The following is a 111,426-nucleotide window of genomic DNA, read 5'->3' as shown; positions in this document are numbered from 1 at the left end:
ACCGAGGATCATGTACATGATGCCGATCTTCTTGTGGTCGATGCTGCACAGCCAGTCGCGCCACAGCGGGCCCCACAGGCGGAACTTGGTGAGCAGGCCCAGCACGGCAAGGCCGCCGAGCACCACGGCGATGAAGGTCGCCAGCACGATGGGCTCATGCGCCATCGGGATGGAGTCCCAAGTGATGCGTCCCAGCAGCCAGTGAGCCTGTGCCGGGGAGGTATGTTCAGACATATCGAGTCTCTTAGGTCGTGATGGGAGCGGGCGGCGGTCTGGCCGTCGTCCGCGTCCGCTAACTGCTTATTGCTGCGCAGCGGCTGCGGAGCCGTCGCGCTGGTCCAGGAAGGCCACGACGCGGTCGGCGTTTTGCACCGTGCACACATCCTGGGGCAGGTTCATGCCCACGGCCTTGAGATAGGCTTCGCCGCCGGCAGCGTCGATGGCCATCATGTGATGCATGCACATCTTGCCTTCTTCGACACAGCGGTTGAGCACCTTGTCGTACAGGCCTTCGTCCACCGTGGCGAAGCGCTCGACCGGGTTGCGCTCGCTGGGCTTGACCAGGTTCAGGTAGGTATCGCGCGTCAGGGCCTTGCCTTCGGACTTGGCCTTGGCAACCCACTGATCGAACTCTTCGTTGCTCAGGCCATGGAACTTGAACGTCATGCCCGAGAAGCCGGCGCCGCTGTAGTGCGATGCCAGGCCGTGGAACACGCCGGGCTTGTTGATCACGGCGTTCAGCTCGGTCTGCATGCCGGGCATGGCATAGATCATGCCGGCCAGGTCAGGCACGTAGAAGGAGTTCATCGTCGAGGTGGCGGTCAGCTTGAAGTGGATGGGACGATCCACGGGAGCGGCCAGCTCGTTGACGGTGGCGATGCCTTTTTCAGGGATGAAGAACAGCCACTTCCAGTCCATGGCCACGACCTGCACCTCCAGCGGCTTGACATCGGTGCTCAGCGGCTTGGTGGCCGAGACGCGGTCCAGCGGACGGTAGGGGTCCAGCTTGTGGGTGCTGATCCAGGTGATGGCGCCCAGCGCGATGATGATCATCAGCGGCACGGACCAGATCACCAGCTCCAGCGTGGTGGAGTGGTGCCATTCGGGGTCGTAGTGGGCCTCGGTGTTCGACTGGCGGTATTTCCAGGCGAAAAGCAGCGTGAGGATGATCACCGGGATGATGATGATCAGCATCAGCAAGGTGGCCGTGACCACCAGGTTGCCTTGCTGCGCGGCGATGTCGCCGGCGGGGTTGAGCACGACGGCTTTGCTGCAGCCAGTGAGACTGGCTGTCAAAGCGGCCGCGGTGAGCCACGCAGGCCCACGGAGTTCCTTGATTTTTAGCATGCTAGGGGCGCAACAAGAGCGCGTTTACATAGAAACGCGGATTACAAGATCCGGGCAAATGTATTACGAAGTATAAATTTGTCCATTGGACATTTTGTCCAACGTCAAGGAGAACCCGGGAACTTTCTGCTACCTGGGCGGGTGCACGGCAGGTGCCTGGCGGTCCGGAGGCCGCATTTTCGCCTCGCGCGCAGCAGGACAAACACCGAGGCCGGTCGAGGTGGAAACCGCCTTGCGCCAGATCAAGCGAGGGCGTAGAACAGAGCTGTCAGTGAGACGAGACAAGGAGCATCCATCTATGAGCGGCCTCGACACAACTGCAAGCTTCCCCGGCGGAAGCTATGAGAGCAAAGAATCTCTGTCCCGCGCCGACACCCACGAAGATGTCACGCCCAACGAAATCGCCGTCGGCGTGATCATCGGGCGATCCTCGGAGTACTTCGACTTCTTCGTGTTCGGCATCGCCTGCGTGCTGGTCTTCCCGGCACTGCTGTTTCCCTACCTTTCCAAGCTGGACGGCACGCTGATGTCGTTCGCCATCTTCTCGCTGGCCTTCGTGGCCCGGCCGCTGGGCACGGCGCTGTCCATGGCCGTGCAGCGGCGCTGGGGGCGGGCGACCAAGCTGACGCTGGCGCTGTTTCTGCTGGGCGTGTGCACCGTGGGCATGGCCTTCCTGCCCAGCTACCAGCAGGCGGGGGTGAACGCCATCATCGTGCTGGCGCTGCTGCGCATAGGCCAGGGCATTGCGCTGGGTGGTTCGTGGGACGGCCTGCCGTCGCTGCTGGCCATGTCGGCGCCCAAGAACCGGCGGGGCTGGTATTCGATGATGGGCCAGTTGGGGGCGCCGCTGGGCTTCGTGCTCGCGGCAGGGCTGTTTGCCTTCATCTACGCCCATGTGGGAGCCGACGAGTTCCTCAGCTGGGGCTGGCGCTATCCCTTCTGCGTGGCCTTTGCCATCAACGTCGTGGCACTGTTTGCCCGGCTGCGCCTGGTCGTGGGCCAGTCCTACACCGAACTGCTGCAGCAGCGTGAGCTGGAGCCCATGGGCGTGCTGCCGCTGATGCGCGACGAGGGTCGCAACGTGGTGATCGGTGCGTTTGCTGCCCTGGCCAGCTTTGCGCTGTTCCACCTGGTGACCATCTTCCCGCTGTCCTGGATCTCGCTGTATTCGGACCAGTCGGTGACCCATGTGCTCGGGGTGCAGATCGTGGGCGCCTTCTGTGCGGCTGCCGCCATCATGGTCTCGGGCTGGCTGGCCGACCGCGTGGGCCGGCGCAACACGCTGGGCACCATGGCCTGCCTGATCGGCATCTTCAGCTTCCTGGCGCCCTGGCTGCTGGGCAGCGGAACGGTGGGGAACAACGTGTTCATCATCGTCGGCTTCATCCTGCTGGGCCTGTCCTATGGCCAGGCGGCAGGCACGGTGACGTCCAATTTCCCCTCACGCTATCGCTACACGGGGGCCGCGTTGTCCTCGGACATGGCCTGGCTGGTGGGCGCGGCATTCGCTCCGCTGGTGGCCCTGGGCGTGTCCTCGCGCTTCGGACTGGTGGCGCTGGGGATCTATCTGCTGTCGGGTGCGCTGTGCACGCTGGCGGCACTGGGCATCAACCGCGCCATCGAGACGCGCGACTGAACGGACCCTTGCAAGCCAAAGGCCGGCTCTGCCGGCCTTTTTCGTTGTGACTTCGCCTCAGGGGTTTTCACCGTAGCGCTGCTTGAAGTCGAATTCGAGCCTGTCGCAGTCCTGCACCGATTCAAACTGCTGCGTCTTGCGCTCGGCCTCAGGCCTGGCGGTTTCCTTGCGGCAGATCTTGATGGTTTCGCGCTCCACCCAGCGCGCCTCGCCTTCGGGCGTGGACAGCAACTGGCCAGCCAGCATGAGCACAGCGAAGAAGGCCACGGGCAGTCCGATGAGCCAGGGCACGATGCGGCTTTTTGGCGGCTTGGACGGCTTGGGCGGTGTTGGCGGTTTGGCCGGATCGGATCCGTTGGCGCTGGCAGCGGGGGCCGGTTCGCTGGAATGAGGCTCGGGTGTCTGTGGTTGCGCCATGGTGTGCTTGCTGTGGTTCCGGCTGGCGATTATCCAGGGCGCCCATCGCGCGCAGTCTGAGCGGGATCAGTGAACGGCGAGATCGCCTGTGCCAGCCATCTCCCCCATCTCCTGCACCAGCCATTTCTCCAGCGCAAGAATGTCGGCCCTGCGGCCCGGATGGGGCGCCACCCACAGCTGCATGCGCCGCGGACCGGCCAGTCGCGCGCCGCTGTTGCGCGCGCATGTCAGCGATCCGGTCAGCGACGGGCTGGAGATCGTGCTCAAGGGCGGGCAAATGGGAGGAGAGGCCTTCTTTGGCCACGTGCGTGATGGAGGCCAGGCAGGGCTCGCTGCCGCAACCATGGGGCAAACCTATAATGCGCGTTGGTCCCGACGGGACACCCTCCCGCCAGGGACAGCGCCCCGCGTGCGCGCTCCGAACTCCTAGACACCATGAGCACACCCACTTTCACCGTTGCCGACATTCGCAAGAGCTTTCTGGACTTTTTCGCATCCAAGGGCCACACCATCGTGGAGTCGAGCCCTCTGGTGCCCGGCAACGATCCGACGCTGATGTTCACCAACTCGGGCATGGTCCAGTTCAAGGACGTGTTCCTGGGCACCGACAAGCGCCCCTACAAGCGCGCCACCTCGGTGCAGACCTGCCTGCGCGCAGGCGGCAAGCACAACGATCTGGAAAACGTGGGCTACACGGCCCGCCACCACACCTTCTTCGAGATGCTGGGCAACTGGTCCTTCGGCGACTACTTCAAGCGCGAGTCGCTCAAGTGGGCCTGGGAGCTGCTGACCGAGGTCTACAAGCTGCCCAAGGAACGCCTGCTGGCCACGGTCTACGCCGAGGACGACGAGGCCTACGACATCTGGACCAAGGAAATCGGCCTGCCGCCCGAGCGCGTGATCCGCATCGGCGACAACAAGGGCGGCCGCTACAAGAGCGACAACTTCTGGATGATGGCCGACACCGGCCCCTGCGGCCCCTGCTCGGAAATCTTCTACGACCACGGCGCGCACGTGGCCGGCGGCCCTCCCGGCAGCCCTGACGAAGACGGCGACCGCTTCATCGAGATCTGGAACAACGTGTTCATGCAGTTCGACATGGACGAGCAGGGCAACGTCAAGCCGCTGCCCGCGCCCTGCGTGGACACCGGCATGGGCCTGGAGCGCCTGGCCGCCATCCTGCAGCATGTGCACAGCAACTATGAGATCGACCTGTTCCAGGCGCTGATCAAGGCCGCTGCGCGCGAGACGCACATCGCCGACATCGAGACCCCCTCGCTCAAGGTGATCGCCGACCACATCCGCGCTACCGCCTTCCTGGTGGCCGACGGCGTGATCCCCTCCAACGAAGGCCGCGGCTACGTGCAGCGCCGCATCGTGCGCCGCGCCATCCGCCACGGCTACAAGCTGGGCCAGAAGACCCCGTTCTTCCACAAGCTGGTCAAGGACCTGGTGGCCGTGATGGGCGATGCCTATCCCAAGATCCGCGAGCAGGAAGCGCGCATCACCGAAGTGCTGCGGGTCGAGGAAGAGCGCTTCTTCGAGACCCTGGCCAACGGCATGGAAATCCTGGACGCGGCGCTGGCCGGTGGCGCCAAGGTGCTGCCCGGCGACGTGGCCTTCAAGCTGCACGACACCTACGGCTTCCCCCTGGACCTGACCAACGACGTCTGCCGCGAGCGCGGCCTGAGCGTGGACGAGGCGGGCTTCCAGACCGCCATGGAAGAGCAGAAGAACAAGGCCCGCGCAGCAGGCAAGTTCAAGATGGACCGCGCCCTGGAATACACGGGCGATGCCAATGCCTTCACGGGCTACCAGAAGCTGGCCGAGGCCGCCAAGGTGGTGGCACTGTATGCCGAAGGCAGCGCCGTGCAGGAACTCAAGGCCGGCCAGAGCGGCGTGGTCGTGCTCGACACCACGCCTTTCTACGCCGAGTCCGGCGGCCAGGTGGGCGACCAGGGTGTGATCAGCACCGCGGGCGCACGCTTCGCGGTCGAGGACACGCTCAAGATCAAGGCCGATGTGTTCGGCCACCACGGCGTGCTGGAGTCCGGCAGCCTCAAGGTGGGCGATGCCGTGCAGGCCGAGGTGGACACGCAGCTGCGTGCGGCCACCATGCGCAACCACTCGGTCACGCACATCATGCACAAGGCCCTGCGCGAAGTGCTGGGCGACCATGTGCAGCAAAAGGGCTCGCTGGTCAACGCCGAGCGCACGCGCTTTGACTTTGCCCACAACCAGCCCGTGACCGCTGAAGAGATCCGCGAGATCGAACGCCGCGTGAACGCCGAGATCCTGGCCAACACGCCCACCGATGCGCGCGTGATGGACATCGAATCGGCCAAGGCCACGGGCGCCATGATGCTGTTCGGCGAGAAGTACGGCGACTCCGTGCGCGTGCTGGACATCGGCAGCAGCCGCGAGCTGTGCGGCGGCACCCACGTGCAGCGCACGGGCGACATCGGCCTGTTCAAGGTGGTGGGCGAAGGCGGCGTGGCCGCTGGCGTGCGCCGCATCGAGGCGGTGACCGGCGAGAACGCGCTGGCCTACCTGCAATCGCTGGAATCCACGGTGGACCAGGCCGCCGCCGCGCTGAAGGCGCCGACGGCCGAGCTGAACACCCGCATCGGCGGTGCGCTGGAGCAGATCCGCGCGCTGGAGAAGGAAGTGGCTGCGCTCAAGGGCAAGCTCGCTTCCAGCCAGGGCGACGAGCTGGCCGGCCAGGCCGTGGACGTCAAGGGCATCAAGGTGCTGGCCGCCAGGCTGGAAGGCGCCGACGCCAAGACCCTGCGCGACACCATGGACAAGCTCAAGGACAAGCTGGGCGCCGCAGCCATCGTGCTGGCCGCCGTCGATGGCGACAAGGTGCAACTGGCCGCAGGCGTGACCAAGGCCGAGACCTCGCGCATCAAGGCTGGCGATCTGGTGAACTTCGTGGCCAGCCAGGTCGGCGGCAAGGGCGGCGGCAAGCCCGACATGGCCATGGCCGGCGGCACGGACGCTTCGGGCCTGCCCGCGGCGCTGGCCGGTGTGCACGCCTGGGTGGCAGAGCGCGTCTGACCCAGCTGCGCGGCAGATGATTCCTGCTGCTCCTTCTTCGGGACGCCCCGGTGGACTCCACCGGGGCGTCTTGCCGTGGGCGCTGCGTATGACCTACATGGCCTGGGTGATGGGCGTGCTGGCGCAGTCGGCCGCTGCCGCCGCGCAAAGCGTGGTCTTCATCAACCCCGGCCGCTCCGACGAGAGCTACTGGACCACGGTCAGCGAGGCCATGCAGGACGCGGCCAGCAGCCTGGGCATGCAGCTGCAGGTGCGCTATGCGCAGCGTGACCACCTGCGCCCCATCGAGATTGCGCGCCAGATTGCCGCCTTGCCCAAGGCGCAGCGGCCCCGCTACGTGATGTTTACCAACGACTACAGCGTGGCGCCTGAAATCCTGCGCACGCTGGAGGCCGCAGGCATCGACAGCTTCATGGCCTTCAGCGGCGTGCCCGAGACATTGCGCGGCCAGACCGGCGTGGCGCGGGAGCGCTATCGCCACTGGCTGGGCAGCCTGGAGCCGGGCGCGGAGGAGGCCGGCTACCTGACCGCCAAGTCACTGTTCGCCGCTGCGCGGGCATCGGGCCAGGCGCGTGCGGCCGATGGCCGGCTGCACATGGTGGCCATTGCCGGGGACCGCTCCACGCCCTCCTCGGTGGAGCGCAATGCCGGCATGCGCCGCGCGGCGGCCGAGGCCAGCGACGTGGTGCTGCAGCAGGAAGTCTTTGGCGAATGGCGCCGCGAACGCGCCGAGCAGCAGGCGGCCGTGCTGTTCCAGCGCTATCCCGAGGTGCGCCTGGTCTGGGCGGGCAACGACGAGATGGCCTTTGGCGCCATGCAGGCCTGGCGGGCGCGGGGCGGCTCGCCGGGGCGTGACGCCTTCTTCAGCGCCATCAATTCATCGGCCGCCGCCATGACGGCGCTGCGCACGGGCGAGCTGTCGGCACTGGCGGGCGGCCATTTCCTGACCGGCGCCTGGGCCCTGGTCATGCTCTACGACCATGCGCACGGCGCCGATTTCGCCTCCGAAGGGCTGGAGCAGGTGCGGCCCATGTTCACGCTGCTGGACAAGTCCCAGATCGACCGCTACGAGCACAGGATCAGCGCGCCGCTGGCCCCTCTGGACTTTCGCAGCTACAGCAAGCACCTCAATCCCCGGCTGCGGCGCTACGGATTCGAGCTCAAGCACCTGCTGCGCTGAGCGCCTCCCATGCCCCGCTTCCGCTCGATTGCCTCTTTGCTGATCCTGCGCATCATGCTGCTGGCCGTGGCCTGCATGCTGGTGTTTGGCGGCGCCCACGCCTGGTGGGAGTACCGCAAGGGGCAGCAGGAGTTTCGCCGCTCCATGGAGACGCTGGTGGCCAACAGCATGATCTCGCTGTCCGCCGCGTTGTGGGACATCGAGCCGGCCCTGGTGCGCGAGCAGGTGCAGTGGCTGGGCAAGCTGCCCCTGGTGGGACATGTGCAGCTGCGCGTCACCTCCACGGGCGAGATGTACGAGGCGGGCGAGCCCAGGGATGGCCGCGCGCCTGCCGTGTCCATGCTCATTCCGGCACCGCGTCACAGCCAGTCCAGCCTGCCGCTGGGCGAACTGCAGGTCTGGGAGAACCGGGGCCACTACCTGGAGGTGCTGCGCGACTCCACGCTGCGCGTGCTGCTGGGCTATGCGCTGTTCACGGCCCTGGTCTGCCTGATGGTGGCCTGGGTGATGCGCAGGGAGCTGCGCCAGCCGCTGCAGCAGATTGCGGGCTTTGCGGCCAACCTCAAGCCCAATGAGTTGTCGAGGCCCTTGGTGCTGGAGCGGGCGCGGCGCGGGCAGCGCGACGAGATCGACATGGTGGTGCAGGGCTTTGGCCAGTTGCAGCATGACCTGCGTGGCCACATCGAGCATCTGGACCTGCTGGTGGCCCAGCGCACGGCCCAGCTGGAGGAGCTGGTGGAGGAAGTCAAGCGCATGTCGCTGACCGATGCGCTGACCGGATGCCTCAACCGCCGCGCCATGGACGAGCGCCTGGCCTCCGAGGTCGCCCAGGGCCAGCGCCTGGGTGCGGCCCTGAGCGTGATGTTCGTGGACGTGGACCGCTTCAAGCAGGTCAATGACAGGCACGGCCATGCCGCAGGCGATGCCGTGCTGCGCGAGGTGGCGCTGCGTTGCCGGCACGCACTGGAGCGGGAGCCCTCGGCGCAATGGATGGCGCGCTATGGCGGGGAGGAGTTCCTGATCGTGATGCCCGGTGTGGCTGCGGCCCAGGCCTGGGCGCTGGCCGGGCAGCTGCGCGAGGCCATACGCTCCACGCCCATACAGGTCCATGGCCTGGAACTGGCGGCGACGGCCAGCTTTGGCGTGGCGCAACTGCAGGGTGCCGAGAGCGCGCAGGAACTGCTGCAGCGCGCCGATGCCATGCTCTACGAGGCCAAGCACGCCGGGCGCGACTGCGTGCGCGTGGCCGGCCTCACCTGAACGGCACGGCGCCAGGGCCGGCTCAGAACAGTTCGATATCGTTGCTGTTCACCTGGGGGGCCAGCAGCCCCTGGGTGATCAGATCACCGTAGTACCAGGTCTGGTTGCGGCCATGCTCCTTGGCGTGGTAGAGGGCCTGGTCGGCATGGCCCAGCACCTCCACGGGTGCGCCCGTGCCCATGGCGGCAAAGCCCGTGCTCACGGTGATGCGGCCGACCTGGGGGAACTCGTAGCTCTCCACGTCGTGGCGCAGGCGCTCCAGCGCCTTGCGGGCATTGACCAGGCTGACCGAGCGCAGCAGCACCACGAATTCCTCGCCGCCGAAGCGGAACACACGGTCCTTGGCGTCGAAGCAGCTGCGCAGGATGTTGGCCACCAGGATCAGCACCTCGTCGCCATACAGGTGGCCAAAGCGGTCGTTGATGCGCTTGAAATGGTCGATGTCGATGGCGGCCAGCCACTGGCCGGGAACGTCTTCCGTGGCCACGCCCGGCATGGCCATCGGCGCCTCCTGCAGCGACAGGCGCAGGAACTGCTCGTCGAAGGTCTTGCGGTTGAGCAGGCCGGTCAGCGCATCGCGTTCGCTGTAGTCCAGCAGGCTCTGGTAGTTGTGATAGACGCCGAAGATGCCCTGGATCACATCGAGCCGGCTGGGCGAGAAGGCCGTGGACTGCGTGATCTCCAGGCAGTGGTAGGCCGTCTCCTGGCGCCACAGCGGCAGCCACAGCACGTGCTGGCCATCGGGCTGCACGGCCGAGGCGATGAGGGCGCGCTGCTGCAGCGCCTGCTGCAGCGCGGGCATGGAGGCCAGCTCCACGCTTTGCGGGTCATACAGGGCCTCGGCATCGGTGGACATGACCTGATCGCCCTGGCTCCAGGTGCGCGCACGCACGCAGTGCCTGCCGTCGGGCATGGCGAACAGCTCCAGCGCCCGCACCTGCACCACGCCATTGAGCTTGAACAGGGTGGACAGCACCGAGATTTCCAATCGCAGATGGTCCCTGTGGGCCGTCATCTCGACCAGATTCTGTAGCAATGGCTGCATGCGAGGCCTTGTATTGGAAGAGGGCGCGACCGGCTCAGCGGCGCTCAAACACCAGATCCCACACACCGTGGCCCAGGCGGATGCCACGGTTTTCGAACTTGGTCAGCGGCCGGTAGTCGGGCTTGGCGGCATAGCCCTCGGCCGTGTTGGCCAGCAGGGGTTCCGCACCCAGCACCTCCAGCATCTGCACCGCATAGGGCTCCCAGTCGGTGGCGCAGTGGATGTAGCCGCCGGGACGCAGCCGTCGTGCCAGCTTGGCTACCAGAGGCTCCTGGATCAGGCGGCGCTTGTTGTGCTTTTTCTTGTGCCAGGGATCGGGGAAGAAGATGTGGATGCCGTCCAGGCTGGCCTCGGGCAGCATGTTGTCGATGACTTCGACGGCGTCGTGCTGCAGGATGCGGATGTTGGAGATGTCCTGCTCGCCAATGCGCTTGAGCAGGGCGCCCACGCCGGGCTCGTGCACCTCGCAGCACAGGAAGTTGTCATCGGGGCGCACGCGCGCGATGTGCGCCGTGGCCTCGCCCATGCCGAAGCCGATCTCCAGGATCAGGGGTGCCTGGCGGCCATAGGTGGCAGAGGCATCCAGCGGCGCGGCCTGGTAGTTCAGCACGAAGCGCGGACCCAGCTCCTCGAAGGCCTTGGCCTGGCCTGTCGTGGTGCGGCCGGCGCGGCGCACATAGCTCTTAATGGTCTTGGGATGGGCCACGCCCTCGGGCGGCTGGCCGGTACGGGCGGCCGCAGGTGTGGAGGGCGAAGAGGAATCGTGCGGCGCACCGGGGGCAGCGGACATGGTGTTCGGGGTATCGCCGTCCATGGACTGCTCGGCTTGGGGGGAAGAAGTTGGGTTCACGGGCTCAATTGTATGTATGGCGCCAGCCCCTGACCCAGAACTGCAGCGCTTCGCCCAATGCGGCCTGGGGTGATGGCTGGGGCAGTCCCAGGTGGGCGGCTGCGGTGCGCAGCGCGGTCACAGGGGCGCTCAGGTCCAGTGCGGGGGCGCCGTGCTGCTTGGAAAGCTTTTCGCCGTCGGGCATGAGCACCAGCGGCGTGTGCAGGTACTGCGGGTGATCTATGCCCAGGGCGCGCTGCAGCAGCATCTGGCGGGGCGTATTGTCGGCGAGGTCGGCGCCGCGCACCACATGGGTGATGCCCTGCAGGCCGTCATCGACGACCACGGCCAACTGGTAGGCCCAGAGGCCGTCGGCCCGGCGCAGGACAAAGTCGCCCACGCCGTGGATCACATCCTGCTGCTGGGCGCCCAAGCGGCGGTCCTGCCAGTGCAGCACGGGGTCGTGGCGGGTGAAGCGGTCCAGCGCAAAGCGCCAGGCCCGGGCGCTCTTGCCGTGCAGGCCGTCGCGGCAGGTGCCGGGGTAGGGCCGCTCCACATGGCGCTCATGGGCCCAGCCCAGGTTTTCCCAGGCTGCCTCGATGTCCTTGCGCGTGCAGCCGCAGGGATAGGCCAGGCCGCAGGCCTTGAGCCGCTCCAGTGCGCTTTCGTAGAAGGTGTGGCGGCGGGATTGCCAGACAGGCTCTTCGTCCGGCAGCAGGCCGCAGGTGGCAAGCTGGTTCAGGATGGCGGTGTCGGCACCGGGCTGGCAGCGCGGAGGGTCTATGTCCTCGATGCGCACCAGCCAGCGGCCGCCATGGGCGCGTGCATCCAGCCAGCTGGCCAGCGCCGCCACCAGGGAGCCTGCATGCAGCAGGCCCGTGGGTGAGGGCGCAAAACGGCCGACATACGGGGATGGGGCGGGTGCGGGGCCGGTTTCGGCGGATTCAGGGGCGGCGGGAATCATCGGGGCCGGATGTTAAGGCCTTGCGCCGCCCCCTGCCAGGACCTGGTGGCCTGGTTCAGCCCGCAACCAACGCCAGGGCCATTTCCAGTCCCGAGACAAAGGCATCCTCCACGCGGCGGCCAATGCACCAGTCGCCGCACAGGCCCAGGCCCGCATCCTTGTTGCGCAAATGGCTGCGGCCCAGCGGCGACAGGGTCTGCGCATGGGGCCAGAGGTAGACGCTGGCATGGCGGGGAGGGATGCGGATGCGCGTGATCTCGCCAAACGCCTTCTGCATCTTGGCCAGCACGCGCGGGGCGTCGTCGGCACGGTGCTCCTGCGACCATTGGGGACTGGCCAGCACGGTCCAGCGTTCGCTTTGGGAGCGGCCCGGCTTGGAGGATTCTCGTGCCACCCAGACTGCGCGCTCATGCGTGGTGCGGGCCGCATTCCACTGCGGCCCCAGGGTGGACAGTCCGGCCTCGGTGGCCATGGGGTAGGACAGCGTCAGCGCCCAGCAGGGCGCCATTTCCACGGCCGCCATGCCCTGCACCAGCGACAGGGCCAGGGGCGTGGTCTGCAGCAGCTGGCGCGCCTGTGGGGCGGGCAGGGCGAGTATCACTTCATCGAATCCCGTGCGGATCTGCGTGGTCGGCTCGGTCGTCTCCACATGCAGGCTCCAGCCGCGCGGGCCGGGCTGGCGTTCGAGCCTGGTCACGCGCTGGCCCAGGTGCAGGCGGTCGGCATCCCACAGCGGCGCGGCCCAGGCCAGCGGCAGGGCCTGCATGTCGGGCGTGGCTACCCAATGGGCTTCGGTGGGTGCGGGTGCAGCGCTGGACTGGCGGCCCTGCGCATCCAGCACGCGCAGCGTGCTCACGCTCCAGGGGCGGCACAGGCCGGGCACGGTCTGCAGGGCCAGCTCGAAGCGCTTGTCGCGCACGGTGAAATACTGCGCGCCGATGTCGAAGGCGCCATGCGCGGCGTTGACGGAGCGCATGCGCCCGCCCACCTGGGGCAGCCGTTCGTAGACATGGACATCGTGGCCGGCCTGCATCAGCGTGCGGGCGCAGGCCAGGCCCGCCATGCCGGCGCCAATCACGGCAATGCGGCGCGCGCCGGCCTTGGGGCGCGCCTTGGAGGCTTCGGGGGGCTTGGTGGCCTTTTTCTTGACCGTGGACTTGGAGGCGGCGCGGGAAGCGTTCATGGAGCAGACCTTTGCGGGCAGTGGCAGATTCCGGGAAGCATGTCCTTGCCGGCCTGCTTCGCCGCAGCGGCGGAGCAGGCCGGGACCTGTAACCACTCTACACCCGCACAGACCGCCCGGCGGCGTGCGCCAGCTCAATGTCGGTGATGATTTTCCATGAGAGCGCGGCGCGTGGCGGGGCTTTCCAGCTGCTGCAGCCACCACTGCAGCGCGCGCGGCGGGTCCTGCTGCGGCGGGCAGGACCATGCGTAGTGCATGCGCACATTGCGCGAGGGCCGGGCGACCTGGCGCGTTACCAGCAGGCCGGCCTGCACATAGACGTCGGCCATGAAATGGGGCAGGAAGCCGCAGCCTATGCCGCGCACCTGGGCCTCGATCTTGGCCTGCATGGAGTCCACGGTGAAGATGTCCTGGCCGCTGAGCAGGCCCATGCTGGCGCTGTCGCGCAGGCCTGAATCGGCCACGGCGATGATGCGGTGCTGCAGCAGCGTCGCGTCGGTGATGGGCTCGGGCGCCGTGGCCAGCGGATGGTGGGGCGCCACGGCAAAGACGAAGTCCAGCTCGCCCAGCTCGCAGGCCTGCAGGCCCGCCACGTTGCTGGAGTTGACCGCCACCCCGATGGCCAGGTCGGCCCGGCCCGAAGTCAGCGTCTCCAGCGTGCCGGTGAGGATGCCATCGCGCAGCTTCAGCCGCGTGGGTGGCTGCATGGCGTAGAAGGCCTCGACCAGCTCCAGCATCGGCGTGCGCGCCACGGCGCCATCGACCACGATGGTCAGGTGCGGCTCCCAGCCCGTGGCCACGCGGCGCACGCGATGCGCCACGGTGTCGATCTCATGCAGCAGGCGCACCCCCTCGCGCAGCAGCTCCCGGCCGGCCTCGGTGGGCTGGGCGTGGCGCGAGCGGCGGTCGAACAGCAGCACGTCCAGCGCATCTTCGATCTGGCGCACACGGTAGGTCAGGGCACTGGGCACCAGGCCCAGCTGGCGTGCAGCGGCGGCAAAGCTGCCGGCCTCGGCAATGGCCTGGAGCATGGCCAGGCTGTCGGGGGTGAGCACGTCGCGGGGGCTGGGCATGGGGCGTTATGGCTTCAAAAGCTTTGAATGATGCCATCAATCCTGCTGCGCCTTGCCTGAGGCAGCGGCTTCTACAGTGGAGCCATCGACGCAAGAGTTTCGAAGATCTGACACGTTGGAAAGGGACAAAAACATGATCGCCCTGCGCAAATCCCGGGAACGCGGCCATGCCGACCATGGTTGGCTGCGCTCGCACCACAGCTTCTCGTTTGCGGGCTACCACGATCCGCGCCACATGGGCTTTGGCAACCTGCGCGTGATCAACGAGGACCACATCGCCCCGGGCACGGGCTTCGGCTCCCATGGCCACAAGGACATGGAGATCATCAGCTACGTGCTCGAAGGCCGGCTCTCGCACAAGGACAGCATGGGCAACGAACAGACCATCTCGCCCGGCGAGGTGCAGCGCATGAGCGCCGGCTCGGGCGTGGTCCACAGCGAGCACAACCATGCGCCGGGCCAGACCACGCATTTCCTGCAGATCTGGCTGCTGCCCAGCGAGACGGGCATTGCGCCCGGCTATGCGCAAAAAGCCTTTGCCGACGAGGAAAAGCGCGGCCGGCTGCGCCTGGTGGCCTCGCCCGATGGCGCCGAGGGCTCGGTCACCGTCCATGCCGATGCCCGGCTCTATGCAGGCCTGTTCGACGGCGATGAGCAGGCCGAACTGGAACTGCCCGCCGGCCGCAAGACCTATGTGCACCTGGTGCGGGGCGCGCTGAGCGTCAATGGGCAACGGCTGACAACGGGCGATGCGGCCCTTGTGGAGAATGAACCGCGACTGCGCCTGCACGACGGGGAACAGTCCGAGGTCCTGGTGTTCGATCTGCAAGCCTGAGAGCGTGCACAGCACGCTCTGAAGATTCACGAGGAGTAACCATCATGCTGAACCGTCTGAGCAACCCGCTGGCGCTGGCCGGCCGCATCCTGATCGCGCTGATGTTCGTGCCTGCGGGCTTTCAGAAAATCGGAGGCTTCGCCGGGACCGTGGGCTATGCCGCATCGGTAGGCATGCCCATGCCGCAGATCGGCGTGGCCATTGCCCTGGTGGTGGAGATCGTCGGCGGCCTGGCCTTGCTGCTGGGCTGGTGCACGCGCTGGGCGGCCCTGGTGCTGGCGTTCTTCACGCTGGTGGCCAGCTTCTTCTTTCACACCTACTGGAGCGTGCCGGCCGACGCGGCCATGATGCAGCAGCTGCTGTTCTGGAAGAACATCGCCGTGACTGGCGGCCTGCTGGGCTTTGCCGCCCACGGTGCCGGTGGCTGGAGCGTGGATGCGCGCCGCCATTGAGTGGGTCGGGCGGCGTTGGCCATGCCCTGATTTTTGTTAGGCTACTGTCTTGAGTGGGCCCCGCAGCAGCGCTGCGGGGCCCTTTGGCGTGAATGGATTGATGAATGCGGCGCTGGCTGGCCTGTGGCTGCGCAGGGCGTCCGAGGATTGGATTTCTTGTATGTCAGATATCGTGGTGGTCTACCACTCGGGTTACGGACACACCCAGCGCATGGCCCAGGCCGTGGCCGACGGCGCAGGCGCGCGCATGCTGTCGATCGACAGCGACGGCCAGCTGCCTGCGGGAGGCTGGGAGTTGCTGGCGGCGGCAGACGCCATCGTCTTTGGATCGCCCACCTACATGGGCGGGCCGAGCTGGCAGTTCAAGCGCTTTGCCGATGCCTCTTCCAAGCCGTGGTTCGTGCAGGCCTGGAAGGACAAGCTGTTCGCCGGCTTCACCAACAGTGCCAGCGTCAACGGCAACAAGCAGACCACGCTGGACTACCTGTTCCAGCTGGCCATGCAGCATGGCGGCCTGTGGGTGGGCAGCGGCATGCTGCCGTCCAATGCGCGCGCCGCGCAGCGCAATGACCTCAACTGGATAGGCGCCTTCAGCGGTGCCATGGCGCAATCGGCCTCGGATGCCTCGGCCGCCGAAATGCTGCCGGGCGACTTGGAGACGGCGCGCGTGTTCGGCGAGCGCGTGGCGCAGCAGGCGCTGCGGCTGAAGGCCTAAGCCTTGCCTGGCGGGCTTGTCGGCTGTATCGGCTCCAGCGGCTCTGCCGGAGCCAAGGGCGTGATGGCCAGGTCTGCACCCACGGCCCGGCGCTCGTCAAAGACGAAGCAGCCGCCGTCATAGAAGGCGCCGTCGGTTTCCTCGAAGTACTTGAGGATGCCGCCTTCCAGCTGGTAGACATGCTCCAGGCCCTCGTCCCGCATCAGGATGGCGGCCTTCTCGCAGCGTATGCCGCCCGTGCAGTAGCTGACCACGGTCTTGTCGGCCAGCTCGGCCTTGTGGGCGCGCAGCGCGGGCGGGAATTCGGTGAACTTGGTGATGCGCCAGTCGATGGTGTCCTTGAAGGCGCCGGCATCGACCTCGAAGTCGTTGCGCGTGTCCAGCGTCACCACCTCGCGGCCCTCGTCATCGTGGCCCTGTTCCAGCCAGCGGCGCAGCGTGGCGGGGCTGACCGATGGCGCGCGGCCCTCTGCCGGGCGGATGGTGGGGTGGTCCATGCGGATGATCTCGCGCTTGACCTTGACCAGCATCTTGCGAAACGGCACGGTGTCGGACCAGCTTTCCTTGGGGGCCAGGTCGGCAAAGCGGTCATCGGCGCGCAACTGGTCAACGAAGCTGTGCACCGCCTGGGCGGGGCCGGCCAGGAAGAAGTTGATGCCTTCCTCGGCCAGGAGGATGGTGCCCTTGAGCGCCAGGGCCTGGGCGCGTTCGGCCAGGGTGTCGCGCAGCGCCGCTGCATCGGGCAGCGGCGTGAACTTGTAGCAGGAAATATTGAGGATGTCGGACACGGGCAGGCAGGCGGGTGCGGCACAGGCCGCGGGTTGGGTCGGGGCGCCGGCGAGAGGCGGCCCGATCAGCCGCCCGACACCAGCAGGGCCTTGATTTTATTGGCCAGCTGGGCCACTGCCAGCGAAGCCGGTGCGCCGGGCATGGACTGCAGCAGCAACTGGCGGCGCATCACCGCCTCGCGCACGGCCGGGTCGGACGGAATATCGCCCAGGTGCGTGAGCCGCAATGGCTCGCCGGAGGCCGTGTTGACAAAGCGGTTGAGCACCTGCTGCAGCTGGCCCGTGATGGCGCGGCCATCTCCGGGGCGTGCCGCCTGGTTGATGGCCAGGCGGATCTGCTGGCGCTTTTGCTGGATGGCCAGCACCTTGATGGCCGCATAGGCATCGGTCAGCGAGGTGGGCTCGGGCGTGGCGATGACCAGCACCTCGGTTGCCATGGACACGGAGAACAGCACCACGTCCGAGATGCCTGCGCCGGTGTCCAGCAGCACGATGTCGTAGCGCGGGGCCAGTGTCTCGATGGTGTGCGTGAACTGCTGGCGGATCTCGGGCGTGAGCCGCGAGTACTCGATCATCCCGGAGCCGGCCAGCAGCACCGAGTAGCCGCCGGGCGCGGGCAGGATGGCTTCCTCCAGCGAGGAACGGCCGGTGAATACATCGTGCAGCGTGACCTTGGGGTAGAGGTTGAGCACCACATCCAGGTTGGCCAGACCCAGGTCGGCGTCAAGCACCAGGACCTTGAGGCCATGGCGTGTCAGCGCTGCGGCCAGATTGGCCGAAACGAAGGTCTTGCCCACGCCGCCCTTGCCGCTGGTCACGGCGATGATGTGTCCGCGCGGCTTGGCGCGCACGGCATCGCTCATCGGAACGGCAGCGGGCAGGGAGGGGTGGGGAATGGCGTTGTCGCTTACCACCTGGCTATCAGCGGAGTCCATCTTCGGGGTCCACATCGGTTGCAATATCTGGATTCAGCCCATTGTCAAACGGGGACGGGGCATACAAAGGTCCGAAAAGCAGGCTTTTTTCCTCCGCGCTTACCGTACTGTCAGGTTGTTCTTCAATGTGCACGCGGTTGCGGCCGGCGGATTTGGCCAGGTACAACTGTTTGTCGGCACGCTCGGTCCACAAGGTTGTGGTGCTGCGTATCCACTGCAGCGCATAGGCGCCGCCGATGCTGATGGTGATCTGCAGCGTCAGCGTGGGTGAGATGACGACCGGCATGCGCTCGATGGCGCTGCGTATGCGTTCGGCCACGGAGAGACCGAAGGTCGCAGGGCAGGCGGGCAGCACGATGGCGAATTCCTCTCCTCCGTAGCGGGCCAGCGTGTCCATGGGGCGCACGCAATTGGTCAGGGTACGGGCCACCGACTGCAGAACCCGGTCGCCCACGATATGGCCGTGCTGGTCGTTGATCTGCTTGAAATGGTCGATGTCCAGCATCAGCATCAGGGCCGCTTCGCCAGACCGCGCCACGCGGTCGATCTCGCGCTCGGCAATGGTGCGGAAATGGCGGCGGTTGGCCAGCCCCGTGAGCGGGTCGCGCAGCGACAGCGAGCACAGTTCATCGATCAGCGCCTGCAGATATCGCGTCGGCGAATCCGTGGGCAGATGGACCGCCCCACCAGCGTGGGTAACCAGCGCGTGGGCTGTGGCCAGGCGCAGGTCGCGCAGGTATACGGATTGGTGGGATGCGGGGGCAGTCACGGAGGGCTGAATGAAAAGCCAGTGAAGTGTATCAGTGTGTAGGCTCGATTGTCGCCGCGCCGGCATCGACTTTTGCACCATCGGTGGTAACAGATGTTGATCCTGGTGCAGGCACGAACGGCGGCAGGGCAAGGGAGGCGAGGAATTCCGCATCGGTGCGGTACAGCCGCAGGTGCGGTCCGCGGTGCAGGGCGCCCGCCCGCAGCAGCACCTGTTCGGCCGGCAGCTTCAGGCCCACCACATGCAGCACGCCGCTGCGCTTGGCCGCCAGCAGTTGCAGGCGCACGAAGGTCTCCACGCCCGTCACGTCGATGCGGTTGATGGGCTGGGCCAGCAGGCACAGATGGTGTGTCTCCGGGCGCAGCGCCCATTCGTCACCGATACGACGCTCCAGGGCCGAGGCCGAGCCGAAGTCCAGCTCGGCATCCATGCGCAGGGCCAGCAGGCCCGGCGCCAGCGGGGGCAGCTGCCAGAGGTTGCGGTCGCGCAGGCTGCCGTCGGGATGCTGGCCCACCTCGATGATGCGCGGATGCAGGCGCTGGTAGAGGAAGTAGCCCAGGCTCAGCACAATGCCCGCGAACACGCCCCAGTACATGCGCGGCGCCGTGACGATGGTCAGCAGCAGCGTGGCCAGCGCAATGCTGCCCTCCACGCGCGACACCTTGAACAGCTGCAGCAGCACGCGCGGCTTGACCAGGTTGACCACGGCCGTGATCACGATGGCCGCCAGCGCCGCCTTGGGCACGTGGTACAGCGCCGGGATGAACCACAGCACCACGATGACCACCAGCAGGATGGAGAACACGTTGGACCAGCCCGTCTTGGCGCCGGCCAGCAGGTTCACGGCCGAGCGCGAGAACGAGGCGCTGGTGGCAAAGCTGCCGAACAGGCCCGCACTGATCTTGGACAGCCCCTGGGCGACCAGGTCCTGGTTCTCGTTCCAGCGCGTGCCGGCCTGCTGGTGCTCCACCTGGGCGCTGGAGGCCGTCTCCAGAAAGCTCACCAGCGAGATCACCAGCACCGGCATCACCAGGGCGCCGAACTCGTCCCAGCTCAGCAATCCCGGCAGCTGGAAGCTGGGCAGGCCTGCCGGCAGATGGCCGACCACGGCGCCACCGTCATCGGCAAAGTCCGTGGCCCAGCTGATCACGCCGGTCAGCGCAATGATGAAGATGGCCGAGGGAAAAGCCGCGCGCCAGCGCTTGGCCAGCACCAGCAGCGCAATGCTGGCAAGGCCGTAGAGGATGGACTGCCAGTCGAAAAGCTGCAGCGAAGGCGTGTTCCAGACCGCGCTCCAGGTCGAACGCAGTCCCAGCAGGGTGGGCAACTGCGAGGCCAGGATCAGCAGCGCTGCCGCCTGTGTGAAACCCGTGAGCACGGGCGAGGTCACCAGGTTGAGCAGCCAGCCGGCGCGCATCAGGCCCAGCGACCACTGCACCAGGCCCGACAAAATCGCCATCCAGGCGGCCAGGGCCACCCAGTGCGCGGAGCCGGGTTCGGCCAGGCCTGTGAGGGAGGCGCCGATCAGCAGTGCACTCAAGGCCGTGGGCCCCACACCCAGGCGCGGCGAGCCGCTGAACATCACGGCCACCAGGGCAGGGACGATGGAGGCGTAAATGCCGGTGATCAGCGGCATGCCGGCAAGCGCCGCATAGGCCACGCCCTGGGGCAGAAGCATCAGACCAACGGTGAGACCTGCCCAGAACTCCCCGCGCAGCACGGCTGCCGAGGGTTTGGGCCATGCCAGGAAGGGAAACCAGCGCGCCAGGGAATGCATGGCCGCTATTGTCATGCTAACTGGATGGTGCCGGGATGTTCGGGCTTGTCCTACAGGCGCTTGCGTCGGCGTCGTATGGGTTTGTCCCAGGGCCCTAAATAAAGTCGAGGCCTGTGTTGACCGCCTCACAACTATTCAAGGAGTAACCGCATGACTTTCATCACCCAACGCTGCTGCCACATCCTCGCCGTGTCCGCCCTGGCCTTCGGCCTCGCCGCATGCGGCAAGACCGAAGACACTGCCGGCCAGAAGCTCGACTCCGCCGTTCAGCAGTCCCAGCAGGCCGCGCAAAGCGCAGGCCAGAAGATCGACAACGCGATGAGCAGCGCCGGCACCAAGATCGAGGAAGGCGCGATGAAGGCCGAATCGGCCACCACCAACGCCATGAGCCAGGCAGGCGCCGCGCTCGACGATGCAGGCATCACCGCGCAGATCAAGGCCGACCTGATCAAGGAACCCGATATCTCCGCCCTCAAGATCGACGTGGACACCAAGGCCGGCGCCGTCACGCTGACCGGCTCGGTGCCCAGCGATGCGCTCAAGATGCGCGCCGGCGAAATTGCCAAGTCCGTCAAGGGCGTGAACAACGTCAGCAACATGCTGGAGATCAAGGCCAGCTGATCGCAGCCACCGGCTTTGCTCCCCCAATGAAAACCAGGCGCTTTGTCCGTCTGGTTTTTTATGCCTGAACGCCGTTGTCCAGCGCATAAGATGCGCTGCATGAGCACACCCGACCTGCAGATCAGCACCCATCTCATCCACCATCCCTACCAGCCGCCCGAAGGCTTTGTCGCGCCGCAGCCGCCGGTGCACAAGGCCTCGACGGTGATCTTCGAGAACGTGGCGGCCATGCGCCGCCGCCAGTGGCTGGACAAGAGCAGCTACACCTACGGCCTGCACGGCACGCCCACCACCTTCTTGCTGGAAGAGCGCCTGAGCGCGCTGGAAGGCGGCCTGCAATGCCTGCTGGTGCCCAGCGGCCTGGCGGCCATCGCCACCACCTCCCTGGCCCTGCTGCGCACCGGCGACGAGATGCTGCTGCCCGACAACGCCTACGGTCCCAACAAGACCCTGAGCGAGGGCGAGCTGGCCCATTTCGGCGTGCGCCACCAGTGCTACGACGCCATGGATGTTGCCGGCCTCGAAGCCAAAATCACGCCCAAGACGCGTTTGGTGTGGCTGGAGGCGCCGGGCTCGGTGACCATGGAGTTCCCTGACCTCATCGCCATGGTGCGCCTGTGCCGCGCGCGCGGCATCACCACCGTGCTGGACAACACCTGGGGTGCGGGCCTGGCCTTCAATCCCTTCGACCTGCTGGGCGACGGCTCGCACAGCCTGGGCGTGGACGCCACCGTCCATGCGCTGACCAAGTACCCCAGCGGCGGCGGCGATGTGCTCATGGGCAGCATCATCACGCGCGACCAGGCGCTGCACATGCGCATCAAGCTGGCCCATATGCGCCTGGGCCTGGGCGTGGGCGGCAACGACACCGAGGCCGTGCTGCGCTCGCTGCCCAGCATTGCGCTGCGCTACCACGCACAGGACCGCGCCGCGCGCGAGCTGGCGCGCTGGCTGCAGCAGCAGCCGGCCGTGGTTCAGGTGCTGCATCCCGCGCTCGAGGGCGCTCCGGGCCACGAGAACTGGAAGGCCCTGTGCGGAGCCGCCGGCGGCGGCGAGGGCGTGGCGGCCGGCCTGTTCAGCGTGGTCATCGACCCGCGCCATGGCCAGCAGGCCGTGGACCGCTTCTGCGACAGCCTGCGCCTGTTCAAGATCGGCTACAGCTGGGGCGGCCCCATCAGCCTGGTAGTGCCCTATGAGCTGCCGTCCATGCGCAGCTGCCCCACGCCCCAGCTGCGCAGCGGCACCGTGGTGCGCTTTGCCATCGGCCTGGAGGCCGTGCAGGACCTGCGTGCCGACCTGGAGCAGGCCCTGGCCGCCGCGTTCGCATAGTTGAGCGCCAGGCGCCGGTGACATGCGCCTGTCACCGGCAACACCGATGCTCGTTGGCTTCATACCATCCCACGGGGGCCTCCAGGCCCTGGTCCAGCATGAAGCACAAAGAGAGCATCACCAATATCCTGCAGCACGCGAAGACCGCGTCCAATGGGCCCGGCATCGTGGCCAGCCGCCGCCATTTCGTGCGCGGCATGGGCGCATCGGCCCTGGCGCTGCCACTGGCCGGCTGCGGCGGCTCCGATGGCGACAGCAGCATTCCCGTCGAGTTCCGCCACGGCGTGGCCAGCGGCGACCCGTTGAGCGACCGTGTCATCCTCTGGACCCGCGTGACGCCGCCCCAGGGCCATTCCAGCGACATCGAGGTGGAGTGGGAGCTGGCCTCGGACGCCGACTTCAAGACCATCGTGGTGTCGGGCAAGGCCATGGCGCGCGCCACCCAGGACTTCACCTTCAAGGCCGACGCCACGGGCCTCAAGCCCGCCACGCGCTACCACTACCGATTTCGCTGCCAGGGCATGACCAGCGCCACGGGCCGCACGCGCACCCTGCCCGTGGGCGCCGTGCAGCAGGTCAAGCTGGCCGTGTTCTCCTGCGCCAACTACCCGGCGGGCTACTTCAACGTCTACGCGCATGCCGCGCGCCAGGGCGACCTGGATGCCACCGTGCACCTGGGCGACTACATCTATGAATACGCACGCGGAGGCTATGCCAATGGCAAGGCCGAAGCCATGCAGCGCCAGAGCCTGCCGGCCAACGAAATCGTCAGCCTGGCCGACTACCGCCAGCGCCATGCCCAGTACAAGAGCGATGCCGACCTGCAGGCCCTGCATGCGGCAGCGCCCATGATTGCGGTCTGGGACGATCACGAAGTCTCCAACGACACCTGGATGCACGGCGCCGAAAACCACCAACCGGCCACCGAGGGCGATTTCGAACTGCGCAAGGTGGCCGCGCTCAAGGCCTATCACGAGTGGATGCCCACGCGCAACGCGCAGCCCGAGATCATCTACCGCAGCTTCGCCTTCGGCGACCTGCTGGCGCTGCACATGCTGGACACGCGCGTCATCGGCCGCGACAAACAACTGGACTACGCCGACTACTTCACCGCCCAGGGCCTGGACGCGGCACGCTTCACCTCCGACATGGCCAATCCTGCGCGCCAGCTCATGGGCGCCACCCAGACCCAGTGGCTGGGCCAGCAGCTGGCAGCCTCGCAGGCCACCTGGCAGGTGCTGGGCCAGCAGGTCCTGATGGGGCGCATGGAGCTGCCGGCGCCCTTGCTGATGGACATCCTCAGCCCCGGCAGCGGTGTCTCGCTGCCGGCCTACGCGGCGCTGCTGGCCAAGGCACAGGCCAACCCGGCCAGCCTGACGGCGGCGGAAAAGGCCATCCTGGCCCAGCCCAGCATTCCCTACAACCTCGATGCCTGGGACGGCTATGCCGTGGCACGCGAGACCGTGCTGGCCACGGCGCGCAGCCTGGGCAAGAACCTGGTCGTGCTGGCGGGCGACACCCACAACGCCTGGGCCAGCGAATTGCGTGACCGCAGCGGGCAGGCCGTGGGCGTGGAGTTCGCCACCTCGTCCGTCAGCTCGCCGGGTTTCGAGGAATACCTGTCGGGCCAGGATCCGGCCCAGCTGCGTGGCGCGCTGCTGCAGTTCATCTCCACGCTCAAGTACTGCGATACCTCGCGCCGTGGCTACATGATCGTCACGGCCACGCCGCAGGCCTGCCAGGCCGAGTGGATCTACGTGGACACCGTGTTCAGCCGCCAATACCAGGCTGTGCGCGATGCGGCCTGGAAGGTGCTGCCCGGTCAGCCGGGCAAGCTGGTCCAGGCCTGAGTGCAGACTTGGGCACGGACCTGGGCGTCTGGGCGGGCCTCGGTAGTTTCCGCCATGGCAGCAGTGCCATGGCTGCGATAACTTTGGACTCGCTGATCCAGGAGGTCCAGGCATGCAGGCATCCCCCGCTCCCGAGAAAGCTTCCGACAACCCGGCCGGCATGCTGCAGGTGCAACTGCTGCGCATGGCCGATCCCTGGCGCTGGCTGGCCCTGGGCTGGCGCGATCTGCGGCGTGCGCCCGGCGTGGCGCTGTTCTACGGCCTGTGCTTCTGGGCCATGGCCCTGCTGATCGGCTGGGTGTTCCGCGCCAGCCCGGAATACAGCATGGCCATGGCCAGCGGCTGCCTGCTCATCGGCCCCTTCCTGGCCATGGGCCTGTACGACACCAGCCGCAGGCTGGAGCGGGGCTTGCCGCCCCAACTGAGCAGCTCGCTGACCTGCTGGGACACGCAGATGGGCAGCATGGGCATGCTGGTCATGGTGCTGCTGGTTCTGGAGATGCTCTGGGCGCGCGCTTCCATGGTGGTCTTTGCCGTGTTCTTCGATACCGGCATGCCCACCACGGCCGGCATGCTGCAGGCCGTGGCGCGGCCCGAGAACTGGGAATTCCTGGCCATCTACCTGCTGGTAGGCGGCGCATTCGCGGCCCTGGTATTCGCCAGCATGGTGGTGGCGCTGCCGGCCATGCTGGACAGGGGCAGCGATGCGCTCACGGCCTGCATCACCAGCATGCGCGTGGTCGGCCTGAACCTGGCCGTCATGCTGCAGTGGGCCGCGATCATCACCGTGCTGGTGGCGGTTGCCCTGTGGTGGCATGGCGCGGGCCTGCTGCTGGTGGGGCCTTTGCTGGGTTGTGCCAGTTGGCATGCATACCGTTGCAGCGTGGGCGATTACGCCGTGCCTGCGTCCACCATATCCTGAGGTTTTCCTGGCAGGCCCCGTCTTGCGGCTACAGTGGGGCTTGCAACAACAGAGGAGTCCACCTGTGGCGACACCCAATTACGCCTATGAAAAACGCCAGCGCGAACTGGCCAAGAAGCAGAAGAAGCTAGAGAAGGAGAAAGCCAAGGCCGAAAAAAGACCCGACGAGCATGAGGGCGGCGGCTCAGAAGGTAATGCGCAGGCATCTCCTGCAGCAGCCCGTCCCGGCGAGGAAGGCCGCGGCAGCTGACACCCGGCCTGCCCTGAGCTCAGGGCAGCAGCTTGCTGAGCTGGGGCCAGACGTTGTCCAGCATGCGCGGCTGGGCCTTGGCCGTGGGGTGGATGCGGTCGGCCTGGAACCACTGGGCCGAATCGGCCGCATCACCGATGCCGGCCAGCAGGAAGGGCACCAGCGGCACCTTCTGCTCCTGCGCCACCTTGGCAAACAACTGCTCGAACTGGCGCGTATAGCCGCTGCCATAGTTGGGCGGCACCTGCATGCCCACCAGCAGCACCTTGGCTCCGGCATCCCGGGCCGCGCGCACCATGGCGTCCAGATTGCCCTGCGTGCTTTGCAGCGGCAGACCCCGCAGCGCATCGTTGCCACCCAATTCGATCACCACCACCGATGGCTTGTGCTGCTTGAGCAAGGCAGGCAGGCGAGAGCGGCCGCCCGAGGTGGTCTCCCCACTCACGCTGGCGTTGACCAGCGGCACATTCTTTGGGCTCTCCTGCAGGCGCTTTTGCAGCAGTGCCACCCAGCCCGTGCCACGGGCCAGTCCGTATTCGGCACTCAGCGAGTCGCCCAGCACCAGCAGCGGGCCCGTCTCGGCTGCCCACGCGGACGTGGCCGTCCAAGTACCCAGCAGGCCGAAGGCCAAGCCGGCCGATATAAAGTGGCGGCGTCGGCGCATTGCGCGCAGCTTGTCTTGCATCGTCTTCCCATCCTCCATGTCACAAAGCACTGCCCAGCCCCTGATCGAAGTCGAGCATGTCTTCAAGTCGGTCAGCGATTCGACCGGAACACTGGATATTCTGCGGGATATCGATCTGCGTTTTTCCGCAAGGGAAACCGTGGCCATCGTCGGTGCCTCGGGCTCGGGCAAAAGCACGCTGCTGTCCATTCTTGCCGGCCTGGATACGCCCACGCGCGGCACGGTGCGGCTGCAGGGCCAGGACATGTTCGCGCTGGATGAGGATGCACGCGCTGCCGTGCGCGCGCAAAAGCTGGGCTTTGTCTTCCAGAGCTTCCAGCTGCTGGGCAATCTGACGGCGCTGGAGAACGTGATGCTGCCGCTGGAGTTGGCCGGCAGCCGCGAGGCCCGCCGCCGCGCCACCGAGATGCTGGAGCGCGTGGGCCTGGGACAGCGCCTGGGCCACTATCCCAAGCTGCTGTCGGGCGGCGAGCAGCAGCGCGTGGCGCTGGCCCGCGCCTTCGTGGTCGAGCCCGCCGTGCTGCTGGCCGACGAGCCCACGGGCAGCCTGGACTTTGCGACCGGCGAAACCATCATGGAACTGATGTTCGCACTCAACCGCGAGCGCGGCACGACGCTGGTCATGGTCACGCACGACCGAGCCATCGCCGCGCGCTGCGAGCGCCGCGTGACCATCGAGGCCGGCCGCGTCGCCAGCATCGAAGAGGGGCAGGCGCTGGCGGCCTGATCGGACGCCAGCAAGGGGTGTCGCTCAGGCCGCCACGGCCTCACGGCGCCCGGCTGCCTCGCAGGCAGCTGCCGTGAAGATCACGTCGGTCGAGGAATTCAGCGCGGTTTCGGCCGAGTCCTGGATCACGCCGATCACAAAGCCCACGCCAACCACCTGCATGGCCAGATCGTTGGAGATGCCGAACAGGCTGCAGGCCAGCGGAATCAGCAGCAACGAGCCGCCGGCCACGCCCGAGGCTCCGCAGGCGCAGACCGCGGACACCACGCACAGCAAGATGGCGGTCAGCAGATCGACCTCGATGCCCAGCGTATGGGCCGCAGCCAGCGAGAGCACGCTGATGGTGACGGCGGCGCCGGCCATGTTGATGGTCGCGCCCAGCGGGATGGAGACGCTGTAGGTGTCCTCATCCAGGCCCAGGCGCTGGGCCAGCGCCAGGTTCACGGGGATGTTGGCGGCCGAGCTGCGCGTGAAGAAGGCTGTCACCGCGCTCTCGCGCAGACAGGTCAGCACCAGCGGATAGGGGTTGCGGCGCGTCTGTGTCCAGACGATGAGCGGGTTCACCACCAGGGCCACGAAGAGCATGCAGCCCAGCAGCACGGCCAGCAGGTGCGCGTAGTCCAGCAGCTTTTCCAGGCCCGACTGGGCAAAGGTGCCGGCCACCAGGCCGAAGATGCCCAGCGGCGCCAGCCGGATCACGCCCTGGATCACGCGGGTGATGGCCTGGCCCAGGTCCTGCATCACGGTGCGCGTGGACTCCGAGGCATGGCGCAGGGCCATGCCCATGGCCAGTGCCCAGGCGAGGATGCCGATGTAGTTGGCATTCATCAGCGCACGCACGGGGTTGTCGAAGGCGCTTTGCACCAGGGCCATCAGCACTTCGCCAATGCGCCCGGGCGCGCCCTGGGCCGGGGCGGCATCCTTGAACTGGATGGTGGAAGGGAAGGCCATGCTGGCCGCCACGGCGACCACGGCCGCCGCAAAGGTGCCCAGCACATACAGCCACAGGATGGGGCGGATCTGCGTGGCCTGGCCAGGCCGGTGGTTGCTGGTGGCCGAGACCACCAGCAGCAGCACCAGCACGGGCGCCACGGCCTTGAGGGCGGAGATGAACAGCGTGCCCAGCAGGGACACGGACTGGGCGGCCTCGGGCCAGAGCCAGGCCAGCAGGCCGCCAGCGACCAGGCTGATGGCGATCTGGCCGACCAGGCTGGTGCGGGCAAGCCGGGCGAAGAGGGCTTTGAGCATGATGGTTGGCAAAGAAAAGGAAAAAACTCAAGCGTGGAAAAATGCAAAGCGGCATGCCCGTGGCTACGGTGCATGCCGCAATGTGCAGGGGCTGCTGGAAGGCGGCCAAGCCGCGCAGTGTAGCGGCTACGTAAAAACCACAGGAGCCGTTGCGCGCAGACGGGCTTCGCAAGGCGGGGCCCGGGGCACCGCTCAATTGGCGGGATAATTGCGCCCCATGTCGTCCCCCAAAGTTCTCTTCGGCTTCCACGCCGTCGGCGTGCGCATGAAGACCGCGCCCCAATCCATCATCGAGGTCTACTACGAGGCCACGCGCCGCGATGCGCGCATGCGCCAGTTCCTCGACCGCGCCAAGTCGGCCGGCGTCCGGCTGATCGAGGCCGACGGCGAACGCCTTGCCAAGCTGGCTGGCAGCCATGGCCACCAGGGCGTGGCCGCTCGCGTGGAGGCCGTGGCCCAGGTGCATTCGCTGGACGAATTGCTGGAGCAGCTGGAGGCAGACGGCATCAGCAAGCCGCTGCTGCTGGTGCTGGACGGCGTGACCGATCCGCACAACCTGGGGGCCTGCCTGCGCGTGGCCGATGGCGCCGGCGCCCATGCGGTGATTGCGCCCAAGGACCATGCGGTAGGCGTGAACGCCACCGTGGCCAAGGTGGCCAGCGGCGCGGCCGAGACCGTGCCCTATTTCATGGTCACCAACCTGGCGCGCACGCTCAATGAGCTCAAGGAGCGCGATATCTGGATCATCGGCACCAGCGACGATGCGCCCAAGACCCTGTACGAGGTGGACCTCACGGGCCCCACGGCCCTGGTGCTGGGCGCCGAAGGCGACGGCATGCGCCAGCTCACGCGCAAGACCTGCGACGAGCTGATCGGCATCCCCATGATGGGCGCCGTCTCCAGCCTCAATGTGTCCGTGGCCAGCGGCGTGTGCCTGTACGAAGCGCTGCGCCAGCGCGGTCAGGGCACCACGCCTGCCGTGTCTGCCGCCCCGGCTGACCAGATCTAGGCCGGCGCGCCGCTGGCGCCCGCACTTGCACCTTCACCCGTGCCCAGTTCCACCACGCTCTCGAAGCCGCCCCAGAACATGCGCTTGGCGTCGAAGGGCATGGTGGCCGGGTCCATGGAGGCAATGCGCGGGTCCTTCATGACGGCGGCATTGATGCGATCGCGCTCTGCGCGCGACGCATAGATGATCCATGAGAAGAACACGACCTCGCCTTCCTTGAGCTGCACGGCCTGGGGAAACGAGGTCAGCTTGCCCATGGGCACGTCATCGCCCGCGCATTCCCAGTACTGCAGCGCGCCGTACTCCATCCATACCTTGCCTGCGGCCTGCGCCACCTCGCGGTAGGCCTGCAGGTTGGCCCGGGGAACGGGCAGCACGAATCCGTCGATGTAGTGCATGGCTCTCTCCTGGTGAAATCCGGCTTCAGAGCCGGGCTGCGAGCTCGGCCAGCTGGTCCGTGCACTGGTCCCAGCCGGTGTGAAAACCCATGGCTTCGTGCTGGGCGCGGTCGGCAGCACTCCAATGGCGCACCCGGGCGGTATAGCGGGTCTGGCTGCCTTCGGGATCGAAGCTGACGATGCCCGTCATGAAGGGCTTGTCGGCAGGCACCCAGCCTTGGGTGAAGGCGTCGGTGAAGACCAGGCGGCGGTTGGGAATGACTTCCAGATAGACGCCGCGCCCGGGCATCTCCTGCCCCTCGGGGCTGCGCATGACGATGAGGCTGTGGCCGCCGGGCCGCACATCGTTGTCCACGCGGGACACGCTCCAGGGGCTGGGCGCAAACCATTGCTGGATCAGCGCGGGTTCGGTCCAGCAGCGGTAGAGCCTGTCGGCGGGGATGTCCAGCAGGCGCGTGAGCACCAGGTCATTGGCATGGTCGGGAATGTCTTGTGCTGTCATGGCGCTCCTCATTGCATGGAGTGCAGGCCGATGCAGTTGCCTTCGGTGTCCACCACGAGCGCGCAGTGGCCGTAGGGGCCGATGGAGAACTTGGGCTTGTGGATCTGCCCGCCCGCCGCCACGACGCGGCCCTGCTCGACCGCGCAGTCCTCGCAGCCGAAATAGACCAGGGTGCCGCCGCCACCGGGCGCCACCCCCTCCATCTTCACCAGCGTGCCGGCCGCGCCAGAGCCCGGCATGTCCATGGGAAACGCCAGCATCTCGTTGCCCGAGGCCTGCCCTTCGGGCGCGGGCAGGGGCTCCAGCTGGCACTGGAATACGGCCTCATAGAAGCGCCTGGCGCGCTCCAGGTCGTTGACGTGGATCTCGAACCAGACGACGGGATTGGGTTTCATGTCTGCTCCTGGCAAGGATGGCGAAAGTGGAACGAAGTAGGGGGTGAGGGAGCGCAGTGCGGGGCGGGCGCGCAGGTATCAGGCCTCGCCCCTGACGTTGACCATCCAGGGCGTATTGAAGCGGTCCGTCACCATGCCAAAGCCCGGCGACCAGAACGTGGCCTGGAAGGGCATGGTCACCTTGCCGCCTTCGGCCAGCGCGTTGAAGATGCGGCCGCCTTCGGTGGCGTCGTCCACGCCGATCGAGATCCACATGCCCTGGGCCTGCTGGTAGCCGCCGCCACCGCAGTTGTCGGTGGCGTCCGAGGCCATCAGCGCCTGGTCCTTGATCTGCAGGTGGGCATGCATGATCAGATTCTTGCCGGCCTCGGGCATCTGCTCGAAGCCGGGAGTCTCGCCGAAGGTGCTCTGGTGGACGATGGTGCCGCCGAACAGCCTGGCGTAGAAGGCAAAGGCCTCGGCGCAGTTGCCGTTGAAGTTCAGATAGGGGATGAATTGCATGGAAGGCTCCTGATGTGGATGGTGGCGAGCGAAGGCGAAGGCGAAGGAGGGGAGGGTGGCGGGGCGGAATTCACGGGCCGTCATGCGCGCGCTCAAGGGCGGCGATGTCGAGCTTTTGCATGCCCAGCAGGGCCTGCATCACGCGCTGGGCGGCGGCTGCGTCAGGTCCTCCCATCCAGCTGGCCATCTGGGCCGGAACGATTTGCCAGGACAGGCCGTAGCGGTCCTTGAGCCAGCCGCATTGCCGGGCCGCAGGGTCGCCGCCGTCCGACAGGCGGCTCCAGTAGTGGTCTATCTCATCCTGGGTATGGCAACTGACCATCAGCGAGACCGCCTCGTTGAAGCGGAACATGGGCCCGCCGTTGAGCGCCAGAAAGGGCTGGCCCTCCAGCTCGAACTGCACCGTCATCACACTGCCGGCCGGCCTGCCGTGGATGTCACGGCCGGCTTCGCCATAGCGGGCAATGGCGGTGATGCGTGAATCGGGAAACACCTCCGTATAGAACTGCGCTGCCTGCTCGCCCTGGTTGTCGAACCAGAGGCAGGGCTGGATGCGGCCGGCGTGCAAAGCCATGCTTGTCTCCTTGGTGACGGTCGATGCCGTTGTTACCGTTGTGTGCCGTTTGGAACCGGCTTTTCATGGATTTCTGCGCGGCGCTTGCACGCCGTCCACAGATGCTAGGGACTAAAATGGACGCTGTCCACATCGAGCCTTGTCAGCCTTGGTGTCAAGCTGTAAATCGATGGCGGGGCGCAGCCGCCTTCTTTCGGAAGGCGGCTGCCCTGTCGGTAAGGAAGGAAAGAAAACAGTGACGCAGCGACGTGTCAGCCGTGAGTCATACCACCACGGCGATTTGCGCCAGGCCCTGGTCGAGGCCGGCCTGGCACTGGCGCGCGAAGGCGGCCCCCAGGCCATCGTGCTGCGCGAGGCCACGCGCCGGGCGGGCGTGGCGCCGAACGCGGCCTATCGCCACTTTGCCAATCGCCAGGCCTTGTTTGACGCCGTGCGCGCTGCCGCCCTGGGCGCGCTGGCCGCGGCCATCGAGGCCGAAATGGCCCAGGCCCGTGCCCTGCCCGACGCGCTGCTGCGCTCACGCGCCTTGCTGGCCGCCGTGGGCCGGGGCTACCTGGGCTTTGCGCAGACGGAGACCGGCTGGTTCCGCACGGCCTTTGCCTCCGTCGAGTACGACGTGGACCTGCCGCCCGACACCACGCGTGCGGCGGCCATGGGCCTGAACCCGTTCGAGCTGCTGGGCTATGCGCTGGACAGCATGGCCGAGGCCGGCGTGCTGCCGCCCGAGCGCCGGCCCCAGGCCGAGTTCCTGGCCTGGTCGGCCGTGCACGGCATGGCCTTGCTGGTGATTGACGGCCCGCTGCGCCGTGCCACACCCGAGCAGCGGCGTGCGCTGGCGCTGCGCCTGCTGGAGATGGTGGAAAAAGGCATTTGATGCGCCCTGGGGCGGCGCTGCCGCACAATGGCCTGCTTTTTTTCCTTCGCCCTCCGATGCCCGACGAACCTTCCCCCACTTCGCTGCCTTCGGCTGCCGCTGAACTGCCCGGCCAGGGTGAGCTGCACGAGCTGCACGAGTTGCACGAGCGCATCGCGCATGCAGCGCACATCGCCGTGCTCACAGGCGCAGGCGTCAGTGCCGAGTCCGGCGTGCCCACGTTCCGCGATGACAAGAACAGCTACTGGGCGCAGTTCAACCCGCAGGACATGGCCAGTGAAGCGGGCTTTCGCGCCCATCCGCAGCGCGTGTGGCAGTGGTATACGCACCGGCGCGAGGCCGTGGCGGCAGTGCAGCCCAATGCAGGCCACCATGCGCTGGCGCAGTGGGCCTTGCAGCACCCGTGCCGCATGACCCTGGTCACGCAGAACGTGGATGGCCTGCACCAGCGCGCGGGCAGCCCCGGCGTGCTGTGCCTGCATGGCGAGTTGATGCGCGACCGTTGGTTGGAGCGGCCCCGCGCCTGCTGCGACCTGGCCGGGCTGAACCCTGGCGAGCCTCCGCAGTGCCCGGTTTGCGGCAATCTGGTGCGCCCGGGCGTGGTCTGGTTCGGCGAGTCCCTGCCCATGGGCGTATGGCAGGCCGCCGAGGCTGCCGTGCAGCGCTGCGAGGTGCTGCTGGTGGTCGGCACCTCGGGCGCCGTGTATCCGGCCGCGGGATTGGCCCGAATCGCGCGCCGGGCAGGCGCGCACGTGGCCGTCATCAACCCGGCGCCTTCCGAGCTGGATGACGCAGCGCACCAGTGCCTGCGCGGCCCATCGGCCCAGATCCTGCCCGCGCTGCTGGCGGGTTGAGAGGCCCCGGGCCAGGGCGGGCAGGCTGCCCTGGCCTGCGCAGGTCAGTCCCTTGCGCCTTCTTCCTGACTGGCCTGGTTGAGTTCGGCCACGTCCTGAGCCGACAGCTGCAGGCGCGTGGCCTGCACCAGTTGCTGCAACTGGGCCAGCGAGGTCGCGCTTGCGATGGGCGAGGTCACAAACGGGCGCTGCATCTGCCAGGCCAGGGCCACGCACGCGGGCTGGCTGTTCAGGCGCGCAGCCACGGCGTCCAGGGCCTGCACAATGCGCAGGCCGCGCGGATTCAGGTAGGTGGCCACGGTCTTGCCGCCGCGCGCACTCTTGGCTGCGTCTTCGCTGCTGCGGTACTTGCCCGTCAGAAAACCTGCTGCCAGCGCATAGAAGTTGATGATGCCCACCTGCTCGGCCGCGCACAGCGGCGCCAGATCGCGCTCCAGCACGGCGCGGTCGTACAGGTTGTACAGCGGCTGCAGGCTCTCGTAGCGCGGCAGGCCCAGCTCGGCGCTGGTGCGCAGGGCCTCGGCCAGGCGCGGCGCGCTGTGGTTGGAGGCGCCAATGGCCCGCACCTTGCCTGCAGCAATCAGGTCTGCAAAGGCGCCCAGGGTATCGGCCAGCGGCACGCTGGCGTCGTCGTCATGCGACTGGTACAGGTCGATGTAGTCCGTCTGCAGGCGCTGCAGCGAGGCATCCACGGCCTGGCGGATGTACTCGGGGCGCAGGCCCACCCGGCCTTCGCCCATGTCCTTGCCGACCTTGGTGGCCAGCACGATGTCGGCGCGCCGTCCGCTGCGCCTGAGCCATTTGCCGATCACGGACTCGGACTCACCGCCCGCATGGCCCGGCGCCCAGCGCGAGTACACGTCGGCCGTGTCGATGAAGTTCATTCCGGCATCCAGCCAGGCGTCGAGCAGCGAGAACGACGTGGCCTCGTCCACGGTCCAGCCGAAGACATTGCCGCCAAAGCACAGCGGCGAGACCTGCAGGCCGCTGCGGCCCAGGGAACGGAGGGAAGGGGCTTGCGCCATGTACGGCTCCTTTTGACGAAAAAACCAGGGTAGTCCTCAGGCCCTCTCAGATCCAGCCCAGCGCACCCAGCAGCGCGCCCGCGCCCAGCAGCCACAGCAGGTGGATGCGCGTGCGCCACACCAGCAGGGCGCAGGCCAGGGTCAGCAGCCACAGGCGCCAGTCCTGGGCCGGGCGGCCGCTGGCGCTGCCCAGCAGCCAGCCCGTGGCCAGCAGCAGCCCGATGACCAGCGGCCCCATGCCCTGCTTGAAGGCACGCACGCCGCGCCGGTTCCTGTTGCGCTGGCCCCAGCGCGACGCCTGCCAGGCCAGCAGGGAGCTGGGCAGCAGGATGCCGACCATGCAGATGGTCACGCCCAGCGCGCCAAAGGTCCATGCCAGCGGCCCGGTGCCCCCGCCCGCGTTCAGGCCCAGGTTCCAGCCCAGCAGGGCGATGAAGAGCACATTGGGCCCGGGCGCCGCCTGGGCGATGGCGATGGAGCTGCTGAACTGCGCCTCGCTGAGCCAGCCGTGGCCATCGACCAGAAAGCGGTGCATGTCGGGCGCCGTGGCAATGGCGCCGCCCACGGCCATCAGCGACAGCGTCAGGAAATACAGCAGCAACTGAAGCCAGTCGGCGGGCTGCAGGTTCAGGGCGATCTGGTGGGCGGCGTTCATGGGGCGAGCTTTCTCCAGGTCAGCACGCAGCCGGCGCCGCCGACCACCAGCAGCACCCAGGCCAGCGGCGCGCGCAGCACGGCCATGGCAATGAACGAGGCCAGCGCCAGGGCCGCGCTGCACCAGCGCCCCAGCGGGTGGCGGCTCAGCGTGCTGGTCAGCTTCAGCCCCATGCCCGCCACCAGGCCGGCCGCGACGGCGCCCATGCCGCGCAGCGCCCCGGCCATGGCGGGGTGGCCGGCCAGCTGCGAATAGATCACGGTCAGCGTCAGCACCAGCAGCATGGGAAAGCACAGCATCCCGCACACGGCCACCACGGCGCCACGCCAGCCGAAGTAGCGCTCGCCAATGGTGATGGACAGGTTGACCACATTGGGCCCGGGCATGATCTGGGCCACGGCCCAGTCCTCCACGAACTCGTCGTTGGTCAGCCAGCGCTTTTTCTCGACCAGCTCGCGCTGCACCACGGCCAGCACGCCGCCAAAGCCCTGCAGGGCCAGCCAGGTGAAGGACCAGAACAGGTCGCGCAGGTTGGCGGGGGCGGGGCGCTGTGCAGGCGCATCGGCGGTATCGTGTGGCGGGGAAGCCTGGGGCGGCGATGCGGGCATGTTCTGGCTTGTATCTGGGCCGCCCGGGCAGGGCCCGGGGACGGCATCGCTGTTGTCATGGGGTGGAACCGTGCGGGCCGATCCTGTCTCCGTGCCTGCCTCGGGGTGGCACGCACGGAATATTAATCCTGCGCAGCGGCCTCGTCGGCAGCGGCCCCATCGGCAACGGCGATGGGGGCATGACCACTGCAGATGGGCACCTGCCCGTTGTTGTCGCGGCCGCCTCATGCCTTGTTACAGACTTTGCCATCCAGGCTGTCTTGTGCACCATCGAGCAATATGAGCGGTCCACCATGGGCAGCATCACTCTGGGAGAACGCCATGCTTGCATATATCCCTTCCCGCCTGGCCATTGCCGCCATCACCTGCGCAATGGCTGTTCCGGCTTTTGCGCATGGGGGAGGCGGGCACGCCATGGGTCACGGGCCCGGCATGGCGGGCGGGCATTCCATGCCGGCACAGTTCGACCACAGATATGGCCACGACCACTACTATCCGGCCCGCGGCACCTGGGTGTCCGGCCTGCCGGCCGGCAGCCTGAGCGTCGCCTATGGCCGCGCCAACTGGTATTTCCACAGTGGCATCTGGTACCGGCCCTATGGCTCGGCCTTCATCGTGAGCCTGCCGCCGCTGGGCATCGTCGTGCCGCTGCTGCCGCCGGCCTACACCACGGTCTGGCTGGATGGCAGCACCTACTACTATGCCAACGGCATCTACTACAGCGCAGCGCCTGGCGGCTATACCGTGGTCGCGCCCCCGCCCGATGCAGGATCGGCCCAGGTCATGCCGGACCAGTCCGTGCCGATGCCCGTGCCCGAATCCCTGGTCGATCCGGTCATCTACCCGCGGGCTGGCCAGGGGCAGGCCCAGACCGATGCCGACAGGCAGGCCTGCCAGCAATGGGCCATGGCCCAGCCAGGAGCCGAGGTTGATGCCGGCGTGCAGCAGCGCGGACTGGCTGCCTGCATGGATGCCCGCGGCTACACGGTGCGCTGACAAGCTGCAGGCCTCATAGCTGGACGCGGTTGCCCAGCTCGATGACCGCGTTGTCGGGCAAGCGAAAGAAGTGGGAGGCGCTGCCCGACAGGCGGCTCATGCCCACGAAGACATGGCTTCTCCAGTGGGACAGGCCATGTCCTTTTTCCGCGACCAGCGTCGGGTGGCTGAGAAACCAGCTGGCGTGCAGCGATGCCGTATCGATGCCCGGAATGTCCAGCAGCGCCAGGGCCTTGGGCACGTCAGGCACGTTCATGAATCCGTAGTGCACCGTGATGCGCCAGAAGTCATGGCCCAGGCTCTGGCTTTCGATGCGCTCGTCCATGCGAACCCAGGGCTCCTCGTGGAAGCGGACATGGACGATCAGGTTGTGCTTGTGCAGCACCTGGTTGTGCTTCATGTTGTGCAGCAGGGCATTGGGCACCATGGTGGGGTTGTTCACAAGGTACAGCGCAATCCGCTGGGCGCGGTGGATGTCGGCAATGTCGGCCGTCTGCAGGAAATCGCCAAGGGCGATGCCTTGTTCGCGCTCGGTCTGCAGCAGCCGGGCCCGTCCCCAGGACCAGGTGCTCATCAGAATGAACAGCAGCATGCCCAGGCCCAGCGGGAACCAGCCGCCATCGAACAGCTTGACCGAGCATCCTGCAACCAGCAGCAGGTCAATCACGGCAAAGGGCAGGGCCGCCAGCGTGAGCACGCCGGCGCGCCCGGGCCAGCGCGCGCGCGCCGCATGCCAGGCCAGCACCGTTGTCAGCAGCATGGTCAGCGTCACGGCAATACCGTAGGCTCCGGCCAGGGCGCTGGAGGAGCGAAAGCTCAGCACCGCCAGGACCACGGCCACCAGCAGCAGGCTGTTGACCGCGGGCATGTAGATCTGGCCGGAATCCTGGGCGGATGTGAAGCGCACGGACAGGCGCGGCAGAAAGCCCAGCTGTATGGCCTGCCGCGTCATGGAATAGGCGCCCGAGATCACCGCCTGCGAGGCGATCACGGCGGCCAGCGTGGCCAGGACGACCATGGGCAGCGCCAGGGCTTGCGGGAACATGCGGAAGAACGGATTGTCCACCGCCGCCGGCGTGCTCATCAGCAATGCGCCCTGACCCATGTAGTTCAGGGCCAGCGACGGCAGCACCAGCACTGTCCAGGCCAGTTGTATGGGGCGGCGGCCAAAATGTCCGAGATCGGCGTACAGGGCTTCGGCCCCCGTCAATGCCAGGACAATGGCTCCCATCAGCGCGAACAGCTTCCAGCCCCTGGCCTGCAGGAACTGCCAGGCTTCAAGCGGGTTGAGGGCTGCCAGGATGGCCGGTTCCCGGATCACATGCACCAGTCCCGAGACGGCCAGCACGCCGAACCACAGCAGCATCACCGGGCCGAAAGCCTTGCCCACGGTGCCCGTGCCCCAGCGCTGGATGGCAAACAGCGCCGATAGCACGCACACGGCAATCGGCAGCACCCATTCGCTCACTGCAGGCGCCACCACCTGCAGGCCCTCCACCGCGCCCAGGACGGAGATGGCGGGCGTGATCACGCTGTCGCCATAAAACAGCGTTGCCCCTGCCACGCCCATCAGCAGCAGTGCGGCGCGCCGAGGCCGGGCCCCACCGTCGCCGCCATGGGCCGCCAGCGAGGCCAGTGCCAGGATGCCGCCTTCTCCCCGGTTGTCGGCCCGCAGTACCAGGATCACGTACTTCAGCGTCACCACCAGCATGAGCGCCCAGAAGATGGTCGAGATGGCGCCGACGACATGCTCCGGCGCCACGGACAGGCCGGTGTCGGGGCCGAAGACAGCCTGCAGCGTGTACAGCGGGCTGGTGCCTATGTCTCCATAGACGACGCCCAGGGCCCCCAGCGTCAGCGCGGGCAGGGCCGTGCGGCGGGCTGGCACGGGCTGCGGGCTGCACTGTCCTTGTCCGGAACCGGGGGTTGCATTCATGCGGCGATCCTGTAGTGCGGAAAGGGTGGCGCAAGCGCGCCAGGCCATGGAGGCATCATCGGGGAAACCGGGCCGGCCAGCCATCAGGGTGTCTGGCGTGCCACGATGATCAGGCCGTGTCCTACATATGCATATATGTTGTTCCGAGCCTTTCCGCAGGCTGGAACAGGAGTAGATTTGCTCCCAGACAAACCAGGGGCATTGAGAATATGGACATGGATTGGAGCAAGGCACTGCAGGACAGCCTGGCCTGGCTGGCCGTAGCCTCGGCGATCACCGTCGTGGCGTTTGCGGCAGTTGCGGTGCTGTTGGTTCGCTTCACGCGCTGGGGGCGGCAGTTCTGGCAACTGGCCGGACCCTTCCTGCATCCCCGCAACGGCTGGTGGCCGACACTGGTGTTCGCGCTGCTGCTGGTGCTCTCGCTGATCTCGGTGCGCATGAACGTGCTGTTCTCCTTTTGGTACAACGGCTTCTACAGCGCGCTGCAGGAGCTGGACCAGAAGGGCTTTTGGCGATTCCTTGGCATCTTCGCGGTGCTGGCCACCATCCATGTGATGCGCGAGCTGTTCAACTACTACGTGAACCAGGCATTCCGCATCCGCTGGCGGGTCTGGCTCAATGAGCGCGTGACCACCGACTGGATGCGCGGCGACGCCTACTACCGCAGCCACTTCCTGGACGAGCCGGTGGACAACCCCGACCAGCGCATCGAGCTGGATGTGAACACCTTTGTCTCGAACTCGCTGACCCTGGCGCTGGGTGCCGTCAGCGCCGTGGTCTCGCTGGTGGCGTTCACGGGCATTCTCTGGGGGCTGTCCGCGCCCATTGCCGTGGCGGGCGTGGAGGTTCCGCGGGCCATGGTCTTTGCGGTCTACGTCTACGTGATCATCGCCACGCTGATCGCCTTTCGCCTGGGCCAGCCGCTGATCCGGCTGAACTTCCTGAACGAGAGGCTCACCGCCAACTTCCGCTACGCCCTGGTGCGCGTGCGCGAATACGCGGAGAACATCGCCTTCTACCAGGGCGCGGCCATCGAACGCAACACGCTTTTGACGCGCTTCTCGGCATTGATCGCCAATGTCTGGGCCCTGGTCTACCGCAGCCTGAAGTTCGACGGCTTCAACCTCACCGTCAACCAGGTGGCCGTGGTCTTTCCCTTTCTGCTGCAGGCGCCGCGCTTTTTCAGCGGTGCCATCAAGCTCGGTGATGTGATGCAGACCTCGCAGGCCTTTGGGCAGGTGCAGGATGCGCTGTCCTTCTTCCGAACCTCCTACGACACCTTCGCCCAGTACCGCGCTGCGCTGGACCGCCTGTGCGGCTTTCTGGATGCCAATGCCCAGACCCGCGAACTGCCCCAGGTCGTCCACAAAGAGCAACCCGGCGCCCTGGACATCGAGGGTCTGCAGGTCAGCCGCCCTGATGGCCACCATCTGCTCAGCGACCTGCAACTGAAGCTCATTCCCGGCCAGGCGCTGCTGATCAAGGGGCCTTCGGGCAGCGGCAAGACCACCTTGCTGCGGTCCATTGCCGGCCTGTGGCCGCACGCCGAAGGCACGGTGGGCCGCCCGGGCGGCCACCAGGCGCTGTTCCTGTCCCAGCGTCCGTATCTGCCGCTGGGTGACCTGCGCACGGCCATTGCCTATCCTGCCGATGCCTCGCCGCAGGACGATGAGCGACTGCAGCAGGCGCTGCGCCAGGTCAGCCTGGCCCATCTGGCCGACAAGCTGGATGTCAACCAGGATTGGTCCCGCATCCTGTCGATTGGCGAGCAGCAGCGCCTGGCCTTTGCCCGCGTGCTGTTCAACCGGCCGGCCATCGTCTTTCTCGATGAATCCACCTCGGCCATGGACGAGGGCCTGGAGCATGCGCTGTACACCCTGCTGCGCGAGCAGATGCGCTCGACCATGCTGGTGAGCGTGGGCCACCGCAGCACGCTGGCGGGTTTCCATACCCACGCGCTGGCGGTCGATGGCAATGGCGGCTGGACGCTGTCGGAAGGAAGCGCACCGCAGAGCGCGCCCCAGGCTTGATCGGTGAGCGGCCCTGGGCCGCGATCAATCGTCCATGGGCAAGGGATCACAGTTGCCCAGGTCGGACGGCGGCGGCTCGCGCAACTGGCGTACCGCGTCGCGCAAGGCGGTGCGCAGGCCCTCTTCCAGCACGGGGTGGTAGAAGGGCGCACGCAGCAACTCGTGCACGGTCAGTTGCTGCTGCACGGCCAGGGCCAGCAGATGGGCCAGATGCTCGCCGCCCGGTGCGCACATTTCCGCGCCCAGCAGCAGGCCGCTGGCCGGGTCCGCATAGACATGAAGCAGGCCCGCGTTGCGCTGCGCAGCACGGGCGCGTCCCTGGTGCGCAAAGTCCACACGGCCCACCACAAAGTCCTGACCCAGCAGCGCCTTCATGGGCTGGCCCACGACGGCTGCCTGGGGCGAGCTGAAGACAATGGACAGCGGCGTGCGCCGCTCGAAGCAGGCCACGTTCTCTGCCATGGCGTTGGTGCCCGCGATATGGCCTTCGTCCACGGCCTCATGCAACAAGGGGCGGTCGCCATTGGCATCGCCCGCGAGAAACAGCGGCAGCTCGCCGACCTGCAGTGTCTCGCGGCTCACGGGCGGCTGGCCGTGTTCGTCCAGTTCAAGCCCCAGCGTCTCAAGGCCCAGGCCTTCGAGCTGCGGGCGCCTGCCCATGGCGGCCACCACATGGTCCACGACAATGCGGGTGTCGCCTGCACGCACGACGATGCTGCTGTCCGGGCCCTTGCTCAACTGCACTTCATGGTCGGTGATCACCACCATCTCTTTCTCAAGCAGATGCCGCAATGCGTCGGTGACATTCGGGTCGGACAGGCCCGCCAGCTTCGGGCCGCGTCCCAGTGCGGTGACATCCAGGCCCAGCCGCGCCAGCGCCTGTGCAATCTCCACGCCCAGCGGGCCCAGGCCGACGACGGCCACGCGCGGGCCCAGCGTCTTGCGTTCGAACAAGGTGTCGGTGGTCAGGATGCGCTTGCCAAAGCGCTTCCATTCCTCCGGCACCACGGGGCTGGAGCCCGGAGCGAGGATGAGCTTGCGCGCAGCCAGCACCTTGCCATTGACCTCGATCCGATTGGCTGCCAGCAGCCTGGCACGCCCGTCGATGGCCCGCCAGCCCAGGCCCTCCGTGGCCTTGATCGTGCTTGCCACGAACTCGTCGCGCAGCTTGCGCACGCGGCGCAAAACGGCGGGCAGGTCCAGCTGCAGCCCGCTTGCGCCGCGTATGCCGAAGGCATCGAAGTGATGGCGTGCATGGAAGGCGTTGGCCGCCTCGATCAGCAACTTGGACGGCATGCATCCCACCCGCGCACAGGTCGTTCCCCAGGGCCCGTCGTTGACGATGGCGAAATGCTCCGTGTGCTTGCGCACCTCGCGCAGCGCCGACAGTCCGGCCGAGCCGGCACCGACGATGATCACGTCGAGGGCGGTGGTGGGTGGGTTTTTCATGCTGTCTGATTCCTTTGACTGTGGCACCAGGTCCCGTGGAGGTCTCCGCTGCCGGTGGATGTGCCGAAAGGTGTGCCGACGGGAGTGCCGACTGAAGTGCCGACAGATGGTCGAGATGACTGCCTCGCCTGCCATGGGACATGCGTGCCAGTCTGCATGCTGGCGCTCGCGGCAGTCGTAGGCGAAGGGCCGAAACCGCTGCTGGACATTCAGGGCCCGGCCCCTGCCGCGCAGAGGCTAGCCGGATGCCCAGTGTTGCCATGCCGCGTCCGTGCGGCTGCCTGATGCTCCGAAATCCGCTTCCCGCGCAAAGCGCCTGAGGGATGTCTCGGTAACCCTCAAATGGCTGACACGGCACAAGCGGCTTTGCGCCGTCTGCAGCCAGCGGCGCAAGGACCAATCAAGCTGCGCCATAACCCCACCATGCACCTGTGCGCTGTGCAGGCGCAAGCGGCCATCGAGGATGAAGGCCTTCACCGTCCGTGCGGACAGCTGCAGATCCTCGCAGACCTGCCGCAGCCCGACGCCCTCGCGGACCCGGGTGCTCAGGCGGCGCCTGTGCATCTGGCAGCGAACGGAGCGTTCGCTGCGGTCCAGCCGGAGGCAGATCACTTGCACGGGCAGGACGCCGGCCCAGCGTTCGAGTGCAAGCAGTTCTGCGGGACTCCAGCGGCGGCGAATTGCGCCATTCGGCCATGCGCTGTCGGATGTCAGGCAGTGTTTGATTGCCATGGAAAGCTCCCATTCATATGGCGCTGCGCTGTGGCATGGCCTGAATCCCGGATGCCGATGAGACAATTATTGATGGGGGATTCTTTTGCAAGCTTTTGATTTTGTTGATTGTTTTTGTTGTTTTGATTGCTGCTCGGATGGACGGCTCCATACCGCGATGCCTATCGTGGGGCCGGGATGCGGATCACGGAAATAGCGTCTGCACCGGCGCGCATATGCCAAGCCCCATGCGGATTTCCTGTTCGGCACCCGATTTCCATGAACGACTTCTTTGCTTTTTCAGGAGAACCCTTCATGCGCCTTCAGCCAAAGCATTTGAATTTTTCCGTTGCGTGCCTTGCGTTGCTGGCACTGCCGGCCGCGCAGGCCCTGCCCATGCAGGACGTGGGCACGTCGGCAGGCCCGCAGTGCGTGGGCCTGGACATCAACAACAGCGGCCATGTCGTGGGCGCCTGTGCAGAGAGTGACGGCTCGTCCGCAGGCTTCGTGTCGCTGGCGCCGGGCAGTGCGGCAGACCTTGCACGCCTGTCGCCGGGGCGCAACTGCAACGCGGCGGCCATCACCAACAGCGGCCAGGTGGTGGGCAGCTGCCTGGACGGCAATTCGGTGTCCGTGGGCGTGTTCTGGAATGCGGCCACGCCGGCCACGGTGCAGACACTGCAGCCGCTGACGCTCGATGTGCGCAGCATGCCCACGGCATTCAACCAGGGCGGCTATGTGGCAGGCGTCAGCCTGAGCGGCAGCAACACGGCCCGCCCTGTCATGTGGCGCAACAATGAAACCACGGCACGCGCGCTGCCGGCGGGCCTGCTGGGCCTGAACAGCACCAACTGCGTGCCGTCCGATGTGGACAATTTCGTGGTGGGCGGCAACATGCCGGGCATCGTGGGCAACTGTCCCGACAACAGCGGGCATCCGCGTCCTGTCTATTGGTCTGCCGCAGTCCTGGGCGGCTATATGGCCACGGCCCTGAACCTGCCTCTCAATGCCGTCTTCTGCCGCGCAAAGACCGTCGTCAATACCCGCATCATGGGCTACTGCGATTTTGGTGCCCAGGGTGGACGCACCGTCGTCTGGCTCAACTCGTCCTCCAGTCCGCAGGTGCTGTCCATATCGTCCCCGCCCGCGCGAAACAGCGGCGTAGATCTCAACATCCTCGGCGAGGTGATTGGGCACTACCAGTTGGCAGACGGGCGCAGCATGCCCTATTACTGGAACAGCCAGACCGGTGTCATCCGCGATATTCCTCCGCTGCCTGGCGGCATGAATGCACGTGTGGTGGATATCGGTGACAACGGAACGGTGGCAGGCCACAGCGAACTGGCCGACGGAAGTTCGCACGCCATCACCTGGACCCCCTTGGGCGGCACCGTGGACCAGGGAACCCTCGCAGGCGGCGAGAACAGTGCGGCCTCGGCACTGAGCCAGGATGGCTGCTACATGACAGGAAGGAGCGAAGTCGCGCAATTGGCCACGCATGCCTTCGTGCAGAACCTGTGCACGCCATGAAGGCGCAGCCTCATCTCACACCGTGCATAAAGGAAATACCATGAAGATGCGATATCCAAGACTTGCAACCACACTGGCAATTGTTGTGTGCGGGCTCTGGGTCCCTGCTGTGCAAGCGAACGGCATTTCATTCGAGAATTTTTCCTCCTCCAATGCGGCACAGGCTTTTTTTGGCTCATATAGTATGTCGCCCCTGATGATGATGGCGCAAACGAGCGAGTCGTCGAAATTGATGGAAATGATGACTGCGAATACAGGTAAAACCGAACTAATGCCACTTCAGATGATGGCGAAAGGAATATGAGCATGTTTGCGGTATGAATGCGCCTATGGTGAATATAGACGATGCCGCAATGGTGGCTTGCCACAGCGAAATGAGCGATGAAAGCTTTCGCGCCATCATCTGAGCGTCCACAGACAACGCGAGCTGTGTGCAGAATCTGTGGACTACTGCTCATCAGTATCAATTCGAAAACTATGAGATAAAGGGGCTGAAATGAGAGTTCGATATGAAAAATCATTGTCCACTATAGTGGTGTTTGGTGTTTTAATGTCCTCCTCCGCGCTCCATGCGAAGAATATTTATCTTTCGGAAGATAGTCCAATAAATTTGGAAAATAGCAGCCTGCATGCGAATGGTGGTTTAGCTGGAGCTGGCTTTTACTATATTTGTGGAAGTATTTTTGTGGGGGTTAGAGTGCTGACGGCTGCTCATTGCCTGGGGCATATTTCTGGGAAATTTCATTAGCCAGGCCTTGAAAACAGGCTGTGCAAACTATTTAATTTGACATGGCTTGTTGTCCCGGCTTGCGATTTTGCATTGAGGGTAGTCGATGGGTGATCACCAGCATCAAATCAGTCTGGCAATGCCATGCGGCCCAGCCTTCCGCCATGGCTGGGCGCCCGTTCCGGCGCAGGGGCATCGTCGGCCATCAACTTCCCCATCAGGCCTCGCAGGATTGCCAGCGTCGGCGCCTCGCTGCGCTGACGCAGCGTGACCAGCCCGAAGCGGGCGGTGCTGCGCATGGGCGGGTCCATGGGCAATTCGGCCAGGTCCGGGGCGACGGCGCGAACGGCCAGCAGCACGGTGTCGCTGTTGCGCGCAACGTCCACGAGGCTGGGCAGCTCCTCGCACTGCAGTGTGACGAACCGCGCCGGGTGGGCCGTGGCGCCATAGGTCTCCACCAGCAGCCAGGCCACCTGGTCGCTCAACGGGGTGGAGGCGACGGGGTAGCGCTGCACATCCTCGAAGCGCAGATCCCGCTGCAGGCGGGCGAGTGGATGGTCGGTGCGGCACATGAAGGCGGCGCGCATTTCGTGCACGACGTCCAGCGCAAGGTCGGGTGCGGGCCGCAGCGCGCGCAGGTCCACGACCAGGGCGTCGAGCAGGCGCTCGCGTAGCGAGTGCACCAGCAGATCGGTGCTGCCGCGCGCCACCTCGGTTCGCACGCCGGGATGGTGCACGGTCATGTGCTGCAGGAACGGCGTCATCAATATTGCGCCGGGGCCCGATCCCAGGCCCACACGCACGGTGCCGGCCGCACCCTCGCGCAATTGGCGCCCCCTGTCACGCAGCTCGTCGGCTTCAGCCACCAGGGCGCGCGCCCGTCCCAGCATCTCGCGGCCGAAGGCTGTGAGTTCGCTGTGGCGGCCGATGCGGTCGAACAAGGGTATGCCCAGCTCCTGCTCCAGCGCGCGCACGCTGCGGCTGAGGGCGGGCTGTGTCAGATGCATGGCCTCGGCCGAGCGGCTGAACGAGCCGGTCTGCGCCACCGATATGAGATGCCTGAGCTGCACCAGCGTCATGATTTTTCGCGCCCTGAAGTCTGCATGAAACTCATGCTAATGCAGCCAACAATGCATTGGACGTTCGATGGCCCGGCTCCTAGGATGCCGCGTATCCGGCCGACCGAGCCGGAGCCATCCACCAAGGAGACATGATGAGATTTTTGTTCCAGCGCGTTTGGCTGACGGGCGCCGGCCTGCTGCTGAGCGCGGGCCTGGCCTGTGCGCAGAGCCCGTCCTCCAGGCCCGTAAGCCTGATGGTTCCCTATCCGGCCGGCGGCCCTTCGGATGCCATTGCCCGCATCTTCAGCGTGCCGCTGTCCAAGGCACTGGGCCAGCAGGTCATCGTGGAGAACCTGGGCGGCGTGAGCGGCGCCATGGCCGCGCAAAAGGTGCTGGCAGCGCCGCCCGACGGCCACTACGTCTTCCAGGGCTCGCCCAACGAGGTGATCCTGTCGCCGCTGGCCAATGCCGCCGTGCGGCTCAAGGCGGAGGATTTCCGCTTGGTCCATCCCGTGGCCGAGGCCGTGATGGTATTTGTCGCCCGCAAGGACCTGGAGGCCGGCAACGTGGATGAGCTGATCGCACTGGCCCGCAAAAGCGCCAGCCGGCCGCTGTCGTACGGCAGCGTCGGCATTGGCTCGCTCTACCACCTGATCCTGGAGAAGGTGCAGCAGGACGCCGGCATACAACTCATGCATGCGCCCTACAAGGGCAATGCGCCGCTGCTGCAGGACATAGGCAGCGGACAGGTCGATTTCGCTGTGCTCGTATACAGCGCTGCCATGGGCGCACTGGCCGAGCAGGGCCGGCTCAAGATCCTGGGCCAGCTGGGGGAGCAGCGATCGGAGCTGCTCAAGAATGTGCCCACGGTGCGTGAGGGCCGGGAGCTGAAAAACTTCGCCTACAAGACCTGGACCAGTTTCCTGGTGCGCAAGGACACGCCGCAGGAGGTGGTGCAAAGGCTGCACCAGGCGATAGGCGCCATGCTCAAGGACCCGGGCGTGCGCGAGCAACTGGCCCTGCAGACGCAGCTGGCCGCGGCGCCCATGTCGCTGGCCGAAGCCGCGCAGTTCTATGAGGCCGAGACCGCCCGCTACCGCAGCATTGCCCGCTCCATCCGCCTGCAACCCCAGTGAGATGCCGCACATGAACACCCTTCTGGACACTTTGCGCGGCTCGGCCGCAGCCTTCGTCGAGGTGCGCCGCGACATCCACAGGCACCCCGAGCTCGGCTTCGAGGAACACCGCACCAGCGCCCTGGTCGCGCAGCAGCTGGAGCAATGGGGATACGAGGTGGAGCGCAGCCTGGGCGGCACCGGCGTGGTGGGACGGCTGGTGCGCGGCAGCGGCAGCCGGCGCCTGGGCCTGCGTGCCGACATGGACGCGCTGCCCATCACCGAGGCCAATGCCTTCGCCCACGCCAGCACGCATGACGGCGTGATGCATGCCTGCGGGCACGACGGCCATACCGCCATGCTGCTGGCAGCGGCCCGGCATCTGGCCGAGCACGGCGGCTTCGACGGAACGCTCACGCTGATCTTTCAGCCTGCGGAGGAGGGCGGCGGCGGGGCCTTGCGCATGATGGAGGACGGCCTCTTCGAGCGACATCCCTGCGACGCCATCTTCGCCATGCACAACATGCCGGGCTTGCCCCAGGGGCGGCTGGCGCTGCGCGAGGGCGCAGCCATGGCGTCCTCCGACTACGCCACGCTCACCCTCACCGGCGTGGGCGGGCATGGTGCCATGCCGCACCGCACGGCCGATCCCATCGTGGCGGCCGCCAGCATCGTCATGGCCTTGCAGACCATCGTCTCGCGCAACATCGATCCGCTGCAGATGGCGGTGGTGACCGTGGGAGCCATCCACGCAGGCAAGGCCAACAACGTGATTGCCCACAGCGCTGTGCTGGAGTTGAGCGTGCGTGCACTGGATGCCGATGTGCGCAGGCTGCTGGAGCAGCGCATTCGCGATCTGGTGAGTGCGCAGGCCGAGAGCTTCGGCGTGCAGGCGCAACTCGAGTGGCGACCCGGCTATGCCGTGCTGGTCAACACGCCCAAGGAGACGGACTTCGCGCGCCAGATCGCGCTGGAGCTGCTGGGCCCGGAACATGTCACGCTGCAGGCGCCGCCCTTGCCGGGCAGCGAAGACTTTGCCTTCATGCTGCAGCGCGTGCCAGGCAGCTATCTGCTGATTGGCAATGGTGAGGGAAGCGAGCAAGGCGCCTGCATGGTGCACAACCCGGGCTATGACTTCAACGACGACAACATCGCCGTGGGCGCCGCCTATTGGGTGCTGCTGGTGCAGCGGTTTCTGGTGGCCGGTTGAACTGCTTGAGCCCGGCGCATCTCATTCGCAGGGGTGGACTTCCATCCAGCCCACGCGTCCTTGACCGCTCTCGTTGAGGCGGCTCACAAAGCCTTCAGCCTGCGACTGCGGCAGGCGCAGATCGAACTGCACCAGCGATCCATGCTCGACCTGGAGCAGCTCGGCGCCTGCCGCATCGATCTCGCGGCGCACCAGGCCTTCCAGCGCATAGGGCACGGCGCAGCGCAGCGATTGCATGCGCTGCAGTGTCACTTTCTCGGCGGTCAGCAGGGCCTGGGCCACGGCATCGGTGTAGGCGCGCACCAGGCCACCTGCGCCCAGCTTGACACCGCCGAAGTAGCGCACCACGGTGGCCAGCACGCCTTCCAGATCCTGGTGGCGCAGCACATCCAGCATGGGACGGCCTGCCGTGCCGCTGGGCTCGCCGTCATCGACGGCTGCCGACTGTCCGGCTGCCAGCAGCGCCCAGCAGACATGGGCGGCGCCGGGGTGCTCGCGCCATAGCGCATCGACCACCGCCTGGGCGCTGGCGCGGTCGGCCATGGGCTGCACGCAACCGATGAAGCGGCTTTTCTTGATGATGAGTTCGCTGTGCGCGGGCGCGCGGAGTGTCTGTGGCATGGAGGGCGGCAAGCTTACCCGATCGCCCCTGGCCCGGGGTTTGGCGCATGGATTCATTACGCCTTTATTACGAAGCGCTACACATTTGTGAGCATGCGTACCTTGTGTCATTTCAGCTTCAGAGGGTTGCATCCAGGTTTGTCCTACAGAAATCGTGAAAGATTCGCAGTAAGCTTTCTGTCAAGGAGGCGCAACCATGAACACCCCACCTTCCCGCGATCCCGTTCTCACCGAACACACCTTTGGCCGCGATCATTTCAGTCCCCCGCCCATGGCGCTGGAGCAAGCTGGTCAGGACCATGAAGCCGCTGGCGGCGGCATTCCTCTGGATCTGGACCAGCGCATCCGCAACGTCGGCGAATGGTGATGGCAGGTGCCGCCTGGCCAAGAGCCTGCAGCGGCATCAGTGCTGTCAGGTCCGGCTGGACCGTGCAGCGACCCGCCGACAGGCGGTGACCCTCAAGCGAACAGGCCGCGAACCAGGCGCAGCAGGCTCTTGCCTCGCTGCGCTGGATTTATCATTCCAGTTTCCACATACTCACCCAGGCCGGCTGCGCGAAGCGCCGGCCTTTTTGCATTCCTGCAGGAACCATGAGCACTGACACAGGGCGCAGCCATTGGCTGCTGGCGCCTGCCTCCGCCAGCGACGCCAGCCTGCCCGTGCCCCTGGGCGATGTGACGGCGCTGCTGGAGCAGGTGGGCCGCTCCAGCGCCAGCAGCGACGAGGTGGCCGGGCAGTTGCTGCATTTGCTGGGCCGGCACGTGCCGCTGGCGCAGTGCACCATCTTCTCGTTCCAGGGCCGATCACGTCCGCGCATCGTGGGTTTTGGCGACCGGGCACGCACGGGGGCGCTGCCCATGATTTCGCAGGACTACAGCGAGCGCTTCTATCCACTCGACGGTGCGCAGCGCGTGATGCAGGCGGAACTTGCGCGGCAGCAGCGCGACCCCCAGGCTCCCGCGCGCGTGTGGCTGCACCGCCAGCGCCCCTGCGATGTCAGCCATCCCGAGTACCGCCATGTCTGCTATGGGTTGCCGCGCCTGGTGGAGCGGCTCTCGCTGCTGACCTTGCAGCCTGGCGCACGGTGGCTGGCGGTGAACCTGTACCGGGGCGAGGAGCACGGCTGCCTTGATGCGCAGTCCATCGCACGCATCGAAGCCTTTGTGCCCCTGGTCATGCAGGCCATGCGCCTGCACTATGCGGGCCAGGCGCTGCAGGACGATCTGGCGGGGCTGGTGCTGGCGCGCCTGGCAGGGCGCTTTGCCCATCTCACGCAGCGCGATCTGGACGTGGTGCGCTGCGTGATCGAGGGGCTTGATGCCGAGCGGCTGGCGCAGCGCCTGGGCATCACCGTGTCCAGCGCGCGAACCTATCTCAAGCGGGTCTGCGCCAAACTGGGCGTGCAGGGGCAGCGTGAGCTGTTTGCCTTGTTGATGGCGCCCGAAGCGCTGTCCTGAGCCCCGGAGGCGGGCGCCGCAGTCTGTCCCCATCTGGGGACATCTTCAGGGCTGGTGCTGCCTACACTGCGCCCTGAACAAGACGCACGACGGAGACCCCCATGCACCAGCCCCATGCCCAGCCCAGGCAGTCCATCTACTACCGCTACCAGGTGCATCGGCCCTGGCTGCCATCGGAGCATCCGGGGGTGCAGCGGCACCCCGTCGTCATCGTCGGAACGGGGCCGGTAGGCCTGACCACGGCACTGGAGCTGGCGCGCCACGGGCAGCGATGCGTGCTGCTGGAGTCCGAGCTGCAGGTATCCGAAGGCAGCCGTGCCATCGTCTTCACGCGCCGCTCCATGGAGATCCTCCAGCAGGTGGGCGTGGCCGGGCGGGTCAGCGACAGCGGGCTGCCATGGCGCTTTGGCAACTCCTTCTACCGGGGCCAGCGCGTGTTTCGCATGGAAGCACCGCACAGCGAGGACGACCGCTTCTTCCCCATGACCAACCTGCAGCAGCAGTACCTGGAGGAGTACCTGGTCGATGCCGTGCTGGCCCATCCGCTGATCGAGTTGCGCTGGGGCAACCGCGTGGAGCGGGTGGAGCAGGCTGGCGAAGGCGCCGCGGCAAAAGCGCGGCTGCAGGTGGACACGCCCGAGGGGCCGTATGCGCTGGAAGCCGACTGGCTGGTCGCAGCCGATGGCGCACGCTCGGGCATACGCACGGCCATGGGCCTGGTCATGGAAGGGGCGTCATACGAAGGCCGCTTCGTGATTGCCGACATCCGCATCGACCTGCCGCTGCCCACCGAGCGACTGGCCTTCTTCGATCCGGTGTGGAACCCCGGCAACACCATCCTCATGCACCGCGAGCCGCACGGCATCTGGCGCGTGGACTACCAGTTGCCTGCGGGCGAAGATCCGCAGCAGGCACTGAAGCCCGAATCGCTCAAGGCGCGCATCGACGCGCAACTGGAGATGATCGGCTTTGGCGGCACGCCCTGGGAGATGGACTGGAGCTCGGTCTACTCGGCGCGGGCGCTGACCTTGCCGGACTACGTGCACGGCCGCGTGGTCTTCACGGGCGATGCGGCCCACCTGCTGCCCATCTTCGGGGTGCGCGGCGCCAACACCGGTTTCCAGGACGCCCAGGCCCTGGCCTGGCGCCTGGCCCTGGTGGCGCGCGGCGTGGCGCCGGCCCGCTTGCTGGACAGCTACAGCAGCGAGCGCGTGGGCGCGGCGCGCGAGATTGTTGAAGAGGCCGGCAAGAGCACGCGCTTCATGGCGCCGCCTTCGCGCGGCTTCCGGCTGCTGCGCGATGCCGTGCTGTCGCTGTCGCTCACCCAGGCCTTCGTGCGCCCGCTGTACCACTGGCGCACATCACGCCCCCATGAGTACGCCCGCTCGCCCCTCAACAGCAGGGACGACGACAACCATTTGTTCAAGGGCGGCCCCGCCCATGGCGCGCCGCCGCAGAACGTGTGCCTGGCGCCGGACGACTATCTGCTGGACCACCTGGGCGGCGGCTTCGACCTGCTGTATTTCACCGATGGCTCGGCCGTGCCGCCCGCGTTGAGCGAAGTTGCCCGCGTGGAGCGCGGCCGCGGCGTGGGCCTGCGCATCGTGGCCATCTCCAGCCAGGCGCAGCCGCAGCCAGTTCAGGGCGCTGACCTGACCCTTTCCGATAGTCAGGGCCGCTGCCGCGAACGCCATGGCGTGCCTGCCGACCCACCTTCTGGCGCCGCCTACCTGCTGCGGCCCGACCAGCACGTCTGCGCACGCTGGCTGGCGCTGGATGCGCGGCGCCTGCAATCCGCACTCGACAACGCCACCTGCACGCAAGGAGCCCAGGCATGAGCCAAGCACACACATCGCCCGACGCGCTTGAATCGCCCGGCACCCTGGATATCGCCGGTCTGGAGGCCGTCTACGACCAACTGGCCACGGCCATTGACGCGGCAGGCCCGCAGCAGTCCGAGCTGTTTCTGGTAAAGCTGGCACTGCTGGCGGCCGAGCGGCTGGGCAGCGCCCAGCAGTTCTCCGAGCTGGTGCAGGCGGCGCAGCAGGATCTTCAGCCTAGGGTAAACAGCTAGCCCTGCCGGGTGGTTGCGTGGCCGGCGCTGGCTAACATCGGCCCGGAATCAAGGATGCCACGACCCCATGGATGTGCTGAGCGAAGTTCTCGATATTTGCCGGTCAGAGCGCGCCGTGACGGCGCGTTTTGCGCTGACCGCGCCGTGGAGCCTGAAGTCCACGGGCGTCACGGGCGCCATGATCCGCATGGCGCGCGGTGCGCCTTACTGGATACAGGTGGAGGGCATGCAGCCGCTGCGGGTCGAGCCGGGCGACCTGGTCATGCTGCCCATGGGTGCGGCACATGTGGTGGCCTCGGACCTGGGCATGGCCTGCGAGCTGTTCTCGCGGCTGATCTCCCGCCATGCCGAAGGCCCGCAGGACGAGAATCCGCTGGTCTTCAGCCATGGCGGTGGGGGCGAGGCGACCGACATGTTTTCGGCCCTGCTGTGGTTTTCAGCCTATTGCCGGCATTCGGTGTTTCGCATCCTGCCGCCGCTCATCCACATCCGCGCAAGCGATCTGCCGCTGGCCGATTGCCTGGCCGCCACCATGCAGTCGCTCACGCTGGAGACGCTGGCGCGGCGCCCGGGCTGGCGCCTGTCGGCCGCGCGCATGGGCGAGCTTTTGCTGGTCAACATCCTGCGCGAGCATCTGGCGCGCGAGGCCGCCGTGGGTGAAGGCTGGCTGCGGGGCCTGGGCGATGCCTGCATTGCCCGCACCATCGTCTGCATGCACCGGGAGCCGCAGCGCAGCTGGAGCGTGGAGACGCTGGCGGCCGAGGCCGGCATGTCGCGCACCCGCTTCAGCATGCGTTTCAAGCAGCTGGTGGGCGCCACGCCCATCGGCTACCTGACGGCGCACCGCATGGCGCTGGCCGCACAGCAGATGGAGGCCGGCGGGCTGTCATCGGCCCGCATCGCAGAGAACGCGGGCTACGACTCTCCCAAGGTGTTTGCGCGGGCGTTCCGCCGCTGGTCCGGGCATACGCCCAAGGCCTGGCTGGCGCAGGAGGCCGCGAAGAGGTCGGGCTGGCAGCAGCAGGAAGGCCGTATCAGGGGGCTGGAGCAAGACCCTTAGCCAGCAGGGTTGAGTGCCGAAACGTACACTGGCCGGTTCCTTCCGCACAGGCTCCCAGAAGCCGAACCGCCCATCATGAACGCCCCCGTTGACGTTTCCTTTTTCCATCGCGCTGCCAAGCCGCTGACCAGCTACCGACCGTACTGGGCCAAGCGCTTCGGCACGGCCCCGTTCCTGCCGATGAGCCGGGCCGAGATGGACCAGCTTGGCTGGGACAGCTGCGACGTGATCCTGGTGACGGGCGATGCCTATGTGGATCACCCCAGCTTCGGCATGTCGGTGATCGGCCGGGTGCTGGAGGCGCAGGGCTTTCGCGTGGGCATCATCGCCCAGCCCGACTGGCAAAGCGCCGAGGCCTTCAAGGCCCTGGGCCGTCCCAACCTGTTCTGGGGCGTGACGGCGGGCAACATGGATTCGATGATCAACCGCTACACGGCCGATCGCAAGATCCGCTCCGACGATGCCTACACGCCGGGCGACGTGGGCGGCAAGCGCCCTGACCGTGCGGCCATTGTCTACAGCCAGCGCTGCCGTGAGGCATACAAGGACGTGCCCATCGTGCTCGGCGGCATCGAGGGCAGCCTGCGCCGCATCGCCCACTACGACTACTGGAGCGACAAGGTGCGCCGCTCCATCGTGGTGGACAGCAAGTGCGACATCCTGCTGTACGGCAACGCCGAACGCGCCCTTGTCGAGGTGGCCCACCGCCTGGCCGCTCGCGAGCCCGTGGAAAGCATTACCGATGTGCGCGGCACGGCCTTCTTCCGCCGCGAGTCGGAAGCGGGCTGGTTCGAGCTGGACTCCTCCGTGGTGGACGAGCCCGGCGTGGTCGAGCCCCACATCAACCCCTACATGACCACCAGCGAGCAGGCCGAGGCCCAGGGCCAGACCTGCTCCAAGGAAGAGGGTGATGCCGCCGCGAAGCCGGACGGTGCCTCGGTCGCCGCCGTTCAGACCATCCAGTTCGTGCCCAACCCGTCGCTGCGCGGCAAGGGCAAGCAGCCGCCGCGCGACAAGACCGTGCTGCGCCTGCCCAGCTACGAGCAGGTCAAGGCCGACCCCATCCTCTACGCACACGCCAACCGCGTGCTGCACCTGGAGACCAACCCCGGCAACGCCCGCGCCCTGGTCCAGGCCCACGGCGAGGGCGTGACCGCGCGCGATGTGTGGCTGAACCCGCCCCCCATTCCGCTGACCACGGCCGAGATGGACTGGGTCTTTGGCCTGCCCTATGCGCGCAGCCCCCATCCCAGCTATGCCGACGCCAGCGGCAGCCATGAAGGCGAGACCAAGATCCCGGCCTGGGAGATGATCCGCACCTCGGTCAACATCATGCGCGGCTGCTTCGGCGGCTGCACCTTCTGCTCCATCACCGAGCATGAGGGTCGCATCATCCAGAGCCGTTCCGAGGAGTCCATCATCCAGGAGGTCGAGGACATCCGCGACAAGGTCAAGGGCTTCACCGGCACCATCTCCGACCTGGGCGGTCCCACGGCCAACATGTACCGCCTGGGCTGCAAGAGCCCCGAGATCGAGGCCGCCTGCCGCAAGCCGAGCTGCGTGTTCCCCGGCATCTGCCAGAACCTGCACACCGACCACGCCCCGCTGGTCAAGATCTACCGCCGCGCGCGCAATCTGCCGGGCATCAAGAAGATCCTGATCGGCTCGGGCCTGCGCTACGACCTGGCCGTGAAGTCGCCCGAGTACGTCAAGGAGCTGGTGCAGCACCATGTGGGCGGCTACCTGAAGATCGCGCCCGAGCACACCGAGTCCGGGCCGCTGACCAAGATGATGAAGCCCGGCATCGGCAGCTATGACCGCTTCAAGCAGATGTTCGAGCAGTTCAGCGAGGAAGCGGGCAAGAAGCAGTACCTGATTCCGTACTTCATCGCGGCCCACCCGGGCACCAGCGACGAGGACATGATGAACCTCGCCATCTGGCTGAAGAAGAACGGCTTTCGCGCCGACCAGGTGCAGACCTTCTATCCCAGCCCCATGGCCACGGCCACGGCCATGTACCACTCTGGCCGCAACACGCTGACCAAGGTGCGCCGCCAGATGCGCGACGTGAACGAGGAGTCGGTGGACATCGTGCGCGGTGAAAAGCGCCGGCGCCTGCACAAGGCCTTCCTGCGCTACCACGACCCGAACAACTGGCCGCTGCTGCGCGAGGCCTTGAAGGCCATGGGCCGTGCCGACCTCATCGGCAACGGCAAGCAGCACCTGATCCCCACCTTCCAGCCCCTGGTCGATGGCGGCTACCAGAGCGCGCGCCGCAAGAACAGCACGCAGGGCACGGGCGTGGCCGCACGTGCCGTGGTATCCCAGCAAGGCAAGGCCTACGCCCTCAACAAGGCCGGCGGCAAGAATGCCGGGCCGGGCAAGGTGCTGGCAGAGTCGCGCGAGCCTGCGGGCGATGTGCGTTTCCGTTCCAGCCAGCCCCAGCCGGGCCGCATGCTGACCCAGCACACAGGCCTGCCGCCGCGCCCCGGTGTGGGCGGTCCTTCCCGTTCTGCGGGCGCTGCCGGTTCGGGCCGCAAGGCGGCGCCGGGCGGTCGCAAGACGCGCTGACGCGACTTCGCCTCTAGCTGGCGGCCGGCGCCAGCGTGCCCTGCCATTCGCGGCGGGCGGCCTGGGCGCCGCTTTCAAAGTAATGCGTGTCCAGCGGCACGGGCCGTGCCAGGGCAAAGCCCTGTGCATAGTCCACGCCCACGGCCTGAAGGGCCTGGGCGATCTCGCGGGTTTCCACATACTCGGCCACGGTGCGCTTGCCCAGGATGTGGCCTATGCGGTTGATCATCTCCACCATGGCGTGGTTGCTGGGGTCCTGGAGCATGTCGCGCACAAAGCCGCCGTCGATCTTCAGATAGTCCACGGGCAGCTGCTTCAGATAGGTCAGCGAGGACATGCCCACGCCAAAGTCGTCCAGCGCAAAGCGGCAGCCCAGGGTGCGCAGGGCCTGGATCAGCCTGGTGGCACTGGACAGGCTGGCGATGGCACTGGTCTCCGTGATCTCGAAGCACAGCAGCTGCGGCGCAATGCCGTGCGTGCTCAGCTGTTCCTGCACGAAGTCCAGCAGCCCGTCGTCATCCAGGCTGGGGCCTGACAGGTTGATGGCGCAGGTGTCGATGTGGCGCAGTGCGGCCGGATGCTGGGCCAGCGTGGCCAGCGTTCTGGCGATCACCCAGCGGTCCACCGTGGGCATGATGCCGTAGCGCTCGGCCGCGGGAATGAAGGTGGCCGGCGAGATGATCTGGCCCTGCTCGTCGCGCAGCCGCAGCAGCACCTCGAAGTGCAGGCCCCGCTGGCCGTCGGGCTGCAACGGTGCAATGCTCTGGGCGTACAGGCAAAAGCGCTCCTGCTCCAGCGCCATGCGTATGCGTGTCACCCATTCCATCTCGCTGACGTGGCGGGTGTACTCGCCATCGTCGCTGCGGTAGACGTAGATGCGGTTGCGGCCGCGCTCCTTGGCGCGGTAGCAGGCCATGTCGGCCATGCGCAGCAGGTCCTGGGCCGACTGGACCTCGCCGCCGATGTGCACCAGGCCGATGCTCAGGCCCGTGCGCAGCACCTGCTTGCCCCAGTGCACGTGCAGGGCCTCGGTCGCCTGGCGCAGCTTCTCGGCAATGCGCAGGGCGGGCTCGGGCGGGCAGTTCTCCAGAAGAACGCCGAATTCATCTCCGCCCAGCCGCGCGAGGGTGTCGGTCTCGCGCAGGTTGTGCAGCAGCAGGCGGCTGACCTCGCACAGCATCTCGTCGCCCGCCGGGTGGCCGCAGGTCTCGTTGATGAGCTTGAACTGGTCCAGGTCCATGTACAGCACGGCCGAGGGCCGCAGCCTGTGCTGGCCCTGGTTGAGCAGGCGCTGCAGGCGGCGCTCGAACTCGACGCGGTTCTCCAGCCCGGTCAGCCCGTCGTGGCTGGCATGCCAAGACAGTTGGTCCAGGTACTGCTGCTCGCGCGAGACATCCCTGAGCACGATCACCGCACCGGCCGGGCGCTCTCCGCCGCCGCTGATGGCCGACCCCATGAGCTTGACCGGCACGATGCTGCGGTCATGGCGCCGCAGCCAGCGCGTGTGCTCCTCGCGCAATTGCTGGCCCGACAGCAAATGGGCCAGCAGGCTTTCCGCGGTCTGGGTGGTGTCAATGCTGTTGAAATGCAGGCCCTTGGCCAGGTGCTGGCCCTTGAGCTGCTGCTCGCTGCTGCCCAGCAGGCCCAGCGCGGCGGGATTGGCATAGTCCACCACGCCCTGGGCGTCCGTGGTGATCACGGCGTCCCCCAGCGAGGCCAGCGTGGTCTGGGCCCTTTCCTTTTCCGTCAGCAGGTCGTTTTGCACCTGCTGGCGCTGCTGCAGCATGCGCCGTGTATGCCAGAGCGCCACGAGGATCAGCGCCACACCCAGCACCAGATGGATGCCCTGCAGCCACATCACCATCTGCCGTGAACTGCGGCCCAGCGAGGCGCTGAACTGCTGGGTGGCCGTCGTGACGCCGGCGTTGATTTGCTCGATCTCGCGCTTCCAGGTGATGGCGTCCTCGGCGCTGACGCTGCCCACGGCGTGGCGCTGCTCTATCTCCTGGGCCAGCCTGTCGAGCTGCTGCAGGTACTGATCGCCTTGTTTCCAATAGCGATAAGGCTCTTCCAGAAGCTCGACATGGCGGAAGGTCTGCATGAGCCAGATCAGCGCCTCGGCATCGTCAGGGTGGTTGCCTCCCAGAAGAATGCCGTCACGCGCATCCTTGACCCTGGCTGGCACATCGTCCAGCGCCATGCGCGCCTGCCAGTCGCCCGCGGGAATGGCCATGGCCTGCTCGAAGCGCGCCAGATCTCGCGCCGAGCCGCTGTCCACATAGCGGCTCAGGGCGTAGATGGCGTCCTTCTGTGCCTTGGACCACAGGCTTTCCCCGGCCACGAAGGCCCGCACCGCAGACACCAGGTACAGGCTGCCGCTGGCCATGACCACCAGCACCACGACCACCAGCACCAGGGGCCAGATGCGCTGCACCAGCTGCAGTACCGGCACATGGGCTGGGGGCTGGCTTTGCATGGGTGGAGCAGGGGAGGGTTGGCCGTGTGGGCGGCTCAGGCGCTGGCGCCAATGCGCCGCAGAACTGGCGCCGTATGGCTGGGTGGCTGACGCGTCCCGGATATCCGGGCGGTTGATGGATGTTCTCGAACCATGGGGCTGCCTCCAGATAAGCCGATTATGGGTGTTTCCAGATGTGTTCGGGTTGTCCGGTTGTATGCGCACCTCCGATTTAAGAGGAGCGGGCTATTACGGTAAAGAGGGTCATTGGCCGCAGCGTGCCTGCATGCTGCGGCCAGCCATGGCCTGCGCGGCTTGTAGGTTGCGGGCAGGTGGTGCTTTTGGGTGTCCGCCTACAAGCGGGGTGGTGCCTGGGGTGGGGCGGGCAGAGGGTGCAGGGGCAGATCGTGCTGCTCGGCCAGGTCTGCCAGCTCGGCGCAGGACAAGGGGGCCAGGAAGGCTTGCAGAGCTGCATGCGTGGCGGGGCTGCGCATGCTGGCGATGCTGCCATCGCCATTCACCGACGCCACGGCGCACAGGCGGGCCGCGAAATGCGGCTCCAGGGCCGCCACGGCCACCGATCCATCGGCGCAGGCGTAGACGCGATAGCCTGCGTGCGCGCCGCCCACATCGCCATCGGGCCGGGTCAGGCCCCAATGCCAGGGCAAAGCCAGCCACTGCGCGGCCTGGGCCAGGCCTGTCTCCTGGAGACTGCCGTGGCCGCTGCGCTGGCGCAGCAGCCAGGCCTTGAGCACGGCTTCGCTGGCCATCAGCGCACCGGCCATGTCGGCAAACAGGCTGGGTGGCATGGCGCCGCCCTGTACCAGCCCCGCCTCGGCCTGGTAGGTCAGGTCATGGCCCGGCACATCGGCCAGGGCTCCCGCGCTGCCGACGATGCGCACCAGCGACAGCTGCGGATGGCGCTGCTGCAGCGACGCCCAGTCCAGCCCCAGCTTGGCCAGTGCGGCGGGGCGGAACGAGGTGAGCAGGATGTCGGCCGCGTCCAGCGCATCGTGCAGCGCCGCCTGTCCTTCCTCGCTTTTGAGCTGAGCCTGCCAGACCGCAATGCCCTGGTGCATGTCGGCATAGGCTCGCGGGCTGTAGTGCGCCATCGGGTCTGCACCGGCCGCACCGGCCGCAGCTGGCTGTGCAGCCGGAGGCTCCAGCTTGCTGCACTGCGCGCCCATGGCGGCACAGCGCATCAGGGCGGCGGGGCCGGGCAGATTCAGGGCCAGACTCAGGATGCGCACGCCCGACAACGGCTGCCCGTTGTTGGGGGAAGGGTAGAGGGGCGCTTGTAGCGCAATGGGTTCAGGAGGCGCGTGATCGGGCATGGGAATGGAGCGTCTCGTTGTGCATTCGGTGTTTCAACTGCACGCATGATCGCACCCATGCCTCCAAGGGCCTGGCGCATACCGGACGGTGAGGATGCAAAAGCCGCCCGGAAAAAGAAAATGCCGCCAGGGCAATGCACCGTTGGCGGCATTTCTGCAAACCCGGCGCATGGCCGGGTAGCCGGGGCGGGGGTCAGACCACCTTGGCGATCGACTGGCAGACGTAGTCGATGTTCTTGCTGTTGAGCGCGGCCACGCACATGCGGCCCGTATCCGTGCCGTAGACGCCGAACTCGGTGCGCAGGCGCACCATCTGGTCCTTGCTCAGGCCGGAGTAGCTGAACATGCCGATCTGGGTGGTGATGAAGCCCATGTCCTGCTGGACACCGGCAGCCTTCAGGCCGTCAACCAGCTTCTGGCGCATGGCCTTGATGCGCACGCGCATCTCACCCAGTTCCTTTTCCCACAGTGCGCGCAGCTCGGGGTTGTTCAGCACGGCGGCCACCACGGCGCCACCATGGGTTGGCGGGTTGGAGTAGTTGGTGCGGATGACGATCTTGAGCTGGCTCAGCACGCGGGCCGCTTCTTCCTTGTCGTTGGCCACCACCGACAGCGCGCCCACGCGCTCGCCGTACAGGCTGAAGCTCTTGGAGAACGAGGTCGAGACGAAGATGTTCAGGCCGGCGGCCACGAACTTGCCGATCACGGCGCCGTCTTCGGCAATGCCGTGGCCAAAGCCCTGGTAGGCCATGTCGAGGAAGGCCACCAGACCCTTGGCCTTGACGGCGGCGATCACCTGGTCCCACTGCTCGGCCGTGATGTCATAGCCGGTCGGGTTGTGGCAGCAGGCGTGCAGCACCACGATGGTGCCGGCGGCGGCCGCGTTCAGGTCGGCCAGCATGCCTTCGAAGTTCACCTTGCGGTTGACCGCGTCGTAGTAGGCATAGGTGCCCACTTCGAAGCCTGCATTGGTGAAGATGGCCTTGTGGTTTTCCCAGCTCGGGTCGGAGATCAGCACCTTGGCGGCGGGGCTGATCTTCTTGAGGAAGTCGGCGCCGATCTTCAGGCCGCCGGTGCCGCCGATGGCCTGCACCGTGGACACGCGGCCGGACTTGACGACGTCGGACTCGGCGCCGAACACCAGGCCCTTGACTGCGGCATCATAGGCAGCGATGCCGTCGATGGGCAGGTAGCCGCGGGCCGTGGGCTTGTCCATCATCGCCTTCTCGGCGGCCTGCACGCATTCGAGCAGGGGCAACTTGCCGTTGTCGTCGAAGTACACGCCCACGCCCAGATTCACCTTGCTGGGGTTGGTGTCGGCAGCGAACTGCTCGTTCAGACCCAGGATGGGGTCGCGGGGGGCCATTTCGACGGCGGTAAACAGAGACATGAAGCGTCCTTGGGATGTCTTGGGAGGTGGAAAAAACGCGGCTAGCCCCAAGCTACGGTAGGCTTTCGGGTTAACCCATGAATTCTAGCGATCTCGCCGGCCGATACTCACTTTTGCGAACCCACGTCATGCACGAAGTCTCTGATTCCTCTCCAGCACCTGAGGCCTCCGGCCAGTTCGTGCATTTCGCGGACTCCCCCTTCGAGCTGTTCCAGCCCTATCCGCCGGCCGGCGATCAGCCCGCAGCCATTGAAAAGCTGGTCGAAGGCATCCAGGACGGCGAATCCTTCCAGACCTTGCTGGGCGTGACGGGCTCGGGCAAGACCTTCACCATGGCCAACGTGATCGCCCGCCTGGGCCGCCCGGCCATTGTCTTCGCGCCCAACAAGACGCTGGCAGCGCAGCTGTACAGCGAATTCCGCGAGTTCTTTCCCAAGAACTCCGTCGAATACTTCGTCAGCTACTACGACTACTACCAGCCCGAGGCCTATGTGCCCCAGCGCGACCTGTTCATCGAAAAGGACAGCGCCATCAACGAGCACATCGAGCAGATGCGGCTGTCGTGCACCAAAAGCCTGATGGAGCGGCGCGACGTGGTCATCGTCGCCACGGTCTCGGCCATCTACGGCATCGGCGAGCCCGAAAGCTACCACCGCATGATCATGACGCTGCGCACCGGCGACCGCATCAACCAGCGCGACGTCATCGCGCAACTGATCCGCATGCAGTACCAGCGCAACGACCAGGACTTCAGCCGGGGCAAGTTCCGCGTGCGCGGCGACACCATCGACGTCTTCCCCGCCGAGCATTCCGAGCTGGCCATCCGCATCGAACTGTTCGACGACGAGGTCGAAAGCCTGCAATTGTTCGACCCGCTCACGGGCCGCGTGCGCCAGAGCATTCCGCGCTTCACCGTCTACCCCAGCAGCCACTACGTCACGCCGCGCGACAAGGTCCTGGCCGCCGTGGAAACCATCAAGCTGGAGCTGGCCGAGCGGCTCAAGCAACTGGTGGGAGACGGCAAGCTGGTCGAGGCCCAGCGCCTGGAGCAGCGTACGCGCTTCGATCTGGAGATGCTCACCGAGGTCGGTCACTGCAAGGGCATCGAGAACTACACCCGCCACCTCTCAGGCGCCGCACCCGGCGAGCCGCCCAGCACCCTGACCGACTACCTGCCCGGCGACGCCCTCATGTTCCTGGACGAGAGTCACCAGATGATCGGCCAGCTCAACGCCATGTACAGCGGCGACCGCTCGCGCAAGACCACGCTGGTGGAATACGGCTTCCGGTTGCCTTCGGCGCTGGACAACCGGCCGCTCAAATTCGAGGAATTCGAGCAGCGCATGCGCCAGGTCATCTTTGTCTCCGCCACGCCGGCAGACTACGAGAAGACCCACTCGGGCCAGGTCGTGGACCAGGTCGTTCGCCCCACAGGCCTCATCGATCCTGAAATCGAAGTACGCCCGGCCACCAATCAGGTGGACGACGTGCTGCAGGAAATCCGCCTGCGCGTCGAACGCACGGAGCGTGTTCTCATCACCACGCTGACCAAGCGCATGGCCGAGCAACTCACTGACTACCTGAGTGAAAACGGCGTCAAGGTGCGCTATCTGCACTCCGACGTGGAAACGGTGGAGCGTGTGGAGATCATTCGTGACCTGCGCCTGGGTGTCTTTGACGTGCTCGTGGGCATCAACCTGCTGCGCGAGGGGCTGGACATCCCCGAAGTCTCGCTGGTCGCCATCCTCGATGCCGACAAGGAAGGCTTTCTTCGCGCCGAACGCAGTCTCATCCAGACCATCGGCCGCGCCGCACGCAACCTGCATGGCAAGGCCATCCTCTATGCGGACCGTGTCACGGAGTCCATGAAGAAGGCCATTGGCGAGACCGAGCGCCGCCGTGCCAAGCAAATAAGCTTCAACGAGGAAAACGGAATCGAACCCAAGCAGATTGTCAAGCGGGTGAAAGACCTGATTGATGGTGTCTACAGCGAAAAAAGTGGCAAGGAAGCGGAACGCCTGCAGGCCAATCAGCTCGAAAGAGCGCGTGTCGAGGACATGTCCGAAAAAGATGTGGCCAAGGAAATCAAGCGTCTGGAGAAGCAGATGCTCGAACATGCGCGCAGCCTGGAGTTCGAACAGGCTGCGCGGGTGCGCGATCAGTTGGCGCTGCTCAAGGAGCAACTGTTCGGAGGCTCATCCGTGCAGGTTTCCTGAGGCGGCGCCTGGTCTGAAGCCCGTTAGCTCCTGTTACCCGACAAAATTGATGGGGAATGTGGTACACTAAGGGTCAACACTCAACAACAACAAAAACTTCGATGAAAAGAAGGGCTCTGAACCTTTTGAACAGGACGGAGTAAGGGCGGAGACTGTGCCCAACTCCAGTCAAATCGCTGGAGCGGGTGTTTCTGTAACGTACAAGCCTGACTGAAGGAGCTCGTAATGCGTCTCACCACCAAAGGCCGTTTTGCGGTCACTGCCATGATTGATCTGGCCCTGCGCCAGAACAATGGCCCTGTCACGCTGGCAGCCATCAGCCAGCGGCAACAGATTTCCCTGTCGTATCTGGAACAGCTGTTCGGCAAGCTGCGCCGCCATGAACTCGTCGAGTCCACCCGTGGGCCCGGCGGCGGCTACACACTTGCCCGCAAGGCCGGCGACATCACCGTGGCCGACATCATCGTCTCCGTGGACGAACCCATTGACGCCACCCAGTGTGGCGGCAAGGAAAATTGCCTGGGCGAAGCCGGCCGCTGCATGACGCATGAGCTGTGGGCCGCACTGAACCAGCGCATGGTCGAGTTCCTCGATTCCGTGACGCTGCAAAAGCTTGTGGACGAACAACTGGCCAAGGGCATCCAGATCGAGGACAAGCCCGTGGTGCGTCGCGCGATTTCCACGGCTCCCGTGGTCAAGCCCATCCGTGTAAATGCCCCGAACTCGGTATTCGCGCTGGGCAATGCCTTCGCCAAGTCCTGATCGACCTTTGACACCCTGAGGGCAGGGCACCGCCGCGCATGGCTGTGTGGCGCGGTGTTGTCCGCCTGGATGGATTCACCGGAGTTCATCGCCTTCCCGTTTTTTGCCAGCCTGAACCTTGATAAGAGCCAGTCATGGACATGACCCCGCATTTCCCCATCTATCTCGACTATGGCGCGACCACCCCCGTGGACCCTCGCGTGGTGGACGCCATGATTCCTTGGCTGCGTGAGCATTTCGGCAACGCCGCATCGCGCAGTCATGCCTGGGGTTGGGAAGCCGAGGAGGCCATCGAGAAGGCCCGCGGCCAGGTCGCAGACCTGATCGGCGCGGATCCCCGTGAGATTGTCTGGACCAGCGGTGCCACCGAGTCCATCAACCTGGCCATCAAGGGCGCGGCGCATTTCTACCAGGGCAAGGGCAAGCACCTGATCACGCTCAAGACCGAGCACAAGGCAGTGCTCGACACCATGCGTGAACTCGAGCGCCAGGGCTTTGAGGTGACCTACATGGACGTGCAGCCTGATGGCCTGCTCGACATCGAGGCATTCAAGGCCGCTCTGCGCCCCGACACCATTCTGGTCAGCGTGCTCTTCGTGAACAACGAAATCGGCGTCATCCAAGACATTCCCACCATCGGCGCGCTGTGCCGTGAGAAGGGCATCCTGTTCCATGTGGACGCCGCGCAGGCAACGGGCCGCGTGGAGATCGACATGTCCAAGCTGCCGGTGGACCTGATGAGCATGACCGCGCACAAGACCTATGGCCCCAAGGGCGTGGGTGCCCTGTATGTGCGCCGCAAGCCACGTGTGCGTCTGGAAGCGCAGATCCACGGTGGTGGCCATGAGCGCGGCATGCGCTCGGGCACGCTGCCTACGCACCAGATCGTCGGCATGGGCGAGGCCTTCCGCATTGCCAAGGAAGAAATGGCTGAAAGCAACGCCAAGGCCTACGCGCTGCAGCAGCGTCTGCTCAACGGCTTGAAGGACCTGGAGCAGGTCTTCATCAACGGCAGCATGGAGCACCGTGTGCCGCAGAACCTGAACATGAGCTTCAACTTCGTCGAAGGCGAGTCGCTCATCATGGGCATCAAGGGTCTGGCGGTGTCCTCGGGATCGGCCTGTACGTCGGCCAGCCTGGAGCCCAGCTATGTGCTGCGTGCACTTGGCCGCAGCGACGAACTGGCGCACAGCAGCCTGCGTATGACGATCGGCCGCTTCACGACCGAAGAGGAAATCGACTACGCGATCAGCACCATCCGCACCAATGTGGTCAAGCTGCGCGAACTCAGCCCGCTGTGGGAGATGTTCAAGGACGGCATCGATCTCAGCACCATCCAATGGGCGGCTCACTGAGCATTGGCCGGCAGGCGAATCAAGTATTGAAGAGGTAGACATCATGGCTTATTCCGACAAAGTGGTAGACCACTACGAAAATCCCCGCAACGTGGGCTCGTTCGACAAGAACGACGAATCGGTGGGCACCGGCATGGTCGGCGCTCCTGCCTGCGGCGACGTGATGAAGCTGCAGATCAAGGTCAATCCCGAAACCGGTGTCATCGAGGATGCGCGTTTCAAGACCTACGGCTGCGGTTCCGCGATTGCCTCGTCTTCGCTGGTGACCGAGTGGGTCAAGGGCAAGACGCTGGATGAGGCGGCTGCGCTGAAGAACAGCCAGATCGCCGAAGAGCTGGCTCTGCCTCCCGTCAAGGTGCACTGCTCCATCCTGGCCGAAGACGCCATCAAGGCAGCGGTCGATGACTACCGTGCCAAGCGCACTGCGGTGGTGGCCGCCTGATATGGCGATCTCGCTGACCGATTCTGCGGCACGCCACGTGAGCCGCTACCTGTCGCGACGCGGCAAGGGCATCGGCGTGCGCCTCGGGGTCAAGACCACGGGCTGCTCTGGCCTGGCCTACAAGCTGGAGTATGTGGACGAGCAATTGCCCGAGGACGTGATCTTCGAGGACCACGGCATCAAGGTGCTGGTCGATCCCAAGAGCCTGGCCTACATCGACGGCACGGAGCTGGATTTCGTGCGTGAGGGCTTGAACGAAGGCTTCAAGTTTCACAACCCCAACGAGCGTGATCGCTGCGGTTGCGGCGAGAGCTTTCGCATCTGACCGGCATCTGCCGGGTGGCCGGGCCTTTGTGGCCTGGCGGCATGCCCGGCAGACCCTGATTTCTTCTACTCCCTCAAGAGGCCGCCTTCGCTTCGGTGCTGGCGGCTTTTTATCGACATGAACCTGCAATCGGACGATTTCGAGCTGTTTGCGCTGCCGCGCCAATTTGCGCAGGAGCGCAGCACCATTGACGCGCGCTGGAAGGAGTTGCAGCGCGAGGCCCACCCTGACCGCTTTGCTTCGCAGGGAGCCGCCGCGCAGCGCGTGGCCATGCAATGGTCGGTGCGCATCAACGAGGCCTATCAGCGGTTGAAAGAGCCACTCAGGCGCGCAGCGTATCTCTGCGAATTGCTGGGTGCACCCGTGCGTGCCGAGGACAACACGTCCATGCCCACTGCCTTTCTGATGCAGCAAATGGAGTGGCGTGAGGCGTTGGAAGAGGCGCAGGACGAGGCTGCCCTGGATGCGCTGGACGACGAGGTGCTGCAGGCGAGAAAGAGCATGCTGGCTGAATGCGGTCGTCAGCTGGACGAACTGCATGATGCGCAGGCGGCTGTGCAGCAGGTCAGAGCCCTCATGTTTGTTGCGCGATTTGCGCAGGACATAGAGCGTCGCCGCGATCAACTGGGACAATAACCCGCGATCCGCACCTCCCACGAGAGACCCTCATTCACAAGGCAGGCCGGCCGGCCCGGACCTGCAATTTCCCCGAGTATTTTCATGGCGCTTTTGCAGATTTCCGAACCCGGTCAGTCCCCCGATCCCCACCAGCGGCGCATTGCCGTGGGCATCGACCTGGGCACCACGCATTCGCTGGTCGCCGCTGTCCGCAATGGCGTGGCCGAATGCCTGCCGGATGACCAGGGCCGAGTGCTGCTGCCTTCTGTCGTGCGCTATCTGCCCCAGGGCCGCCGCGAGATCGGCCACGCCGCCCAGGCTGCACTGTCTACCGACGCGGGCAACACCATTGCCTCGGCCAAGCGCTTCATGGGCCGCACGCTGGCTGACATCGATGCGCCGGAAAAGCTGCCTTACCGCTTTGCGGAGCAGGAGGCCGGCCGTGGCGTGATCGGGATCGAGACCGTCGATGGCACCAAGACAGCCGTGGAGGTCAGCGCCGAGATCCTGGCTACGCTGCGTTTCCGTGCCGAAGACACCTTCAATGACGACATCCATGGCGCCGTCATCACCGTGCCCGCCTACTTTGACGATGCACAACGCCAAGCCACCAAGGATGCGGCAAAGCTCGCCGGCATCAACCTGCTGCGCCTGATCAACGAACCCACGGCTGCAGCCATTGCCTACGGCCTGGACAACGGCTCCGAAGGCGTCTACGCCGTCTACGACCTGGGTGGCGGCACCTTCGACATTTCTATCCTGCGTCTGTCCCAGGGTGTGTTCGAAGTCGTCTCCACTGGCGGCGATTCGGCCCTGGGGGGTGACGACTACGATGCGGCTTTGGCCGAGTGGGTGGCCCAGCAGACCGGCGTGGTTCCCCAGACGGCCGAGGACAAGGCCCGCTGGCGCATGGCGGCGCGCCTTTGCAAGCAGGCATTGACGGATGCACAGGTCGCAACGCTCACGGCCGAGCTGTCCACCGGCGCTGTGCATTTCGATGTAAAGCGCAGCGATTTCGATGCGAGCACGGCCCATCTGACGGCACGTTCGCTGGCGGCCGTGCGCCGCGCGCTCAAGGACGCAGGGCTGGCGCGCGACGAAGTGCAGGGCGTGGTGCTGGTCGGCGGTTCCACCCGCATGCCCCAGGTGCGCGAGGCCGTGGCCGAGTTCTTTGGCCGCGATCCTCTCATCAATCTCAACCCCGACGAAGTCGTCGCGCTGGGGGCCGCCATCCAGGCCAACCAGCTCGCTGGCAACAGCTCCAGCGGCGACATGCTGCTGCTCGACGTGATTCCTCTGTCCCTGGGCGTGGAGACCATGGGCGGCCTTGTCGAGCGAATCATCAGCCGCAACGAGACCATTCCCACAGCCCGTGCCCAGGACTTCACCACCTACAAGGATGGTCAGACGGCCCTGGCCGTCCATGTAGTGCAGGGCGAGCGCGACCTGGTGGCGGACTGCCGCAGCCTGGCGCGTTTCGAGCTGCGCGGCATCCCGCCCATGGCGGCTGGTGCGGCCCGCATCCGTGTGACCTTCACCGTGGATGCCGACGGCCTGCTGTCGGTAGGCGCCAAGGAGCAGACCAGCGGCGTCGAGGCCCATATCCATGTCAAGCCGTCGTACGGCCTGTCGGACGACGAGGTTGCCCGCATGCTGCAGGACGGCTTTGCCACGGCCCAGCAGGACATGCAGGCCCGCGCACTGGTGGAGGCACGTGTCGACGCCGATCGCATGCTGATGGCCACCGAAAGCGCTCTGCAGGCCGATGGCGATGTGCTCGCCGCGGACCAACGCGCAGCCATCGATGCGCTGATCGACGCCCTGCGTGCCAGCGTGGGCTCCGAGGATGCCGCCGTCATCGAGGCCGCGACACAAGCGCTGGCCAAGGGCACGGAGTCCTTCGCCGCCGAGCGCATGAACCGCAGCATCCAGCAGGCCCTGGCCGGCAAGAGCGTGCAATCCCTTTCCTGATTTCTGATCCGACAGCAGATCCGTCATGCCCGTTATCAAAATACTTCCCCACGCCGAATACTGTCCCCAGGGAGCCGAAATCGAGGCGCCCGCCGGAACCTCGATCTGCGAGGCCCTGCTGGACAACAACGTCAAGATCGAACATGCCTGCGACATGAGCTGCGCATGCACCACCTGCCATGTGGTGGTCAAGGCGGGCTACAACTCGCTGAACGAGGCCGAGGAAGAGGAAGAAGACCTGCTGGACCGCGCCTGGGGCCTGCAGCCGCAGTCCCGACTGTCCTGCCAGGCCATCCTGGCACGCGAGGACGTGACCATCGAGATTCCCAAGTACTCGCTCAATCACGCCAAGGAAAACCACTGAGGGCCAGCGCATGTCGCGTCAAATCATTCTCGACACTGAAACCACTGGCCTGTCAGCCGACAACGGCGACCGGCTCATCGAGCTGGGCTGCGTGGAGATGGTCAACCGCAAGCTGACCGGCAACAACCTGCATCTGTATTTCAATGCGGGGCGCGACAGCCATCCGGACGCGCTGCGCGTGCACGGCATCACCACCGAATTCCTCAAGGACAAGCCGCGCTTCGAGCACAAGGTCGATGAGATCTGGGAGTACCTGCAGGGCGCCGAGCTCATCATCCACAACGCGCCATTTGACCTGGGGTTCCTGAACAAGGAGCTGGAGCTCGCCAACCGCCCGCCGATCCGCCAGTGCGTGAGCGGGGTCATCGACACCCTGGTCATGGCCAAGGAGATGTTCCCTGGCAAGCGCAACTCGCTCGATTCGCTATGCGATCGCCTGGAGGTGGACAACTCCGGGCGCACGCTGCACGGCGCCTTGCTGGATGCGGAGCTGCTGGCCGATGTCTACATCAACCTCACGCGGGGCCAGGAAGCCCTGTTGATGGCGGAAGAGCCTGTCCAGTCCGAGGGTGGGCTGGTCGTGGCGCAGGTGGATCTGGCCAGCTTCAAGCTGCGCGTGGTGCACGCCAATGATCAGGAGCTGGCCGCACACGAGGATGTGATGGTGCAGATGGACAAATCGAGCGGCGGCAAGACAATTTGGCGCGGCTTCGAAAATCGGTCCTAGAAGTTATGACATAATCTAAGTCTTGTCGCAGTAACGACATATGGGTGATTAGCTCAGCGGTAGAGCACTGCCTTCACACGGCAGGGGTCACATGTTCGATCCATGTATCACCCACCATTTTTTCCAAAGAGGTTGGCCTAGCAGCCAGCTTTGCGGGTGATTAGCTCAGCGGTAGAGCACTGCCTTCACACGGCAGGGGTCACATGTTCGATCCATGTATCACCCACCAGTTTTTTCCAAAGAAGTTGGCCTAGCAGCCAGCTTCGCGGGTGATTAGCTCAGCGGTAGAGCACTGCCTTCACACGGCAGGGGTCACATGTTCGATCCATGTATCACCCACCATTTTTTCGAAGAAGTTGGCCTAGCAGCCGGCTTCGCGGGTGATTAGCTCAGCGGTAGAGCACTGCCTTCACACGGCAGGGGTCACATGTTCGATCCATGTATCACCCACCAATCAAGCCCTCCTGAAACCTGTTCAGGAGGGCTTTTTCATTTCCGCGCGGTGCATGGTTTTCAGGCCCTGGAAATTCCAATGTGTCCAGATGATCTGTGGGGCATTCGTGTCTGACACCGTCTGATAATCGGCTGCCGGACGGCGAAAGGGCAGACAAGATGAGCGAACAGGTCGATTGCGTGGTGGTGGGTGCGGGCGTGGTGGGGCTGGCGGTGGCCAGGGCGCTGGCGTTGCAGGGCAGGGAGGTCATGGTGCTGGAGGCGGCTGAAGCCATTGGCACGGGCACCAGCTCGCGCAACAGCGAGGTCATCCATGCCGGCATCTACTATCCCGAAGGTTCGTTGAAAGCCCGTTTGTGCGTCGAAGGCCGGCAGCGTCTCTACGCCTACTGCGGTGAGCGCGGCATTGCCCATCAGCGCTGCGGCAAGCTCATCGTGGCAACGGATGCGGCGCAGCGCGGCCAGCTCCAGGCCATTGCACGAAAGGCCGAAGCCAATGGCGTCCACGACCTGCGCTGGCTTGAAGGCGCCGAGGCACGTGCCATGGAGCCCGCGCTGCACTGTGCGGCGGCGCTGCACTCTCCCAGCACCGGCATCATCGACAGCCACGCACTGATGCTGGCCCTGCAGGGCGATCTCGAAAACGCAGGCGGCATGGTGGTCTGCCATGCCGAGGTGCAGGAGGCAGCCATCCGTCCAGGCGGCGTGTGGCTGCGCACGGCCGATGGGACGGAACTGACGGCCCGCACCCTGGTCAATGCGGCAGGTCTTCATGCGCCATTGCTGGCGGCCCGTTTGCAGGGATTTCCGCAGCAGTTCGTTCCGCAGGCCTTCTATGCCAAGGGCAACTATTTCACGCTGTCCGGGCGGGTACCGTTCTCGCGCCTGATCTATCCCGTGCCCGAGGCGGCGGGCCTGGGCGTGCATCTCACGCTGGACATGGGTGGCCAGGCCAAGTTCGGCCCCGATGTGCAGTGGGTCGAGAGCCCAGGTGATCTGCAGGTCGATCCCGTGCGCGCCGACGCCTTTTACGCAGAGATCCGCCGGTATTGGCCGGGTCTGGCCGATGGCGCGCTGGTGCCCGGCTACGCCGGCATCCGCCCCAAGATCAGCGGCCCCGGCGAGGCCGCCGCAGACTTCGAGATTCAGGGGCCTCAGACCCACGGCGTTGCAGGCGTGGTGCAACTGCTGGGCATCGAGTCACCGGGATTGACCAGCTGCCTGGCCATTGGCGCGCACGTGGCGCAATTGCTGGCCTGAGGATCTGCCGGTTCACGACACACGGCCACGGCAGGCCTTGTCTGACAAGGCTCAGGCCCCCTCGCTTCCCGGAAGCCCGGGAACAATTGGATAAGATGCTTGCATGTAACAAGGGCCTAGCCCATGTTGCGTGACAGGTATCGGGCGACATGATTGCCTGCTCCCCGCTGTATTTGTTTTCACCTCAATAGAAAGGCTCATCATGACGAAATCGATCACTGACACCGTCTCCACCGCACAAGCCGATCTTGAAAAACTGGTCGGCGACCTGCGTGGTCTGCTGTCCGCCAAGGAGCTGGATGCCGTGCCCGAAATCCATATGCTGCGCCAGCGTATCGATGATGGCATGTCCAATGTGCGTGAGTCCGCCGTGCGTGCGGCGCAGGAAGCGGCCCGTCAGGCCAAGGATGCCGCCTACGCTGCCGATCGCTACGCCCACGATGAGCCGTGGCGCGTCGCAGGCGCTGCCCTTGCCATGGGCGCCTTGCTGGGCTTCCTGCTGGGTCGTCGCTGATCAGCGGCATGCCTGACCAGAAAAGGATGCCTGTGAATTGGATTTCCCTTCTGGGTTTGGATGCCTGGGTGGCGCGCTGGCGCGCTTCCGTGATCGAGCTTGCCATTGCCGCAGAAGACCGCACGGACCTCGCGCGGCTTGAATGGGCGGAGCACAAGCGCAGCATGCAGACGGTGGTCGTGCTGCTGATTGCGCTTGCTGGTCTCAGCGTCGTGGTCATGCTCACGCTGTCGGTGGCCTTGCTCGTGCAGTTCTGGGACACCGAGCACCGCGTGCTGGTGGGCTGGCTGGTGGGCGGTGGCTGGCTGGCGGTCTGGGCCATTGCCCTGTGGCAATTGCTTGCTGCCGTGCGCCGCCTGGCCCGCCCCTTCATCCTTACCCGCAACGAGCTGAGCCAGGACTGGCAGGCGCTGAAGAAGAGGCTGTAGCCATGGTCGATGCTTCCAACGCTTCCCCGTCCCGCAACGCTGTCACGCCGCCCGCGCCCACGGGGCTCAATGCGGAGCTCTGGGTCACATCCACCGTTGAGCAGCAGCAGGTGATGCAACGCATTGCCCAGCAGCGCGAGCGCCTCAAGGCGCGCTCTGCGGCTGTGGCCCAGGCCCGGGCATTGAGCCGCTCTGCCACCCAGGTGCAGCCCGATGCACCGCTGGTGGAGCGTGCCATCACCTTTGCGCGCCTGCATCCCGTGGCCGTGGCCGTGGCGGCCGGTGCCGCGCTGATGGTGGGCCCGCGCAAGCTGCTGCGATTCGGCACCACCGTCATGCCTCTGATCCTGCGCTGGCAGCAGCGCAGGGGTTGAGGGCCGAGAAGCCTGCTTCTCTCCCAAAGAAAACGCCCGGCATGCCGGGCGTTTTCGCGTTCTGCGTTCAGTGCGCCAGCACTGGCTGTGTGGTGTCTTGACTCAGCCGCCTTGGCTCGAAACGGCCAGGCAGCCACCTGTCTGGCACGGGCCTCAACGCAGCTGGGCTATGGCGCGTGCGGTCTCGGGCACCAGGGCAGGGCCTCGGTAGATCAGGCCGCTGTAGATCTGGACCACGTCGGCGCCTGCGCGAATTTTGCTGACGGCATCTTCGCCGCTGAGAATGCCGCCCACGCCGATGATGGGGTAGCGGCTGCCCAGGGCGGAACGCAGCTGGCGGATGACCTGGTTGCTGGCCTCCAGCACCGGCGCACCGGACAGGCCGCCCGTTTCCTGCGCGTAGGGGAGGCCCTTGACGGCTTCCCGGCTGATCGTGGTGTTGGTGGCGATCACGCCATCCATGCCATGGCGCTGCAGCGTGGCGGCGATGACGCCGACCTGCTCTTCATCCAGGTCGGGTGCGATCTTCACGAACACCGGCACCCGCTTGCCATGCTGCGTGGCCAGTTGCTCACGGCGCTCGGCAATCGCACCCAGCAGGGCGTCCAGCGCTTCGTCGCTTTGCAGGGCGCGCAGGTTCTTGGTGTTGGGCGAGCTGATGTTCACCGTCACGTAGTCGGCATGCGGGTACACGCCGTCCAGCGCCTTGAGATAGTCGCTGGTGGCATCTTCGATGGGAGTGGTCGCGTTCTTGCCGATGTTCAGCCCCAGCAGCATGGGTTTGCCCTGCGCGCGGGCCTGCGAGCGCTTGACGTTGCTCAGGAAGGCATCCAGGCCTTCGTTGTTGAAGCCCAGGCGGTTGATCAGCGCATTGCGTTCGGGAATGCGGAACATGCGCGGCTTGGGGTTGCCCGGCTGCGGGCGGGGTGTCACGGTGCCCACCTCGACGAAGCCGAAGCCCATGGCGGCCAGCGCGTCGATGCAGCGTGCATTCTTGTCCAGACCCGCTGCCATGCCCACGCGGTTGGGGAACTTGAGGCCGGCAAGCTCGACGGGGTCACTCACCATGGGCTGTGCCCACGCCTGCTGCAGGAGCGTGTTCTGCCCCTTTGCCATCAGGTTCATCGTGAGATCGTGGGCGGATTCGGGGTCCATGCCGAAGAGAAAGGGACGGGTCAGGGCGTAGGGGATCAGAGACATGGGGATAATCAAAGGATTACCTGGATTTTCCCTCATGACGACATCTGCTGCCTCTTTTTCCCAAGATGAACTCAAAGCCCTGGTCGGGCAAGCCGCCCTGGCCTATGTGGTGCCCGGCGAAATCGTCGGCGTTGGCACCGGCTCCACGGTCAACAAGTTCATCGATGCACTGGCCACCATCAAGGACCAGATCCCGGGCGCCGTGTCCAGCTCCGTGGCCAGCACCGAGCGCCTGAAGGCGCTGGGCATCAACGTGCTGGATGCCAACGAAGTCGCCAGCCTTTCGGTCTACATCGACGGAGCCGACGAGATCGACGGCCGCGGCTACATGGTCAAGGGTGGCGGCGCCGCGCTGACGCGCGAGAAGATCGTCGCTGCGCTGGCCGAGCGCTTTGTCTGCATTGCCGATGCCTCCAAGCGCGTCGAGGTACTCGGAGACTTTCCGCTGCCTGTGGAGGTGATTCCCATGGCGGCTGCACAGATTGCGAACCACTTCAAGGCCATGGGTGGCCGTGCCGAGATCCGCATGAAGGACGGCGCGCCCCTGGTGACGGACAACGGCCAGCACATTCTTGATGTGCGTGGCCTGAAGATCGCCGAGCCCCTGGCCTTCGAGTCCGAGGTCAACCAGTGGCCCGGCGTGGTGACCGTGGGAGTGTTTGCGCACCAGAAGGCATCGGTCTGCCTGCTGGGCACGCCCGAGGGCGTGCAGACGCTCAACTATTGAGCGAAGGCCCTCCGGCCTCGGCTAGCCGAGGCTCTCGAACGCCACGGCGCTTGCGATCCACGCGAGCAGGGCCAATGCACCCAGGCACAGCGCGCGCAACGAGGCTTGCGCGCGCTGTTTTTTGTGGCGCTGCATGAGCAGGGCGATGGCCGCCAGCCCCGTGTAGGCGGCAAGGAACGCAGCCGTCGCCATGTAGTAGGCCAGACGGTTGAGGCCATTGCCCAGGCCTCCGTCATGCATGAACCACAGCGTGATCAGGCAAGGCACCAGCACCAGGCTGGCCAGCCTGAAAGGCTCGCGCCATGAAGGCCTGGCAACCAGGGTCCACGCGATGAGCGCGGGCAGGCCGACAAGCGTGGCAAGCCTTGCCATGGTCCAGACCACATCGGACAGCATGGAATCCACTGGCGGGCTCCTGATTGCGGCAGGCGCTTGCCTAGAAGCTCAGGCCTGCGGGGTTGTCGTTGGTGCGTGCACCAGGCGCTGGGGCGGGCATGGGGGTGCGCCGGCTGCCCGGCGCCTCGGCAGCGGCGGGTGCTGCTGCGGGCGCCGATGCCGCCGCCGATGCAGCGGGCGCAGGCGTGGTCAATGGCTGTGCCGATGGCCGCTTGTACTGGGCCGGCAGTTGCGAGGTCGCAGGATAGCCTGCGGCATCCAGGTACTGAGTCCATTCGCTGGACGAGAAGCCGCTCAGGAACTGCTTGCCAACGGTGGCGAACGGCAGGCTGTTCTGGCCGCTGAGCTTTTGCAGGGCAGCGGCGTCCGCCTCGGTCTGCACCAGGCGTTCGGCATAGGGAATGCCTCTGGATTGCAGCAACTGGCGCGCGCTGTCGCAGGGCGCGCAGTCGGACGAGGTGTACAGCGTCACCGGAAAGCGGCCTGCGATCTGGCGCAGCGCATAGGGCAGGTTGGCATTGCTGTCAGTGGTGCCCGCGACTGACGGGGCGGCAGGGGCGGCAGGCGCTGCCTGCTGCTGGGCGCTTTGGGCCGGGCGGTCCGAGAAGGTGACTTTTCCATCGGGCCCGACGATACGGTAGACCTGTTGTGCGCTGGCCGGCAGCGCGGCAGCGAGGCAGACGAGGGCGAGGCATGGCATCAGGTGGCGCAGGGCGCCGCGGCCAAGGCTGGGAGAAGACTGCATGGACGATCTCGGTTTCGGAAGAAGGGTTTCGTGCCGGGGGCCACCACTCGTCGGATGGATGCCCGCACAGGAGTGCCTGCAAGCATAGCGTGCCATTCATCCTGGGCCATCTTCTGGAGCCACAGGATGTGGCCGCGCGCATCCGATGGGGTGGCCGGGCCAGGAAAAAGCGCCCCGTCGGGGCGCTGCAGACCTGGGACCGGGCTCTCAGGCCTGGGCCATGCCCTGGTGGCGCAACAGCGCATCCAGCTGGGGTTCGCGGCCACGGAAGGCCTTGAACGACTCCATGGCCGGGCGTGCCCCCCCGGCCTCCAGAATCGCCTCACGGTAGCGGCGGCCTGTCTCGGGGTTGGGGGTTCCATCGGCCAGCATGGTTTCCTCGAAGGCCGCATAGGCATCTGCCGAGAGGACTTCAGCCCACTTGTAGCTGTAGTAGCCGGCTGCATAGCCGCCTGCAAAGATGTGGCTGAAGGTGTGGGCCGAGCGGCTGTAAGGAGTCGACGGCAGCACGGCCACCTCGGCGCGCACGCGGGCCAGCAGCGGCATGATGTCTGCCTTCGGATCGTGCTCGGTATGCAGCAGCATGTCGAACAGCGAGAACTCGATCTGGCGCAGCGTCTGCATGCCCGACTGGAAGTTCTTGGCCGCGATCATCTTGTCGTACAGGGCGCGCGGCAGCGGCTCGCCGCTGTCCACGTGGGCGGTCATGTGCTTGAGCACTTCCCATTCCCAGCAGAAGTTCTCCATGAACTGGCTTGGCAGTTCCACGGCATCCCATTCCACGCCCGCGATGCCCGAGACGTCGCGCTCGTTGACCTGGGTCAGCATGTGGTGCAGGCCGTGGCCGGTTTCATGGAACAGCGTGATCACGTCATCGTGCGTGAGCAGGGCCGGCTTGCCGTCAACGCCGGTGGCAAAGTTGCAGACCAGGTGCGCGACCGGCGTCTGCAGCCTGTGGTTGTCAGGGCGCAGCCAGCGGGTACGCACATCGTCCATCCAGGCGCCGCCACGCTTGCCCGATCGCGCCGGCTGGTCCAGGTAGAACTGGCCGACCAGCTCGGGGCCTTGCGGCGTGCTGCGCTCGATGCGGTAGAACTCGACGGCGGGATTCCAGACCGGCGCCGCGTCGCGGCGGATGGCCACGTCGAACAGCGTCTCGACGATCTTGAACAGGCCGGCCAGCACCTTGGGCGCAGGGAAGTACTGCTTGACCTCCTGCTCGCTGAAGGCATAGCGTGCCTCCTTGAGCTTTTCGGAGACATAGGCCCAGTCCCAGGGCTGGGGATCGGCCAGGCCCAGCTCATCGCGTGCGAAGGCGCGCAGGTCGGCGACATCCTTCTCGGCATAGGGGCGGGCCCGGTGCGCGAGATCGCGCAGAAAGTCGATCACCTGCTGTGGCGAATGCGCCATCTTGGGAACCAGCGAAATCTCGCCGAAATTGCGGTAACCCAGCAACTGCGCCTCTTCCTTGCGCAGGGCCAGGATCTCCGAGATGTTGGCCGTGTTGTCGAAGCGGATGGCATCGCCCTCGGCCTGGTCGGAGGCGCGTGTCACATAGGCGCGGTAGAGCTTCTCGCGCAGCGCACTGCTGGCCGCGAACTGCATCACGGGCAGATAGCAGGGCATCTTCAGCGTGAGCTTGAAGCCTTGCTTGCCTTCGGCCTCGGCGGCGGAGCGGGCTGCCTGGCGCACATCCTGCGGCACGCCGTCCAGCTCCTCGGCCGTGGCGTAGTAGGCGAATGCATCGGTGGCGTCGAGCGCGTTCTCGCTGAACTTCTGCGTCAGTTCGGCCGAGCGTTCCTGGATCTTGGCAAAGCGCAGCTTGTCCTCGCCCCGCAGCTCGGCGCCGGAGAGCACGAAGTTGCGCATGGCATGGTCCCAGGCCGCACGCTGCTCGACATTGAGCGTGGCGGGGTCAATGGCCTTGTACTTGGCGTACAGGCGTTCGTCGGCACCCAGGCGCGTCCAGAATTCGGTGACCTTGGGCAGGGACTCGTTGTAGGCAGCGCGCAGCTCGGGCGTATCGGCCACGCTGTTGAGGTGGCTGACGGCGCCCCAGGCCGTTCCCAGCTTCTCGGTGGCGACATCGAGCACGGCCGAGATCGAATCCCAGCGCGCCGGAAAGTCGGGCGCCGTGACGGTCTCCAGGGCCTCTTCGGCCCCGGTCAGCAGGATATCGATGGCCGGGCCGACATCGGCAGGGCGTATGCGATCGAACAGGGGCAGGTCGGAGGATTCGAGGAGAGGATTGCTCATGCGTGTCAGATGCCGTCGGGTGCATTGAAATCAAGCGGCTCCCCGGGGAGCCGCCCGATGCTTGTCAGCTCCTGGTCAGCCGGCGGCGCGCTCGGCCGCCTCCATGGTGTTGACCAGCAGCATGGTAATCGTCATGGGGCCGACACCGCCGGGTACGGGCGTGATGAAGCCGGCCACTTCCTTGACGCCGTCAAAGTCCACGTCGCCGCAGAGCTTGCCTTCGTCGTTGCGATTCATGCCCACGTCGATGACCACGGCGCCAGGCTTGCACATGTCTGCAGTCAGCACATTGCGCTTGCCCACGGCGGCAACCACGATGTCGGCCTGGCGCGTCATGGCGGCGAGATCGGCCGTGCCGCTGTGGCAGATGGTCACGGTGGCATTGGCGGCCAGCAGCATCATGGCCATGGGCTTGCCGACGATGTTGGAGCGGCCGATGACCACGGCGTGCTTGCCGCGCAGGTCCTTCATGCCGATGGATTCCAGCATCTTCATGCAGCCGTAGGGGGTGCAGGCCTTGAAGCCGACCTCGCCCACCATCAGCGCGCCTGCACTGGCCACGTGAAAGCCATCCACGTCCTTGAGCGGCGAAATGGTCTCGATGACCTTGTGGTCGTCGATGTGTGCGGGCAGCGGCAGCTGGACCAGGATGCCGTGGATGCTGGGGTCGTTGTTCAGCGCCTCGACGCGGGCTAGCAGTTCGGCCTCGGTCATCGAGGCATCGTACTTCTCCAGCACCGAATGAAAGCCCGCGTCCTCGCAGGCCTTGACCTTGTTGCGCACATAGACCTGGGAGGCAGGGTTGTCGCCGACCAGGACCACGGCCAGGCCGGGCGTGGTGCCGCGGGCCTTCAGGGCGGTGGCGCGCTGGGCGACTTCGGCACGCAGTTGGCGGGAGAGGGCGTTGCCGTCGATGAGTTGGGCTGTCATTGCAGTGAATACCAATAAAAATGCTGCTAGGGCTTGTTGATCAAGCGCTAGCAGCTCTTTGAAAAAAAGCGGTGGTGTCTGGGTTTATCCGGCGACGGCTGCCTTGGCCGCTGCAGCGGTCTGGCCCTGGCCAAGGGCGATCTTGAGCAGATCGGCCACGGTGTTGGCGTTGAGCTTTTCCATGATGTTGGCGCGGTGCGCCTCCACCGTCTTGATGCTGATGCCAAGATCGTCGGCGATCTGCTTGTTCAGCCGGCCGGCGACGATGCGCTCCAGCACCTGGGCTTCACGGCTGGTCAGCTTGGCCAGCAGCGCATCGCGGCTGGCGGCCTGCTGGTGGCCGGCAAAGGCTTCGCGGGCATGGTCCAGCATGCGCTCGACCAGGTTCAGCAGTTCCTCTTCGTTGAACGGCTTCTGGATGAAGTCCAGTGCGCCCTTCTTCATGGTGTTCACCGCCATGGGCACGTCGCCGTGGCCGGTGATGAAGACGATGGGCAGGGGGGACTTGCGTTCGATCAGGCGGTCCTGCAGTTCCAGGCCCGTCATGCCGCCCATGCGGATGTCGACAATGAGGCAGGCGATCTCGCGTGGGTCGTAGCGCGAGAGGAAGGTCTCGGCCGAGTCGAAGCAGCGCACACGATAGTCCTTGCCCTCCAACAACCATTGCAACGAATCACGAACCGCTTCGTCGTCATCAACTACGTACACAGTGCCTTTTTTCGGGATCAAGCTCATGCAATCGTCCTTGTTGTGGGTTCAATGGTCGCTGCCGGCGTTGTCGCGTCGCCCGGCGGGGCCAGCGGCAGCCAGAATGAAAACCGGCAGCCGACAACCTCGGAACCATTGTAGAGGTTCTCGGCACGCATCCGGCCCTGGTGGGACTCGACAATGCTGCGGCACAGATTCAGCCCCATGCCCATGCCTTCGCTCTTGGTAGTGAAGAAGGCCTCGAAGAGGCGTTCCAGCACCTCCGGCGGCAGGCCCTTGCCGGTGTCCTGCACGTTGAATTCGATGACGCGCTGGTCCTCGATGGTGCGCGGCACCACGCGCAGCTCCACATTGCGCTGGTGGCTGGGGCGGCCCGACTGCTCGATGGATTCGGCGCCGTTCTTCATGAGGTTGACCAGCACCTGCTCGATGAGGATGGTGTCGGCCATGATGGCCGGCATGCGCTCGGCCACGTGGTAGGTCAGCTGCACATTGCGGCGGCGCAGCTCGATCCCGGCCAGTTCCACGGCCTCGCTGACCATGTCGGTGACCTGGGCCAGTGTGCGGTTGGGCTCGCTGCGCTTGACGAAGGAGCGTATGCGCAAAATGATCTGTCCCGCGCGCTGCGCCTGGTGGGCGGTTTTCTCCAGCGCGAATTTCATCTGCTCTTCGGTCAGCGTGCCCTTTTCAAGCCGGGTGAGCATGCCGCTGCAGTAGTTGCTGATGGCGGTCAGCGGCTGGTTGAGCTCATGGGCGACGCTGGAGGCCATCTCGCCCATGGTGATCAGGCGGCTGACGGACTGGGCGTGCTCGGCCTGGCGATCGGCCTGCTCCTCGGCCAGGCGGCGCGGCGTGATGTCGGTGGCGATCACCATCTGGGCCAGGCGGCCGTCCACCCAACTCAGGTAACGCGATCGCACTTCCAGCCACTTGCCCAGTTCCGGCAGGTAGATCTCGGCGTTTTCGCTGCGTGCGCTGGTCAGCGAGTCGGTGGGCAGGCCCATGAGGCCGTCCTCGTCGTCCATGCCTTGCGGCTGCGAGCGCACGGGCAGCACGCCGGCCTGGGCGACGAGCTGCAGGTGGCCATCGGTCTGCGAGCCGAACCACTGCCGGTACAGCTTGTTGGCGAACAGCAGCTCGGCGCTGCCCAGCGGGGCGACGGACACCGAGGCGTCCAGCGCCTCCAGCACGATGGTGAAGCGCTCGTAGGAGGCGGACAGTTGCTCGCGGATGCGGTTGGGCTCGGTGATGTCGGTCATGGACGACATCCAGCCCGTGTGCTGGCCATGGGCGTCGATCAGCGGCGAGACATACAGGCGCGCATCGAACTGCGTGCCGTTCTTGCGCTGCACGCGCACCTGAAAGCCCCCGACGATGGTCTTGCCCGAAAGCTCTTCGCGCAGCTTGGAGTGCAGGTTGTCGTAGTCGTTGTCGGGCCAGTAGGAGTAGGGCGGCATCTGGCCGACCAGCTCTGATTCGCTCCAGCCCGTCATCTGGCAGAAGGCGGCATTCACATAGGTGATGCGGCCTTGCAGGTCCAGCGCGCGCATGCCGGTGAGCACGGAGTTTTCCATGGCGCGGCGGAAGTTGGTCTCTGCGACCAGGGCCTCCTGGGCGCGCTGGCGGCGGCGCGTGTGGCGCCAGGTGGCCAGCAGCAGCCATGCCGTCATCGCACTGAGCGTGCCCACCAGCCAGAACAGGCCGCTGCCGACCACGCCCAGCGAGGTGCGATAGGCCTGGGCACGCAGCACCAGGCTGTTGCCCACGGGGGCGACGGGTGCCTCGTCCTCGTTGGCAACGGTGCGCCAGCGCAGCAGTTCGGTGGCGGTCTGCTTGCGCGGTGTCAGCGGCGTGCCTGCCAGCACCTGGCCCCGGCTGTCGAGCATGGTCATGGCGTAGCGGGCCATGATTTCGGTGGGTGTTCCATAGCGCAGCAGGCTGTCGATGGAGTATTCGCCCAGCAGCTCGCCGATGTAGCGGCCGTCCTGTGCCAGCGGCACATGCAGTTGCAGCAGCGGCGCGGCTTCCCCCTTGTGGGCCAGTCCCTGCACGTAGATGGGTTGCTGCATCTCGCGCGCGAGCTGGTAGGCCTCCAGCGCGTCTCCGGCGCGCAGCACTTCACGCGGGATGCGCAGCTGCTCGCTGCTGACGGTGGGGGCGGACTGGCTGGCCAGGATGCGCCGCTGTGCATCGATCCAGGTGATGGACTGCAGTTCCGGGTACTGGCTGATGAGTGCTTCGGCGCGGCTGGCGAAGTCGGATTCGCCCAGGTCGTGGTTGCCTATGTCGCGCGCCATGCGCATCAGTTGCTCCTGGCGCTCCAGCAGGCGCAGGCGCACGCGTTGCTGGGCATATTCCACGTCGCGGTGCAGCGCTTCCTTCTCGCGGTCTATCTCCTCCATGCGCAGGTACCAGAAGGAGGCCACGATGGCCGCCATGAACATCAGTACGGCCGCGAGGGGGGCGAGCGCCGCGAAGCGGTCCTGGCGCGTGGGGGAAAGACTGCGCCACCAGCTGCGCCACCAGCGCACTGGCGCGGCCACGCCTGCCATGGGGGCAGGGCTGTGCGTGCCGTGCTCGGAAGGGGAGGATTGCATGCGCCCAGTGTAGGGGAGAGTCTGACTGTTTTTAAGGAGTATTGGAGTCGCCGCCGAGGCGCTTCGGCGACGTTCTTTGGGGTCTTCACTGTATGTGCGTTTGCAGCAAAATTTCAAATTATGAAATCAAAAAGCACCATTTGAAATTCGAAAAAAGTATGCGACACTCGCCGAGCATTGAGGCAGTGAATCGGTATTTTCAAGTTCGCCAGACAGGGTCTGTGCCGCGCAAGGCGTGGTGAACTACCCGCCTGCGTTGGCGCGCTGCGCCGCTCACTGGTTCGACCCCAAGACGCTACCTTCTGCAAGGAGACATTCCCATGACAGCTCAGACTGACCCGCAAGGCAATGCAGGCGTTCCCGCCGGCCTGGACCAACAAGAATCGCGCGAATGGATGGACGCCCTGTCGGCCGTCATCGACCGTGAAGGCGCCGAATACGCGCACAAGCTGATCGAGGACCTGCTCGAACACGCACGCCAGAACAGCGTGGACATGCCTTTCTCGGCCAACACCGGCTATGTGAACACCATCGAGACCTCGCAGGAAGCCCGCTGTCCCGGCAACCTGGAAATCGAAGGCCGTCTGCGCGCCTACATGCGCTGGAATGCCATGGCCATGGTGGTCAAGGCCAACCGCCTGCACCCGCCCGAAGGCGGTGACCTGGGTGGCCACATCGGCTCCTTCGCTTCGCTGGCCAACATGTTCGCGGCCGGCTTCAACCATTTCTGGCACGCCGAAAACGAGAACCACGGCGGCGACTGCCTGTATATCCAGGGCCACGTCTCGCCCGGCATCTATGCCCGCGCCTACCTGGAAGGCCGCATCTCCGAGGAGCAGCTGCTGAACTTCCGCCAGGAAGTGGACGGCAAGGGCCTGTCCAGCTACCCGCACCCCAAGCTGATGCCCGAGTTCTGGCAGTTCCCCACGGTGTCCATGGGCCTGGGCCCGCTGATGGCCATCTACCAGGCGCGCTTCCTCAAGTACCTGCATGCCCGTGGCATCGCCGACACCGAAAGCCGCAAGGTCTGGGTGTTCTGCGGCGACGGCGAAATGGACGAGGTCGAGTCGCTGGGCGCGATCTCGCTGGCCGCGCGCGAAAAGCTGGACAACCTGATCTTCGTGATCAACTGCAACCTGCAGCGCCTGGACGGCCCGGTGCGCGGCAACGGCAAGATCATCCAGGAACTCGAAGGCGAGTTCCGCGGCTCCGGCTGGAACGTCATCAAGCTGCTGTGGGGCAAGGGCTGGGACGAGCTGCTGGCCAAGGACAAGGACGGCGTGCTCAAGAAGATCATGGCCGAGTGCAACGACGGCGACTACCAGTCGTTCAAGGCCAATGACGGCGCCTACGTGCGCAAGAACTTCTTCGGCCGCGATCCGCGCGCGCTGAAGATGGTCGAGCACATGAGCGACGACGAGATCTGGAACCTGCGCCGCGGCGGCCACGATTCGCAGAAGGTCTACGCTGCCTTCCATGCTGCCAATTCGCACAAGGGCCAGCCCACCGTGCTGCTGGTCAAGACCGTCAAGGGCTTCGGCATGGGCAAGATCGGTGAAGGCAAGAACACCGTTCACCAGACCAAGAAGCTGGGCGACGAGGACATCAAGGCCTTCCGCGACCGTTTCAACATTCCCATTCCCGACAGCCAGATCGCCGACCTGCCTTTCTACAAGCCGGCCGACGACACCCCGGAAATGCGCTACCTGCACGAGCGCCGCAAGGCCCTGGGCGGCTACCTGCCGCACCGCCGCGTGAAGGCCAGCGAGCAATTCACGGCGCCTGCGCTTGATACCTTCAAGGCCATCCTCGAACCCACGCCCGAAGGCCGTGAGATCTCGACCACCCAGGCCTATGTGCGCTTCCTCACGCAGCTGCTGCGCGACAAGGAAATCGGCCCGCGCGTCGTGCCCATCCTGGTGGACGAGGCCCGTACCTTCGGCATGGAAGGCCTGTTCCGCCAGATCGGCATCTACAACCCCGCTGGACAGCAGTACACCCCGGTCGACAAGGACCAGGTGATGTACTACCGCGAGGACAAGGCCGGCCAGATCCTGCAGGAAGGCATCAACGAAGCCGGCGGCATGAGCAGCTGGATCGCGGCAGCCACGAGCTACAGCACGAGCAACCGGATCATGATCCCGTTCTACGTGTACTACTCGATGTTCGGCTTCCAGCGCATCGGTGACCTGGCCTGGGCGGCCGGCGACATGCAGGCGCGCGGTTTCCTGCTGGGCGGCACTTCGGGCCGCACCACGCTGAACGGCGAAGGCCTGCAGCACGAAGACGGCCACAGCCACATCCTGGCCAACACCATTCCCAACTGCGTGAGCTACGACCCGACCTTCGCCCACGAAGTCGCCGTGATCATGCAGGACGGCCTGCGCCGCATGGTGCAGAACCAGGAAAACGTCTTCTACTACATCACGCTGCTCAACGAGAACTACGCCATGCCCGGCCTCACGCCCGGCACCGAGCAGCAGATCATCAAGGGCATGTACCTGTGCAAGCCCGGCCAGAAGGTGCCTGAAAGCGGCCTGCGCGTGCAACTGCTGGGTTCGGGCACCATCCTGCGCGAATCCTTCTTCGCCCAGGAACTGCTGCTGGCCGACTGGGGCATTGCCGCCGACGTGTGGAGCTGCCCGAGCTTCAACGAGCTCACCCGCGACGGTCAGGAGGCCGACCGCTGGAACCTGCTGCATCCGCTGGACACCCAGAAGGTGCCCTTCGTCACGCAGCAGCTGCAGTCGCACAATGGCCCGGTGATCGCATCCACCGACTACATGAAGGCCTACGCCGAGCAGATCCGCCCCTACATGCCCAAGGGCCGCACCTACAAGGTGCTGGGCACCGACGGCTTCGGCCGCTCGGACTTCCGCCGCAAGCTGCGCGAGCACTTCGAAGTGGATCGCCACTACATCGTGGTTGCCGCACTGCGCGCGCTGGCCGAAGAAGGCAAGATCAACGCCACCACCGTGGCCGAGGCGATCGCCAAGTACGGCATCAAGGCCGACAAGATCAACCCGCTGCACGCTTGAGTAAGAACGGGAGACACATATGGCATTGGTAGAAATTCAAGTCCCCGATATCGGTGATTTCGACGAAGTTGCTGTGATCGAAGTGCTGGTCAAGGCCGGCGATCAGATCAAGGCCGAGCAATCGCTGATCACGGTGGAGTCCGACAAGGCCTCCATGGAGATCCCCTCCAGCCACGCTGGCGTGCTCAAGGAGCTGCGCGTCAACATGGGCGACAAGGTCAAGCAGGGCAGCATCATTGCCGTGGTCGAGTCGGCGGAAGCCGCTGCCCCGGCACCTGCAGCCGCCGCACCGGCCCCCGCCGCTGCAGCCCCGGCCCCGGTGGCTGCGCCTGCACCGGCCGCTGCTCCTGCTGCCGCGCCTGCGGCCTCGGGCGCCGCCACGCAGATCGACATCAAGATTCCCGACATTGGCGACTTCAAGGACGTGGCCGTGATCGAGATGCTGGTCAAGGTCGGCGACACCGTGACGGCCGAGCAATCGCTGTTCACCGTCGAATCCGACAAGGCCTCGATGGAAATCCCGTCGCCAGCGGCCGGCACCATCACGGCGCTGACGCTCAAGATCGGTGACACGGTCAACGTGGGCGACGTGGTCGGCCAGATGAGCGTGCAGGGCGCTGCCGCGCCTGCAGCCCAGGCTGCGGCCCCGGCACCTGCTGCTGCAGCCCCTGCACCGGCAACTGCTGCCCCGGCCGCTGCAGCTCCGGTGGCTGCCGCTGCAGCATCGGCTCCCGCCGCTGCGCCTGCGCACAACCCCACCGTGGCACCCACGGGCAAGCTGCCCCATGCATCGCCCTCGGTACGCAAGTTCGCCCGCGAGCTGGGTGTGCCGCTGGACGAGGTCAAGGGCTCGGGCAACAAGGGCCGCATCACGGCCGACGACATCCAGGCTTTCACCAAGTCCGTCATGGCGGGTACCGTGCAGACCAAGGCCCAGGCCGCGACCGCTCCCAAGGGTGGCTCCGGCGGCGGCGCAGGTCTGGACCTGCTGCCCTGGCCCAAGGTCGACTTCGCCAAGTTCGGCCCGGTCGAGCGCAAGGACCTGTCGCGCATCAAGAAGATCAGCGGCGCCAACCTGTCGCGCAACTGGGTCATGATCCCGCACGTCACCAACAATGACGAGGCCGACATCACCGACCTGGAAGCCTTCCGTGTCTCCACCAACAAGGAGAACGAGAAGAGCGGCGTCAAGGTGACCATGCTGGCCTTCGTGATCAAGGCGGTGGTTGCGGCCCTCAAGAAGTTCCCCGAGTTCAATGCCTCGCTGGACGGCGACACCCTGGTCTACAAGCAGTACTTCCACGTCGGCTTTGCGGCCGACACGCCCAACGGCCTGGTGGTCCCCGTGCTGCGCGATGCCGACAAGAAGGGCATCCTGCAGATCAGCCAGGAAATGGGCGAACTGGCCAAGAAGGCCCGCGACGGCAAGCTCGGCGCTGCCGACATGCAGGGCGGCTGCTTCTCGATCTCGTCGCTGGGCGGCATCGGTGGCACGAACTTCACTCCCATCATCAACGCTCCTGAAGTGGCCATCCTCGGCCTGTCCAAGGGCCAGATGAAGCCGGTGTGGGATGGCAAGCAATTCGTGCCGCGCCTGACGCTGCCGCTGTCGCTGTCCTATGACCACCGTGTCATCGACGGTGCCTCGGCCGCGCGCTTCAATGCCTTCCTGGGCCAAGTGCTGGCGGACTACCGCCGCATCCTGCTGTAAACGGAGGCCCGACACATGGCAATCATCGACATCAAGGTGCCCGACATCGGCGACTTCGCCGAAGTGGGCGTGATCGAACTGCTGGTCCAGCCCGGTGACACCGTGGCCAAGGACCAGTCCCTGATCACCGTGGAGTCCGACAAGGCCTCCATGGAGATCCCCTCCAGCCATGCCGGCGTGGTCAAGGAACTCAAGGTCAAGATCGGCGACAAGATCGCCGAAGGCGGCCTGATCCTGACGCTGGAGGCCGCTGGCGAAGCGGCCGCCGCACCCCAGGCGGCCGCACCGGCCCCTGCAGCGGCGGCTCCAGCGCCTGCCGCTGCAGCGCCCGCAGCATCGGCTCCCGCTCCGATCGCAGCCAGCTACGCCGGTGGCGCGGCCGACTACGACTGCGACGTGGTCGTGCTCGGCGGCGGTCCTGGCGGCTACTCGGCAGCCTTCCGTGCGGCCGATCTGGGCCTGAATGTGGTCCTCGTCGAGCGCTACAAGAGCCTGGGCGGCGTCTGCCTGAACGTGGGCTGCATCCCGTCCAAGGCGCTGCTGCACGTGGCCGCCGTGGTGGACGAGGTCAAGCACCTGGAGGTGGCCGGCGTCAAGTTCGGCGCGCCCGAGGTCAACATCGACCAGCTGCGCGGACACAAGGACAAGGTCATCGGCAAGCTGACCGGCGGCCTGGGCCAGATGGCCAAGATGCGCAAGGTCACCGTGGTGCGCGGCTACGGCAACTTCGTCGGTGCCAACCACCTTGAGGTGGAAGAGACCACGGGCGACGGCCAGGAAAAGACCGGCAGCAAGAAGATCGTGCAGTTCAAGCGCGCCATCATTGCCGCCGGCAGCCAGGCCGTGCACCTGCCCTTCATGCCCAAGGACCCGCGCGTGGTGGACTCCACCGGCGCGCTGGACCTGGCCAGCGTGCCCAAGCGCATGCTGATCCTGGGCGGCGGCATCATCGGCCTGGAAATGGGCACCGTCTACTCCACGCTGGGCGCACGCCTGGACGTGGTGGAGATGATGGACGGCCTCATGCAGGGCGCCGACCGCGACCTGGTCAAGGTCTGGCAGAAGATGAACGCGCCGCGCTTCGACAACATCATGGTCAACACCAAGACCGTGGGTGCCGAAGCCACGCCCGAAGGCATCAAGGTCAGCTTTGCGCCTGCCAAGGACGGCATCACCGTGCCCGAGCCCCAGGTCTACGACCTGGTGCTGCAGGCCGTGGGCCGCACGCCCAACGGCAAGAAGATCGCTGCCGAGAAGGCCGGCGTGGCCGTCACGGACCGCGGCTTCATCGAAGTCGATATCCAGATGCGCACCAATGTGCCCCACATCTTCGCCATCGGCGACGTGGTGGGCCAGCCCATGCTGGCGCACAAGGCTGTGCACGAGGCCCATGTGGCCGCCGAAGTCATCGCCGGTGAACTGCAGGGCAACAAGGAGCTGGCTGCCAGCGCCTTCAACGCCCGCGTGATCCCCAGCGTGGCCTACACCGACCCGGAAGTGGCGTGGGTGGGCCTGACCGAGGACCAGGCCAAGGCCCAGGGCATCAAGGTCAAGAAGGGTGTCTTCCCCTGGACGGCTTCGGGCCGCGCCATTGCCAATGGCCGCGACGAAGGCGTCACCAAGCTGCTGTTCGATGACAGCCCCGAGGCGCACGGCCATGGCCGCATCCTGGGTGGCGGCATCGTCGGCACGCATGCGGGCGACATGATCGGCGAGATTGCGCTGGCCATCGAAATGGGTGCCGACGCTGTGGACATCGGCAAGACCATCCACCCCCACCCCACGCTGGGCGAAAGCCTGGGCATGGCGGCCGAGGTGGCGCACGGCTCCTGCACGGACCTGCCGCCGCAGCGCAAGTAAGCGCAAGGCCGGGCGTTCAGGCCAGGCAAGAAAAGAAAGGCAGCTTCGGCTGCCTTTCTGCTTTGGGATACGCAGACAAGGACACAGGCATCAGCCCAGACACCGGTCCAGACACAGGCACGGCAAAGAGGGCAGACCTGTTCAGGCCTGGGCGCGCAGCCACTGCAGCAATTGGTCGTGCACGCCATCTGGCGTGGGCGGAGCGGGGGACAGCAGGCAGTAGCGCGAACCGTCCTCGACAAAGCCCATGGGCGCTGCCAGCACGCCGTTGGCGATGTCGTCGCGCACCAGTTGCCAGGGTCCGATGGCCAGTCCCATGCCTGCCACGGCGGCCTGCAGGCTGAAATAGAAATGGTCGAACTGCAGCTGGGATCCCGACGGCGGCGGCTGGCCGCTGTGCTCTGCCCAGGTGGACCAGGCCCCCGGGCGGGTGCGGCTTTGCAGCAAGGGCGCCTCCGGGCGCAGCCCGGTGGCATGCCCCTCGTCGGAGCGCGTGCACCACTGCGCCAGCCGCTCGGGTCGGCAGACCGGGCCTATGCGCTCGGCAAACAGGGTCTCCGCATGGCAGCCCGCTGGCGGAGAGAAGTCATCGCGTCGTATGGCCAGATCGATGCCGTCCGCGAAAGAGAAAGGCCCGCCGCCCGCCATCAGGTGCAGCTGCAACTCCGGGTGCTGTTCCTGGAACTGCGGCCAGCGCGGGATCAGCCAGCGCATGAGCAAGGTGGGCTCGCAGGACAGCACCCAGCGGCGCGCCTGCTGCGCGCGCGAGCGCAACTCCTGCGTGGCCTGGCGCATGCGCTCCAGGCCTTCGTGCACGGCCTGGGCCAGGTGGCGGCCTGCCTCGGTCAGGAAGACGCGGCGGCTGCGGCGGTCAAACAGGGTCACGCCCAGATCGTCCTCCAGCAGGCGCACGGCCCGGCTGATGGCGCCATGGGTAAGGTGCAACTCTTCTGCCGCCTTGCTGAAGTTCTCCCGCCGGGCGGCCGCTTCGAAGCAGCGCAAGGCCTGCAGCGACGGCAGCCGCTTGCTCGGGGTTTGTGAGTTGAGTTCACCAACTGTGTCAGAAAACATCGTTATGCATTTTCATGGAAGGCCAATACTATCCGGCGCGTTGCATTGAATCGAATGGATAACCGATGACCGAATGGATAGCTGTAGTCACCATTACCTTGCTGGCCGTCATCAGCCCAGGGGCGGATTTCGCCATGGTCACACGCAACAGCCTGCTGCGCTCGCGCCGCGCGGGCCTGCTGACGGCGCTGGGCATTGGCCTGGGGGTGCTGGTCCATGTCGGCTATACCTTGCTCGGGGTCGGACTGCTCATGCAGCAGTCCACCTGGTTGTTCGACGTGGTCAAGCTGCTGGGTGCAGCCTATCTGATCTATCTGGGCGTGACCATGCTGCGCAGCCGCCAGGAGGACGATTTGCCCAGCCAGCCCGTGGCCGCGCTCTCCGACATGGCGGCGCTGCGCACGGGCTTTCTGACGAATGCGCTCAATCCCAAGACCACGGTGTTCGTGGTCAGCCTGTTCCTGCAGATCGTGGGACAGGACACGCCGCTGGCCACGCAGCTGGCATATGGCGGATTCATCTCGCTGGCCCATGTGGCGTGGTTCTGCATCGTGGCGCTGTGCTTTTCGGCCCAGCGGGTGCGTGCGCGGCTGCTGGCCGTGCGGCATTGGATAGACAGGGCCTTTGGCGGCATGTTGGTGGGGTTTGGTTTGCTGCTGGCAACGGCCAAGCTGCGGCTGTGATGTGGTGATGGTCTGACAGAAATTGGTGGGGGAGGACGGGCAGGCAGGCGGCTGCTGCCCGGCATGCGAGGCCTGCGGGGTGCCATCTGGTACCTCGCAGGCCTGGCTGTTTCTGGCGAGTGTCATGTTCGCTCGGCAAGCGGGCCGGCGTCCCAGTGGCTTGCGGTTCGACCTGGCACGGCAGGTGTTCATGGTGGGGGCGTGCCATCGTCTCCATGGTGAACGCCGACGCCAAGGCCTGCTCCCATGCCCAGGCCGCCCATGCCTGCGGCGCCCATTCCTGCGCCACCACCGCCGCCGCCACCGCCACCGCCACCGCCCTTGCTTGAAGCGCCGGATTCCGCGCCACCTTTGCGCGCCCCGCCCGTCGTGCCGCCCGGACGCGTGGGGCCCTGGTTGGGAACGCGCAGGCTGTCGGGGATCGGCTCCAGATCCAGCGCTTCGCGGATGAAGGCGCGCAGCGAAGCGACGAGTGCCGCAGTCTCGACAGGCTGGCCTGCCACCATGTCCTGGGCCGCCTGGGCGGCCATGCGCACCTGGTCTTGCGTTCCGAGCAAGATGACATCGGACAGCGCGGCTTCGACCGCATCGCGAATGCGCCGTTGGCGCTCGCTGCCAAAAGCCGGTGGTGCATCGGCATCGGCATCGTCGGCGGCGGGCCTGCGCAGATCGCGCAGGTGCAGGGGATTCACATGCAGCGTGCCCGTGAAAGAGCCGCCCAGCGTCTTGTAGGCGGCGATAAGCGACTTCAGGCGTTCATTGATCTGGCGGTTTTCACGCTCGCGCCGCTTTTGCACGGTCTGCATGAACAGCAGGCGAATGCCCATCATCAGGCAGGTGACCAGCAGCAGGCCCAACACCGTGGACAGCAGCGAAGACCAGGAGCTGAAATCTAGTGATGAGCGCATGCGCAAGGCCTCGGGAGTTGATCCAGGCCTTCAGTGTGCCTTCATACAGGCGGGGCGGCGGGTAAGAAGAGTGCTGTTTGCAGGCGCCGCTTGGCCTATGCTTTCGATACTTCACACATCAGCTACAGGGCGCATGGCATGCGCCCCCGGGAGACAGCATCCAGTGAAAACAACGAAGCAGGGGGTGCATCCCTCATGGATCGTCGTGGCGGCCGGCGTCAGTGCGGCTCTGCATGTAGGCAAGCTGCCGCCGGCTGTGCCGGTGCTGCAGCAGCAATTGGGCCTGTCCCTGCTGCAGGCCGGCTTTCTGCTTTCCACCGTGCAGGTGGCCGGCATGGTGCTGGGCCTGGTGGTGGGTCTGGGTGCAGACCGCTGGGGGCTGCGGCGCAGCATGCTGGCAGGCCTGCTGTTGATGGCGGGTGCCAGCGCCCTGGGCGCCACCGCTACGGGGTTTGCAGCGCTGCTGGCCTTGCGTGCCGTGGAGGGGCTGGGCTTTTTGCTGGTGGCCATGCCGGGGCCGGGTCTGATCCGGCGCTGCGTGGCGCCAAGCGATCTGAGCGCGCGCATGGGCTGGTGGGGCACTTATATGCCGCTGGGCAGTGCCATCGGCTTGCTGCTGGGGCCGTGGGTGATGGCCTGGGCATCCTGGCCCGCATGGTGGTTGCTGTTGGGACTGATTTCGGCACTCGCATGGGTCGCCGTCTGGTGTGGCGTGCCGGCAGACAGGCCGGTGCCCCTTGGCACGTCGGTGGCGGGCGGTGGCTGGCGTCCTCGCCTGGCGTTGACCCTGCGCAGCCCCGGACCCTGGTGCGTGGCTGTGGCCTTTGCCGTGTACTCAGGGCAGTGGATGGCCGTCATCGGCTTTCTCCCCACGGTCTATGCCGAGGCTGGCCTGGGCGCCGCATTGTCGGGCACGCTGACGGCCGTGGTGGCGCTGGCCAACATGGTGGGCAATGTGGCCTCGGGCCGTTTGCTCCAAGGCGGCTGGAGCGCCACGCGCGCCTTGCGCCTGGGCTTTGGCTGCATGGCGGCGTGTGCGCTGCTGGCCTATCTGCAATGGCAGGGGCAACCGCTGGCGCCGTTGTGGCTGCGCTTTGTGGCGGTGGTGTTGTTTTCGGCGGCGGGCGGGCTGATTCCAGGCACGCTGTTTTCCATGGCGGTGCGGCTGGCCCCCGATGAGTCCACGGTATCGACCACGGTGGGTTTCATGCAGCAATGGTCCAGCGTGGGGCAGTTTGCAGGCCCGCCTCTGGTGGCGGCCGTGGCCGTGCAGGCGGGCGGATGGCAGTGGACCTGGGTGGTGACGGCGGCCATGTGCGCTATCGGCTGGTGGCTGGCCGGCGCGATCGGGCGCATCGGCGGTGCGGGTGCAGCGTCGCGCGGGCGCGCTGCAGTCTGATCACGCGTCGCGCGAGCCTATCAACGCCTTCAGGGCCTCTTCCATCTGCTGCGCATGATCCAGCGCGGGCAGCCAGGCCTGGGGCACCGGCTGGGCGGGGGCCTGGGGTGCGGATGCGGCCAGTTGGGCCAGGGCGTCATCGGGCTGCAGGGCCACCACGTTGCCGTTGGCGGACAGCTGGCGGCAGGCATCGACCAGCCATTCACAGTGCAGCACGATGGCGCGCGGCATGAGGCCACTGTCATGCGACATGCCGCGCACCAGGCTTTCGCCCAGCAGCAGTGCGCTGGCATACAGGCGCACGGCGTGGCGGTCATAGCGCCCGGTGATGGTCTGCAGCCCCGCGCCACCCAGGCGGCCGCGCAGGGACCAGCGGCTGGCGCTTTGCGCCTCCACCATGGCTGCGCGCAGTGCGCTCAGCGCATCGCTGCTGCGCGTGAGCTGGCCCAGCGCGACGGTGGCATCGGGCGTGTCGTGGGTGGCGGTGGCGCGCAGGGTGGCTTCCAGCCCCTCGGCCAGCTGGCCCAGCAAGGCGCTTGCCGAGCGCGACACGGCGCGCAGCGGATTGGCCGTGAAGATCACCTGGCTGAACATCAGGCCGACACCGGCGCCCACCAGTACGTCAACCAGCCGCGTCTCGCCCGCGGCGCTCGGCCCCATGCTCAGCACCAGCACGACGGAGACGCCCGCCTGTATCGGGACGACTGGCGGCTGCCCGAGCATGGCGGCCAGAGACAGGGCGACCAGCGAGGCCAGACTCAGCCGCAGCAGCGGAATGGTGTCGGGCAGCAGCCAGGCCAGTTCGCCGACGATGATGCCGATGGCGCAGCCCAGCACCAGGCCCCAGGTCTGCTTGAGGTGGCTGGGCAGGCCGGGCGCCAGGCAGACCAGGGCGGTGACAGCGGCAAAGACGGGTTTGGGGTGGCCGAGCAGGTAGTGGGACAGCTCCCAGGCCAGCATCGCACCCAGGGATGCGGCGATGGCGTCGCGCAGCGCCAGCCGCAGGCGGCCGGGCGCAGCGGCCATGCCGCTCTTGGGAGTTCCAGGGGGTGTTTTTGCTTTTGCTTTTCGCCAACGCACGAAGATTCTCCCTCCAGCATGCGAAATCCAGGTTCGCAAATGCCCAAAAGCATAGCGGCCAGTCCAGGTTCGGCGTGCAGGAGAGAAGCTTCTTGCTTGTAAGAAAGCAGCCCGCAGCGGGCGGGTCGGCAGCTCAGGCGGGTTGGAGCAGGCCTTCGATGAAGGCCCACTCCTTGGGCGTGACCGGCGTGATCGACAGGCGGTTGCCCTTTTGCAGTACGCGCATGCCGGCAAGCTCGGGATGCTCGCGCAGCTCGGCGATCTGCAGCGTGCGTGTCTTGCGCAGCGCCTGCACGTCCAGCGTGAGCCAGCGCGGCTTGTCGGGCGAGGACTTGGGGTCGTAGTAGGGACTGCGCGGGTCGAACTGCGAGGCATCGACGCGCAGGTTGCCTGCAATGCGGGCGATACCGTAGATGCCGGGCTCGGCGCAACTGGAGTGCCAATACAGCACCCCATCGCCCACCTGCATGGCATCGCGCATGAAGTTGCGCGCCTGGTAGTTGCGCACACCGTCCCAGGCGATGGTGGCCTGCGGCGCGGCCAGCGCGTGGTCTATGGAGAATTCGTCTGGCTCGTTCTTCATGAGCCAGAACTGGCGGGCGGAGGTGGGGGCGGCAGTCATGCCGCGATTGTGGCAAATCCCCGGACGCCGTGGCGGCGTTCCGCGCGCGCCGGCAAGAGCGCGCCGGTGACGGGACAATCGCCTTCAGCCGGGCACCTCTCCCCAGCCCGCGAACCACAGGAACCCTGCATGACCGACAGCTCCACCTATGTCCCGCCTGCCGTATGGCAGCCAGCGCCTTCGGGCGGCACCTTTGCTAACATCAACCGCCCGGTCGCCGGTCCCACCCATGACAAGGCATTGCCGGTGGGGCAGCAGCCGCTGCAGCTGTATTCGCTGGCCACGCCCAACGGCGTGAAGGTCACCATCATGCTGGAGGAGCTGCTGGCGCTGGGCCATGCCGGCGCGGAGTACGACGCGTGGCTGATCCGCATCAGCGAAGGCGACCAGTTCTCCAGCGGCTTTGTCGAGGTCAATCCCAACTCCAAGATCCCGGCGCTGGTGGACCGCAGCGTCGAGCCGTCGGTGCGCGTGTTCGAGTCAGGCTCCATCTTGCTGTACCTGGCCGAGAAGTTTGGTGCGCTGCTGCCTGCCGAGCCCGCTGCGCGCACCGAAACCCTGAACTGGCTGTTCTGGCAGATGGGGTCGGCACCTTACCTTGGCGGCGGTTTCGGGCATTTCTATGCCTATGCGCCCGAGAAGTTCGAGTACCCCATCAACCGCTTCACCATGGAGACCAAGCGCCAGCTCGATGTGCTCGATCGCCAGCTGGCCCTGCACCCGTTCATTGCAGGGGCGAACTACAGCATTGCCGATATCGCCATCTGGCCCTGGTATGGGGCCCTGGTGCTCAACGAGGTGTATGGCGCGGCCGAGTTCCTGTCTGCCCATGAATACACGCATGTCATGCGCTGGGCCAGGGAGATTGCCCAAAGGCCGGCCGTGCTGCGGGGCCGCCGCGTGAATCGTACCTGGGGAGATGAAGCCACCCAGGTGCCCGAGCGCCATCAGGCGTCGGACCTGGGCTGATAGCCGTCTACTGGGAGCGGCCCCAGGGGCCGCGATCGGGCTGGCGCCAGAAGCGCGGGCGCTTGCCGGAAGGCTCGGGGGCGGGCTCGGCCTCGCGCCCGTCCTTGTCGGTCCTGTCGGCCTTGTCGGTCTTCTTGGCCTTTTCCAATTGCTGACCTGTCTGCTCGACCTTGCGCGCCGTGCGATCAAGCCGCGAGGGAATGTCGAGTTCTGCGTGCTCCACCACACGAATGCAGTCCTGGATATGCCGCTCGCCCAGATAGCGCAGCGTGGCATAGCCCAGCGCTGCCGCTGCAGCCTGGCCTGCCAGCGGCACGTACTTGGCGGCCTGCGTAGCCGTCATGCGCATGCCGGCCGCGCGCGCCAGGCGCACCACCATGTCGCGCGTGATCAGCTTGCCGATCAGCACCGAGCCCACCATGGCCACGGCCTTTTGCACCTGCTCGCGCTTGCCGGGTTCCAGCTTGTCCAACTGTTCGGGTGTGAGGCCGAATTCGCGGTTGATGCGCGGCAGCAGCCGCGCCAGCAGGGCCGCATCCACCAGCCAGTCCAGGCCCGGAATGGGCAGGCTGCTGGCCGCTGCGCCGACCAGCGCACGCCGGTGCAGCAACTTGCGCGCGCTCTCGGCCGCTTGCGCCACATCGTGGCGCGGTGGTGGAGGGGGAGGGGTTTTGTCCGATGTGCGAAAGATCATGCGTGCCAGTGAGGACGGGGCAGATGTCGATCAAGAGAATGCACCAGCCGGCGGATGCGGCTGGCGCGCAGGGTGGTCAGCGTGCGCTCTTGCTGCGCACCAGACTGTAGATGAAGAGGATGACGATGGCGCCCACGATGGAGGCGATCCAGCCGGCGGGTTGCCCGGCCTCGTACCAGCCCATGGCGACACCAACGTAGCTGGCAAGAAACGATCCTGCCACGCCGAGCAGGATGGTCATGATCCAGCCAAGGCTGTCATCGCCGGGTTTGAGTGCCCGCGCCAGCAAGCCAACGACCAGGCCAACGATGAGGGTACCAATCAAGGACATCATGCTTTTCTCCGAACTGAAGCTTCCATGCCGCGACTCTAGGGCCCGGCACCGGGTGGCCCTGTCGGACAGCATCTCAACCTGGGACGAAGCCAGAGCAGGGTCCTGAAAAACAAAACGCCTGCATGTGCAGGCGTTTGTGGATTGGCGCAAAAGACGCTGCGATCACTGCAGCTGGCTTGCCTGCATCTGCAGGGCCAGAGCGGCCTTGCTGGCGTCAAGGCCCAGGCCGTCGGCGTCCTGCACGCGGCGGGCGCCATCGAAGCGGCGAGCCCAGTACGCGCTTTGCATGCTTTCCACGCGAACCTGCGCACCGGTGCGCGGTGCATGGATGAAGTTGCCGTCGCCGACATAGATGCCGACATGGCTGAAGGTGCGGCGCATGGTGTTGAAGAACACCAGATCACCGGGCTTGAGTTCGTTCTTGTCGATTTTCTCCGTGGCCTGTGCCTGCTGGTCAGCGCGGCGCGGCAGGACCTTGCCCAGGGTTTCGGAGTAGATGGCGCGGACGAAGCCGCTGCAGTCGAAGCCGGTCTCGGCACTGTTGCCGCCGCGGCGGTAGGGAACGCCGATGAAGCCCATGGCGGTCACGACCAGATCGGAGGTCTTTTCGGCGACGCTTTGTCGTGCTTCCTTGACGAAGTCGGAAGTGCGTTCCGCCATGTGGTGGCGGGCTTCGCGCAGCTGCGAGATGAGGCTGCGGTTGACCAGCAGCTGGTTCATATCGTCGTCACGCATTTCGGGCGGAGCCGCGTGTGCCGTGACGCTGACAAACAGGAGTGCAATAAGCCATCGGGACATGGGGCGCGAGATTACCACGCAAAAACGTAGGACAAATTCGATAAGACCCCCGAAAACCTGGGTTTTTGAGTTACCTCAGGAATCCGGGCTGCGCGGCAGGGAGCGCACGCAAGCTGCGACAATGGAAAGCTTTCCCTTTTGTCCTCTATAAGAAGGGCGGCCCGCGCCGCCCCATATTCCCAAGAAAGATCCGCCATGCTGCTTGAAGCCACCGACTCCCAGCTCGTACTCGTCGATTACCAGGAGCGCCTGATGCCGGCCATCTTCGAGGGACCGGCAGTTCTGGCCAATGCCGTGAAGCTGGCGCGCCTGGCGCAGCTGGTGGACGTGCCGGTCTTCGGCACCGAGCAGAACCCCTCGCGCCTGGGCGCCAACGACGCCGAACTGCGCGCGCTGTGCGACCGGACCCTGTCCAAGATGCATTTCAGCGCCGTGGCCGAGGGCCTGGGCGAGTGGCTGCGTCCTCCTGCCCGACCCCAGGGCGGCAATGCACGCAGCCTGCCCAAGCACCTGCAAAAGCCCCAGCAGCAGGCGCCCGAGCGCAGCATGGTGGTGATTGCCGGCTGTGAAGCCCATGTCTGCCTGCTGCAGACGGCGCTGGAGCTGCTGGAAGATGAGTTCGATGTCTGGGTCGTCACCGACGCCTGCAGCTCGCGCACCGAGCGCAACCGCGATGCCGCCTTCGACCGCTTGGCCGGCGCAGGTGCCGAGCTGGTGACCACGGAGATGGTGGCCTTCGAGTGGCTGCGCAGCTGCGAGCATCCGGCCTTCAAGGATCTGCTTGCCCTGGTCAAGTAAGGCCTGGGTTCCTGGGTCCGCCGTCTTGGGGCGCTCTTTGGAGCGCCTTTTTTCATGGTGACCTGTCTGCTCTCGGGAGGCGGGCTGCCGCTGCACCGCGTAGTTCTACGGAGCTGCGTGCGTAGCCGGCCGAATAGGCGCGGGCAGGGCGTTTTTCTACAGTGGCGGCATTCCCCCAAGAGAGACTGTATGAAGCACGTTCTGACCTTCACCGCCCTGATCCTGACCGCCTCGGGCAGCGCTTTGGCTGCCGACAATTTCTATGGCGCCGTCCGCATCAATTCCGCCAATTACAAGGCCCACGACATGGACTCCAGCGCCCGCCCCGGCCTGGGGCAGTTCGTGCCTGGCGACGACAGCCGCCGCGCTACAGGCGGCTCTCTGGCCCTGGGCTATCAGCTCCCGTCGGACTGGCGTCTGGAAGCGGAATACACCCTGCCCAGGAGCAACGAATTCACCAGCGGCTCCACGCGTTTTCCCACGAGCTTCAATCACCACAGCATCCGTTCTCAGCGCCTGATGATCAATGCGTACAAGGATTTCCCCCTGAACGCGCAGTTCTCCGTGTACGGCACGGCGGGCCTGGGCCTGGCCCACCTGCAGTCCAGCGGCTGGCAAGGCAATCCGAATCGCCAGTACTTCAGCGATTCCCAGAACAATCTGGCCTATGCGCTGGGCTTTGGCGTCAGCTACTCGCCGATTCAAAAGGTCAGCATCGACCTGGGCTACCGCTATGTGGGCATGGGCAAGACCCACAGCGGCGCCAACAACTTCACCAATGTCCGTGGCCTGCAGGATGAGCAGATGCGCGCCAAGCTGAGCTCCAGCGAGATCTCGGTCGGCCTGCGCTACAGCTTCTGAGTTTGAAGGGGCCTGTCTGCCCGCGCAGCGCGGAGTTGTCAGCTTTTGGCAAGCGCATTATGAATAATTATGAATTCAGAAGCCGCCAATCCATGACAACGACAGGAGACAGACAATGGCCCCGCGTTTCGACGATTTCCACCGCCGCTCCATCGAGGAGCGCGATGCCTTCTGGGCCGAGCAGGCCCGCCGCATCGACTGGCATGTGCCGCCCCAGCGCATCTGCGACTACGACAATCCGCCATTTGCACGGTGGTTTGTCGGGGGGCAGACCAATCTCTGCCACAACGCCGTGGACCGGCACCTGGCCGAGCGCGCCGACCAGAACGCGCTGATCGCCATCTCCACCGAGACCGGCACGGAAAAGGTCTACACCTACCGCGAACTGCATGCCGAGGTGCAGCGCATGGCCGCCGTGCTGCAGTCGCTGGGCGTGCACAAGGGCGACCGCGTCCAGATCTACATGCCCATGATTGCCGAGGCGGCCTTTGCCATGCTGGCCTGCGCGCGGCTGGGTGCCATCCATTCGGTGGTGTTCGGCGGCTTTGCCTCGGCGGCGCTGGCCTCGCGCATCGATGATGCCGAGCCCAAGGTCATCATCAGTGCCGACGCGGGCTCGCGCGGCGGGCGCGTCGTGGCCTACAAGCCCTTGCTGGACGAGGCCCTGCAGCTGGCCAGCCACAAGCCAGCGGCCGTGCTCATCGTGGACCGTGGCCTGGCGCCTGCGCCCATGCGCGCCGGCCGTGACCACGACTGGGCCAGCCTGCGTGCGCTGCACGCCGACGCCCAGGTCGCCTGCACCTGGGTGGAATCCACCGACCCCAGCTACACGCTCTACACCAGCGGCACCACGGGGCGCCCCAAGGGCGCGCAGCGCGATACGGGCGGCTACACGGTGGCGCTGGCCGCCAGCATGCCGCTGATCTTCGGGGCCGAGGCAGGGCAGACTTTTTTCTGCACCAGCGACATCGGCTGGGTCGTGGGCCACAGCTACATCATCTATGCGCCGCTGATCGCAGGCATGGCCACCGTGCTCTACGAGGGCCTGCCCATACGCCCCGACGCGGGCATCTGGTGGAGCATCGTGGAGAAATACCGGGTCACCCACATGTTCTCGGCGCCCACGGCCATCCGCGTGCTCAAGAAGCACGATGCCGAGTACCTGCACCGCCACGATATCTCCAGCCTCAAGGCGCTGTGGCTGGCCGGCGAGCCGCTGGACGAGCCCACGGCGCAGTGGATCAGCCAGGCCCTGGGCAAGCCCATCATCGACAACTACTGGCAGACCGAGACCGGCTGGCCCATCCTCACGCTGTGCAACGGCGTGGAGCAGCAGACCACGCGCTTCGGCAGTCCCGGCAAGGCCGTCTATGGCTATGACGTGAAACTGATCGACGAGGCCACGGGCGAGGAACTGCTCGGTGCCGGGCAAAAGGGCGTGCTGGCCATCGAGGGACCGCTGCCGCCGGGCTGCATGCAGACCGTCTGGCGTGACGACCAGCGCTTCGTCAACACCTACTGGAAAAGCATTCCAGGCCGCATGGTCTACAGCACCTTCGACTGGGGCATTCGCGACGAGGACGGCTACTTCTTCATCCTGGGCCGCACGGACGACGTGATCAACGTGGCCGGCCACCGTCTGGGCACGCGCGAGATCGAGGAATGCATCTCCGCCCATCCCCAGGTGGCCGAAGTCGCCGTGGTCGGCGTGGCCGATACGCTCAAGGGCCAGGTGGCGCTGGCCTTTGCCGTGCCCCGGACGGCGCTGGAGGGCGAGGCCGAGCGCGCGGCGCTGCAGGCCGATGTGATGAAGCTGGTCGATGCGCGGCTGGGCGCCGTGGCCCGGCCCTCGCGCGTGGTCTTCGTCAGTGCGCTGCCCAAGACGCGCAGCGGCAAGCTGCTGCGCCGCGCCATGCAGGCCGTGGCCGAGGGGCGCGACCCGGGCGATCTCAGCACCATGGAAGACCCGGCTGCGCTGGCCCAGGTGCAGCAGCAGCTGTGAGGCAGGGCACGCGCCGCAACCGCTTGCAGCCGGGGTGATGTGCGCCGGCGCCCCTGCCTGCCGCGCCTACAATCGCGCCTTGGGCCGCAGCCGGGCCAGGTCCCCAGGCTGCGGCGCCCTGTTTTCAACCGACGAGAAAGCGTTTTCGACGTGCAGGTCGCATCTTCCATCTTCAAAGCCTATGACATCCGCGGCATCGTGCCGTCCACGCTCAACGAGGAGGTCGCGCTTGGCGTGGGCCGCGCCTTCGGCATGGCGGCCCTGGCGGCTGGCGAGACCGTGGTGGCCGTGGGACGCGATGGCCGCCTGTCGGGACCCTCGCTGTCCGCGGCGTTGATCGCCGGCCTGACCGAGGTCGGCATCGAGGTGATCGACATCGGCCTGGCCACCACCCCCATGCTATACTACGCGGCCAGCACACTGGCGCGCTCGGGCATCCAGGTCACGGGCAGCCACAACCCCAAGGACTACAACGGCTTCAAGATGGTGCTGGCCGGCCGCGCCATCTACGGCGAGGAAATCCAGGCGCTGCGCCGCCGTGTCGAGAGCGACGACTGGACGATCACGGGCACCGGCAGCGTGCGCCGCGCCGATGTGCAGACCGACTACCAGGCGCGCATCGTGGGCGACGTGAAGCTGGCGCGCCCCATCAAGATCGTGGTGGACTGCGGCAACGGCGTGGCCGGGGCCTCGGCGCCCGGCATCTTCCGCGCCCTGGGCTGCGAGGTGATCGAGCTGTTCTCCGAAGTGGACGGTGAATTCCCCAACCACCATCCCGATCCCAGCAAGCCCGAGAACCTGCGCGACGTGATCGAGGCGCTGCGCACCTCGGACGCCGAACTGGGCCTGGCCTTCGACGGTGACGGCGACCGCCTGGGCATCGTCACCAAGGACGGCCAGAACATCTTCCCCGACCGCCAGATGATGCTGTTTGCCAAGGACGTGCTCTCGCGCGTGCCGGGCGGCAGCATCGTCTACGACGTGAAATGCACGCAGCGCCTGGCGCCCGCCATCCGCGAGGCCGGGGGCGAGCCCGTGATGTTCAAGACCGGGCACTCCCTGGTCAAGGCCCGCATGAAGGAACTGGACGCGCCGCTGGGCGGCGAGATGAGCGGTCACATCTTCTTCAAGGAACGCTGGTACGGCTTCGATGACGGCACCTACGCGGGCTGCCGCCTGCTGGAGATCGTCAGCCGCGAGGCCGACCCCAGCGCCTTGCTCAACGCGCTGCCCACCAGCTTTTCCACCCCTGAACTGAATGTGGCCTGCGCCGAGGGCGAGCCCCATCGCCTGGCCGCCGAACTGCAGGCCCTGGCCGCCGAGACCTTTGCCGCACCGGCCCAGGTCAGCACCATCGACGGCCTGCGCGTGGACTGGGCCGACGGCTTCGGCCTGATCCGCGCCAGCAACACCACGCCCGTGCTGGTGCTGCGCTTCGAGGGCCAGACCCAGGAGGCGCTGTCGCGCATCGAGGCGCAGATGCTGGCGCTGCTGGAGCGCGTCAAACCCGGCGCGCAGGTTGGCGGCGCCGCGCACTGATTTGCGCGCCAGGCGATGACTTCACGCTCTCCCACGTCCTGGGCGCGCGCGCTGTACAGCGCCGTGACCTGGGCGGCGCAGCCGCTGCTGCGCCGCAAGCTGCTGCGCCGAGCCGAGGCCGAGCCCGTCTATGCCGAGCACATTCCCGAGCGCTTTGGCCGCTACCAGCCGGCCACGCTGGGGCAGGACGGACGCGGCCGGTGGATCTGGATCCATGCCGTATCGCTGGGCGAGACGCGCGCTGCCGCCATCTTGCTGACCGCGCTGCGCGAGCGCCTGCCCGGCATGCGCCTGCTGCTGACCCATGGCACGGCCACGGGCCGCACCGAAGGCCGCCGGCTGCTGCAGCCCGGCGACCTGCAGGTCTGGCAGCCCTGGGATACCCCAGCGGTCGTGCGCCGCTTCGTGCAGCAATTCAGGCCCGCGGTCGGCGTGCTCATGGAGACCGAAGTGTGGCCCAACCTGGTCGCCATCTGCCGCGAAGAAGGCGTGCCGCTGGCGTTGGCCAACGCGCGGCTCAGCGACAAATCGCTGGGCCAGGCGCTGCGCGTGGCGCCGCTGGCGCGGCCCACCTATACCGCCCTGGCTGCCGTCTGGGCACAGACCGAGGACGATGCCCGGCGCTTGCGCCTGCTGGGTGCGCCCGTGCGCGGCGTGCTCGGCAACCTGAAGTTCGATGCGCGTCCGGACGCCGCGCTGCTGGAGCGCGCCCGGCAATGGAAGTCCGGCCTGTCCCGCCCTGTGGTGCTGCTGGCCAGCAGCCGCGAGGGCGAGGAGGCCATGCTGCTGCCCGCCCTGCGCACGCTGGGGCCGGCAGGCCGGGCCGTGCAATGGCTGGTCGTGCCGCGCCATCCGCAGCGCTTTGACGAAGTGGCGGCGCTGCTGGCTGGCGGCGGCCTGCATGTCTCGCGCCGCAGCCAGTGGGTGGGTGGCCCGCCCTGCGGGGCTGCGGCGGATGACATCGACATCTGGCTGGGTGATTCGCTGGGCGAGATGGCCCTGTACTACGGCCTGGCCGACGCCACGCTCATGGGCGGCAGCTTTGCGCCGCTGGGCGGCCAGAACCTCATCGAGGCCCTGGCCTGCGACTGCCCCGTGGTGCTGGGGCCGCATACCTTCAACTTCAGCGAAGCCTCGGATCTGGCCTGCGAAGCCGGCGCCGCGCTGCGGGCGCCCGACATGGAGCACGGGCTGCGCCTGGCCGTGGACCTGGCCGGGGACCGCCAGTCCCACGCCCATGCCGTGGCCCAGGCGCGCGGCTTCCTGGACCAGCATCGCGGGGCCGCACAGGCCACGGCGCAGGCGGTGGCCGGGCTGTTGCAGTCGCTCGCCTGATCCTCCTGTGCCAGGGGTGGGCAGGCAAGACTGCGCAGTAAAAGGGCTTTTGCCCGTTCAGCGAAAGGGCGACTCAAAGGGGTTGACAAGCGCCACGCCAAAATCCGTGAAGTCGCGAATGTTGCGTGTGGCCACGACCAGCCTGTGGCGCATGGCCGTGGCTGCAATCATTGCGTCCTCATACAGCGCCTCGGAGCGCCCGTGCATCAGCCGGGCCCAGATGCGGAAGGTCTCGGCATCCATCGGCAGCACGTTGTAGGAGGCGGAGACCAGATCTGCCCAGCGTTCGATTTCCTGGGCCTTCTCAGCATCCTGTTGCCGGGTCAGCTCTATGCCCGCCTGGATTTCGCCCAGGCTGACCGCGGACAGATGGAGCTCCGGCTCAGGCAGGGATTGAAGCCAGGCCAGGACGGCTCCGTGGGGCCTGGGGCGCCGCAGCTCTGAAATGATGTTGGTGTCCAGCAAATACATTTCTGGCGCACTCAGTTGGCGGGTTCGATGGGCCTGCGGTGTGCCAGGCCGCGCGGCGGGATCAGCAGGTCTGCGCGGCCCACTTCCGAGAGCAGCAGTTCCTTGAGCGAAGCAGGTTCGGCAGCGGGATGCAGGCGGCGCCACTCTTGCATCGGAACGAGCACGGCAGTGTCTGCGCCACGCCGGGTCAACACTTGCGGGCCATCGGTCAGGCAGGCTTCGAGAAGCTCGTTGAAGTGGTCTTGGGCATCTTGCACAGGCCAGGATTTCATGATTGCGCTCCTTCGCTCACGGGTTACGGGCCCAGTCTAGTTCCTGGACTGTTGGCTCTGCAATCCTGGGCCCATGCACGCATCAAGGGCCCTATCCTTCCTGCAGCACCGGCAGGCTCACACTCGCCAGCAGCCCGCCATCCTCCACACTGAGCAGCTCGATGCTGCCGCCGTGCCGCTCGGTCACGGTTCTGGCGATGGCCAGGCCCAGGCCGCTGCCGCTCTGGCTCTGGTCGGGTACGCGGAAGAAGCGGTCGAAGACACGCTGGCGCCAGGCCTCGGCGATGCCCGGGCCACGGTCGCGCACCTGGAGCACGGCCTGGTCGCCCTGGCGCTGCAGGCGCACGCTGATGGTGGCGTGCGCGGGGCTGTATTTGATGGCGTTGTCCACGAGGTTGTCGATCAGCGAGACCAGGCCTTCGCGTTCGCCCATCACGCTCAGTGGCTCGCTGGCTTCCAGGGCCAGTTCCACCGGGCGGCGGCAGGCCAGGGCGTCGAGTGCGGCGAGCCGGTCTTCCAGCAGCAGGTCCAGGCGCAGCGGCTGCATGGCCATGCCGGGCGCTTCGGTCTCGCTGCGCATGAGTTGCAGCAGCTGGGCCACCATGCGGCTGGCGCGCTGGTTGCTGCGCAGCAGGCTGTCCATGAGTTCCTGCTGGCGCGGTTCGCTGCCAAGGCGCAGCAGGGCCTCGACGTTGACGTGCATGGCCGCCAGCGGCGTGCGCAGTTCGTGGGCTGCATCGGCAATCAGGTTGCGCTCGCGCTCGCTGCTGGAGCGCACGCGGGCCAGCAGGGCGTTGATGTCCTGCACCAGCGGCCGCAGCTCGGCGTGTGGCGGCGCATAGGTGAGCGCGCTGAGGTCGTCGGGGCCGCGCGTGGCCAGCTCGTCGCCCACGCGGCGCAGCGGGCGCAGCGCCGCGCGCACCGACCACCAGGCCGGAAAGGCCAGGAAGGGCAGGCTGATCAGCAGCGGCAGCAGGTAGTAGCTGCGGGTGTTGAGGGTGATCAGCAGTTCCTTGAAGGACGGCAGCATCAGCGTGACCTCGGTCTGGCCCGAGGCCGAGCGCAGCGTGCTCATGCGCCAGGTCTGCCCTTCGAAATCTATGTCCTCGACCGTGTCCAGCACGCGGTTGCGCAGGGTGGGTGCCGGCGTGGGCGAGCGGTACAGGAGCTGGCCGCGCTGCCAGACCAGCAGCGTGGGCGTGAAGCGGATGTCGTCGTCTCCGTCGCCGTACTCATGGCGCAGGGCCGTGTCCAGCGCGGCCAGGCTGTGCTGCTGGCGGTCCGGAAGGTCGGCCAGGTCCTCGGCCACAGCCATGACGAGTTCGTAGACAGGCTTGCTGACCAGCAATTCATTGTGGAAGTGGGCCATGTAGATGGCTGCCACCAGCAACGCGGTCCAGATCGCGGTGAGCACGCCCATCTGGGCCAGCAGCATCCGCCGGCCCAGGGTGGGCCGCAGCCAGCGGCGCCATCTCGGGCTGGCCTGTTGCCCCTGCAGGGTGTGCGATGTCATGGTCAGGACAGGGGGGCCATCGGCTGCGAGTCGATGACATAGCCAATGCCGCGCACCGTGCGTATGAAGCCCGGCCCGATCTTGCGGCGCAGGTTGGAGACATGGACCTCCAGCGCATTGCTGCCGTTGGCGCTGCCGCCCGGGATGACTTCCTCCTCGATGCCGCTGCGCGTGACCACGCGGTCCATGCGCCGCAGCAGCAGGGCCAGCAGGTCGAATTCGCAGCGGGACAGCTCGACGTTCTGGCCTGCAACGCTGACACGGCGCGTGGGCTCGTGCAGCGACAGGCCGCGCAGATGCAGCGTGCCGTCGCCCTGCCCATAGCTGCGGCGTGCCAGGGCGCGCACGCGTGACACCAGTTCGACCAGGGCAAAGGGCTTGACCAGATAGTCATCGGCGCCGCTGTCCAGGCCGTGCAGCCGGTCGTGCAGGCTGTCGCGTGCGCTCAGGATAAGCACGGGCAGGCGGCGCCATTCGCGGCGCAGGCGCGTGAGCAGGCTGATGCCGTCGCCATCGGGCAGGCCCAGGTCCAGCAACACCATCTCGAAGCTTTGCTGCTCCAGCGTGCGCAGCGCATCGGACAGGCGGCGCACCCAGACCACGTCCATGGCGTGATCGCCCAATGCGATGCGCACGCCATTGCCCAGATCCAGATCGTCCTCCACCAGCAGCAGTCTCATCGTGTGTTTCCTGTGCCGCTCCCATGCCGCGGACCGGCGCCTGCGGGAGGGCTGCCGCGAGTATCGGTCAAGGCGGGGACGATGCGCTTCAGCATCCCTTCAGGAAAGCCGGGGCAGGTCTTCAGGCTGGTTTGCCACAGTGGCCCGCTCGACAACTCCCACGAAGGCAAGGCGCGCATGCCAAGACTCTCCCGCTGTTCCTTGCTGAGCCGCCTGGCGGCGCTGTGCGCGCTGGCTGCCTGGATGCTGGTCGTGGCGGGTTTGCGTGCCTCGGCTTTGCCAGAGCACAGGGCTGCGGCGCCAGGCGCGCGGCCCGCGGCGGCCGGGCATCAGCCCGGGGCACTGCCGGCCGTGCGGGCGTTTCAGGGATTCAAGGGGCTGGCGCGCGGAGCGACAGCGCATCGATGGCGCGCAGGTCGTCGTCGCTGAGCGTGCCGGCGGCCTGGCGCAGCTTGAGCTGGCCCAGCAGCACCTGGTAGCGCGCCAGGGCCAGGTCGCGCTGGGTCTGGTAGAGCTGGCTTTGCGCGTTGAGCACGTCGATGTTGATGCGCACGCCGACCTCGTAGCCGAGCTTGTTGGCGTCCAGCGCGCTCTGGCTGGACGCCAGCGCGGCCTCCAGAGCCTTGACCTGGGCCTGGCCCGACTGCACGCCGAAGAAGGCCGTGCGCGTGCTCTGCTCCACGTTGCGCTGGGCGTCGTCCAGCTGCGCGCGCGCCTTGTCTTCCAGTGCCAGGGTCTCCTTGATGCGGTTTTGCACGGCAAAGCCGGCGAACAGGGGCAGGTTCATGACCACGCCCACGCTGGCGGCATTGGTGCGGTAGCTGGTGCCGATCTGCGGTGTGACCGAGCCATTGGGATAGCGGTTGACCACGTAGCCGGCCTGCAGGTCCACGGTGGGCTTGTGGCCGGCCTCGGCTTTCTTCGTTTCCAGCTGGGCAATGTCCAGCGCCAGGCGGGCCTGGCGCAGCTGGGGCTGGCCTTGCAGTGCGGTGTCCACCCAGGCCTGGGCATCGGCGGGCATCAGGGCCGGCAACTGCAGCGGCTGGGCCAGGGGGCGGGGCACGGTGCCCACGGCGCCAACGATCTGGTCCAGAACCAGGCGCTTGACGCGCAGGTCGTTCTCGGCGGCGATTTCCTGCGCGCCGGCCAGGTCGAACCGCGCCTGGGCTTCGCGCGAGTCGGTGATGGTGGCCGTGCCGACCTCGAAGTTGCGCTTGGCAAATTCCAGCTGCTGAGCAATGGCTGCCTTCTGTGCCTTGACCACGGCCAGGCTGTCCTGGGCGCCGAGGACATCGAAGTAGGCCTGGGCCACGCGAACCAGCAGGTTCTGCTCGCCGCTGTCCAACTGGGCACGCGCCACGTCCACGCCGCGCTGGCCCTGGTCGTAGGCGATCTTGTTGGCCGGGCGGTACAGCGGCTGCTGGGCGCTGAGCTGCAGGTTCTGCTGGGGCGAGCGAAAGCTCCCCGGCAGCACGCTGACTTCCACATGCGAGGTGTTGGCACCGGCCTGCAGACCCACGCTGGGCAACAGGCCCGAGCGTGCCTGCTCGGCGCGGCTGGCGGCGGCCTGGGCGTCGGCCTGCTGGGCCTGCCACTGGGCGTCGTAGCCGCGGGCCTTGGCCACCAGTTCGGACAGGTTCTGGCCCGTGGGCGCAGATGCTGTCAGAGAGGGCAGGGCAGACTGCGGGGCCGCAGGGGCGGGCGCAAGGACGGCTGGGGCAGGAGCCTGTGCCAGGGCCGAGCCCATGCCGGCCGCGCACAGCAGCAAGGCCATGTGGCGCAGGGGCCAGGCGTATGGGCGGGTCAGGGCGGAAGCGACAGGGGCAAGGGGCCGAAGCAGGGGCATAGAGGTCCTCGAATCAAAACACAGTCGTCACGAAGCACCGGGGACGGCGGGTGTACCGCCGTGTCCCGGGTTTCTTTTGCGTGTTGCCGCTCAGTAGCGCGGCACGCCTGGGTCGCGCTCGCGCGACCAGGCATCGATGCCTCCGCTGATATTGGCCACGGTCTCGAAGCCGTTGTTCATCAGGAAGGCAGCGACATGCATGCTGCGTGCGCCGTGATGGCACAGGCAGGCTGTGGGGTGATCCGGATCGAGTTCCTGCAGGCGAGAGGGAATCTCGCCCATGGGGATGCAGCGCAGCTCGAAGCCCTCGGGGCGTACGCTGGCCTGGGCCACTTCCCAGGGCTCGCGCACGTCCAGCACCAGGGGCAGGGCATCGGAGCCGCTGGAGTGCTGGTTCAGCCAATCGTTGAGTTGCGCGGGAGGCACTTGGGGAAGCATCGGAAAGATCCTTGCGGAATGGAGTGGAGTTGCCGCAGCGGCCGAAATCCTCTGGACCCCGGCCGCCGTGGCGGATTTCAGAACGTGAAGCGCGAAGGCTCTTCGAAGTTGGCCAGGCGTGCGGTCACCACGTCCCAGGGCTGGCTGGTTTCGAACTGGTGGCCGTTCTTTTGCACCAGCGTGAAACGCATCATGGGCAGTTGGCCGACGATGGCTGCCAGGCGGCCGCCGTCGTTGAGCTGGGCCAGCAGGGCCTGCGGCACCTGGGCGACCGAGCCGCTGAGCACGATGGCGTCGAACTGGCCCAGGGCGGCCGCTGCCGTGGCGCCATCGGCCAGCTTGACCTCGGCATTGGTGATGCCGGCGCCCAGCAGGTTCTCGCGGGCCATCTCGGCCAGCTCGGGCACGATCTCCAGTGTCACGACTTCCTTGGCCTGGGCGGCCAGCAGGGCGGCCATGTAGCCCGAGCCGGCGCCGATTTCCAGCACGCGGTCGGTGGGCTTGATCTTCAGGTCCTGCAGCATGCGGGACTCGATGCGCGGGGCCAGCATGCACCAGCCCTTGGCGGCGGCTTCCTCGGCCGGGGCGACCAGGGGGATTTCCAGGTCCATGAAGGCCAGGCCGGCATGCTCGGGCGGCACGAAATTCTCGCGGTGCACCTTGCCCAGCAGTGCCAGCACTTCTTCATCAAGCACGTTCCAGGGGCGGATCTGTTGCTCGATCATGTTGTAGCGCGCGTGCGCTTGGGCGCTGTGGTGTTCGGGCAGGCTGTTCAGGGGCAGGCTCATGGGGTATCTCCGGAGAAAGACTTGTCAGGACAAACCTTTGATTCTACGAGTCTCGCGGCGGGGTGGGGGCGCTGGCGGCGCCTTGGCCGGGTGCCGCGTCGTGCCGGTTGCCGTTCCACAGGCGCCGCAGCCACTGGGAGAAGTCGTCAAGGTAGCAATAGACCACGGGCACGACCACCAGGGTCAGCAGCGACGAGGTGACCACGCCGCCGATCACCGACTGGCCCATGGGCGCGCGCTGCTCGGAGCCTTCGCTGAGCGCGAAGGCCAGCGGCACCATGCCGAAGATCATGGCCAGCGTGGTCATCAGAATGGGGCGCAGCCGCACGCGTGCTGCCAGCAGCAGGGCCTGCTCGCGCGGCAGGCCGTCGCGGATCTGGCCGGTGTCCGGGTCGCTGTGCGGCCCGCGCGCGCGGATGGCGAAGTCCACCAGCAAGATGGCGTTCTTGGTGACCAGTCCCATGAGCATGACCACGCCGATGATGGAGAACATGGACAGGGCCGAGCCGAACATCATCAGCGCCAGCACCACGCCGATCAGCGTCAGCGGCAGCGAGGTCATCAACGCCAGCGGCTGCAGGAAGCTCTTGAACTGGCTGGCCAGGATCATGTAGATGAAGATGATGGCCAGCGCCAGGGCGGACACCGCATAGCCGAACGATTCGTTCATGCTCTTGGTGGCGCCGCTGAACTGCGTGCGGTAGCCGGGTGGCAGGGCGATGTCGGCCAAGGCATTGAGGATGTCGGCCGAGACCTCGCCGCTGGAGCGCAGGTAGACGTTGCCGCTGAAGGCGACCTCGCGCGTCATGTCGCGGCGGTTGATCTGGCTGGGGCCGGTGCTGGGCGTGACGGTGGCCACCTGGTTCAGCCGCACGATGCGCATGCCGCCGTCGCCCGAGGTGGAGGGCAGGGCGAAGGGCAGCCGCTCCAGGTCCTGGGGCGTGCTGCGCGACTCGGGCGCCAGGCGCACCTTGACGTCATAGGTCTGGTCGTCGCTGGCGCGCCAGTTGCCCACGGTCTGGCCGGCCACCCAGGTGCGCAGAGCCGTTGCCATGGAGCCTACCGACAGGCCCAGGTCGGCGGCCGCATCGCGCCGCACGGTGATGTCGATCACGGGCTTGTCGGGCTTGAGGTTGCTGTCCAGGTCCACCAGTCCGGGAATGCCGCGCAGGCGTTCCATCACCACGCGGTTCAGGCGCTCCAGCTCGCCCAGGTCCGGGCCCTGCAGTGAGAATTCGACCTGTTTTTGCCCGCCCACGGGCTCGCGCTGGCCCACATGGGTGACGGTGATGCCGGGCACGCTTTGCAGCTGCTCGCGCAGCACGCCC

Annotated in this window: 106 protein-coding genes and 4 tRNA genes (2 of these 110 only partly in view); 57 read left to right on the top strand and 53 right to left on the bottom strand. The window is 66.3% G+C overall.

Annotated elements, in window-relative coordinates:
• On the bottom strand, positions 1-234 hold the beginning of the coding sequence (gene cyoB, locus DACI_RS20365) for a cytochrome o ubiquinol oxidase subunit I (RefSeq protein ID WP_013802159.1). 1,773 nt of this gene lie to the left of the window's left edge; the window shows 234 of its 2,007 coding nt (coding positions 1-234); its start codon is at positions 232-234; its stop codon lies beyond the left edge, outside the window.
• Positions 235-300: 66 nt separating this feature from the next.
• Positions 301-1,347 carry a ubiquinol oxidase subunit II gene (gene cyoA, locus DACI_RS20360; protein WP_012205882.1) on the bottom strand — a complete coding sequence of 349 codons (1,047 nt, stop codon included), beginning with the start codon at positions 1,345-1,347 and terminating at the stop codon, positions 301-303.
• Positions 1,348-1,645: 298 nt separating this feature from the next.
• Here cyoA and DACI_RS20355 point away from each other — a divergent pair, with 298 nt between their 5' ends.
• Complete coding sequence (locus DACI_RS20355) at positions 1,646-2,983, top strand: MFS transporter (RefSeq protein ID WP_012205881.1); 1,338 nt, start codon at positions 1,646-1,648, stop codon at positions 2,981-2,983.
• Between the two features lie 57 nt (positions 2,984-3,040).
• Here the strand turns inward: DACI_RS20355 and DACI_RS20350 are convergent, their stop codons facing one another.
• Together DACI_RS20350 and DACI_RS32180 are read right to left on the bottom strand one after the other, a co-directional pair.
• Positions 3,041-3,400 carry a hypothetical protein gene (locus tag DACI_RS20350; RefSeq protein ID WP_012205880.1) on the bottom strand — a complete coding sequence of 120 codons (360 nt, stop codon included), beginning with the start codon at positions 3,398-3,400 and terminating at the stop codon, positions 3,041-3,043.
• 66 nt (positions 3,401-3,466) lie between these two features.
• Complete coding sequence (locus DACI_RS32180; protein ID WP_043782113.1) at positions 3,467-3,667, bottom strand: hypothetical protein; 201 nt, start codon at positions 3,665-3,667, stop codon at positions 3,467-3,469.
• 168 nt (positions 3,668-3,835) lie between these two features.
• On the opposite strand from DACI_RS32180, the gene alaS reads away from it, so the two are divergent.
• The 3 genes from alaS to DACI_RS20330 all read left to right on the top strand — a co-directional run bounded on the left by alaS (position 3,836) and on the right by DACI_RS20330 (position 8,900).
• The gene (alaS, locus tag DACI_RS20340) at positions 3,836-6,460 is read left to right on the top strand and encodes an alanine--tRNA ligase (RefSeq protein WP_012205879.1); all 2,625 of its coding nucleotides are present in this window, start codon (positions 3,836-3,838) and stop codon (positions 6,458-6,460) included.
• Positions 6,461-6,548: 88 nt separating this feature from the next.
• Entirely contained in the window at positions 6,549-7,640 is a 1,092-nt protein-coding gene (locus tag DACI_RS20335) for an ABC transporter substrate-binding protein (protein ID WP_043782111.1), read from the top strand.
• A gap of 9 nt (positions 7,641-7,649) precedes the next feature.
• Positions 7,650-8,900 (top strand): GGDEF domain-containing protein, encoded by a 1,251-nt coding sequence (locus DACI_RS20330; protein WP_012205877.1) that lies wholly within the window; start codon positions 7,650-7,652, stop codon positions 8,898-8,900.
• A gap of 22 nt (positions 8,901-8,922) precedes the next feature.
• Here the strand turns inward: DACI_RS20330 and DACI_RS20325 are convergent, their stop codons facing one another.
• From DACI_RS20325 to DACI_RS20305, 5 genes are all read right to left on the bottom strand, one after another.
• Positions 8,923-9,945 carry a GGDEF domain-containing protein gene (locus DACI_RS20325; RefSeq protein ID WP_013802165.1) on the bottom strand — a complete coding sequence of 341 codons (1,023 nt, stop codon included), beginning with the start codon at positions 9,943-9,945 and terminating at the stop codon, positions 8,923-8,925.
• Between the two features lie 34 nt (positions 9,946-9,979).
• Positions 9,980-10,735 carry a tRNA (guanosine(46)-N7)-methyltransferase TrmB gene (gene trmB, locus DACI_RS20320; RefSeq protein ID WP_373765413.1) on the bottom strand — a complete coding sequence of 252 codons (756 nt, stop codon included), beginning with the start codon at positions 10,733-10,735 and terminating at the stop codon, positions 9,980-9,982.
• 64 nt (positions 10,736-10,799) lie between these two features.
• Positions 10,800-11,738, bottom strand: a complete 939-nt coding sequence (gene gluQRS / locus DACI_RS20315) for a tRNA glutamyl-Q(34) synthetase GluQRS (protein ID WP_012205874.1) — start codon at positions 11,736-11,738, stop codon at positions 10,800-10,802.
• A gap of 55 nt (positions 11,739-11,793) precedes the next feature.
• Positions 11,794-12,921 (bottom strand): NAD(P)/FAD-dependent oxidoreductase, encoded by a 1,128-nt coding sequence (locus DACI_RS20310; RefSeq protein ID WP_043782107.1) that lies wholly within the window; start codon positions 12,919-12,921, stop codon positions 11,794-11,796.
• Between the two features lie 134 nt (positions 12,922-13,055).
• Positions 13,056-13,994 (bottom strand): LysR family transcriptional regulator, encoded by a 939-nt coding sequence (locus DACI_RS20305; protein WP_012205872.1) that lies wholly within the window; start codon positions 13,992-13,994, stop codon positions 13,056-13,058.
• 133 nt (positions 13,995-14,127) lie between these two features.
• On the opposite strand from DACI_RS20305, the gene DACI_RS20300 reads away from it, so the two are divergent.
• The 3 genes from DACI_RS20300 to DACI_RS20290 all read left to right on the top strand — a co-directional run bounded on the left by DACI_RS20300 (position 14,128) and on the right by DACI_RS20290 (position 15,996).
• A complete protein-coding gene (locus tag DACI_RS20300; protein ID WP_012205871.1) occupies positions 14,128-14,829 on the top strand; it encodes a pirin family protein in 702 nt (233 codons plus the stop codon).
• Between the two features lie 44 nt (positions 14,830-14,873).
• Positions 14,874-15,281, top strand: a complete 408-nt coding sequence (locus tag DACI_RS20295; RefSeq protein WP_012205870.1) for a DoxX family protein — start codon at positions 14,874-14,876, stop codon at positions 15,279-15,281.
• Between the two features lie 160 nt (positions 15,282-15,441).
• Positions 15,442-15,996 (top strand): flavodoxin family protein, encoded by a 555-nt coding sequence (locus DACI_RS20290; protein ID WP_043782104.1) that lies wholly within the window; start codon positions 15,442-15,444, stop codon positions 15,994-15,996.
• On the opposite strand, the gene DACI_RS20285 is transcribed toward DACI_RS20290, so the two are convergent.
• From DACI_RS20285 to DACI_RS20270, 4 genes are all read right to left on the bottom strand, one after another.
• A complete protein-coding gene (locus tag DACI_RS20285; RefSeq protein WP_012205868.1) occupies positions 15,993-16,784 on the bottom strand; it encodes a sulfurtransferase in 792 nt (263 codons plus the stop codon). The genes DACI_RS20290 and DACI_RS20285 overlap by 4 nt on opposite strands.
• A 65-nt stretch (positions 16,785-16,849) precedes the next feature.
• Positions 16,850-17,719 (bottom strand): MinD/ParA family protein, encoded by an 870-nt coding sequence (locus DACI_RS20280; RefSeq protein WP_013802173.1) that lies wholly within the window; start codon positions 17,717-17,719, stop codon positions 16,850-16,852.
• Positions 17,706-18,569: a GGDEF domain-containing protein gene (locus DACI_RS20275; protein WP_080518214.1), complete on the bottom strand. Its 864-nt coding sequence runs from the start codon at positions 18,567-18,569 to the stop codon at positions 17,706-17,708. Before DACI_RS20275 ends, DACI_RS20280 begins: the two co-directional genes overlap by 14 nt.
• Positions 18,520-20,265: a SulP family inorganic anion transporter gene (locus DACI_RS20270; protein ID WP_043782097.1), complete on the bottom strand. Its 1,746-nt coding sequence runs from the start codon at positions 20,263-20,265 to the stop codon at positions 18,520-18,522. The genes DACI_RS20275 and DACI_RS20270 overlap by 50 nt, the downstream gene beginning before the upstream one ends.
• Positions 20,266-20,415: 150 nt before the next feature.
• Between DACI_RS20270 and DACI_RS20265 the strand changes: the two genes are divergently transcribed.
• The 5 genes from DACI_RS20265 to DACI_RS20245 all read left to right on the top strand — a co-directional run bounded on the left by DACI_RS20265 (position 20,416) and on the right by DACI_RS20245 (position 25,237).
• Positions 20,416-20,886, top strand: a complete 471-nt coding sequence (locus tag DACI_RS20265) for a BON domain-containing protein (RefSeq protein ID WP_012205864.1) — start codon at positions 20,416-20,418, stop codon at positions 20,884-20,886.
• Between the two features lie 99 nt (positions 20,887-20,985).
• A complete protein-coding gene (locus tag DACI_RS20260) occupies positions 20,986-22,215 on the top strand; it encodes a PLP-dependent transferase (RefSeq protein ID WP_043783545.1) in 1,230 nt (409 codons plus the stop codon).
• Between the two features lie 98 nt (positions 22,216-22,313).
• Positions 22,314-24,065 (top strand): alkaline phosphatase D family protein, encoded by a 1,752-nt coding sequence (locus DACI_RS20255; RefSeq protein WP_012205862.1) that lies wholly within the window; start codon positions 22,314-22,316, stop codon positions 24,063-24,065.
• Positions 24,066-24,177: 112 nt separating this feature from the next.
• Positions 24,178-24,987, top strand: coding sequence for a DUF2189 domain-containing protein (locus tag DACI_RS20250; RefSeq protein ID WP_012205861.1), 810 nt, complete (start codon positions 24,178-24,180; stop codon positions 24,985-24,987).
• Positions 24,988-25,051: 64 nt separating this feature from the next.
• Entirely contained in the window at positions 25,052-25,237 is a 186-nt protein-coding gene (locus DACI_RS20245; protein WP_043782093.1) for a hypothetical protein, read from the top strand.
• A 19-nt stretch (positions 25,238-25,256) separates the two neighbouring features.
• On the opposite strand, the gene DACI_RS20240 is transcribed toward DACI_RS20245, so the two are convergent.
• Positions 25,257-25,922, bottom strand: a complete 666-nt coding sequence (locus DACI_RS20240) for an arylesterase (protein WP_043782090.1) — start codon at positions 25,920-25,922, stop codon at positions 25,257-25,259.
• Positions 25,923-25,938: 16 nt separating this feature from the next.
• Between DACI_RS20240 and DACI_RS20235 the strand changes: the two genes are divergently transcribed.
• Positions 25,939-26,649 (top strand): ABC transporter ATP-binding protein, encoded by a 711-nt coding sequence (locus DACI_RS20235; protein WP_012205859.1) that lies wholly within the window; start codon positions 25,939-25,941, stop codon positions 26,647-26,649.
• Between the two features lie 24 nt (positions 26,650-26,673).
• Here the strand turns inward: DACI_RS20235 and sstT are convergent, their stop codons facing one another.
• A complete protein-coding gene (gene sstT, locus DACI_RS20230) occupies positions 26,674-27,897 on the bottom strand; it encodes a serine/threonine transporter SstT (RefSeq protein ID WP_043782088.1) in 1,224 nt (407 codons plus the stop codon).
• Between the two features lie 217 nt (positions 27,898-28,114).
• Here sstT and rlmB point away from each other — a divergent pair, with 217 nt between their 5' ends.
• On the top strand, positions 28,115-28,906 hold the full coding sequence (gene rlmB / locus DACI_RS20225; protein WP_012205857.1) for a 23S rRNA (guanosine(2251)-2'-O)-methyltransferase RlmB: 792 nt from the start codon (positions 28,115-28,117) through the stop codon (positions 28,904-28,906).
• Here the strand turns inward: rlmB and DACI_RS20220 are convergent.
• The 5 genes from DACI_RS20220 to DACI_RS20200 all read right to left on the bottom strand — a co-directional run bounded on the left by DACI_RS20220 (position 28,903) and on the right by DACI_RS20200 (position 31,276).
• A complete protein-coding gene (locus DACI_RS20220) occupies positions 28,903-29,304 on the bottom strand; it encodes a DUF1428 domain-containing protein (RefSeq protein ID WP_012205856.1) in 402 nt (133 codons plus the stop codon). The two genes, rlmB and DACI_RS20220, sit on opposite strands and share 4 nt — an antisense overlap.
• A 25-nt stretch (positions 29,305-29,329) precedes the next feature.
• A complete protein-coding gene (locus DACI_RS20215) occupies positions 29,330-29,806 on the bottom strand; it encodes an SRPBCC family protein (protein ID WP_012205855.1) in 477 nt (158 codons plus the stop codon).
• An 8-nt stretch (positions 29,807-29,814) separates the two neighbouring features.
• Positions 29,815-30,201 (bottom strand): VOC family protein, encoded by a 387-nt coding sequence (locus DACI_RS20210; protein WP_012205854.1) that lies wholly within the window; start codon positions 30,199-30,201, stop codon positions 29,815-29,817.
• A 78-nt stretch (positions 30,202-30,279) separates the two neighbouring features.
• The gene (locus DACI_RS20205; RefSeq protein WP_012205853.1) at positions 30,280-30,702 is read right to left on the bottom strand and encodes a VOC family protein; all 423 of its coding nucleotides are present in this window, start codon (positions 30,700-30,702) and stop codon (positions 30,280-30,282) included.
• Between the two features lie 70 nt (positions 30,703-30,772).
• Positions 30,773-31,276 (bottom strand): VOC family protein, encoded by a 504-nt coding sequence (locus tag DACI_RS20200; protein WP_012205852.1) that lies wholly within the window; start codon positions 31,274-31,276, stop codon positions 30,773-30,775.
• Between the two features lie 235 nt (positions 31,277-31,511).
• On the opposite strand from DACI_RS20200, the gene DACI_RS20195 reads away from it, so the two are divergent.
• Complete coding sequence (locus DACI_RS20195) at positions 31,512-32,150, top strand: TetR/AcrR family transcriptional regulator (RefSeq protein WP_043782084.1); 639 nt, start codon at positions 31,512-31,514, stop codon at positions 32,148-32,150.
• A 56-nt stretch (positions 32,151-32,206) separates the two neighbouring features.
• Positions 32,207-33,004 carry an SIR2 family NAD-dependent protein deacylase gene (locus DACI_RS20190; RefSeq protein ID WP_225970970.1) on the top strand — a complete coding sequence of 266 codons (798 nt, stop codon included), beginning with the start codon at positions 32,207-32,209 and terminating at the stop codon, positions 33,002-33,004.
• A gap of 44 nt (positions 33,005-33,048) precedes the next feature.
• Here the strand turns inward: DACI_RS20190 and DACI_RS20185 are convergent, their stop codons facing one another.
• Genes DACI_RS20185 through DACI_RS20175 form a run of 3 tightly spaced genes read right to left on the bottom strand, consistent with a single transcriptional unit; the run spans position 33,049 to position 35,292 of the window.
• Positions 33,049-34,029 (bottom strand): aldo/keto reductase, encoded by a 981-nt coding sequence (locus tag DACI_RS20185; RefSeq protein ID WP_012205849.1) that lies wholly within the window; start codon positions 34,027-34,029, stop codon positions 33,049-33,051.
• Positions 34,030-34,075: 46 nt separating this feature from the next.
• Positions 34,076-34,684 carry a chromate transporter gene (locus DACI_RS20180; protein ID WP_012205848.1) on the bottom strand — a complete coding sequence of 203 codons (609 nt, stop codon included), beginning with the start codon at positions 34,682-34,684 and terminating at the stop codon, positions 34,076-34,078.
• Positions 34,681-35,292 carry a chromate transporter gene (locus tag DACI_RS20175; protein WP_012205847.1) on the bottom strand — a complete coding sequence of 204 codons (612 nt, stop codon included), beginning with the start codon at positions 35,290-35,292 and terminating at the stop codon, positions 34,681-34,683. Before DACI_RS20175 ends, DACI_RS20180 begins: the two co-directional genes overlap by 4 nt.
• Before the next feature lie 321 nt (positions 35,293-35,613).
• On the opposite strand from DACI_RS20175, the gene DACI_RS20170 reads away from it, so the two are divergent.
• Positions 35,614-36,288, top strand: coding sequence for a DUF6515 family protein (locus DACI_RS20170; RefSeq protein ID WP_012205846.1), 675 nt, complete (start codon positions 35,614-35,616; stop codon positions 36,286-36,288).
• 13 nt (positions 36,289-36,301) lie between these two features.
• Here the strand turns inward: DACI_RS20170 and DACI_RS20165 are convergent, their stop codons facing one another.
• A complete protein-coding gene (locus DACI_RS20165) occupies positions 36,302-38,224 on the bottom strand; it encodes a potassium transporter Kup (protein ID WP_012205845.1) in 1,923 nt (640 codons plus the stop codon).
• Positions 38,225-38,433: 209 nt separating this feature from the next.
• Here DACI_RS20165 and DACI_RS20160 point away from each other — a divergent pair, with 209 nt between their 5' ends.
• Entirely contained in the window at positions 38,434-40,254 is a 1,821-nt protein-coding gene (locus DACI_RS20160) for an ABC transporter ATP-binding protein/permease (protein ID WP_012205844.1), read from the top strand.
• Positions 40,255-40,278: 24 nt separating this feature from the next.
• Here DACI_RS20160 and DACI_RS20155 read toward each other — a convergent pair whose 3' ends face one another.
• Entirely contained in the window at positions 40,279-41,703 is a 1,425-nt protein-coding gene (locus DACI_RS20155) for a dihydrolipoyl dehydrogenase (protein ID WP_012205843.1), read from the bottom strand.
• Between the two features lie 237 nt (positions 41,704-41,940).
• Positions 41,941-42,435 carry a hypothetical protein gene (locus DACI_RS20150; RefSeq protein WP_043782074.1) on the bottom strand — a complete coding sequence of 165 codons (495 nt, stop codon included), beginning with the start codon at positions 42,433-42,435 and terminating at the stop codon, positions 41,941-41,943.
• Between the two features lie 294 nt (positions 42,436-42,729).
• Here DACI_RS20150 and DACI_RS20145 point away from each other — a divergent pair, with 294 nt between their 5' ends.
• A complete protein-coding gene (locus tag DACI_RS20145; protein WP_012205841.1) occupies positions 42,730-43,944 on the top strand; it encodes a hypothetical protein in 1,215 nt (404 codons plus the stop codon).
• A 40-nt stretch (positions 43,945-43,984) separates the two neighbouring features.
• The gene (locus tag DACI_RS20140) at positions 43,985-44,248 is read left to right on the top strand and encodes a hypothetical protein (RefSeq protein WP_012205840.1); all 264 of its coding nucleotides are present in this window, start codon (positions 43,985-43,987) and stop codon (positions 44,246-44,248) included.
• 551 nt (positions 44,249-44,799) lie between these two features.
• On the opposite strand, the gene DACI_RS20135 is transcribed toward DACI_RS20140, so the two are convergent.
• Complete coding sequence (locus tag DACI_RS20135; RefSeq protein WP_012205839.1) at positions 44,800-45,750, bottom strand: LysR family transcriptional regulator; 951 nt, start codon at positions 45,748-45,750, stop codon at positions 44,800-44,802.
• A 134-nt stretch (positions 45,751-45,884) separates the two neighbouring features.
• Here DACI_RS20135 and DACI_RS20130 point away from each other — a divergent pair, with 134 nt between their 5' ends.
• The gene (locus DACI_RS20130) at positions 45,885-46,868 is read left to right on the top strand and encodes a tripartite tricarboxylate transporter substrate binding protein (protein WP_013802199.1); all 984 of its coding nucleotides are present in this window, start codon (positions 45,885-45,887) and stop codon (positions 46,866-46,868) included.
• A gap of 10 nt (positions 46,869-46,878) precedes the next feature.
• Entirely contained in the window at positions 46,879-48,057 is a 1,179-nt protein-coding gene (locus tag DACI_RS20125) for a M20 aminoacylase family protein (RefSeq protein ID WP_012205837.1), read from the top strand.
• Positions 48,058-48,078: 21 nt separating this feature from the next.
• On the opposite strand, the gene DACI_RS20120 is transcribed toward DACI_RS20125, so the two are convergent.
• The gene (locus DACI_RS20120) at positions 48,079-48,678 is read right to left on the bottom strand and encodes an IMPACT family protein (protein WP_043782070.1); all 600 of its coding nucleotides are present in this window, start codon (positions 48,676-48,678) and stop codon (positions 48,079-48,081) included.
• A gap of 196 nt (positions 48,679-48,874) precedes the next feature.
• Here DACI_RS20120 and DACI_RS32405 point away from each other — a divergent pair, with 196 nt between their 5' ends.
• From DACI_RS32405 to DACI_RS20095, 6 genes are all read left to right on the top strand, one after another.
• A complete protein-coding gene (locus tag DACI_RS32405) occupies positions 48,875-49,045 on the top strand; it encodes a hypothetical protein (protein ID WP_012205835.1) in 171 nt (56 codons plus the stop codon).
• Between the two features lie 224 nt (positions 49,046-49,269).
• A complete protein-coding gene (locus DACI_RS20115; RefSeq protein ID WP_012205834.1) occupies positions 49,270-50,136 on the top strand; it encodes a helix-turn-helix transcriptional regulator in 867 nt (288 codons plus the stop codon).
• 101 nt (positions 50,137-50,237) lie between these two features.
• Positions 50,238-51,974: an FAD-dependent monooxygenase gene (locus tag DACI_RS20110; protein ID WP_012205833.1), complete on the top strand. Its 1,737-nt coding sequence runs from the start codon at positions 50,238-50,240 to the stop codon at positions 51,972-51,974.
• On the top strand, positions 51,971-52,210 hold the full coding sequence (locus tag DACI_RS20105; RefSeq protein WP_012205832.1) for a hypothetical protein: 240 nt from the start codon (positions 51,971-51,973) through the stop codon (positions 52,208-52,210). The genes DACI_RS20110 and DACI_RS20105 overlap by 4 nt, the downstream gene beginning before the upstream one ends.
• Positions 52,211-52,277: 67 nt before the next feature.
• Positions 52,278-53,270 carry an AraC family transcriptional regulator gene (locus DACI_RS20100; protein WP_012205831.1) on the top strand — a complete coding sequence of 331 codons (993 nt, stop codon included), beginning with the start codon at positions 52,278-52,280 and terminating at the stop codon, positions 53,268-53,270.
• 75 nt (positions 53,271-53,345) lie between these two features.
• A complete protein-coding gene (locus DACI_RS20095) occupies positions 53,346-55,841 on the top strand; it encodes a YgiQ family radical SAM protein (RefSeq protein ID WP_012205830.1) in 2,496 nt (831 codons plus the stop codon).
• A 13-nt stretch (positions 55,842-55,854) separates the two neighbouring features.
• Here the strand turns inward: DACI_RS20095 and DACI_RS20090 are convergent, their stop codons facing one another.
• From DACI_RS20090 to DACI_RS20080, 3 genes are all read right to left on the bottom strand, one after another.
• Positions 55,855-58,317: an EAL domain-containing protein gene (locus tag DACI_RS20090; RefSeq protein ID WP_012205829.1), complete on the bottom strand. Its 2,463-nt coding sequence runs from the start codon at positions 58,315-58,317 to the stop codon at positions 55,855-55,857.
• Between the two features lie 332 nt (positions 58,318-58,649).
• Positions 58,650-59,630, bottom strand: a complete 981-nt coding sequence (locus tag DACI_RS20085) for a CoA transferase (RefSeq protein ID WP_012205828.1) — start codon at positions 59,628-59,630, stop codon at positions 58,650-58,652.
• 193 nt (positions 59,631-59,823) lie between these two features.
• On the bottom strand, positions 59,824-61,020 hold the full coding sequence (locus DACI_RS20080; protein WP_012205827.1) for an amino acid aminotransferase: 1,197 nt from the start codon (positions 61,018-61,020) through the stop codon (positions 59,824-59,826).
• Between the two features lie 128 nt (positions 61,021-61,148).
• On the opposite strand from DACI_RS20080, the gene uvrB reads away from it, so the two are divergent.
• The 17 genes from uvrB to DACI_RS19995 all read left to right on the top strand — a co-directional run bounded on the left by uvrB (position 61,149) and on the right by DACI_RS19995 (position 72,829).
• On the top strand, positions 61,149-63,236 hold the full coding sequence (gene uvrB / locus DACI_RS20075) for an excinuclease ABC subunit UvrB (protein WP_043782068.1): 2,088 nt from the start codon (positions 61,149-61,151) through the stop codon (positions 63,234-63,236).
• A gap of 225 nt (positions 63,237-63,461) precedes the next feature.
• Positions 63,462-63,998, top strand: coding sequence for a Fe-S cluster assembly transcriptional regulator IscR (gene iscR, locus DACI_RS20070; RefSeq protein WP_012205825.1), 537 nt, complete (start codon positions 63,462-63,464; stop codon positions 63,996-63,998).
• A gap of 134 nt (positions 63,999-64,132) precedes the next feature.
• Positions 64,133-65,353: an IscS subfamily cysteine desulfurase gene (locus tag DACI_RS20065; RefSeq protein WP_012205824.1), complete on the top strand. Its 1,221-nt coding sequence runs from the start codon at positions 64,133-64,135 to the stop codon at positions 65,351-65,353.
• A 43-nt stretch (positions 65,354-65,396) separates the two neighbouring features.
• Positions 65,397-65,795 (top strand): Fe-S cluster assembly scaffold IscU, encoded by a 399-nt coding sequence (gene iscU, locus DACI_RS20060; RefSeq protein WP_012205823.1) that lies wholly within the window; start codon positions 65,397-65,399, stop codon positions 65,793-65,795.
• A gap of 1 nt (position 65,796) precedes the next feature.
• A complete protein-coding gene (iscA, locus tag DACI_RS20055; RefSeq protein WP_012205822.1) occupies positions 65,797-66,120 on the top strand; it encodes an iron-sulfur cluster assembly protein IscA in 324 nt (107 codons plus the stop codon).
• Between the two features lie 117 nt (positions 66,121-66,237).
• Positions 66,238-66,756 carry a Fe-S protein assembly co-chaperone HscB gene (hscB, locus tag DACI_RS20050; RefSeq protein ID WP_012205821.1) on the top strand — a complete coding sequence of 173 codons (519 nt, stop codon included), beginning with the start codon at positions 66,238-66,240 and terminating at the stop codon, positions 66,754-66,756.
• A gap of 84 nt (positions 66,757-66,840) precedes the next feature.
• Positions 66,841-68,709, top strand: coding sequence for a Fe-S protein assembly chaperone HscA (gene hscA, locus DACI_RS20045; RefSeq protein WP_012205820.1), 1,869 nt, complete (start codon positions 66,841-66,843; stop codon positions 68,707-68,709).
• A 25-nt stretch (positions 68,710-68,734) separates the two neighbouring features.
• Complete coding sequence (fdx, locus tag DACI_RS20040) at positions 68,735-69,073, top strand: ISC system 2Fe-2S type ferredoxin (protein WP_012205819.1); 339 nt, start codon at positions 68,735-68,737, stop codon at positions 69,071-69,073.
• A 10-nt stretch (positions 69,074-69,083) separates the two neighbouring features.
• Positions 69,084-69,800 carry a DNA polymerase III subunit epsilon gene (gene dnaQ, locus DACI_RS20035; RefSeq protein WP_012205818.1) on the top strand — a complete coding sequence of 239 codons (717 nt, stop codon included), beginning with the start codon at positions 69,084-69,086 and terminating at the stop codon, positions 69,798-69,800.
• A gap of 42 nt (positions 69,801-69,842) precedes the next feature.
• Positions 69,843-69,917, top strand: a tRNA-Val gene (locus tag DACI_RS20030).
• A 37-nt stretch (positions 69,918-69,954) separates the two neighbouring features.
• A tRNA-Val gene (locus tag DACI_RS20025) sits at positions 69,955-70,029 on the top strand.
• A gap of 38 nt (positions 70,030-70,067) precedes the next feature.
• Positions 70,068-70,142: transfer RNA gene (locus DACI_RS20020), tRNA-Val, on the top strand.
• Positions 70,143-70,178: 36 nt separating this feature from the next.
• A tRNA-Val gene (locus tag DACI_RS20015) sits at positions 70,179-70,253 on the top strand.
• 159 nt (positions 70,254-70,412) lie between these two features.
• Positions 70,413-71,513, top strand: a complete 1,101-nt coding sequence (locus DACI_RS20010) for an NAD(P)/FAD-dependent oxidoreductase (RefSeq protein WP_012205817.1) — start codon at positions 70,413-70,415, stop codon at positions 71,511-71,513.
• A 202-nt stretch (positions 71,514-71,715) separates the two neighbouring features.
• On the top strand, positions 71,716-72,027 hold the full coding sequence (locus DACI_RS20005; protein ID WP_012205816.1) for a DUF883 domain-containing protein: 312 nt from the start codon (positions 71,716-71,718) through the stop codon (positions 72,025-72,027).
• A gap of 8 nt (positions 72,028-72,035) precedes the next feature.
• Positions 72,036-72,455, top strand: coding sequence for a phage holin family protein (locus DACI_RS20000; RefSeq protein ID WP_012205815.1), 420 nt, complete (start codon positions 72,036-72,038; stop codon positions 72,453-72,455).
• A 2-nt stretch (positions 72,456-72,457) separates the two neighbouring features.
• On the top strand, positions 72,458-72,829 hold the full coding sequence (locus DACI_RS19995; RefSeq protein ID WP_012205814.1) for a hypothetical protein: 372 nt from the start codon (positions 72,458-72,460) through the stop codon (positions 72,827-72,829).
• 153 nt (positions 72,830-72,982) lie between these two features.
• On the opposite strand, the gene DACI_RS19990 is transcribed toward DACI_RS19995, so the two are convergent.
• Entirely contained in the window at positions 72,983-74,029 is a 1,047-nt protein-coding gene (locus DACI_RS19990) for a quinone-dependent dihydroorotate dehydrogenase (protein WP_012205813.1), read from the bottom strand.
• Between the two features lie 34 nt (positions 74,030-74,063).
• On the opposite strand from DACI_RS19990, the gene rpiA reads away from it, so the two are divergent.
• The gene (rpiA, locus tag DACI_RS19985) at positions 74,064-74,756 is read left to right on the top strand and encodes a ribose-5-phosphate isomerase RpiA (protein WP_012205812.1); all 693 of its coding nucleotides are present in this window, start codon (positions 74,064-74,066) and stop codon (positions 74,754-74,756) included.
• Between the two features lie 21 nt (positions 74,757-74,777).
• Here rpiA and DACI_RS19980 read toward each other — a convergent pair whose 3' ends face one another.
• The 6 genes from DACI_RS19980 to DACI_RS19955 all read right to left on the bottom strand — a co-directional run bounded on the left by DACI_RS19980 (position 74,778) and on the right by DACI_RS19955 (position 82,388).
• Positions 74,778-75,152, bottom strand: a complete 375-nt coding sequence (locus tag DACI_RS19980; protein WP_225971106.1) for a hypothetical protein — start codon at positions 75,150-75,152, stop codon at positions 74,778-74,780.
• A gap of 40 nt (positions 75,153-75,192) precedes the next feature.
• The gene (locus DACI_RS19975; RefSeq protein ID WP_043782062.1) at positions 75,193-75,897 is read right to left on the bottom strand and encodes a glutaredoxin family protein; all 705 of its coding nucleotides are present in this window, start codon (positions 75,895-75,897) and stop codon (positions 75,193-75,195) included.
• A 207-nt stretch (positions 75,898-76,104) separates the two neighbouring features.
• Positions 76,105-78,153 carry a M3 family metallopeptidase gene (locus tag DACI_RS19970; RefSeq protein ID WP_012205809.1) on the bottom strand — a complete coding sequence of 683 codons (2,049 nt, stop codon included), beginning with the start codon at positions 78,151-78,153 and terminating at the stop codon, positions 76,105-76,107.
• 75 nt (positions 78,154-78,228) lie between these two features.
• Positions 78,229-79,083: a bifunctional methylenetetrahydrofolate dehydrogenase/methenyltetrahydrofolate cyclohydrolase FolD gene (folD, locus tag DACI_RS19965; RefSeq protein ID WP_012205808.1), complete on the bottom strand. Its 855-nt coding sequence runs from the start codon at positions 79,081-79,083 to the stop codon at positions 78,229-78,231.
• A gap of 84 nt (positions 79,084-79,167) precedes the next feature.
• Positions 79,168-79,818 carry a response regulator transcription factor gene (locus DACI_RS19960; RefSeq protein ID WP_012205807.1) on the bottom strand — a complete coding sequence of 217 codons (651 nt, stop codon included), beginning with the start codon at positions 79,816-79,818 and terminating at the stop codon, positions 79,168-79,170.
• Complete coding sequence (locus tag DACI_RS19955) at positions 79,815-82,388, bottom strand: PAS domain-containing sensor histidine kinase (protein ID WP_012205806.1); 2,574 nt, start codon at positions 82,386-82,388, stop codon at positions 79,815-79,817. The genes DACI_RS19960 and DACI_RS19955 overlap by 4 nt, the downstream gene beginning before the upstream one ends.
• Before the next feature lie 320 nt (positions 82,389-82,708).
• Here DACI_RS19955 and aceE point away from each other — a divergent pair, with 320 nt between their 5' ends.
• Genes aceE through lpdA form a run of 3 tightly spaced genes read left to right on the top strand, consistent with a single transcriptional unit; the run spans position 82,709 to position 88,997 of the window.
• A complete protein-coding gene (gene aceE / locus DACI_RS19950; RefSeq protein ID WP_012205805.1) occupies positions 82,709-85,426 on the top strand; it encodes a pyruvate dehydrogenase (acetyl-transferring), homodimeric type in 2,718 nt (905 codons plus the stop codon).
• Between the two features lie 19 nt (positions 85,427-85,445).
• Entirely contained in the window at positions 85,446-87,137 is a 1,692-nt protein-coding gene (gene aceF, locus DACI_RS19945; RefSeq protein ID WP_012205804.1) for a dihydrolipoyllysine-residue acetyltransferase, read from the top strand.
• Positions 87,138-87,152: 15 nt separating this feature from the next.
• Positions 87,153-88,997 (top strand): dihydrolipoyl dehydrogenase, encoded by a 1,845-nt coding sequence (lpdA, locus tag DACI_RS19940; protein WP_012205803.1) that lies wholly within the window; start codon positions 87,153-87,155, stop codon positions 88,995-88,997.
• Positions 88,998-89,138: 141 nt separating this feature from the next.
• On the opposite strand, the gene DACI_RS19935 is transcribed toward lpdA, so the two are convergent.
• Positions 89,139-90,068, bottom strand: a complete 930-nt coding sequence (locus tag DACI_RS19935) for a LysR family transcriptional regulator (RefSeq protein ID WP_012205802.1) — start codon at positions 90,066-90,068, stop codon at positions 89,139-89,141.
• Positions 90,069-90,133: 65 nt separating this feature from the next.
• Between DACI_RS19935 and DACI_RS19930 the strand changes: the two genes are divergently transcribed.
• A complete protein-coding gene (locus DACI_RS19930) occupies positions 90,134-90,751 on the top strand; it encodes a LysE family translocator (protein ID WP_012205801.1) in 618 nt (205 codons plus the stop codon).
• Positions 90,752-90,939: 188 nt separating this feature from the next.
• Here the strand turns inward: DACI_RS19930 and DACI_RS19925 are convergent, their stop codons facing one another.
• Positions 90,940-91,659: a hypothetical protein gene (locus tag DACI_RS19925; protein ID WP_012205800.1), complete on the bottom strand. Its 720-nt coding sequence runs from the start codon at positions 91,657-91,659 to the stop codon at positions 90,940-90,942.
• Between the two features lie 133 nt (positions 91,660-91,792).
• Between DACI_RS19925 and DACI_RS19920 the strand changes: the two genes are divergently transcribed.
• A complete protein-coding gene (locus DACI_RS19920) occupies positions 91,793-93,058 on the top strand; it encodes an MFS transporter (protein ID WP_192812295.1) in 1,266 nt (421 codons plus the stop codon).
• Here the strand turns inward: DACI_RS19920 and DACI_RS19915 are convergent, their stop codons facing one another.
• Entirely contained in the window at positions 93,059-94,084 is a 1,026-nt protein-coding gene (locus tag DACI_RS19915) for an FUSC family protein (RefSeq protein ID WP_012205798.1), read from the bottom strand. It abuts the gene before it with no gap.
• A 187-nt stretch (positions 94,085-94,271) separates the two neighbouring features.
• Positions 94,272-94,760, bottom strand: a complete 489-nt coding sequence (locus DACI_RS19910; protein ID WP_012205797.1) for an EVE domain-containing protein — start codon at positions 94,758-94,760, stop codon at positions 94,272-94,274.
• Between the two features lie 129 nt (positions 94,761-94,889).
• Here DACI_RS19910 and yghU point away from each other — a divergent pair, with 129 nt between their 5' ends.
• Complete coding sequence (gene yghU, locus DACI_RS19905) at positions 94,890-95,729, top strand: glutathione-dependent disulfide-bond oxidoreductase (RefSeq protein WP_012205796.1); 840 nt, start codon at positions 94,890-94,892, stop codon at positions 95,727-95,729.
• A 7-nt stretch (positions 95,730-95,736) separates the two neighbouring features.
• Here the strand turns inward: yghU and DACI_RS19900 are convergent, their stop codons facing one another.
• The 3 genes from DACI_RS19900 to DACI_RS19890 all read right to left on the bottom strand — a co-directional run bounded on the left by DACI_RS19900 (position 95,737) and on the right by DACI_RS19890 (position 97,555).
• Positions 95,737-96,423 (bottom strand): hypothetical protein, encoded by a 687-nt coding sequence (locus tag DACI_RS19900; protein ID WP_012205795.1) that lies wholly within the window; start codon positions 96,421-96,423, stop codon positions 95,737-95,739.
• Positions 96,424-96,499: 76 nt separating this feature from the next.
• Entirely contained in the window at positions 96,500-96,757 is a 258-nt protein-coding gene (locus tag DACI_RS19895) for a GlsB/YeaQ/YmgE family stress response membrane protein (protein ID WP_012205794.1), read from the bottom strand.
• Positions 96,758-96,919: 162 nt separating this feature from the next.
• On the bottom strand, positions 96,920-97,555 hold the full coding sequence (locus tag DACI_RS19890) for a C40 family peptidase (RefSeq protein WP_012205793.1): 636 nt from the start codon (positions 97,553-97,555) through the stop codon (positions 96,920-96,922).
• A gap of 195 nt (positions 97,556-97,750) precedes the next feature.
• Here DACI_RS19890 and DACI_RS19885 point away from each other — a divergent pair, with 195 nt between their 5' ends.
• The 5 genes from DACI_RS19885 to DACI_RS19865 all read left to right on the top strand — a co-directional run bounded on the left by DACI_RS19885 (position 97,751) and on the right by DACI_RS19865 (position 104,090).
• Entirely contained in the window at positions 97,751-98,353 is a 603-nt protein-coding gene (locus DACI_RS19885; protein WP_012205792.1) for an isochorismatase family protein, read from the top strand.
• A gap of 189 nt (positions 98,354-98,542) precedes the next feature.
• Complete coding sequence (locus DACI_RS19880) at positions 98,543-99,214, top strand: outer membrane protein (RefSeq protein ID WP_013802233.1); 672 nt, start codon at positions 98,543-98,545, stop codon at positions 99,212-99,214.
• Positions 99,215-99,329: 115 nt separating this feature from the next.
• The gene (locus DACI_RS19875; RefSeq protein WP_012205790.1) at positions 99,330-101,216 is read left to right on the top strand and encodes a propionate--CoA ligase; all 1,887 of its coding nucleotides are present in this window, start codon (positions 99,330-99,332) and stop codon (positions 101,214-101,216) included.
• Positions 101,217-101,366: 150 nt separating this feature from the next.
• Positions 101,367-102,755, top strand: coding sequence for a phosphomannomutase/phosphoglucomutase (locus DACI_RS19870; RefSeq protein ID WP_012205789.1), 1,389 nt, complete (start codon positions 101,367-101,369; stop codon positions 102,753-102,755).
• Between the two features lie 15 nt (positions 102,756-102,770).
• Positions 102,771-104,090, top strand: coding sequence for a 3-deoxy-D-manno-octulosonic acid transferase (locus DACI_RS19865; RefSeq protein ID WP_012205788.1), 1,320 nt, complete (start codon positions 102,771-102,773; stop codon positions 104,088-104,090).
• A 57-nt stretch (positions 104,091-104,147) separates the two neighbouring features.
• Here the strand turns inward: DACI_RS19865 and DACI_RS19860 are convergent, their stop codons facing one another.
• From DACI_RS19860 to DACI_RS19825, 8 genes are all read right to left on the bottom strand, one after another.
• Complete coding sequence (locus DACI_RS19860) at positions 104,148-104,561, bottom strand: type II toxin-antitoxin system VapC family toxin (RefSeq protein ID WP_012205787.1); 414 nt, start codon at positions 104,559-104,561, stop codon at positions 104,148-104,150.
• An 11-nt stretch (positions 104,562-104,572) separates the two neighbouring features.
• Positions 104,573-104,833: a type II toxin-antitoxin system Phd/YefM family antitoxin gene (locus DACI_RS19855; protein ID WP_012205786.1), complete on the bottom strand. Its 261-nt coding sequence runs from the start codon at positions 104,831-104,833 to the stop codon at positions 104,573-104,575.
• 91 nt (positions 104,834-104,924) lie between these two features.
• On the bottom strand, positions 104,925-106,346 hold the full coding sequence (locus tag DACI_RS19850; RefSeq protein WP_012205785.1) for a sensor histidine kinase: 1,422 nt from the start codon (positions 106,344-106,346) through the stop codon (positions 104,925-104,927).
• A gap of 2 nt (positions 106,347-106,348) precedes the next feature.
• Positions 106,349-107,026: a response regulator gene (locus DACI_RS19845; protein ID WP_012205784.1), complete on the bottom strand. Its 678-nt coding sequence runs from the start codon at positions 107,024-107,026 to the stop codon at positions 106,349-106,351.
• Positions 107,027-107,396: 370 nt separating this feature from the next.
• Positions 107,397-108,872, bottom strand: coding sequence for a TolC family outer membrane protein (locus DACI_RS19840; RefSeq protein WP_012205783.1), 1,476 nt, complete (start codon positions 108,870-108,872; stop codon positions 107,397-107,399).
• A gap of 90 nt (positions 108,873-108,962) precedes the next feature.
• Positions 108,963-109,310 (bottom strand): rhodanese-like domain-containing protein, encoded by a 348-nt coding sequence (locus DACI_RS19835; protein WP_012205782.1) that lies wholly within the window; start codon positions 109,308-109,310, stop codon positions 108,963-108,965.
• A 77-nt stretch (positions 109,311-109,387) separates the two neighbouring features.
• Entirely contained in the window at positions 109,388-110,098 is a 711-nt protein-coding gene (locus DACI_RS19830; RefSeq protein WP_012205781.1) for a protein-L-isoaspartate O-methyltransferase family protein, read from the bottom strand.
• 43 nt (positions 110,099-110,141) lie between these two features.
• A protein-coding gene (locus tag DACI_RS19825) for an efflux RND transporter permease subunit (protein ID WP_012205780.1) crosses the window boundary here: on the bottom strand, positions 110,142-111,426 show its end. The gene runs 1,943 nt beyond the window's last position; the window shows 1,285 of its 3,228 coding nt (coding positions 1,944-3,228); its start codon lies beyond the right edge, outside the window — the gene reads right to left on this strand; its stop codon occupies positions 110,142-110,144.

It is taken from the genome of Delftia acidovorans SPH-1, from assembly GCF_000018665.1.
GTDB lineage: Bacteria > Pseudomonadota > Gammaproteobacteria > Burkholderiales > Burkholderiaceae_C > Comamonas > Comamonas acidovorans.
The sequence above is the reverse complement of the archived record's forward strand: the minus strand, read 5'-3'. Positions and strand labels throughout refer to the sequence as shown.

Excerpts from the sequence above, each read along its gene's own strand:
- cyoA (WP_012205882.1), bottom strand. The coding sequence starts at position 1,347 with ATGCTAAAAATCAAGGAACTCCGTGGGCCTGCGTGGCTCACCGCGGCC.
- DACI_RS20355 (WP_012205881.1), top strand. The coding sequence starts at position 1,646 with ATGAGCGGCCTCGACACAACTGCAAGCTTCCCCGGCGGAAGCTATGAG.
- DACI_RS20350 (WP_012205880.1), bottom strand. The coding sequence starts at position 3,400 with ATGGCGCAACCACAGACACCCGAGCCTCATTCCAGCGAACCGGCCCCC.
- alaS (WP_012205879.1), top strand. The coding sequence starts at position 3,836 with ATGAGCACACCCACTTTCACCGTTGCCGACATTCGCAAGAGCTTTCTG.
- DACI_RS20335 (WP_043782111.1), top strand. The coding sequence starts at position 6,549 with ATGACCTACATGGCCTGGGTGATGGGCGTGCTGGCGCAGTCGGCCGCT.
- DACI_RS20330 (WP_012205877.1), top strand. The coding sequence starts at position 7,650 with ATGCCCCGCTTCCGCTCGATTGCCTCTTTGCTGATCCTGCGCATCATG.
- DACI_RS20325 (WP_013802165.1), bottom strand. The coding sequence starts at position 9,945 with ATGCAGCCATTGCTACAGAATCTGGTCGAGATGACGGCCCACAGGGAC.
- trmB (WP_373765413.1), bottom strand. The coding sequence starts at position 10,735 with ATGTCCGCTGCCCCCGGTGCGCCGCACGATTCCTCTTCGCCCTCCACA.
- gluQRS (WP_012205874.1), bottom strand. The coding sequence starts at position 11,738 with ATGATTCCCGCCGCCCCTGAATCCGCCGAAACCGGCCCCGCACCCGCC.
- DACI_RS20310 (WP_043782107.1), bottom strand. The coding sequence starts at position 12,921 with ATGAACGCTTCCCGCGCCGCCTCCAAGTCCACGGTCAAGAAAAAGGCC.
- DACI_RS20305 (WP_012205872.1), bottom strand. The coding sequence starts at position 13,994 with ATGCCCAGCCCCCGCGACGTGCTCACCCCCGACAGCCTGGCCATGCTC.
- DACI_RS20300 (WP_012205871.1), top strand. The coding sequence starts at position 14,128 with ATGATCGCCCTGCGCAAATCCCGGGAACGCGGCCATGCCGACCATGGT.
- DACI_RS20295 (WP_012205870.1), top strand. The coding sequence starts at position 14,874 with ATGCTGAACCGTCTGAGCAACCCGCTGGCGCTGGCCGGCCGCATCCTG.
- DACI_RS20290 (WP_043782104.1), top strand. The coding sequence starts at position 15,442 with ATGTCAGATATCGTGGTGGTCTACCACTCGGGTTACGGACACACCCAG.
- DACI_RS20280 (WP_013802173.1), bottom strand. The coding sequence starts at position 17,719 with ATGGACTCCGCTGATAGCCAGGTGGTAAGCGACAACGCCATTCCCCAC.
- DACI_RS20275 (WP_080518214.1), bottom strand. The coding sequence starts at position 18,569 with ATGGTGCAAAAGTCGATGCCGGCGCGGCGACAATCGAGCCTACACACT.
- DACI_RS20270 (WP_043782097.1), bottom strand. The coding sequence starts at position 20,265 with ATGCATTCCCTGGCGCGCTGGTTTCCCTTCCTGGCATGGCCCAAACCC.
- DACI_RS20265 (WP_012205864.1), top strand. The coding sequence starts at position 20,416 with ATGACTTTCATCACCCAACGCTGCTGCCACATCCTCGCCGTGTCCGCC.
- DACI_RS20260 (WP_043783545.1), top strand. The coding sequence starts at position 20,986 with ATGAGCACACCCGACCTGCAGATCAGCACCCATCTCATCCACCATCCC.
- DACI_RS20255 (WP_012205862.1), top strand. The coding sequence starts at position 22,314 with ATGAAGCACAAAGAGAGCATCACCAATATCCTGCAGCACGCGAAGACC.
- DACI_RS20250 (WP_012205861.1), top strand. The coding sequence starts at position 24,178 with ATGCAGGCATCCCCCGCTCCCGAGAAAGCTTCCGACAACCCGGCCGGC.
- DACI_RS20240 (WP_043782090.1), bottom strand. The coding sequence starts at position 25,922 with ATGCAAGACAAGCTGCGCGCAATGCGCCGACGCCGCCACTTTATATCG.
- DACI_RS20235 (WP_012205859.1), top strand. The coding sequence starts at position 25,939 with ATGTCACAAAGCACTGCCCAGCCCCTGATCGAAGTCGAGCATGTCTTC.
- sstT (WP_043782088.1), bottom strand. The coding sequence starts at position 27,897 with ATGCTCAAAGCCCTCTTCGCCCGGCTTGCCCGCACCAGCCTGGTCGGC.
- rlmB (WP_012205857.1), top strand. The coding sequence starts at position 28,115 with ATGTCGTCCCCCAAAGTTCTCTTCGGCTTCCACGCCGTCGGCGTGCGC.
- DACI_RS20220 (WP_012205856.1), bottom strand. The coding sequence starts at position 29,304 with ATGCACTACATCGACGGATTCGTGCTGCCCGTTCCCCGGGCCAACCTG.
- DACI_RS20215 (WP_012205855.1), bottom strand. The coding sequence starts at position 29,806 with ATGACAGCACAAGACATTCCCGACCATGCCAATGACCTGGTGCTCACG.
- DACI_RS20210 (WP_012205854.1), bottom strand. The coding sequence starts at position 30,201 with ATGAAACCCAATCCCGTCGTCTGGTTCGAGATCCACGTCAACGACCTG.
- DACI_RS20205 (WP_012205853.1), bottom strand. The coding sequence starts at position 30,702 with ATGCAATTCATCCCCTATCTGAACTTCAACGGCAACTGCGCCGAGGCC.
- DACI_RS20200 (WP_012205852.1), bottom strand. The coding sequence starts at position 31,276 with ATGGCTTTGCACGCCGGCCGCATCCAGCCCTGCCTCTGGTTCGACAAC.
- DACI_RS20190 (WP_225970970.1), top strand. The coding sequence starts at position 32,207 with ATGCCCGACGAACCTTCCCCCACTTCGCTGCCTTCGGCTGCCGCTGAA.
- DACI_RS20185 (WP_012205849.1), bottom strand. The coding sequence starts at position 34,029 with ATGGCGCAAGCCCCTTCCCTCCGTTCCCTGGGCCGCAGCGGCCTGCAG.
- DACI_RS20180 (WP_012205848.1), bottom strand. The coding sequence starts at position 34,684 with ATGAACGCCGCCCACCAGATCGCCCTGAACCTGCAGCCCGCCGACTGG.
- DACI_RS20175 (WP_012205847.1), bottom strand. The coding sequence starts at position 35,292 with ATGCCCGCATCGCCGCCCCAGGCTTCCCCGCCACACGATACCGCCGAT.
- DACI_RS20170 (WP_012205846.1), top strand. The coding sequence starts at position 35,614 with ATGCTTGCATATATCCCTTCCCGCCTGGCCATTGCCGCCATCACCTGC.
- DACI_RS20165 (WP_012205845.1), bottom strand. The coding sequence starts at position 38,224 with ATGAATGCAACCCCCGGTTCCGGACAAGGACAGTGCAGCCCGCAGCCC.
- DACI_RS20160 (WP_012205844.1), top strand. The coding sequence starts at position 38,434 with ATGGACATGGATTGGAGCAAGGCACTGCAGGACAGCCTGGCCTGGCTG.
- DACI_RS20155 (WP_012205843.1), bottom strand. The coding sequence starts at position 41,703 with ATGAAAAACCCACCCACCACCGCCCTCGACGTGATCATCGTCGGTGCC.
- DACI_RS20150 (WP_043782074.1), bottom strand. The coding sequence starts at position 42,435 with ATGGCAATCAAACACTGCCTGACATCCGACAGCGCATGGCCGAATGGC.
- DACI_RS20145 (WP_012205841.1), top strand. The coding sequence starts at position 42,730 with ATGCGCCTTCAGCCAAAGCATTTGAATTTTTCCGTTGCGTGCCTTGCG.
- DACI_RS20140 (WP_012205840.1), top strand. The coding sequence starts at position 43,985 with ATGAAGATGCGATATCCAAGACTTGCAACCACACTGGCAATTGTTGTG.
- DACI_RS20135 (WP_012205839.1), bottom strand. The coding sequence starts at position 45,750 with ATGACGCTGGTGCAGCTCAGGCATCTCATATCGGTGGCGCAGACCGGC.
- DACI_RS20130 (WP_013802199.1), top strand. The coding sequence starts at position 45,885 with ATGAGATTTTTGTTCCAGCGCGTTTGGCTGACGGGCGCCGGCCTGCTG.
- DACI_RS20125 (WP_012205837.1), top strand. The coding sequence starts at position 46,879 with ATGAACACCCTTCTGGACACTTTGCGCGGCTCGGCCGCAGCCTTCGTC.
- DACI_RS20120 (WP_043782070.1), bottom strand. The coding sequence starts at position 48,678 with ATGCCACAGACACTCCGCGCGCCCGCGCACAGCGAACTCATCATCAAG.
- DACI_RS32405 (WP_012205835.1), top strand. The coding sequence starts at position 48,875 with ATGAACACCCCACCTTCCCGCGATCCCGTTCTCACCGAACACACCTTT.
- DACI_RS20115 (WP_012205834.1), top strand. The coding sequence starts at position 49,270 with ATGAGCACTGACACAGGGCGCAGCCATTGGCTGCTGGCGCCTGCCTCC.
- DACI_RS20110 (WP_012205833.1), top strand. The coding sequence starts at position 50,238 with ATGCACCAGCCCCATGCCCAGCCCAGGCAGTCCATCTACTACCGCTAC.
- DACI_RS20105 (WP_012205832.1), top strand. The coding sequence starts at position 51,971 with ATGAGCCAAGCACACACATCGCCCGACGCGCTTGAATCGCCCGGCACC.
- DACI_RS20100 (WP_012205831.1), top strand. The coding sequence starts at position 52,278 with ATGGATGTGCTGAGCGAAGTTCTCGATATTTGCCGGTCAGAGCGCGCC.
- DACI_RS20095 (WP_012205830.1), top strand. The coding sequence starts at position 53,346 with ATGAACGCCCCCGTTGACGTTTCCTTTTTCCATCGCGCTGCCAAGCCG.
- DACI_RS20090 (WP_012205829.1), bottom strand. The coding sequence starts at position 58,317 with ATGCAAAGCCAGCCCCCAGCCCATGTGCCGGTACTGCAGCTGGTGCAG.
- DACI_RS20085 (WP_012205828.1), bottom strand. The coding sequence starts at position 59,630 with ATGCCCGATCACGCGCCTCCTGAACCCATTGCGCTACAAGCGCCCCTC.
- DACI_RS20080 (WP_012205827.1), bottom strand. The coding sequence starts at position 61,020 with ATGTCTCTGTTTACCGCCGTCGAAATGGCCCCCCGCGACCCCATCCTG.
- uvrB (WP_043782068.1), top strand. The coding sequence starts at position 61,149 with ATGCACGAAGTCTCTGATTCCTCTCCAGCACCTGAGGCCTCCGGCCAG.
- iscR (WP_012205825.1), top strand. The coding sequence starts at position 63,462 with ATGCGTCTCACCACCAAAGGCCGTTTTGCGGTCACTGCCATGATTGAT.
- DACI_RS20065 (WP_012205824.1), top strand. The coding sequence starts at position 64,133 with ATGGACATGACCCCGCATTTCCCCATCTATCTCGACTATGGCGCGACC.
- iscU (WP_012205823.1), top strand. The coding sequence starts at position 65,397 with ATGGCTTATTCCGACAAAGTGGTAGACCACTACGAAAATCCCCGCAAC.
- iscA (WP_012205822.1), top strand. The coding sequence starts at position 65,797 with ATGGCGATCTCGCTGACCGATTCTGCGGCACGCCACGTGAGCCGCTAC.
- hscB (WP_012205821.1), top strand. The coding sequence starts at position 66,238 with ATGAACCTGCAATCGGACGATTTCGAGCTGTTTGCGCTGCCGCGCCAA.
- hscA (WP_012205820.1), top strand. The coding sequence starts at position 66,841 with ATGGCGCTTTTGCAGATTTCCGAACCCGGTCAGTCCCCCGATCCCCAC.
- fdx (WP_012205819.1), top strand. The coding sequence starts at position 68,735 with ATGCCCGTTATCAAAATACTTCCCCACGCCGAATACTGTCCCCAGGGA.
- dnaQ (WP_012205818.1), top strand. The coding sequence starts at position 69,084 with ATGTCGCGTCAAATCATTCTCGACACTGAAACCACTGGCCTGTCAGCC.
- DACI_RS20010 (WP_012205817.1), top strand. The coding sequence starts at position 70,413 with ATGAGCGAACAGGTCGATTGCGTGGTGGTGGGTGCGGGCGTGGTGGGG.
- DACI_RS20005 (WP_012205816.1), top strand. The coding sequence starts at position 71,716 with ATGACGAAATCGATCACTGACACCGTCTCCACCGCACAAGCCGATCTT.
- DACI_RS20000 (WP_012205815.1), top strand. The coding sequence starts at position 72,036 with ATGCCTGACCAGAAAAGGATGCCTGTGAATTGGATTTCCCTTCTGGGT.
- DACI_RS19995 (WP_012205814.1), top strand. The coding sequence starts at position 72,458 with ATGGTCGATGCTTCCAACGCTTCCCCGTCCCGCAACGCTGTCACGCCG.
- DACI_RS19990 (WP_012205813.1), bottom strand. The coding sequence starts at position 74,029 with ATGTCTCTGATCCCCTACGCCCTGACCCGTCCCTTTCTCTTCGGCATG.
- rpiA (WP_012205812.1), top strand. The coding sequence starts at position 74,064 with ATGACGACATCTGCTGCCTCTTTTTCCCAAGATGAACTCAAAGCCCTG.
- DACI_RS19980 (WP_225971106.1), bottom strand. The coding sequence starts at position 75,152 with ATGCTGTCCGATGTGGTCTGGACCATGGCAAGGCTTGCCACGCTTGTC.
- DACI_RS19975 (WP_043782062.1), bottom strand. The coding sequence starts at position 75,897 with ATGCAGTCTTCTCCCAGCCTTGGCCGCGGCGCCCTGCGCCACCTGATG.
- DACI_RS19970 (WP_012205809.1), bottom strand. The coding sequence starts at position 78,153 with ATGAGCAATCCTCTCCTCGAATCCTCCGACCTGCCCCTGTTCGATCGC.
- folD (WP_012205808.1), bottom strand. The coding sequence starts at position 79,083 with ATGACAGCCCAACTCATCGACGGCAACGCCCTCTCCCGCCAACTGCGT.
- DACI_RS19960 (WP_012205807.1), bottom strand. The coding sequence starts at position 79,818 with ATGAGCTTGATCCCGAAAAAAGGCACTGTGTACGTAGTTGATGACGAC.
- DACI_RS19955 (WP_012205806.1), bottom strand. The coding sequence starts at position 82,388 with ATGCAATCCTCCCCTTCCGAGCACGGCACGCACAGCCCTGCCCCCATG.
- aceE (WP_012205805.1), top strand. The coding sequence starts at position 82,709 with ATGACAGCTCAGACTGACCCGCAAGGCAATGCAGGCGTTCCCGCCGGC.
- aceF (WP_012205804.1), top strand. The coding sequence starts at position 85,446 with ATGGCATTGGTAGAAATTCAAGTCCCCGATATCGGTGATTTCGACGAA.
- lpdA (WP_012205803.1), top strand. The coding sequence starts at position 87,153 with ATGGCAATCATCGACATCAAGGTGCCCGACATCGGCGACTTCGCCGAA.
- DACI_RS19935 (WP_012205802.1), bottom strand. The coding sequence starts at position 90,068 with ATGTTTTCTGACACAGTTGGTGAACTCAACTCACAAACCCCGAGCAAG.
- DACI_RS19930 (WP_012205801.1), top strand. The coding sequence starts at position 90,134 with ATGACCGAATGGATAGCTGTAGTCACCATTACCTTGCTGGCCGTCATC.
- DACI_RS19925 (WP_012205800.1), bottom strand. The coding sequence starts at position 91,659 with ATGCGCTCATCACTAGATTTCAGCTCCTGGTCTTCGCTGCTGTCCACG.
- DACI_RS19920 (WP_192812295.1), top strand. The coding sequence starts at position 91,793 with ATGGCATGCGCCCCCGGGAGACAGCATCCAGTGAAAACAACGAAGCAG.
- DACI_RS19915 (WP_012205798.1), bottom strand. The coding sequence starts at position 94,084 with ATGGCCGCTGCGCCCGGCCGCCTGCGGCTGGCGCTGCGCGACGCCATC.
- DACI_RS19910 (WP_012205797.1), bottom strand. The coding sequence starts at position 94,760 with ATGACTGCCGCCCCCACCTCCGCCCGCCAGTTCTGGCTCATGAAGAAC.
- yghU (WP_012205796.1), top strand. The coding sequence starts at position 94,890 with ATGACCGACAGCTCCACCTATGTCCCGCCTGCCGTATGGCAGCCAGCG.
- DACI_RS19900 (WP_012205795.1), bottom strand. The coding sequence starts at position 96,423 with ATGATCTTTCGCACATCGGACAAAACCCCTCCCCCTCCACCACCGCGC.
- DACI_RS19895 (WP_012205794.1), bottom strand. The coding sequence starts at position 96,757 with ATGATGTCCTTGATTGGTACCCTCATCGTTGGCCTGGTCGTTGGCTTG.
- DACI_RS19890 (WP_012205793.1), bottom strand. The coding sequence starts at position 97,555 with ATGTCCCGATGGCTTATTGCACTCCTGTTTGTCAGCGTCACGGCACAC.
- DACI_RS19885 (WP_012205792.1), top strand. The coding sequence starts at position 97,751 with ATGCTGCTTGAAGCCACCGACTCCCAGCTCGTACTCGTCGATTACCAG.
- DACI_RS19880 (WP_013802233.1), top strand. The coding sequence starts at position 98,543 with ATGAAGCACGTTCTGACCTTCACCGCCCTGATCCTGACCGCCTCGGGC.
- DACI_RS19875 (WP_012205790.1), top strand. The coding sequence starts at position 99,330 with ATGGCCCCGCGTTTCGACGATTTCCACCGCCGCTCCATCGAGGAGCGC.
- DACI_RS19865 (WP_012205788.1), top strand. The coding sequence starts at position 102,771 with ATGACTTCACGCTCTCCCACGTCCTGGGCGCGCGCGCTGTACAGCGCC.
- DACI_RS19860 (WP_012205787.1), bottom strand. The coding sequence starts at position 104,561 with ATGTATTTGCTGGACACCAACATCATTTCAGAGCTGCGGCGCCCCAGG.
- DACI_RS19855 (WP_012205786.1), bottom strand. The coding sequence starts at position 104,833 with ATGAAATCCTGGCCTGTGCAAGATGCCCAAGACCACTTCAACGAGCTT.
- DACI_RS19850 (WP_012205785.1), bottom strand. The coding sequence starts at position 106,346 with ATGACATCGCACACCCTGCAGGGGCAACAGGCCAGCCCGAGATGGCGC.
- DACI_RS19845 (WP_012205784.1), bottom strand. The coding sequence starts at position 107,026 with ATGAGACTGCTGCTGGTGGAGGACGATCTGGATCTGGGCAATGGCGTG.
- DACI_RS19840 (WP_012205783.1), bottom strand. The coding sequence starts at position 108,872 with ATGCCCCTGCTTCGGCCCCTTGCCCCTGTCGCTTCCGCCCTGACCCGC.
- DACI_RS19835 (WP_012205782.1), bottom strand. The coding sequence starts at position 109,310 with ATGCTTCCCCAAGTGCCTCCCGCGCAACTCAACGATTGGCTGAACCAG.
- DACI_RS19830 (WP_012205781.1), bottom strand. The coding sequence starts at position 110,098 with ATGAGCCTGCCCCTGAACAGCCTGCCCGAACACCACAGCGCCCAAGCG.